Origin of the sequence: Cyclobacterium qasimii M12-11B, assembly GCF_000427295.1 — a bacterium.
Taxonomy (GTDB): domain Bacteria; phylum Bacteroidota; class Bacteroidia; order Cytophagales; family Cyclobacteriaceae; genus Cyclobacterium; species Cyclobacterium qasimii.
In genome coordinates, this window is record NZ_ATNM01000147.1 from 1 (window position 1) to 115,343 (window position 115,343).

At 38.9% G+C, this 115,343-nt stretch carries 99 protein-coding genes and 7 pseudogenes; 42 read left to right on the forward strand and 64 right to left on the reverse strand.

Annotated features, from left to right (window positions below):
* The coding region (locus ADICYQ_RS18985) for a Crp/Fnr family transcriptional regulator (RefSeq protein ID WP_040417134.1) at positions 1-270 on the forward strand (270 nt) is incomplete at its 5' end.
* Between the two features lie 389 nt (positions 271-659).
* Positions 660-1,166: a hypothetical protein gene (locus ADICYQ_RS18990; protein WP_020889565.1), complete on the forward strand. Its 507-nt coding sequence runs from the start codon at positions 660-662 to the stop codon at positions 1,164-1,166.
* A 562-nt stretch (positions 1,167-1,728) separates the two neighbouring features.
* On the opposite strand, the gene ADICYQ_RS19000 is transcribed toward ADICYQ_RS18990, so the two are convergent.
* Entirely contained in the window at positions 1,729-2,298 is a 570-nt protein-coding gene (locus ADICYQ_RS19000) for an HdeD family acid-resistance protein (protein ID WP_020889566.1), read from the reverse strand.
* Between the two features lie 381 nt (positions 2,299-2,679).
* The gene (locus tag ADICYQ_RS27465) at positions 2,680-2,832 is read right to left on the reverse strand and encodes a hypothetical protein (protein WP_020889568.1); all 153 of its coding nucleotides are present in this window, start codon (positions 2,830-2,832) and stop codon (positions 2,680-2,682) included.
* Between the two features lie 32 nt (positions 2,833-2,864).
* On the opposite strand from ADICYQ_RS27465, the gene ADICYQ_RS19005 reads away from it, so the two are divergent.
* Together ADICYQ_RS19005 and ADICYQ_RS19010 are read left to right on the forward strand one after the other, a co-directional pair.
* Positions 2,865-3,635 (forward strand): sigma-70 RNA polymerase sigma factor region 4 domain-containing protein, encoded by a 771-nt coding sequence (locus ADICYQ_RS19005; protein WP_020889569.1) that lies wholly within the window; start codon positions 2,865-2,867, stop codon positions 3,633-3,635.
* Positions 3,636-3,735: 100 nt separating this feature from the next.
* Positions 3,736-4,104 carry a hypothetical protein gene (locus ADICYQ_RS19010; RefSeq protein WP_040417138.1) on the forward strand — a complete coding sequence of 123 codons (369 nt, stop codon included), beginning with the start codon at positions 3,736-3,738 and terminating at the stop codon, positions 4,102-4,104.
* A 354-nt stretch (positions 4,105-4,458) separates the two neighbouring features.
* Here ADICYQ_RS19010 and ADICYQ_RS19015 read toward each other — a convergent pair whose 3' ends face one another.
* The 18 genes from ADICYQ_RS19015 to ppsA form a co-directional block, all read right to left on the reverse strand.
* The gene (locus tag ADICYQ_RS19015) at positions 4,459-4,935 is read right to left on the reverse strand and encodes a Dps family protein (RefSeq protein WP_020889571.1); all 477 of its coding nucleotides are present in this window, start codon (positions 4,933-4,935) and stop codon (positions 4,459-4,461) included.
* 297 nt (positions 4,936-5,232) lie between these two features.
* Positions 5,233-5,967 (reverse strand): thiamine pyrophosphate-dependent enzyme, encoded by a 735-nt coding sequence (locus tag ADICYQ_RS28980; RefSeq protein WP_020889572.1) that lies wholly within the window; start codon positions 5,965-5,967, stop codon positions 5,233-5,235.
* A 91-nt stretch (positions 5,968-6,058) separates the two neighbouring features.
* Positions 6,059-6,967, reverse strand: coding sequence for a thiamine pyrophosphate-binding protein (locus tag ADICYQ_RS28985; protein ID WP_020889573.1), 909 nt, complete (start codon positions 6,965-6,967; stop codon positions 6,059-6,061).
* A gap of 814 nt (positions 6,968-7,781) precedes the next feature.
* Positions 7,782-8,942 (reverse strand): NAD(P)/FAD-dependent oxidoreductase, encoded by a 1,161-nt coding sequence (locus ADICYQ_RS19025; RefSeq protein WP_020889575.1) that lies wholly within the window; start codon positions 8,940-8,942, stop codon positions 7,782-7,784.
* 206 nt (positions 8,943-9,148) lie between these two features.
* Positions 9,149-9,655, reverse strand: coding sequence for a hypothetical protein (locus tag ADICYQ_RS19030; RefSeq protein WP_040417140.1), 507 nt, complete (start codon positions 9,653-9,655; stop codon positions 9,149-9,151).
* A 329-nt stretch (positions 9,656-9,984) separates the two neighbouring features.
* Complete coding sequence (locus ADICYQ_RS19035) at positions 9,985-11,184, reverse strand: ABC transporter permease (RefSeq protein WP_020889577.1); 1,200 nt, start codon at positions 11,182-11,184, stop codon at positions 9,985-9,987.
* Positions 11,181-12,368 carry an ABC transporter permease gene (locus ADICYQ_RS19040; RefSeq protein WP_020889578.1) on the reverse strand — a complete coding sequence of 396 codons (1,188 nt, stop codon included), beginning with the start codon at positions 12,366-12,368 and terminating at the stop codon, positions 11,181-11,183. Before ADICYQ_RS19040 ends, ADICYQ_RS19035 begins: the two co-directional genes overlap by 4 nt.
* 4 nt (positions 12,369-12,372) lie before the next feature.
* Positions 12,373-13,086 (reverse strand): HlyD family secretion protein, encoded by a 714-nt coding sequence (locus ADICYQ_RS19045; protein ID WP_020889579.1) that lies wholly within the window; start codon positions 13,084-13,086, stop codon positions 12,373-12,375.
* Positions 13,080-13,346, reverse strand: a complete 267-nt coding sequence (locus ADICYQ_RS27845; RefSeq protein ID WP_200861913.1) for an HlyD family secretion protein — start codon at positions 13,344-13,346, stop codon at positions 13,080-13,082. The genes ADICYQ_RS19045 and ADICYQ_RS27845 overlap by 7 nt, the downstream gene beginning before the upstream one ends.
* Positions 13,343-14,833, reverse strand: a complete 1,491-nt coding sequence (locus ADICYQ_RS26265; protein WP_020889581.1) for a TolC family protein — start codon at positions 14,831-14,833, stop codon at positions 13,343-13,345. Before ADICYQ_RS26265 ends, ADICYQ_RS27845 begins: the two co-directional genes overlap by 4 nt.
* Positions 14,834-15,186: 353 nt before the next feature.
* Positions 15,187-16,260 carry a glucokinase gene (gene glk, locus ADICYQ_RS19055; protein ID WP_020889582.1) on the reverse strand — a complete coding sequence of 358 codons (1,074 nt, stop codon included), beginning with the start codon at positions 16,258-16,260 and terminating at the stop codon, positions 15,187-15,189.
* A gap of 12 nt (positions 16,261-16,272) precedes the next feature.
* The gene (locus tag ADICYQ_RS19060) at positions 16,273-17,319 is read right to left on the reverse strand and encodes a class I fructose-bisphosphate aldolase (RefSeq protein ID WP_020889583.1); all 1,047 of its coding nucleotides are present in this window, start codon (positions 17,317-17,319) and stop codon (positions 16,273-16,275) included.
* Between the two features lie 31 nt (positions 17,320-17,350).
* Positions 17,351-18,283 carry a 1-phosphofructokinase family hexose kinase gene (locus ADICYQ_RS19065; protein WP_020889584.1) on the reverse strand — a complete coding sequence of 311 codons (933 nt, stop codon included), beginning with the start codon at positions 18,281-18,283 and terminating at the stop codon, positions 17,351-17,353.
* Between the two features lie 30 nt (positions 18,284-18,313).
* Positions 18,314-19,003 carry a 2,3-bisphosphoglycerate-dependent phosphoglycerate mutase gene (locus tag ADICYQ_RS19070; RefSeq protein WP_020889585.1) on the reverse strand — a complete coding sequence of 230 codons (690 nt, stop codon included), beginning with the start codon at positions 19,001-19,003 and terminating at the stop codon, positions 18,314-18,316.
* A gap of 100 nt (positions 19,004-19,103) precedes the next feature.
* On the reverse strand, positions 19,104-19,493 hold the full coding sequence (locus tag ADICYQ_RS19075) for a SpoIIAA family protein (RefSeq protein ID WP_020889586.1): 390 nt from the start codon (positions 19,491-19,493) through the stop codon (positions 19,104-19,106).
* 76 nt (positions 19,494-19,569) lie between these two features.
* Positions 19,570-20,559, reverse strand: coding sequence for a 2-hydroxyacid dehydrogenase (locus ADICYQ_RS19080; protein ID WP_020889587.1), 990 nt, complete (start codon positions 20,557-20,559; stop codon positions 19,570-19,572).
* Between the two features lie 40 nt (positions 20,560-20,599).
* Positions 20,600-20,860 carry a hypothetical protein gene (locus ADICYQ_RS19085; RefSeq protein WP_020889588.1) on the reverse strand — a complete coding sequence of 87 codons (261 nt, stop codon included), beginning with the start codon at positions 20,858-20,860 and terminating at the stop codon, positions 20,600-20,602.
* Between the two features lie 36 nt (positions 20,861-20,896).
* Complete coding sequence (ppsA, locus tag ADICYQ_RS19090; RefSeq protein WP_020889589.1) at positions 20,897-23,278, reverse strand: phosphoenolpyruvate synthase; 2,382 nt, start codon at positions 23,276-23,278, stop codon at positions 20,897-20,899.
* 176 nt (positions 23,279-23,454) lie between these two features.
* On the opposite strand from ppsA, the gene atpD reads away from it, so the two are divergent.
* Genes atpD through ADICYQ_RS19135 form a run of 9 tightly spaced genes read left to right on the forward strand, consistent with a single transcriptional unit; the run spans position 23,455 to position 30,116 of the window.
* Positions 23,455-24,933, forward strand: a complete 1,479-nt coding sequence (atpD, locus tag ADICYQ_RS19095; RefSeq protein ID WP_020889590.1) for a F0F1 ATP synthase subunit beta — start codon at positions 23,455-23,457, stop codon at positions 24,931-24,933.
* 17 nt (positions 24,934-24,950) lie between these two features.
* Positions 24,951-25,337 (forward strand): F0F1 ATP synthase subunit epsilon, encoded by a 387-nt coding sequence (locus ADICYQ_RS19100; RefSeq protein ID WP_040417143.1) that lies wholly within the window; start codon positions 24,951-24,953, stop codon positions 25,335-25,337.
* Positions 25,337-25,669 (forward strand): AtpZ/AtpI family protein, encoded by a 333-nt coding sequence (locus tag ADICYQ_RS19105; RefSeq protein WP_020889592.1) that lies wholly within the window; start codon positions 25,337-25,339, stop codon positions 25,667-25,669. Before ADICYQ_RS19100 ends, ADICYQ_RS19105 begins: the two co-directional genes overlap by 1 nt.
* Positions 25,662-25,964: an ATP synthase subunit I gene (locus tag ADICYQ_RS19110; RefSeq protein ID WP_020889593.1), complete on the forward strand. Its 303-nt coding sequence runs from the start codon at positions 25,662-25,664 to the stop codon at positions 25,962-25,964. The genes ADICYQ_RS19105 and ADICYQ_RS19110 overlap by 8 nt, the downstream gene beginning before the upstream one ends.
* Before the next feature lies 1 nt (position 25,965).
* The gene (locus ADICYQ_RS19115) at positions 25,966-26,706 is read left to right on the forward strand and encodes a F0F1 ATP synthase subunit A (protein WP_020889594.1); all 741 of its coding nucleotides are present in this window, start codon (positions 25,966-25,968) and stop codon (positions 26,704-26,706) included.
* Positions 26,707-26,762: 56 nt separating this feature from the next.
* Positions 26,763-27,032: a F0F1 ATP synthase subunit C gene (locus ADICYQ_RS19120; RefSeq protein ID WP_020889595.1), complete on the forward strand. Its 270-nt coding sequence runs from the start codon at positions 26,763-26,765 to the stop codon at positions 27,030-27,032.
* A 7-nt stretch (positions 27,033-27,039) separates the two neighbouring features.
* A complete protein-coding gene (locus tag ADICYQ_RS19125; RefSeq protein ID WP_020889596.1) occupies positions 27,040-27,816 on the forward strand; it encodes a F0F1 ATP synthase subunit B family protein in 777 nt (258 codons plus the stop codon).
* Between the two features lies 1 nt (position 27,817).
* Complete coding sequence (locus ADICYQ_RS19130) at positions 27,818-29,359, forward strand: alternate F1F0 ATPase, F1 subunit alpha (protein WP_020889597.1); 1,542 nt, start codon at positions 27,818-27,820, stop codon at positions 29,357-29,359.
* Positions 29,360-29,366: 7 nt separating this feature from the next.
* Positions 29,367-30,116, forward strand: a complete 750-nt coding sequence (locus tag ADICYQ_RS19135; protein ID WP_020889598.1) for a F0F1 ATP synthase subunit gamma — start codon at positions 29,367-29,369, stop codon at positions 30,114-30,116.
* 389 nt (positions 30,117-30,505) lie between these two features.
* On the opposite strand, the pseudogene eno reads toward ADICYQ_RS19135, so the two are convergent.
* Positions 30,506-31,778: pseudogene (gene eno / locus ADICYQ_RS19140) on the reverse strand (phosphopyruvate hydratase).
* A gap of 465 nt (positions 31,779-32,243) precedes the next feature.
* Between eno and clcA the strand changes: the two are divergent.
* Positions 32,244-33,524, forward strand: a pseudogene (gene clcA / locus ADICYQ_RS19145) (H(+)/Cl(-) exchange transporter ClcA); the annotation flags it as partial.
* 275 nt (positions 33,525-33,799) lie between these two features.
* Here the strand turns inward: clcA and ADICYQ_RS19150 are convergent.
* Entirely contained in the window at positions 33,800-35,956 is a 2,157-nt protein-coding gene (locus ADICYQ_RS19150) for a glycoside hydrolase family 15 protein (RefSeq protein ID WP_051160293.1), read from the reverse strand.
* Positions 35,957-36,462: 506 nt separating this feature from the next.
* Here ADICYQ_RS19150 and ADICYQ_RS19155 point away from each other — a divergent pair.
* The 6 genes from ADICYQ_RS19155 (at position 36,463) to ADICYQ_RS19180 (ending at position 40,930) form a co-directional block, all read left to right on the forward strand.
* Positions 36,463-37,008 carry a carboxymuconolactone decarboxylase family protein gene (locus ADICYQ_RS19155; protein WP_020889604.1) on the forward strand — a complete coding sequence of 182 codons (546 nt, stop codon included), beginning with the start codon at positions 36,463-36,465 and terminating at the stop codon, positions 37,006-37,008.
* A gap of 70 nt (positions 37,009-37,078) precedes the next feature.
* A complete protein-coding gene (locus tag ADICYQ_RS19160) occupies positions 37,079-37,525 on the forward strand; it encodes a DUF417 family protein (RefSeq protein ID WP_020889605.1) in 447 nt (148 codons plus the stop codon).
* Positions 37,526-37,536: 11 nt separating this feature from the next.
* Entirely contained in the window at positions 37,537-38,154 is a 618-nt protein-coding gene (locus ADICYQ_RS28990; RefSeq protein WP_020889606.1) for a glutaredoxin family protein, read from the forward strand.
* 8 nt (positions 38,155-38,162) lie between these two features.
* Positions 38,163-38,945: an NAD(P)/FAD-dependent oxidoreductase gene (locus ADICYQ_RS28995; protein WP_235114804.1), complete on the forward strand. Its 783-nt coding sequence runs from the start codon at positions 38,163-38,165 to the stop codon at positions 38,943-38,945.
* A 95-nt stretch (positions 38,946-39,040) separates the two neighbouring features.
* Positions 39,041-39,703 carry a peroxiredoxin-like family protein gene (locus tag ADICYQ_RS19175; RefSeq protein WP_020889608.1) on the forward strand — a complete coding sequence of 221 codons (663 nt, stop codon included), beginning with the start codon at positions 39,041-39,043 and terminating at the stop codon, positions 39,701-39,703.
* A 309-nt stretch (positions 39,704-40,012) separates the two neighbouring features.
* A complete protein-coding gene (locus tag ADICYQ_RS19180) occupies positions 40,013-40,930 on the forward strand; it encodes a DUF302 domain-containing protein (RefSeq protein WP_020889609.1) in 918 nt (305 codons plus the stop codon).
* Between the two features lie 108 nt (positions 40,931-41,038).
* Here the strand turns inward: ADICYQ_RS19180 and ADICYQ_RS19185 are convergent, their stop codons facing one another.
* From ADICYQ_RS19185 to ADICYQ_RS19225, 9 genes are all read right to left on the reverse strand, one after another.
* A complete protein-coding gene (locus ADICYQ_RS19185) occupies positions 41,039-41,827 on the reverse strand; it encodes an NIPSNAP family protein (protein ID WP_020889610.1) in 789 nt (262 codons plus the stop codon).
* A 190-nt stretch (positions 41,828-42,017) separates the two neighbouring features.
* Positions 42,018-42,854 carry an endonuclease/exonuclease/phosphatase family protein gene (locus tag ADICYQ_RS19190; RefSeq protein WP_081652398.1) on the reverse strand — a complete coding sequence of 279 codons (837 nt, stop codon included), beginning with the start codon at positions 42,852-42,854 and terminating at the stop codon, positions 42,018-42,020.
* Between the two features lie 209 nt (positions 42,855-43,063).
* The gene (locus ADICYQ_RS19195) at positions 43,064-43,834 is read right to left on the reverse strand and encodes an endonuclease/exonuclease/phosphatase family protein (protein ID WP_040417146.1); all 771 of its coding nucleotides are present in this window, start codon (positions 43,832-43,834) and stop codon (positions 43,064-43,066) included.
* A gap of 12 nt (positions 43,835-43,846) precedes the next feature.
* Complete coding sequence (locus ADICYQ_RS19200; protein WP_020889614.1) at positions 43,847-45,013, reverse strand: Sb-PDE family phosphodiesterase; 1,167 nt, start codon at positions 45,011-45,013, stop codon at positions 43,847-43,849.
* Positions 45,014-45,026: 13 nt separating this feature from the next.
* On the reverse strand, positions 45,027-46,781 hold the full coding sequence (locus ADICYQ_RS19205; RefSeq protein WP_020889615.1) for a RagB/SusD family nutrient uptake outer membrane protein: 1,755 nt from the start codon (positions 46,779-46,781) through the stop codon (positions 45,027-45,029).
* A 19-nt stretch (positions 46,782-46,800) separates the two neighbouring features.
* Positions 46,801-50,319 (reverse strand): SusC/RagA family TonB-linked outer membrane protein, encoded by a 3,519-nt coding sequence (locus ADICYQ_RS19210; RefSeq protein ID WP_040417183.1) that lies wholly within the window; start codon positions 50,317-50,319, stop codon positions 46,801-46,803.
* A gap of 101 nt (positions 50,320-50,420) precedes the next feature.
* A complete protein-coding gene (locus ADICYQ_RS19215; protein WP_020889617.1) occupies positions 50,421-50,798 on the reverse strand; it encodes a FecR domain-containing protein in 378 nt (125 codons plus the stop codon).
* A gap of 55 nt (positions 50,799-50,853) precedes the next feature.
* The gene (locus ADICYQ_RS19220) at positions 50,854-51,408 is read right to left on the reverse strand and encodes a FecR domain-containing protein (protein WP_020889618.1); all 555 of its coding nucleotides are present in this window, start codon (positions 51,406-51,408) and stop codon (positions 50,854-50,856) included.
* 107 nt (positions 51,409-51,515) lie between these two features.
* Entirely contained in the window at positions 51,516-52,103 is a 588-nt protein-coding gene (locus ADICYQ_RS19225; protein ID WP_020889619.1) for an RNA polymerase sigma factor, read from the reverse strand.
* 71 nt (positions 52,104-52,174) lie between these two features.
* Here ADICYQ_RS19225 and ADICYQ_RS19230 point away from each other — a divergent pair, with 71 nt between their 5' ends.
* The gene (locus tag ADICYQ_RS19230; RefSeq protein WP_020889620.1) at positions 52,175-52,411 is read left to right on the forward strand and encodes a hypothetical protein; all 237 of its coding nucleotides are present in this window, start codon (positions 52,175-52,177) and stop codon (positions 52,409-52,411) included.
* 33 nt (positions 52,412-52,444) lie between these two features.
* On the opposite strand, the gene ADICYQ_RS19235 is transcribed toward ADICYQ_RS19230, so the two are convergent.
* From ADICYQ_RS19235 to ADICYQ_RS19250, 5 genes and pseudogenes are all read right to left on the reverse strand, one after another.
* On the reverse strand, positions 52,445-52,831 hold the full coding sequence (locus ADICYQ_RS19235; RefSeq protein WP_020889621.1) for an acyl-CoA thioesterase: 387 nt from the start codon (positions 52,829-52,831) through the stop codon (positions 52,445-52,447).
* A 376-nt stretch (positions 52,832-53,207) separates the two neighbouring features.
* A pseudogene (locus ADICYQ_RS19240) lies at positions 53,208-54,777 on the reverse strand (Rne/Rng family ribonuclease).
* Positions 54,778-54,953: 176 nt separating this feature from the next.
* Positions 54,954-55,220: a tetratricopeptide repeat protein gene (locus ADICYQ_RS29850; RefSeq protein ID WP_316929325.1), complete on the reverse strand. Its 267-nt coding sequence runs from the start codon at positions 55,218-55,220 to the stop codon at positions 54,954-54,956.
* Positions 55,204-55,776 (reverse strand): hypothetical protein, encoded by a 573-nt coding sequence (locus ADICYQ_RS19245; protein WP_020889625.1) that lies wholly within the window; start codon positions 55,774-55,776, stop codon positions 55,204-55,206. Before ADICYQ_RS19245 ends, ADICYQ_RS29850 begins: the two co-directional genes overlap by 17 nt.
* Positions 55,777-55,795: 19 nt before the next feature.
* Positions 55,796-56,103, reverse strand: a pseudogene (locus tag ADICYQ_RS19250) (HU family DNA-binding protein).
* 161 nt (positions 56,104-56,264) lie between these two features.
* Between ADICYQ_RS19250 and ADICYQ_RS29855 the strand changes: the two are divergent.
* The 9 genes and pseudogenes from ADICYQ_RS29855 to msrA all read left to right on the forward strand — a co-directional run bounded on the left by ADICYQ_RS29855 (position 56,265) and on the right by msrA (position 68,415).
* Positions 56,265-56,774: an A/G-specific adenine glycosylase gene (locus ADICYQ_RS29855; protein ID WP_316929326.1), complete on the forward strand. Its 510-nt coding sequence runs from the start codon at positions 56,265-56,267 to the stop codon at positions 56,772-56,774.
* 259 nt (positions 56,775-57,033) lie between these two features.
* Positions 57,034-57,339, forward strand: a complete 306-nt coding sequence (locus ADICYQ_RS29860) for an NUDIX hydrolase (protein ID WP_498366138.1) — start codon at positions 57,034-57,036, stop codon at positions 57,337-57,339.
* A gap of 51 nt (positions 57,340-57,390) precedes the next feature.
* Positions 57,391-57,858 (forward strand): single-stranded DNA-binding protein, encoded by a 468-nt coding sequence (locus tag ADICYQ_RS19260; protein WP_020889630.1) that lies wholly within the window; start codon positions 57,391-57,393, stop codon positions 57,856-57,858.
* Between the two features lie 56 nt (positions 57,859-57,914).
* Positions 57,915-59,262 (forward strand): annotated as a pseudogene (gldE, locus tag ADICYQ_RS19265) (gliding motility-associated protein GldE).
* Positions 59,263-59,629: 367 nt separating this feature from the next.
* Positions 59,630-64,119 (forward strand): annotated as a pseudogene (gene gltB / locus ADICYQ_RS29390) (glutamate synthase large subunit).
* 1 nt (position 64,120) lies between these two features.
* Positions 64,121-65,587, forward strand: coding sequence for a glutamate synthase subunit beta (locus ADICYQ_RS19275; RefSeq protein ID WP_020889637.1), 1,467 nt, complete (start codon positions 64,121-64,123; stop codon positions 65,585-65,587).
* Between the two features lie 843 nt (positions 65,588-66,430).
* Positions 66,431-67,639: a bifunctional alpha/beta hydrolase/OsmC family protein gene (locus tag ADICYQ_RS19280; protein ID WP_020889641.1), complete on the forward strand. Its 1,209-nt coding sequence runs from the start codon at positions 66,431-66,433 to the stop codon at positions 67,637-67,639.
* Positions 67,623-67,904, forward strand: coding sequence for a GNAT family N-acetyltransferase (locus tag ADICYQ_RS19285; RefSeq protein WP_020889642.1), 282 nt, complete (start codon positions 67,623-67,625; stop codon positions 67,902-67,904). The genes ADICYQ_RS19280 and ADICYQ_RS19285 overlap by 17 nt, the downstream gene beginning before the upstream one ends.
* A 13-nt stretch (positions 67,905-67,917) precedes the next feature.
* Positions 67,918-68,415 carry a peptide-methionine (S)-S-oxide reductase MsrA gene (gene msrA / locus ADICYQ_RS19290; RefSeq protein ID WP_020889643.1) on the forward strand — a complete coding sequence of 166 codons (498 nt, stop codon included), beginning with the start codon at positions 67,918-67,920 and terminating at the stop codon, positions 68,413-68,415.
* 239 nt (positions 68,416-68,654) lie between these two features.
* Here the strand turns inward: msrA and ADICYQ_RS19295 are convergent, their stop codons facing one another.
* From ADICYQ_RS19295 to ADICYQ_RS19310, 4 genes are all read right to left on the reverse strand, one after another.
* On the reverse strand, positions 68,655-69,062 hold the full coding sequence (locus ADICYQ_RS19295) for a response regulator (protein ID WP_020889644.1): 408 nt from the start codon (positions 69,060-69,062) through the stop codon (positions 68,655-68,657).
* Positions 69,052-70,851 carry a PAS domain S-box protein gene (locus tag ADICYQ_RS19300; RefSeq protein WP_020889645.1) on the reverse strand — a complete coding sequence of 600 codons (1,800 nt, stop codon included), beginning with the start codon at positions 70,849-70,851 and terminating at the stop codon, positions 69,052-69,054. The genes ADICYQ_RS19295 and ADICYQ_RS19300 overlap by 11 nt, the downstream gene beginning before the upstream one ends.
* 490 nt (positions 70,852-71,341) lie before the next feature.
* Positions 71,342-71,914 (reverse strand): sugar O-acetyltransferase, encoded by a 573-nt coding sequence (locus ADICYQ_RS19305; RefSeq protein WP_020889647.1) that lies wholly within the window; start codon positions 71,912-71,914, stop codon positions 71,342-71,344.
* A gap of 119 nt (positions 71,915-72,033) precedes the next feature.
* Positions 72,034-73,926: a mechanosensitive ion channel family protein gene (locus tag ADICYQ_RS19310; RefSeq protein ID WP_020889648.1), complete on the reverse strand. Its 1,893-nt coding sequence runs from the start codon at positions 73,924-73,926 to the stop codon at positions 72,034-72,036.
* Positions 73,927-74,179: 253 nt separating this feature from the next.
* Here ADICYQ_RS19310 and ADICYQ_RS19315 point away from each other — a divergent pair, with 253 nt between their 5' ends.
* Together ADICYQ_RS19315 and ADICYQ_RS19320 are read left to right on the forward strand one after the other, a co-directional pair.
* Positions 74,180-74,677 carry a ClbS/DfsB family four-helix bundle protein gene (locus ADICYQ_RS19315; RefSeq protein WP_020889649.1) on the forward strand — a complete coding sequence of 166 codons (498 nt, stop codon included), beginning with the start codon at positions 74,180-74,182 and terminating at the stop codon, positions 74,675-74,677.
* A gap of 2 nt (positions 74,678-74,679) precedes the next feature.
* On the forward strand, positions 74,680-75,075 hold the full coding sequence (locus ADICYQ_RS19320; protein ID WP_174779581.1) for a VOC family protein: 396 nt from the start codon (positions 74,680-74,682) through the stop codon (positions 75,073-75,075).
* 43 nt (positions 75,076-75,118) lie between these two features.
* On the opposite strand, the gene ADICYQ_RS19325 is transcribed toward ADICYQ_RS19320, so the two are convergent.
* On the reverse strand, positions 75,119-76,915 hold the full coding sequence (locus ADICYQ_RS19325) for a hypothetical protein (RefSeq protein WP_020889651.1): 1,797 nt from the start codon (positions 76,913-76,915) through the stop codon (positions 75,119-75,121).
* A 312-nt stretch (positions 76,916-77,227) separates the two neighbouring features.
* Complete coding sequence (locus tag ADICYQ_RS19330; RefSeq protein WP_020889652.1) at positions 77,228-78,331, reverse strand: MBL fold metallo-hydrolase; 1,104 nt, start codon at positions 78,329-78,331, stop codon at positions 77,228-77,230.
* Between the two features lie 438 nt (positions 78,332-78,769).
* On the opposite strand from ADICYQ_RS19330, the gene ADICYQ_RS19335 reads away from it, so the two are divergent.
* A complete protein-coding gene (locus ADICYQ_RS19335) occupies positions 78,770-79,129 on the forward strand; it encodes a DUF3127 domain-containing protein (protein ID WP_020889654.1) in 360 nt (119 codons plus the stop codon).
* Positions 79,130-79,311: 182 nt separating this feature from the next.
* Here the strand turns inward: ADICYQ_RS19335 and purE are convergent, their stop codons facing one another.
* The 12 genes from purE to ADICYQ_RS19395 form a co-directional block, all read right to left on the reverse strand.
* Positions 79,312-79,830 carry a 5-(carboxyamino)imidazole ribonucleotide mutase gene (gene purE / locus ADICYQ_RS19340; RefSeq protein WP_020889655.1) on the reverse strand — a complete coding sequence of 173 codons (519 nt, stop codon included), beginning with the start codon at positions 79,828-79,830 and terminating at the stop codon, positions 79,312-79,314.
* Entirely contained in the window at positions 79,827-80,966 is a 1,140-nt protein-coding gene (locus ADICYQ_RS19345) for a 5-(carboxyamino)imidazole ribonucleotide synthase (RefSeq protein ID WP_020889656.1), read from the reverse strand. The genes purE and ADICYQ_RS19345 overlap by 4 nt, the downstream gene beginning before the upstream one ends.
* Positions 80,967-81,280: 314 nt before the next feature.
* Positions 81,281-81,433, reverse strand: coding sequence for a lmo0937 family membrane protein (locus ADICYQ_RS27225; RefSeq protein ID WP_146947531.1), 153 nt, complete (start codon positions 81,431-81,433; stop codon positions 81,281-81,283).
* Positions 81,434-81,512: 79 nt separating this feature from the next.
* Complete coding sequence (locus tag ADICYQ_RS19350) at positions 81,513-83,291, reverse strand: MutS-related protein (protein ID WP_020889657.1); 1,779 nt, start codon at positions 83,289-83,291, stop codon at positions 81,513-81,515.
* A gap of 395 nt (positions 83,292-83,686) precedes the next feature.
* Positions 83,687-85,192: a PepSY-associated TM helix domain-containing protein gene (locus tag ADICYQ_RS19355; protein ID WP_020889658.1), complete on the reverse strand. Its 1,506-nt coding sequence runs from the start codon at positions 85,190-85,192 to the stop codon at positions 83,687-83,689.
* A gap of 10 nt (positions 85,193-85,202) precedes the next feature.
* Positions 85,203-85,496 (reverse strand): hypothetical protein, encoded by a 294-nt coding sequence (locus ADICYQ_RS19360; protein ID WP_020889659.1) that lies wholly within the window; start codon positions 85,494-85,496, stop codon positions 85,203-85,205.
* Between the two features lie 561 nt (positions 85,497-86,057).
* Positions 86,058-86,750, reverse strand: coding sequence for a hypothetical protein (locus ADICYQ_RS19370; RefSeq protein WP_051160294.1), 693 nt, complete (start codon positions 86,748-86,750; stop codon positions 86,058-86,060).
* A 14-nt stretch (positions 86,751-86,764) separates the two neighbouring features.
* Positions 86,765-87,094, reverse strand: coding sequence for a DUF6686 family protein (locus ADICYQ_RS19375; protein WP_146947527.1), 330 nt, complete (start codon positions 87,092-87,094; stop codon positions 86,765-86,767).
* A gap of 225 nt (positions 87,095-87,319) precedes the next feature.
* Positions 87,320-88,558 (reverse strand): DUF4374 domain-containing protein, encoded by a 1,239-nt coding sequence (locus ADICYQ_RS19380; protein WP_020889663.1) that lies wholly within the window; start codon positions 88,556-88,558, stop codon positions 87,320-87,322.
* A 19-nt stretch (positions 88,559-88,577) separates the two neighbouring features.
* Entirely contained in the window at positions 88,578-90,947 is a 2,370-nt protein-coding gene (locus ADICYQ_RS19385) for a TonB-dependent receptor (RefSeq protein ID WP_020889664.1), read from the reverse strand.
* 548 nt (positions 90,948-91,495) lie between these two features.
* Positions 91,496-92,515, reverse strand: a complete 1,020-nt coding sequence (locus ADICYQ_RS19390; RefSeq protein WP_020889665.1) for a PepSY-associated TM helix domain-containing protein — start codon at positions 92,513-92,515, stop codon at positions 91,496-91,498.
* A gap of 58 nt (positions 92,516-92,573) precedes the next feature.
* Positions 92,574-94,955 carry a TonB-dependent receptor gene (locus tag ADICYQ_RS19395; protein WP_040417151.1) on the reverse strand — a complete coding sequence of 794 codons (2,382 nt, stop codon included), beginning with the start codon at positions 94,953-94,955 and terminating at the stop codon, positions 92,574-92,576.
* Positions 94,956-95,518: 563 nt separating this feature from the next.
* Here ADICYQ_RS19395 and ADICYQ_RS19400 point away from each other — a divergent pair.
* Entirely contained in the window at positions 95,519-96,313 is a 795-nt protein-coding gene (locus ADICYQ_RS19400) for a hypothetical protein (protein WP_040417153.1), read from the forward strand.
* Positions 96,314-96,447: 134 nt separating this feature from the next.
* Here ADICYQ_RS19400 and ADICYQ_RS19405 read toward each other — a convergent pair whose 3' ends face one another.
* From ADICYQ_RS19405 to ADICYQ_RS19415, 3 genes are read right to left on the reverse strand one after another with little or no spacing between them, the layout of a single operon-like run.
* Positions 96,448-97,311, reverse strand: coding sequence for a mechanosensitive ion channel family protein (locus ADICYQ_RS19405; RefSeq protein WP_020889668.1), 864 nt, complete (start codon positions 97,309-97,311; stop codon positions 96,448-96,450).
* 49 nt (positions 97,312-97,360) lie between these two features.
* Complete coding sequence (locus ADICYQ_RS19410; RefSeq protein ID WP_020889669.1) at positions 97,361-98,068, reverse strand: methyltransferase domain-containing protein; 708 nt, start codon at positions 98,066-98,068, stop codon at positions 97,361-97,363.
* The gene (locus ADICYQ_RS19415) at positions 98,065-99,144 is read right to left on the reverse strand and encodes a type III polyketide synthase (RefSeq protein WP_020889670.1); all 1,080 of its coding nucleotides are present in this window, start codon (positions 99,142-99,144) and stop codon (positions 98,065-98,067) included. The genes ADICYQ_RS19410 and ADICYQ_RS19415 overlap by 4 nt, the downstream gene beginning before the upstream one ends.
* Positions 99,145-99,231: 87 nt before the next feature.
* On the opposite strand from ADICYQ_RS19415, the gene ADICYQ_RS19420 reads away from it, so the two are divergent.
* From ADICYQ_RS19420 to ADICYQ_RS19425, 3 genes are all read left to right on the forward strand, one after another.
* Positions 99,232-100,101, forward strand: a complete 870-nt coding sequence (locus ADICYQ_RS19420) for a UbiA family prenyltransferase (protein WP_020889671.1) — start codon at positions 99,232-99,234, stop codon at positions 100,099-100,101.
* A 127-nt stretch (positions 100,102-100,228) separates the two neighbouring features.
* On the forward strand, positions 100,229-101,152 hold the full coding sequence (locus tag ADICYQ_RS29020) for a ThuA domain-containing protein (RefSeq protein WP_020889672.1): 924 nt from the start codon (positions 100,229-100,231) through the stop codon (positions 101,150-101,152).
* A complete protein-coding gene (locus tag ADICYQ_RS19425) occupies positions 101,142-103,664 on the forward strand; it encodes a PQQ-dependent sugar dehydrogenase (RefSeq protein WP_020889673.1) in 2,523 nt (840 codons plus the stop codon). Before ADICYQ_RS29020 ends, ADICYQ_RS19425 begins: the two co-directional genes overlap by 11 nt.
* 102 nt (positions 103,665-103,766) lie before the next feature.
* Here ADICYQ_RS19425 and ADICYQ_RS19430 read toward each other — a convergent pair whose 3' ends face one another.
* The 6 genes from ADICYQ_RS19430 to ADICYQ_RS19445 all read right to left on the reverse strand — a co-directional run bounded on the left by ADICYQ_RS19430 (position 103,767) and on the right by ADICYQ_RS19445 (position 107,431).
* Entirely contained in the window at positions 103,767-104,420 is a 654-nt protein-coding gene (locus ADICYQ_RS19430; RefSeq protein WP_146947521.1) for a hypothetical protein, read from the reverse strand.
* Positions 104,389-104,553 (reverse strand): hypothetical protein, encoded by a 165-nt coding sequence (locus ADICYQ_RS27470; protein WP_020889675.1) that lies wholly within the window; start codon positions 104,551-104,553, stop codon positions 104,389-104,391. The genes ADICYQ_RS19430 and ADICYQ_RS27470 overlap by 32 nt, the downstream gene beginning before the upstream one ends.
* Positions 104,554-104,582: 29 nt before the next feature.
* Complete coding sequence (locus ADICYQ_RS19435) at positions 104,583-104,942, reverse strand: hypothetical protein (RefSeq protein WP_040417163.1); 360 nt, start codon at positions 104,940-104,942, stop codon at positions 104,583-104,585.
* Positions 104,943-105,122: 180 nt separating this feature from the next.
* Entirely contained in the window at positions 105,123-106,034 is a 912-nt protein-coding gene (locus ADICYQ_RS19440; protein ID WP_020889678.1) for a lycopene cyclase family protein, read from the reverse strand.
* Positions 106,031-106,300, reverse strand: a complete 270-nt coding sequence (locus ADICYQ_RS29395; protein WP_020889679.1) for a lycopene cyclase family protein — start codon at positions 106,298-106,300, stop codon at positions 106,031-106,033. Before ADICYQ_RS29395 ends, ADICYQ_RS19440 begins: the two co-directional genes overlap by 4 nt.
* A gap of 141 nt (positions 106,301-106,441) precedes the next feature.
* Entirely contained in the window at positions 106,442-107,431 is a 990-nt protein-coding gene (locus ADICYQ_RS19445) for a 2-hydroxyacid dehydrogenase (protein WP_020889680.1), read from the reverse strand.
* A 404-nt stretch (positions 107,432-107,835) separates the two neighbouring features.
* Between ADICYQ_RS19445 and dapF the strand changes: the two genes are divergently transcribed.
* The 5 genes and pseudogenes from dapF to ADICYQ_RS19470 all read left to right on the forward strand — a co-directional run bounded on the left by dapF (position 107,836) and on the right by ADICYQ_RS19470 (position 114,569).
* Positions 107,836-108,519 carry a diaminopimelate epimerase gene (gene dapF, locus ADICYQ_RS19450; protein WP_020889681.1) on the forward strand — a complete coding sequence of 228 codons (684 nt, stop codon included), beginning with the start codon at positions 107,836-107,838 and terminating at the stop codon, positions 108,517-108,519.
* 152 nt (positions 108,520-108,671) lie between these two features.
* Positions 108,672-112,052, forward strand: a complete 3,381-nt coding sequence (gene secA, locus ADICYQ_RS19455; RefSeq protein WP_020889683.1) for a preprotein translocase subunit SecA — start codon at positions 108,672-108,674, stop codon at positions 112,050-112,052.
* An 11-nt stretch (positions 112,053-112,063) separates the two neighbouring features.
* The gene (locus ADICYQ_RS19460; protein WP_020889684.1) at positions 112,064-112,606 is read left to right on the forward strand and encodes a hypothetical protein; all 543 of its coding nucleotides are present in this window, start codon (positions 112,064-112,066) and stop codon (positions 112,604-112,606) included.
* Positions 112,593-113,785: pseudogene (locus ADICYQ_RS19465) on the forward strand (M20 metallopeptidase family protein). The gene ADICYQ_RS19460 and the pseudogene ADICYQ_RS19465 overlap by 14 nt, the downstream one beginning before the upstream one ends.
* Before the next feature lie 13 nt (positions 113,786-113,798).
* Positions 113,799-114,569 (forward strand): S1/P1 nuclease, encoded by a 771-nt coding sequence (locus tag ADICYQ_RS19470; RefSeq protein WP_020889687.1) that lies wholly within the window; start codon positions 113,799-113,801, stop codon positions 114,567-114,569.
* Between the two features lie 10 nt (positions 114,570-114,579).
* Here the strand turns inward: ADICYQ_RS19470 and ADICYQ_RS19475 are convergent, their stop codons facing one another.
* Positions 114,580-115,272 (reverse strand): ComF family protein, encoded by a 693-nt coding sequence (locus tag ADICYQ_RS19475; protein WP_040417165.1) that lies wholly within the window; start codon positions 115,270-115,272, stop codon positions 114,580-114,582.
* Positions 115,273-115,343 lie beyond the last annotated feature (71 nt).

Below are 115,343 nucleotides of genomic sequence, written 5' to 3' on the forward strand. Positions count from 1 at the left end.
CAATTAATGAGCATGGCTTTCGATTCGGTTCGAAAGAGGGCTGCTACTACACTCTTGGAATTATTTGAAAAAGGGCTTATCAAAGACACTACAAATGATGGGCTTAGTGTGTCCAGGGAAGATTTTGCAGGCCTTATTGGTACAGCAACGGAAACGGCTATTCGGGTGCTTTCTAATTTCAAGGATGAAGGTTTGATTCAATTGGGTGAATCCCGTAGGGTAGTTATTTGTGATTTAAAACAATTGCAACAGGTGGCCAACTTTGGATAAAAGGCTGGGCCTTTAAAAAATTGAAAATTAGGCTATTTTTAAAACTTTACCCACCTAAGGCAATCAATAGCAAGATAATCCTCACAAGTATAAAGGCACAATAAAAACTGGATAGGACTTCCTATGGCTTAGGTAATCCTACCCATAAAACACGAATTAAAGCATTCACACACAGGAGTAACCATTGCGATTATGCCATTGTCGCTACTAATAATACAATTCCAATATCTATTGTTTTAATTTGAATGTTTAAGGTTGCCAATAAAATTTAAATGGTGATATTATTAACAACATGATTTAGATCAGACAAATTAAAAGCGTGCCATTGTAAATTAGCATATAGAGAACGCCCCAACCTATGATAATGCTATCTCTAAAATGTAATACACATGCACGATCCAGACACAGAACATAAACAAGTTCTTATAAAGTCATTTGCCCAAATAACTGAGCTAGAAAACGCTTTAAAAGCGATTCATGAAATTGATTCCGATAAAATGGCACTTTCAATTATCGGTAATCTAGGGGATACCAATGCAAATAATCCAAAGCAATTGGCCGAAGAAAAAAAACAATTACACACCTTTTTTAAAGAATTCCTGGGTAACGAAACCAATTTTGACACTTTTTATAACCCAGAGATAGGCTATCTGTTTATAGTCGGTTTTTTAGTGCTTACGTTTCTTAATCCAGTAGGGGGAAGGACAATTGGCGCATTATCTGGTGGTCCCTATGGCATTTTAAGAGGACTGGGTATTAGTGAGACCGAAGCTATTCTTAACGTCCAAAAACTCCACGATGGAAATTACCTATTTTTGGCCAGAGGCAAGAGATTGCCTATCGAGAAACTTCAAGGTATACTGAAAAGCCTGGAAAATCCTGGAACTTCCCAGTGATGGGAAAAGTTTACATCCGTATTCAATGACATTGATAAATAAACTAACCTAGCTAAGTTAGCTCTTCGTATATAATGGCCCAAACCCAGGGCTTTAAATGCTTATGCCAGGCCAATTACCTTCCAACATACTAAGAGTCTGGAGGAATCGTACAATTAGATTTTCTGACCCTGCTCAGCCTGCCCTATTACGCTTCAGGGGTAGTATCATAATTAGGAGAACTACTTCAAGTTTTCAGTTAAAACCAAAAAACCAGCGAGAGCATTCTCCGCTAGTTTTCTTTTACTCACTTAATGTGCTAGAATTAATTATTACAAAAACCAATTTTTCAACCCTTCTACAAAACAGTAAATAACAAAAGTAGCTGAACCAATTGCTCCTAAAAGGAAAATTAAAAAAAGCAGCGAAATCATGGTAAGGATTTATTGAATTGGACAAATCGGTAGTGCCAATCAATGCATTCACCCTTACCATGTAAACAAGAAATAGAAATTTACCAACCAACCATTTTTTCTTGTTCTTTCGCTGCTTTTGAAAATCAAATACTCCTACTCACAACAATTTATTGAATAGCTTTATTAATCTTTTTAAGATTGAAGCCCAAGAATATTCGGAAGATACCTGCTGTAATGAAGGCAAAGGCTGTCATGTATACAATGCTCAATCCAGCAAATACAGGATTTGCCAATAGTAGAAAGGAAAACAGCAAGGTTATGATACTCCAAAACAAAAGCCAGCCCCATTGAGGGAAATTGTTGGATTTCAATTGAAAAGATATACCAATAGACATTATACTTTGAAACAATAGCCAAAACCCAACATACAGCGGTAAAATAGCCATTGTCATCAATGGATGGCTCAATAACAATATGCCAATGGCAAGGTCTAAAATACCCCCAGCCAAATGCCAGCCCCAGACAGAATCCTCTTTTCTATTTGATATAGAAAAAGCGACTTGAAATATCCCGGAGACAAAAATGAATATACTAAAAATAATGCTCAAGGACATGTAACTTTCCATAGGCGTTTTCATCACCCAAAAACCAGCAACCAGGTACAGAACACCTAATAAGATTGAAAGCCACCAATTCTTTATGGCGCTATGTGCAGTATCTAAAATTGTTGTTGACATTTTCTTCGTATTTTAAATGAGTGTATTTGCGGTCATAATTTAATGATCGATTCTCAAAAGTAGGAGGTGGTTGTTTCGTTTACCATGATTTGGGTCAGTCTGATAAAAAATATAAAAAGAACACTTTTTCAAAGTATCCCAACTCAGGTTATAAAGCTAAATGAAAGCACCTCTTTCCCTTTTACAGGCTAGCGGTATTGATTGGAAAAAGACATATTCCATACAATAACAAATTATTTTGGGTGACCTGATAACCAAATGATTAAGCTTGGTTTTTGTACCCGATCCTTTAACCCGAAATATGCAATAGACAATCTTTTACGTGCTGAAATCGCTTCAAAATACCCAATCGTTGCTGTTTTCAATTTCACCATATCGGTGCTATGCTAAAATCTCCAAACAGCCTGATTTTCTTTCGATTGCAACACTTCCCGTAAACACGGGACAGGCTATAACGAACCCTATTACATAATCCGGGTTTAATATTTTTTGAAGCTGACCTAAGTCATGGTATTCTATCTTCTGTTTCTGCATTTTTAGGTCTCTTTAAACCTAAAGGAAATAACATGGACAGTAAAAAGTATTACGAAAATAAATCAGGATTCAATGTATTCGTTGCAAGTACATTTTCAGATTTAAAGCAGTTTAAGCAACAAAATGATCAGGCATTGTTCAACAATTTATTGTTGAAAGACCTATATCAGGTAAAACGCTATATCGCCAAAAGAATGGCTACTGCATTGTCCAAGGGGAATTTACCTAAAGGAAAGTATAAAATAGATGATTTTATCGATCAGCTATTTATTGAAATCTATGACAATTTTAGTGAGGTACATAATGAAGAGAATCTGCATCCCTGGATATTCATGAAAGCCGATAAGCTATTGGAAGAAACGCTCGTAAATGAAGAATTTAACGAGTATTTTTTCAAGAACATTGATGACTATTCCCGTCCAGAGTGGGATGAAATGGAAGAAAAGTTTAGTGTTGATGCTGGGGGCGATTTGGTGATGATTGATGAGTTAAACGATATTTCATACCCCAAAAACGACTATGTATTGAACCATGTTTTTATTGAAGACGACAAAAAAGAATTAATGGATCAGCTCGATAAAGATTTGGGTAAAGAGAAAATTAAAAGGCACACTGATATGGTATTGCATTATCTGCCTTTACACATGCGAACTGTATTTGAATTGGCAACCGAATATCAATTTTCAGTGAGTGAAATTGCCATCATTCGCAACCAAAGCCAGGACGAGGTAAATCAGCTACTAGAAAAAGCTCGCCAGAGTCTCGAAACCAGTCTTCTCAAAAGATTCGAAGTAGCGAAATAAGTAGTTGTTCAATTAACCTTGGTCAAGTAAGGGGAAATAAACCTTTACCATTTGATTTTGGCTTTTTCCTATTCAACCTTTAATTAAAAATGATTCAATTATGCAAGTCTCAATTTATAAATCAGACCCGCAATCGGCAGAAAGCATCGATAATTTTATGGATTATTACTATAATCTGCGTATGCATTTCCTTGCCAGTGACCTTCTTTACAAAGGTTTATCACCCCAACAAATTCATGATGCTGTGGTAAAGGCAATGAAGGTGGCCAAGTCATCTAAAATGAATATACGTGAACATTTTAAACCTGTATTTAGCAGTATAGACAAGGAAGTCATTAGCGATTGTAAACTATCTCGTTTAGGATACGGTCTTGTACTAATGAATGCAGAAACCAATCTTTCAGTAGTCGGTGAGTGGCAACGAAAAGTATTGGAAAAATTTTTGACTACCACTTCTGAACACAATTAAAAATTCAATCACACATCTGCTACAAGCAAAACTTTTAGTAAAAAAATCGGGTCTGTTTAAACAGAATCGCATGAAATAGGACCATAAGTATTTTTGAAGGTTTATACCTGAGTTTACTCAGATTTTACATTTTCATTTAAATTTTGTGCTGGAGGTAGGGTTTATTTTTCTGCTTTTTAATCTTTTGGTTGTCCAGAGGCGGTTGTTGTTTTCACAAGAAAATCAGGCTATTTGGAGACTGAGTCATAATTAAAAGCACAATACTAACCAACTTCATATAATTGAAAACCCCAAACAGAATAAATTCTGTTTGGGGTTTTCAATTGACTTATTCGATAAGTTTAAAAACTTACTTTACTTCAAATGTGATCGTAACATCCATGCGGTTTTCTCATGCTGCTCCATCAATCCAGTAATATAGTCGCTAATGCCATCGGCCTGCCATTTGTCAGCTATAGGCTTTATTTCTTCTCGAAGGAATATAATGATGCTCTCATGGTCTTCCAATAATTCTGCGAATATACTTTGGCTGTCATTCCCACCTTTTGTTTTTTCAGTAAGATGAGTCAATTGGGAATAGTCCTTTAACGTTCCAGGCACATAATGACCTATTGCGCGTATTTTTTCCGCTACAGTATCTACCACTTCTTGTTGCTCCTCGTACAACGTTTCTAGATAAAGGTGAACTCCATGAAAATCCGGACCTTCAATGTTCCAGTGGAAATTTAGTGTTTTTGAATAAAGCACAAATTCGTCAGCCAAAATTTTTGACAATTGGTAGGCGATAGCTTGTCTGTTCTCTTCGGAAATTCCTATGTTTGGCGCTTTCATATTTTGAGGTTTTACAATTAATAATTATTCAAAGATATTGTGATTTAAAATCGATTGCACTGATTTAGATCATGCAACTACTTTTAATTTCGCTTGAATAATTAAGGCGTTTTAACTACAAAAAGAAACCCAATAAAAATGGAGACCTTCGATCCATTATTGTATTAAATGTTACTAAACAAAAGGCTAGAAAGACCCTCCATCGTAAATTATCCATTCTTTCCAGCGGTTAGTACTAAAATACCCATTAGTAAATTATCGTATTTGCAATACAATCGTTTCAGAAAAAATTAGCCCTTACAATACCTCTTTAAGGTGTTTGTAGTTTGTCTTAACCATTTCTAAAACTTCATCCATGTTGCCACTCAATATCATTTTGGACATAGACAAAGCATAGCCTTTCATTTGGTCAAATTCCATTTTAGGTGGCATGGCCAATGCTTGCGGGTTGGTAAACAAACTCACTAAAACAGGGCCATCGTGTGCAAATGCTTCTTTCAAGGATTGTTTAACGTCGGCAGGATTTGTAACTGAAATCCCCTTGAAACCCATCGCTTGTGCAATCATTTCAAAATCAGGATTCACCATGTCGGTTTCATTATTGGGCAAGCCCTCTACTTGCATTTCCAATTGTACCATTCCCAAAGAGCGGTTGTTGAAAACAATCAGTTTTATAGGCAGGTTGTATTGTTTGATAGTTGCCAAATCTCCCAATAACATTGAGAGGCCTCCATCTCCGCAAAACGCCACAACTTGCCTGTCTGGATAGGCCAATTGTGCTCCAATGGCCATCGGCATGGCATTGGCCATTGAACCGTGGTTGAAAGAACCCAACATCATTCGCTTTCCGGTACCGTGAATGTACCTTGCGCCCCACACACAACACATCCCTGTATCTACTGTAAAAACGGTGTCATCATTGGCCATTTCATTGATGGTAGAAGCCACGAACTCTGGACTAATATGGTCTTTAGAGCCCTCATCCTTTACATAGACATTTAGGTTTTCTTTTACTTTTTCATAAAAATCCAATTGAGCATTTAAGAAGCTATCGTCTTCTTTTCTTTGATCAATGGCAATAAGGCAGCAACCGTATCTGTTATTTTTCCGGTCAATCCCATTTCTAACTTTGCCCTTCTACCCAATCGTTCTGGTTTTTCGTCAACCTGAATAATTTTGTTTTTACTGGCATAAAATGCTCATAAGGGAAATCGGTACCCAATAACAGCACCACATCCGATTCGTGCATGGCATGAAAAGCAGATGGGACACCGAGCAAACCAGTCATCCCTACTTCGTAAGGGTTGTTGTGCTGCATGCCCATTTTTCCACGGAAAGAATATCCGATAGGAGCCTTTAATAATCCTGCCAATTTCACAATATCATCATGCGCTCCCCTTGCTCCAATACCGCAGTAAATAGAAATTTTTGGATGTTTGTTAACCAAATCGGCCAATCTTTGCATCTCATTATCCGATGGTCGCAAAACGGTTTCGCTATTGTAATTGTACATGGAAGTTACATTCTCTTCGGCCGACATGGCAGAGACATCTCCAGGCAAACCAAACACGGCTACTCCTTTTTTATGAATAGCATGCTGAATGGCAGTTTGCAACATGCGTGGTACTTGTTTTGGTGTGGTTGCCAATTCATTGTACACACTACAATCATCAAATAGTTTGTAGGTATTTGTTCCTTGAAAATAATCAACACCCATTTCAGCCGTACCAATGGTAGAGGCAATGGCGATAATTGGAACCCCAGATCGGTTGGCATCGTACAGACCGTTTATTAAATGCACATGGCCAGGACCACTACTTCCAGCACAACAGGCCAGGCCATCCAATTCTGCTTCAGCAGCAGCGGCATAAGCGCCTACTTCTTCATGGCGAACGTGGATCCATTTAATTTTTCCACTTCTTCTTACCGCATCATTCAATTCGTTTAGGCTATCACCCGTTACGGCATAAATTCTTTTTACATTATTACTGACCAGCATCTCTACGATTTGGTCTGCTACTTTTTTCCCCATGATTGTTTTCTTTATGTTGAAAAATGTTATCCTATTCTCTCTTTAATAAATTACAGGCTCTTCATAAAATTTATTTCCGCTCCAAAAAAAGATGGCGAGGCATTGACACTGCTGTGAATTCCAATTCCAAAATCCGCATCAATTATTCCTGCAATACTGCTCCGGTGCATTTCACAATGGCCTGGTGCTATTGTCCGTAACCGTTTCAACGCTATTTTTTTCTGTATATGAAATGTTATGCCTCCACACATTACACCCTCACGTCCAACTGCTTGTGAGGGATCAATAACAATGCCACCCTTATTGTAAAATTTGGCCTGCCCAGTTTCAACTATTTCTTGTTTTTATTTCTGCGAAGTTTGATTTTATGCAGTTGAGATTTTGTCAGCATTGCTTCAAAAACACGCAACAATACCACCTAATCATAAGGCCAAAGTCCGGGTAAAATCAGGAAAATTATAAATTTCGCCTTGAGAGGGCTTTTGGGTTCTAGCGCATTAAGACGGCCAAATTATCAAGAGAGGAAAATGTTCCGCTGTAAAGGATAGGTTAGGAGTGATGACCTAAGATTAAACGCTTTTTTCTACTAGAAAGAGGTTTCTTAACACTACTAATTTTTTTTCTAGTTACCCCACTGTGTTTGTATTCATGTAAAGCCTGGTAATTAAGCTATAAGCGCAAGCATCCATTGGTATACTTGTGCTTATAGCTATTCTTAGTAATTAGGTTTTATATTATTGAATGGTCACCAACTATTTCAGACAAAGGCAGTCCCCAGCCTGGTACTTTTCCTCCTAAGGTTTGATACATTGTTTTAAAACCCCATTTTTAAAATATAGGGTGTATATCCCATTTTTAGGATGCTAGTTTTGCCTCCCCACCATTCATCGGTATGCATATAAAATCCTTTGTGACTCCCCATATCTCCATAGCACAATAGCATAGGGTGTAATGGGGCTATTTGTTCCTCTTTTCCTAGAATTTCATTTGCGATAACTTTTGATGCAATTTCACATTCCATATGGCCCAAAGAACCTATTTTAGGGATGGTTACCGCTGCTGCATCGCCTACCGCAAAAATTTCAGGAAAATCCGGATTTCTCATAAATAAATCGGTAATAACGAATCCCTGGTCATCTACAAAGGGAAGTTCCTTCATAAAAGGATGAGGCTCCCAATTTGGGAATACTATTTTCATTTCCGCCTCTAAGCTCGTCCCATCTTTAAAGGCTATACCCTCTTTGTAAATTCTTTCTATTCCTACCGTATTCGTTTTATAACCATAGCCCATTTTTGATACCATTGGAAGCAATTGGTCGAGAATACCTTTACCTGCATCCTCAGCAATAACATCCCCTGGAGTAAATAAAGTAATGGACTTTGCATCTCCTTTTTTATGTTTTTTCAACCAATCTGCCATAGAAAAAGCCAATTCCACCGGAGGCCCTTCACAAGCTGCCAATGCAATAGGTATTTTAGGAAGTTTTGGACTTTGCCCTTGAATAAAACGATCGGATCCAATTACAATGTGTCCTCCTTTGTAATCGTTGTGCAAATAATTACGAACTTCATTTCCATAAAAAGTATCCGAAAAAGTATGGCCAAATTCGGCAAATCCTTCAATTTTATCATAGGCTAATCTGCATCCTAAAGCAACAACCAAGTAATCGTATGCTATCTGCTCCTGAGCAGCACCCTTTCTTTCGGTAGGTGAATAGTAAACTTTTTTATTCGTCGCATCAATATTCTCCACCTCGCCTTGAATGAATTCACTTCCATCTGATTTTAAAAATTTCTGAAATTGAAATTCCAATGTATCCGCTGGATTGTTATTATTGAAAACCTCAATGGGAATATTAGGTATGAAATTAATATAGTTTTTACGATCAATAACCGTAATCTTTATATGGTCACCTGCTTCTCTATGAAGGTAACGTGCAACTGTAAGTCCTGCAAAATTACATCCAAGGACCAAAACTCTTTTTTGTTTTTCATACTTTGACTATTTTAAATTTGCTTACTATTGTCTACTATCAGGATTGCATTTTCATACTGCCATGCTGTGCTAGTTCATTTTTGAATGGGATTTTTCTTTTGCTATTAAGGTCAATCTCCAAGTCTTTCCAAAAACAACAGCAGTCATGAAAGCCATTGCCTTCATGACTGCCCTTTTTTGGCTTATTATTTTACATTGTCTTTAAAGATATCTTTAAGTGAGTTACCTAATTCATCCATATCATGTTTGAACTCCCGCTCAAAAGACTTTTCTTTTTCCCCAGCCGCTTCATTGTACTCAATTAGGTTTTCATTGAACTTTTTACGGCGTTCTGCCAACTTTTCTTTCAGCTCTTTGTTCTTCTGTTCTAACTTATCTAATTGAGCGTTCAATTTTTCACGATCATTTTTCGCTGATTTCGAAATCTTTTCCCGAAGATTTTTGATTTGCGTATCAGTGTTTGCAATAACGACTTCCGACTCACCCTCAAACTTTTTCCAATTCTCTTCTACATTGGCCTTGTTTTCATCCATTGCATCGCTCGTTGCTTTTTTAATGTCTTGGCCTGCTTCACTCATACTCTCTTTAGCAGATTCCATATCTTGCTTAGATTTTTCTCCACAACTTGTTACTAAAGTTCCCGCCATAATTGCAATTACGGCCATGGATAATATGTTCATTTTCGTTTTCATAATTTTAATTTTTAAATGTTACAACCTTGGGACAAAACCTTTAAATTGGGCCATAAGCTCATTCTTGTCTACAATAAATGCTTTCTCAAATGCTTATTGATGGGAGATCAATATCAAGTAATTCATACAATCCCATCTAATTCAAAATTATAGATTGTAGAGAGAGTAATGCCTGACTTAAGTCAGGAGCGAAAAAAAATCTTAGTCGTATTTTTTGGAAAACCAATAGCTGACGCATTTACCTAAAGGCCCAATAGGTCTACCATATGGCCAAACTTTTTAGGAAGCAACTAATAGGCTATGAGGGCCTTTTGTCCATCGACAAGCGTTTAATTTTCGGATTCGGAAGCTGGTGTATCGCTGTTTAATTGTGGGGCTTTTTTATGCAGGTAGCGAAACCTTAAATAGGCAGCTACATATCCGACCATCAGCAAAACTAAAAGATGAATAATGTCACTTATATAAAGATGACTACCAACGTCCATTACGGCAAGTTTCTTTAGTAGAACGAAAAAAGGCCTCAATGGAATAAGGTTGGAAATAAACTGTACAAAGACAGGCATTTCATTTAAAGGCCATGTAATCCCCGTAATTAAAAATATAGGATAGGAGGTGAAGGCAATTATCTCCATGGACCTTGCTTCTGAGGTAAAGAAAGAAGCAATGAACCAACCGTACAAAATAGTGGCCAGAAGGAAAATTGAAGATACCCCCAATAGGGCAAAAAAGTTTCCATGAATAGGTAAATCCAAAAGGGGAAAAGCCACTAAAAAGACAAAGAAATTATAGGCCAGAAACAAGAAAAGGTACAACCCGGTTTTTCCGATGATATAATTTAAAAAGTTATGCTTACTTTCTTCAAAGCCAAGCTGCATGCGACCATTTTCACGGTCCGAAGCCACACTTTCTGACAAACCAATAAGCAGTGTTTGGTGTAGGATAAGAAAAAGCACAAACGGTAATAAAAAATCACCGTAGTTGTTGGTAGGGTTATAAACCGCATGGATCTGAACAGCTATGGGGTCTGCACTGCTACGCGCCAAAGAGGGGTGAATTTGCTTTGATTCAAAGAATTTTTCTCTTGATTCCAGCGCATAATCCAAGGCCACTAAATTTACCGCTTTGTTGATATCATTTGAAGGTAAAAAGCGTGTATTGTTTAGAACAAGGCCAATGGGCGAACTTTCTTTTGTCTTTAGTTTATTCTCAAACCCATAGGGTATATGCACAAACCCCTGTACATCAAAGCTATTAATACCATTTTTAGCTTCTGGCAAACTGTTGTAAGAATGGGTAATGGCTACCTTTTGAGTAGCATTCAACCTGTTCAAAAACATTCTACTACTTTTTGTTCGGTCCATATCCACTACTCCTACACTTACTTTCTCTTCATCTTTTTTGACATAGGTGGTGCCTACCAAAAACAGGTATAGAAATGGAGCAATGAACAAAACCAAAAGGATACTCTTATCATTAAGTACCAAACAGGCTTCTTTTTTCAGTAATTTCCAGATGACTTTCAGGTTCATATTGCCGCTATTTTATTTACAGGAAAAATGAGCTTTCTATTGACCGTTAATCCAGCTACAATCAATACAAATGCTACCAACAGAAACAGAAGTAGTTTCCATACCTCCGGCCAAATAAAGTGAATGGGGCTGTCTAATTGATAAACCTTAAGAAAACCAGTCAAAAAGTGGGTAAAAGGTATGATTTGGGCATAGGACGAGTTTAACCAAGGCATGGCCCATATAGGAAAAGTGAACCCACTGAAAATAAAGGCTGGAGAATTGTAGAATACCGCCAGGTCTAGTGCTATTAGTTCGTTTTTAAAAAGCAACGATACACCAAAGCCAAGAAAGATGTTGACGGTAATCAAGAGAAAAAGAAGCCCCAGTAAACTCCCTATATTTCCATAGATCGGGATTTCGAAAACTGGAAACAATATCGCCAATACAAAGCCACACAAACCCAATCCATATATGGAAAATGCCAAATATTTCCCAATGAGCATGGATAAAAAATCGCCCTTGGAAGCCGTATACAATCCTTGAAAGGTATTGTTTTTCCATTCATTGTTAAAGGCCCTTGAAGCCACAACAAATACAATCATTTGCAACAGTACAATGGCTAGACCGGGAATTAAATAATAGCTGTAATTGTATTGAGGATTACCTATCACTCGTGAGTTTACCTGTACTGGAAGAACGGTTCCTGAAATTTTACTGGGATCGATTCCCAAAGGGGCCATTCGCTTTATTACTACCGAACCGCTGACCAATTGCGTAATCTGAACCGCCGATCTGTAGATAAGATTTCCAAAAACAATATTTGTTGAGTTGGTATATACTTTTACTTGTACCGGGGTTTTCCTCAATACGTTTTTATAAAAATCTTTTGGAATGTAAAACACACCCTGAACTTCGTTTTTCACAAAGCTGTTTTCTATGTCGTCCTCAGCCGACATATAATGCGTTATTTTAAAAGTAGGCGAAGCATCTAAAAACCTGAGGTAAGTACGACTAAGGGTACTGTTATCGTTGTCATATACCGCAATCGGCACCTCTCTTAAGGCCCCCTTATAGTAGATTGCTCCCAAAATGAAAAATGCCACAAACGGAACAATAATAAATAGATTCCGCGAAGATTTTTGCTGCGCTAATCGCCACATCTCCCGCTTGAAAACCCGATATACACCCCAGTTACTCAACATAGGACTATTTGTAAATATGAATGGACATGCCCGGTCTTAACTCGCCAATGCGGTCCTGCGGCTTTAGGTAAATTTCAAAGGTTTTTAGCTCATACTCTCCCTTTGCCTTTACAGGTACCCAGGTAGCAAAATCTGCCATTGGTGCAATGTAAGTGACCTTAAAAGCTACTTCTTCATTGCTTAGTCCTGGAACCTTGGCCTTGTAGATTTGGTCCATTTTAAAATCGGCAAGATTGTCTTCTCTCACATTGAAGATGGCATAGATTTTTTCGGGAATCTGGATAGTAACTATTGGATACCCAGCTGCCATTACTTCTCCTTCTTCGGCAATTTGATTACTCACAATTCCTGAGGTGGGAGCCACAATTTGTAGTTCATCATAAAAAGCCTCCACTTCATTAAAGGCAGCATTGGCCCTTTCATAATTTCCGGAGGCAGCAGAAATATCCTCTTTTCTAGCTCCCTTTTCGGCCATCTCCCAAACAGATTTTGCTGCGTTCATTTGCTCTTTGGCGGCATCAAATTTGAATTGAAGTTCATCCATTTCCTGTTTGGAGATAATGCTATCTGCATAAAGGGCCTGGTATCGCTTATACGTTTTTTCGGCAAAATCAAATTGGCTTTTTGCCATTTGATACTGGTTTTGAAGGGCATTAATTTCTTCTGTTCTGGCCCCAAATTCTGCCTTATCGAACAATGAACGGGCCGCTTTTACCATGCCCTGGGCCTGGCCTTTTTTGCATTTAGGATATCTGGTTCAAGCGTTGCTAATACCTGTCCCTTTTTTACCTTGTTCCCTTTTTCTACCAATAGCGTATGCACTCTTCCAGAAATTTCTGAAGCAACATTGACCTCCGTAGTTTCCAGCATGCCCGTATAAATGGTCGGTTCATCACTATTTGCCTTGAGTATAAAGTAGAGGATCGAAAAGATTATGAGCAATAGGGGGATTGTTAATGTTATGTATGCTTTTTTCATAATGAGGCAGATTTATTGAGGATTGGTATTATTTTTTCAGGTTCCCCTATAGCCGTATATAGATTGGCGACGGCTTTGTAATAACCATCCAAGGCTACCAATTTCTCTATTTTTGATTTTTTATACAGTAGGGTGGCATCAATCACATCAATGGATTTGCCAATGCCTTCCTCAAAACGTCGTGTATTAATCCTGAGGTTTTCTTCGGCCATATTTACCGTAGAGGTTAAGCTATTATACAGTTTTTGTTGATTGTTGGCTGTGATGTAATTTGATTGAATAAGCAAATGAATCTGTTTCAAGGCATATTCTTTCGCAAATGCCACTTCCTTTTGCAAATGCTTACTGGCCTTTAACCCGTTAATATCTTTAAATCCGTTAAAAAGGTTGAATTGGGCCGTTAACCCAACCATAAACTTGGGTGGAATTATCGGCAGTTCTTGACGGAACATATTGTAACTGCCAAAAGCGGCGACATTGGGCATAAAGTTGGATTTTTCCACGGCCAGTGCTTGTTTCGCCATTTCTTCCTTTTGACCAATCAACCCTAAAACTGGTTGTTTGGCGTAAGCGGTATTCAGCAACTCGTCAAAATCAAGGTAAAGTTCTTGAAATCCAATACTATCCATGACCGTAAACGGTATAGAATCCGGCAAGTTCATGGTAGTGCGAAGCGCCATTGCGGACAACTCCACATTATTTAAATCATTTTCCAAGTCTTTTTTTGCATCGGCAACAGCTACCTTTGCTCGTAATAAAACATGTTTGGGAAGTATCTCTAGCTGAATTGCCCGAGCGGCCTGTTCCTCATGTTTGAGCATACCATCGTACACTTCCTGGCGTATTTTTACAACTTGTTTTAATAGCACCATATTTAAATAACGCTCAATAAGTTCGTTCGCTATTTCATTTTTGACTTGAATTAATTCAATGTCTGCGGATCGTAGTTCTGCCTTAGCATACTTTTTAGCAGCAATTATTTTCCCACCTGTAAATAAGGGTTGGGTAGCAGATAGGGATGCGACAGCGAATTGTTGGTTGTTAACCTCCATATTGGGATATTCCGGAAATTGTCCTAGAACGCCAACCAATGTACTGTAGGCACTTTCGGTCGTTACTCCAGAGAGACCTATATGTTCACCGTAAGCGGCTACAAAAGCTGCTCCATATTTACCCCCCAAATCATCGAGTGAACTTTGAATTTGAGAGGTGTTTACCTGTATATTATCACTTAAATAAGTATACCCTCCCACAATATTTAAGGAAGGCAAAAAATTACCTTTGGCCGCTTTGTCTTCATTCACTTTTTGTTGTACCCGTTCGCCATACTGCTTTACTTTCTCATTATTGGTATAGCTTAGTTCCAAAGCTTCAGAGATACTTATTTCCCGTACTTGTGCTTGTACATAAGACGTAAATACCATCATAATTAGAAAAGTCATTCCTCCCAATGGCACCTTATACCTTATTCTAACCTGATTTTTCATCCGTTTATAAAAGTTTATCCTGATTTCTATGCAAAGTTGCTTTTCTTAAAAATTAATCCGGCTGATCTAAATCATGCAAACGCAAAATTTTAAATTTTTACCCTGAATTATTCCAAGAAGGAACTGATTTTGAAGTGTTTTGAATGGTCTTTGATCATCTTTCTATATTTAAGCGTTATAAATACTGAGAGATAGGCTAGGTCTCATCTCAAGACTGGCTGAAAGTTATTCGAAATCAAAAAACTATCTCCTGATATAGATCAGGAGCGTAAAAAAAGAGATAAAATAAAATAAAAGGCTACTATAATTTATAGTGCCAACTAATCCTTGCTTAATAGTAGGTTCTTTCAACCTTATTCTATTGACATTGCAGCATAATAGCCCGCTCCGAGCAAAGCGGTATTGTCATTGAGAATAACGTTTACAGGAACCATTTGTAAAAGTGAATTCAAACGACCCGACTGCATAAAATTGTCGTTAAATACTTCTCTGTTCATTCCTTTGATAATTTTAGGAAGGATCCCCCCGCCAATGTAAATCCCACCAGTTGCTTTGAATTTCAAAGCAAGTTGGGCCGTCTCAATCGCTAAAAACCGAACAAAAAGATCCAAGGTTTCCCTACAAACAGCATCCGTTCCCTCCATCGCTGTCTTGGTAATGACCGCAGCGGGATCTTCTTTTTTCATTTTTGCTTTAAAGGCCTCCGATTCATTTCCACCTCTAACTTCCCGCATCATTTGATACGTATCACATATTCCTTGACCGGACAGCAAACGTTCCCAACTTACATGTCCATATTTCTGTTGAAAATACTTCCAGATTTCAAGGTCAAAATCATTTCTTGGGCTAAAATCACAATGGCCTCCCTCAGAGGCAAAAGGGTGATAAGCTGTACCATCCCAATAGAGACCGGCTTCCCCAAGACCTGTGCCTGGCGAAATAATGACCGCATTGCCCAGCATTTTGGATCCGTATTTTAGACGGTCCAGGTCTTTTTCTTCAAGAGCTGTCAATCCATAAGCATTGGCTTGCATATCATTTATCAGGAAAACGTTTTCAAGACCAAGCACTTTCACCAGTTCATTAGTATTTATATCCCAGGGGAAATTAGTGCCGTGGACTTTCCCATCGGTTATAGGTCCAGCCACTCCAAAGCAAATACTGTCTAATCGGTCCATTTCTTTCACCTCAAACTCTTGTATAATTTCTAGCAAAGAGGTGTAATCTTTTGTTCTATAGGAATTCTGTTTCTGTAAAAAAAGGCGTCCATCCTTTATTTCAAAGAGAGCAAGATTTGTTTTTGTTCCACCCACATCACCCGCTAACACGTGTCCGTTTTTATGGCCCATATTCTTTTTTGAACCCACCGCCAAAGGGATCAAAGGTTCATGAATTATAGGCACGGTAAGTCCTTCCGGCATTCTCATAATGGTGTGGTTTTAGGCAATAGTGATAGAAGAATCCAAATAAACATCTTGTATAAGGTTCAAAAGCTTGACTCCTTCCTTCATCGGCCTTTGAAATGCCTTTCTACCTGATATCAAACCCATTCCTCCTGCTCTTTTGTTGATCACAGCAGTACGAACTGCAGCAGCAAAATCATCTTTGCCCGAAGCGCCACCGGAATTAATCAACCCGGCCCGACCCATATAGCAATTTGCGACCTGGTATCGGGTCAAATCAATAGGGTGATCGGTATTCAACTTGCTATATACAAGATCACTTGTCTTTCCGAAATTTTCAAGAGAAAGATAACCACCATTGTTTGTTGGCTGTTTTTGCTTAATGATATCTGCTTCAATGGTCACTCCTAAGTGGTTGGCTTGTCCAGTCAAATCAGCACTGACGGAATAATCCTTATCCGATTTGAATGCATCATTACGGAGGTAGCACCAGAGAACTGTAGCCATGCCCAACTCATGGGCTCGCCTGAATGCCTTACTGGTTTCTTGTATTTGTCGATCAGACTCTGGAGAGCCAAAATAAATTGTAGCTCCTACAGCTACGGCACCCATGTTCCAGGCCTGTTCCACTTGAGCGAAATAGATTTGATCAAAGGTGTTGGGGTAGGAAAGCAATTCATTGTGGTTCAATTTAACCAGGAAAGGAATTTTATGGGCATACTTTCTCGAAACAGCACCAAGCACCCCTAGGGTAGAGGCCACCGCATTACAACCGCCCTCTATGGCCAGTCTAACAATATTCTCAGGATCAAAATATTCTGGGTTTGGGGCAAAACTGGCCCCTGCGGAATGTTCTACACCTTGATCAACAGGCAACAATGATAAATGGCCTGTACCTCCAAGTCTACCATTATCAAATAACTTTTGCAAACTTCCCAACACCCTATTTGATCGATCGGTAGGGGCCATAATCCTATAGGTAAAATCAGGGCCCGGTAGGTGGATTTTATCTTTAGAAATGGTAGTACATTCGTGATCCAATAGGTAAGAAGTTTCTTCTCTTAAATATTTTTCAAGTTCCATTGCTCTTTTTTTAATTCGTTTCAAAAATTGGCTATTGCGCTTTTATCCAATCGCATAACTTATCCGCATCTTCTTTATTGCATAACTGCGTGCCTTGATGCATGGTGGCGGCCGTACCACAAGCCACTCCATACATGACCATTTCACTTAATGATTTGCCTCCTACCAAACTCATAACCATGCCTGCAACCATACTGTCGCCTGCACCGATGGTGCTTTGTTGGTGAACCACAGGTGCAGGAACCTGTACCATTTCATTTTTAGTTGCCAGTAAGGCCCCTTTTGGACCCAGGGAAACTACAAGAATTTTGCAATCATGCTTTTCCAAAAATTGTTTGGCCAGAGATTTAAGATCTAAATCGGTTATGGAAGGGACGCCACACATTGCTCCTAATTCAGCTAGGTTTGGCTTCAGCATATAAATGTGAGATTTGGCAGCTTCCATAAGTGCTTCACCTGAGGCATCAAGGATAAACAAGGCTTCCTTCTTTTTGGTTAGGTCTCCAACTTGTGCATAAAAATCATTGGGTACACCCGGAGGAAGTTTTCCACTTGCAACTAAATAATCTCCTTTGTTGAGCTGCATTTCCAATTGCTGTAGTGCATTTTGCCATTCTGCTTCTTTCACCATTGGCCCCGGCATTCCAAATCTATATTGCTGATTATTAGAAGTGTCGGTTACTGCAAAGTTTTCTCGGGTCCAACCTTCGATCTCAAACACCTCTTGCTCAATTTGTTGATCGTCCAAAAGTTGTTTTAAAAATACACCTGTAGGACCACCGGCGAAGTATTTGCAAAGTGAGCTGCCGCCTAATTTATGAATGGCCCGGGAAACGTTTATACCTCCACCCCCAGCATCGTAGGTTGGTTCCGTACAGCGTAATTTTGTATTAGGGCCAATTCCTGTTACTGTCGTGCTTTTGTCAATTGCCGGGTTTAGGGTAAGTGTGATGATACGGGCCATTTTGAAGTTTTTAATGATAGTTTATTCGACTTATTTTAATTGGTAATGCGATGTGACATTCAATTTACCATCGAATTCATACATATGAGGTACGCCCGTTGCTACTTCAACTTTGGCAATCTCCTCAGATGAAATATGTTCTAAATACTCTATAAGGGCGCGCAATGAATTTCCATGAGCAGAAATCAATACGGTTCGGTCTTTCGCCAGTTCTGGAGCAATGGCCTCGAAAAAGTAATTGACCACTCTTTTAGAAGTATCTTTTAGTGACTCACCCAAGGGCAGGTCTGATACATCCAAAGCTTTATAATTAGGATCGAATTTCGGATTTCGTTCGTCATTGGTGGAAAGGCTTGGAGGAGCGGTGTCGTAACCTCTTCGAATGCTTAAAAAGTATTCTTCTCCAACGGCTTTAAGTACTTCATCTTTATTCTTTCCTTGCCAATCCCCATAATGCCTTTCATTTAGCTTCCAGCTATAGCGGCAGTCAACATGCATCATTTCCGCAGTGTCTAAAAGAATCCAAGCCGTTCTAATGGCCCTTTTTAGATAAGAGGAAAAGCAAATGTCTATGTTAATAAGGTTCGATTTGATGAGTTCCCCTGCATTTTTAGCCTCTTCAATACCTTCCGCTGCCAAATCGATATCTGTCCATCCCGTGAATACGTTTTTGACGTTCCAAAGACTTTTACCGTGCCTTACCAAGATTAGTTTTCCCATAACTTTGTACTAGATTTTTTATTCGAAATTCAATCTGAAATAGGTAATAGATGATTTATTGTCTATTTCAGATTCGATCACTTGACATAAAACTTAAGCCCTATTTTTTGTCAGGATTGACGAAGGCTATGGCTTCCTCCATTTGCGAAACATCAAAATAGCGTTCCTGTCTCCCTTTACTTGCCCTGGCAAAAAACAAATTGTCAATAGGGATCAATGCTTTCAAAATTTTGGTATGGGCAACAATAGCCAAATGCCCTAATTTTTTATAGTTCCTAAGGGTCCAAAGGGTGTCCTCAAAAAAAGCTTTGGTGCTACTATGAGATACTTTCAGCTCATCCAGCTTTACCAATATGTTAACCTGCTCGAAGCCCTGTTCGATTTTTTCATCAAAGAATTTTTGAAAAAGCTTTTCATCATTTTTTGAAAATCCATCAATAACCTCAATGGACAATACATTGTTGTCGAATTTTTCAAGTTGTTCTATCATAATATCTTTATTTATCTATAAGTTTTCCACTATAAATTAGGTTGTAGACAGCGCTTTGCATTGCCTAAAACCAAATTCATTTGATTTCATTTGAACAGACCTTCCCATTTTCAAAACAAGCCAGGTTCTCAAAGGTGACCCTGGCTATATTTTTGAGTGCGGTATCAGTCAAGAAAGCCTGATGACTACTTATCATGACGTTTCTAAGCGTCATCAAGCGGGCCATGGAATCGTCTTGAAGAATATCTTCAGAATGATCTTCGAAATACAGCCCTTTTTCCCCCTCATACACATCCATTCCAAAATAGCCTATTTGCCCAGATTTGATTCCATTGATGACATCTTGCGTATTCACCAAGCCTCCACGACCAGCATTGATCAACATCACTCCTTTTTTCATTTTCGCAATTTTATCTTCATTGATCAAATGGTGCGTTTCCTTGGTTAAAGGCGCATGTAGGGTTATAATGTCAGATTGATTGCAAAGCTCATCCAGGCTGGTATATGTAAGCCCATACTGTTCTATTAGATCTGGATCTTCCACCACATCATAGGCCAATAGTTTACATCCGAAACCGTGTAAAATCTTGGCTACCACGCGACCAATTTTGCCGATACCAATAATGCCAACCGTTTTTCCATTCATATCAAAACCGACAAGTCCGTTCAAAGAAAAATTCATTTCCATGATCCTATAATGCGTTCGAATCAATTTCCGATTGAGTGCAAGCATGATCCCTACCGTAAACTCGGCAATGGCATAGGGTGAATACTCAAGTACCCGTGCCATGCGAATACCCAATTTTTGTGCATGTGGGACATCAATATTATTGAAACCGGCACAACGTAAGGCTACGAAACGAACGCCAAACTCATATAACCTATCTAAAATCGGAGCCGATGCATTGTCTTCAGTGAAAATACATACTGCATTACAGCCACGTGCCAAATCCACCGTGTCGGAAGACAAATAGGTTTCAAACATTTTTAAGGCATGCTGGCCATTATTGGCATTTTGTAAATACTCCTTTTCCCAATTATGGACATTGAATACTGCTATCTTCATTTTTTAAATGGTTATTTACACTGACCTCTTTGCTTCTGGTTTAGAGACCTGTAAGTGTTTTTCGTAAAGCATGAAAACGATGCGGAATCAATGCTTTTTGAAATTCCCCAATCGCCAACACTTTTTTAGTGCTTACAGTGATTTCATTTGGATACACGGCACTATTGAATTCCACCTTATCAATTTCAGGCAATTCCGACAATATTTGTTTTACTTTTGCCCGGTCTATCTCATTTTCTGTATTGATAGTGAAGACCATACCATGTATATTCGGTATTAAATTATTTTCTAAAAATCCCATGTTTTGGTTTTATCCTACTCAAAATTGGTTCAATTTCTACTTTTGGCTTTTCTCTGCATTGTTGATGTTCTTGATTCCTGATATAAGGGCATCAGGATTAAAGGAAATAGAATTGATGCCTTTTTCTACAAGAAACTGTGCAAACTCAGGATAATCGCTAGGTGCCTGACCACAAAGTCCGATTTTGGTGTGCGTCTTATGGGCAGATTCTATGACCATAGCAATCATTTTTTTGACCCCAGGGTCATTGATATCAAAGATGTCACTCAACAATTCAGAATCCCTATCTACACCCAAAGTCAATTGTGTGAGGTCATTGGAGCCAATTGAAAATCCGTCAAAGAATTCAGCAAATTGTTCTGCCAAGATGATATTATTGGGTATTTCAGTCATCATATATAGCTGAAGTCCATGCTCACCACGTTTCAGACCATTTTTTCCCATAACCTCTACAACCTTGGCGGCTTCTTTTAATGTACGGCAGAAGGGAATCATAATTTTTACGTTGTCTAGCCCCATGGTTTCACGTACCTTTTTAATCGCTTTACATTCTAATGCAAAGGCTTCCTGGTATTTAGGATTATAGTATCGTGAAGCGCCCCTAAAACCGAGCATCGGGTTAGATTCTACAGGTTCGAATTCGGTGCCTCCTATTAAGTTGGCATACTCATTCGTTTTAAAATCACTGGTTCGAACGATAACGTCTTTGGGATAAAAGGCAGCAGCGATGGTGGCAATACCCTCTGCAAGCTTATGTACAAAATAATCAGACTTGTCAGGATAGTGGTGGGTCAATTTCTCAATTTTCTCCTTAACTGCTGCATCTTTTAGGTCGTCAAAATGTTTCAAGGCCATAGGGTGAATTTGAATAGAATTGTTGATAACAAATTCCAATCGCATCAATCCAACCCCTTCAGAGGGATAAAATGAAAATTTGAATGCCTGCTCAGGATCCGCCAAAATCAGCATAGGTTGTGTCTTAGGTTTTTCTAGAGCGGCAATGTCAACTTCTTTTTCATCCCATTCTAAAAGGCCCTCGTAAACGATGCCAGTATCGCCCTCAGCACAAGAAATCGTAATGTCTTGTCCGTCTTTAATTACCTTTGTTGCATTGTTACTTCCAACTATTGCCGCAGCACCCACTTCACGTGCAACTATGGCAGCATGGCTGGTACGTCCACCTTGGTCTGTAATGATTCCCGCTGCTTTTTTAAGAATAGGATCCCAATCGGGATTGGTACGTTCCGTAACCAATATCTCACCTTCCTGAAGTTTGTCAGATTCTTCAGGACTATGCAATATGCGGGCCTTTCCAGATGATATTTTGTTGCCCAAACCCATTCCATGAGTTATTTCCTTACCCTTTTTCAATAAGGTATAGGTATTGATTTTTAGTTTGTTCTTTTTAGCACTCTGTACGGTTTCTGGCCTGGCTTGAACGATAAATAGTTCATTGGTCAAACCATCCTTTGCCCATTCGATGTCCATAGGACGTTTGTAGTGATCTTCAATGATCAATGACCACTGAGCCAATTTTATTACCTCGGCATCGGTCAGTACAAATAGTTCTTGCTTCTCTGCCGGAGTGTTAAGGTTAATGGTACCACTTCCGGATTCGTCATAAACCATGGTCTTTTCTTTACTGCCCAGGTTTCTGGAAACAATGGGTTGTGGAACACCCTTTTTTAAGCTTGGCTTGAATACAAAATAGTCATCGGGATTGATGCTACCCTGAACAATATTCTCACCAAGGCCATAAATACTAGAAACCAGTACAACCTGGTCAAAGCCAGTATCAGGATCCAGGGTAAAATTTACTCCAGAAGCTGCCAAATCTGAACGTACCATCATCTGAACACCAATAGAAAGGGCCACTTTGGTGTGGTCAAAACCATTGTCTTGCCTATATTTAATGGCCCGGTCGGTGAAAAGTGATGCATAACATCTTTTGCAGGCGTCAACAAGTTCTACTTTTCCTTTTACATTCAGATAACTTTCTTGTTGGCCCGCAAAACTTGCATTGGGCAAATCTTCGGCTGTAGCACTACTTCGTACGGCCAATGAAATATCACCTTTGTATTTTTTTACTAAGGCATCGTAACCTTTTCCAATGGCTTCTTTGATATCTTCCGGAAGTTCTGAATCAAGAATAACCTTTCTAACTGTCGCTCCAACTTCCCTTAAATTCGAAAACGCTTTGGTATCCAATTTTGCCAAATGACCGAAGATTTCATCCTTTATATTTTCTTCATCTAAGAAGTGCCAGTATGCCTCAGAAGTTGTCGCAAAGCCGTCGGGAACTTGCACCCCCTTTGGAGTCAACTTTTGAAACATTTCTCCAAGAGAAGCATTTTTTCCTCCTACAATGGGCACATCATTGATATCAATTTCGTTAAAATGGCGTATGAAATTTTTCATTACTGTATAGTTAAAAGGTCGTTTCCGATCAAGATTTTATAAAACGAATCTCCGATGATTCCATGCCAAACGAAATGACCTGAGTCATGGTAGAAAAAAAAATTAGCATGATCTAGATCATTTCCCTTATCACTTCAATAGAATACTTTTACTACTTCATTTACAAGAACAGAAGTATGTCCACGGTATTAAAAAACAACAATAAGTCTTTTTTGGGAAAAGTAGTTGCCGTGCAGGGGAGTGTGGTAGACATTTGGTTCGACAGTAAATTACCTTCTATTAACACATTAATTCACACGGGCCCTAACAATTCCATTGCCATTGAGGTTTTGGCACAATTAGACGACCATAGAGTTCGCGGCATCGCCTTGACCCCTACACAAGGTTTGGCCAGAGGTATGAAAGCCGAAACAGATGGAGGTCAATTAACTGTTCCTGTGGGCAAAGAAATAATGGGACGTATGTTCGATGTTTTTGGAAATACCATTGACCATGGAGAAGCTTTACCGGAACTGCCACGTAAAAGTGTTCATCAACTGCCTCCTTCTTTAGCGAAACGCGCTACAAAATCGGAGATTTTTGAAACAGGGATTAAGGCTATTGATGTAATGGTGCCCTTACAGCATGGTGGTAATGCCGGTCTATTTGGAGGTGCGGGAGTAGGTAAAACCGTATTACTTACCGAAATGATCCATAATATGGTGGGCTATCACCAAGGTATAAGCATGTTCTGTGGAATAGGCGAACGCTGTCGTGAGGGTCATGAACTTTACCATGACATGAAAAAGGCGGATGTATTGAAAGATATGGTGATGATGTTCGGTCAAATGAACGAACCGCCTGGTGCTCGATTCCGGGTAGGACATGCCGCATTGACCATGGCAGAATATTTTAGGGACGATGAACATCGGGATGTGCTTTTGCTTATCGACAATGTGTTTCGTTTTATTCAAGCGGGGATGGAAGTTTCAGGCCTTATGGGGCAAATGCCGTCAAGATTGGGTTACCAGCCTACTTTGGGTACGGAGCTTTCAAAACTGGAAGAGCGCATTGCCAATACTGATACTGGAGCCATTACCAGCATACAAGCAGTGTATGTACCAGCTGATGACCTTACAGATCCCGCTGCTGTGCATACATTTTCTCATCTTTCAGCCTCTATTACTTTATCTCGGAAAAGGGCTGGTGAGGGACTTTTCCCAGCAATAGATTTATTGCAATCCAGCTCAAAAATGGCAACTCCGGGTATAATCGGTGATAGGCACTATCACATATTACAGCAAATCCGGCAAACCTTGGCCCAATATGAGGAGCTAAAAGATATCATTGCCATGTTAGGACTTGAACAGCTTTCTGTTGCAGACCGCACTATTGTGAACCGGGCAAGGCGTTTGGAAAGGTTTTTTACCCAACCATTCTTTACAACGGAACAGTTCAGTGGACTTAAAGGAAAAGGAGTGCGACTTTCGGATGCACTTGATGGTTGCGAAAGAATTCTTAACGATGAATTCAAAGATTTGCCAGAGCGTGCTTTCTATATGGTTGGCACAATTGAAGAGGCCATAGAAAAGGCTAAAAAAGAACCATCGAAAGAAGAAAAAAAACCTGAGGTAGAGAAAACAAGCACTACTTCTAAAGAGACTACTAAAGCATAGACCTAGAACATAATACAATGGACCTACATATATTACTTCCGTTTAAGGTATTTCTGAAAATTTCGGGAGTAAAACGTATTGTGGTTGATACAAATGCCGGTTCCTACGGTTTTTTACCTCAGCGATTAGATTGCGTTGCAGCTCTGGTACCTGGCATATTGGTCTATGAATCAAAAGAAGGTGTAGAGCACTATGTGGCTATGGACGAGGGGATATTGACCAAAAAGGATGAATATGTAGAAATATCCGTAAGAAATGCCATTGCCGGAGCCAATCTGGGAAAGCTTAGAGAAGCTGTGGAAAGTGAGTTTGTGAACCTGGACGAAACGGAAAGAGATGTTCGAAAGGCCGTCGCCAAATTGGAAACCGAATTTATGCAAGGTATTAAAAAACTACGTCAATAATGGATACTAATGGTGAGGGTAAGAAAAAGGTAAAGGACTTCATAGAAGAAGTAGAAAGCAAAGAGCGGCAAATGATGAATGCCAGAGAAGAGGAAAAAAAGAGTGTGTGGGCAGGCTTTGGCACTTTTGGCATGGTGGGTTGGTCGGTGACAGTACCCACAATATTGGGCGCCATGTTAGGAATGTCGCTGGATGTTAGGTATCCACAGACTTTTTCATGGACTTTGACCTTATTAATTGCTGGCCTTTTCATTGGTTGTGCAATTGCCTGGCAATGGATAGACAAAGAAAATAAATCAATGCACGAACATAAAAAGAAAAAAGATGAATGATTTAGTGATGGACTTATTGGTTCTCTTTGGCGGCGTTTGCCTGGGATTTCTATTTTTTGGAGGACTTTGGTTCACTTCAAAAAAAATGTTGACCTCCAAAAAGGTGGTATTATGGTATTTGGGTAGTTTATTCATTAGGGTAGGGATTACTCTTATAGGTTTTTATTACCTGGGCCAAAACAGTTTGGAGTATATGGTGATCTGTCTTTTCGGCTTTATAGTTGCTCGTTTTGTTGTCATCAAAATGACCAAGTCAAAAGAGGTAGTCCCAATAAAACTAGAAAAAGATTATTAAGATGGAACTGAGTCCTGATGAAACGATTTTCTGGCAAAATGGCTTTATAACCATCAACCTTACATTGGTAACCACTTGGGTATTAATGTTTGTATTGGTAATGGCGTCCTTTTTGGTAACCAGAAAACTACGTACCGATTTAAAAATATCACGCTGGCAGTGCATTTTAGAAATGCTTGTTACTGGCATGAACCAACAAATAAAGGAAGTGGGGCTAAAAAACTCTGAAAAGTTTCTAAGTTTTATCGGCACCCTGTTCATTTTCATTGCCTTTGCTAACTTATGTATCATTTTCCCGGGCTACGAACCTCCAACCAGCTCGCTTTCCACTACAGCAGCACTGGCCATATGCGTTTTTCTGGCAACGCCTCTTTTTGGCATTGCCGAAAGCGGTGTTCTTGGGTATTTGAAAACCTATATTGAACCGACATTTATAATGCTCCCTTTTAATATCATAAGTGAAGTGTCTCGTACATTGGCACTGGCCGTTCGTCTCTTCGGAAATATCATGAGTGGAGGCCTTATCGTTTCTATTTTACTGAGTATAGCACCATTGTTCTTCCCCGTTCTGATGACGGTATTAGGGCTTATCACGGGAATTATACAAGCCTATATATTCAGCATTTTGGCAACCGTTTATATTGCAGCGGCTACTGAAGAATCAGATAGAAAGAATGTCAAAAAAAAGAAAATGAACAAGCAACCTGAAATCCTAACTGAAGCTAAATTAGTAGCAAAATAAACCCTTATTAAAATTTAATTCAAAACTAAAATTGGTACAACAAAAAATACAATATTATGGATAGTTCAACAATAATCGCTTTGGTCTCGATCATTACCGCAGGATTAACTACAGGTATTGGCTGTATGATACCTGCACTTGGGCAGGGAAAATCTATTTCAACCGCACTAAGTGCAATGGCACAACAACCAGATGCAAGTCAAACCGTTACACGTACTCTTTTTGTGGGTTTGGCTATGCTTGAATCATTGGCAATCTATTGTTTTGTGATTTCGATGATCTTAATATTTGCCAATCCATTCTGGAACCATTTCATAGCTAACTAATTTCAAAATGAATATCGACTGGTTTACGCTCATCGCCCAAATCATCAATTTTATATTGTTGATGTGGTTACTTAAACGCTTCCTTTATAAGCCTATTTTAGCTGCAATCGATAAAAGAGAAACGAATATTAAAAATCAACTATTGGATGCAACATCTCAAAAAAAAGAAGCTACCAAAGCGCAGGATGAATTCAACCAAAAGAATGAATCTTTTGATAAACAGAAGGCTGAATTGATGCAGAAGGCTGTTTCTGAAGCAAAAGTAGAGAGTGAGAAACTAAAAGAAACAGCTAGAAATGAGGCCAATGTTCTCAAGGAAAAATTAGAAAAGGCCTTTACTGAAGATCAAGCCAGTAAAAACAATAATATAGCAAAAAGGATAGGAGACGAAGTGTTAAATATTACAAGAAAAACCTTGACCGACCTTTCTTCTGCAAGTTTGGAGGAGCAAACCCTGAAGGTCTTGTTGATAAAATTAGACACCCTAAATGAGGAAGATAAAATAAAATTTGCTGAAGCGTTGAAAGAGGGCAGTAAACCTATAGTAGTGCAAAGTGCTTTTGAATTATCTACCGATCAACAAGCTGCGATCCAAAAATCGGTAAATGCTGTACTAAATACCGAAGCCACCTATGAATTTGTTATCCGCCAAGAGCTGATAAATGGCATTGAAATTCTGACGAATGGTTTCAAACTATCCTGGAGTATTTATGACTATTTAGAATCTTTTCAAAACGAAGTGGATACAGGAAAAAAGGTGGAAATAGAAACGAAATCTAAATGAAATGGGCGTAACAGATTATAATGGTTTATTGGATGATACGTTTGATGCTTTTGCAAAACATAGGGAGAATCACTCCTTTGATTTAGCCCCAAAAGAAGTAGGTCACGTCACCAGCGTTTCCGCTGGTGTGGTAAAAGTATCGGGTCTTCCCAATGTTGGTTATGAGGAATTATTAAAATTTCCTGGAAATTTATACGGTATCGCCTTTAACATTGATGAAGATGAAATCGGAGCCATCCTTTTAGGAGAGGACTCTGAACTAAATGCGGGTGACCTTGTGGAACGCACAAATCGAGTAATGGATGTTCCAGTGGGTAAAGCCCTTCTTGGAAGGGTAATTGGTCCTTTGGGTCAACCTATGGATGATAAAGGACCCATTTCCTATGAGAAAAGACTGCCTATTGAACGGGATGCCACAGCCATTATGGATCGTTCGGCGGTAAGCATGCCCTTGCAGACGGGAATTAAGGTGATTGATGCGCTTATCCCAATTGGGAGAGGCCAGCGAGAATTGATTTTGGGTGATCGGCAAACAGGTAAGACCGCCATTGCCCTTGATACGATTGTGAATCAAAAAGACAAAGAGGTCATCTGTGTCTACTGTGCTATCGGGCAACGGGCTTCTTCTGTTGCCAAAGTCATCGCAGATTTAAAAGAAAATGGGGCCATGGCCTATACCATTGTCTTGGTTACAGAGGGCAACAATTCGCCTGGCCTGCAATACATTGCTCCCTATGCTGCCACCAGTATCGCTGAGTATTTTATGCAAAATGGTAAAGATGTACTCATCGTCTATGATGATTTAACGAACCATGCCAGGGCCTATCGTGAGCTTTCTCTTTTGCTAAAAAGACCACCGGGACGTGAAGCCTTTCCTGGAGATATTTTCTACATCCATTCCAGGTTGTTGGAGCGTTCTACGCATTTGAGCGATGAACTTGGAGGAGGTTCATTAACCGCCCTTCCTATAATTGAAACCGAAGCACAAAACATTGCAGCCTATATTCCTACCAATCTTATTTCGATAACCGATGGGCAGATTTACCTTTCACCCAAACAATTTGAATTGGGTATTTTACCTGCAGTTGAGGTAGGTAAATCGGTTTCTCGTGTGGGAGGTAAAGCGCAATTGCCTGCTTATAGCGCAATTGCCGGTGACTTAAAACTTGGATTTTCACAATTTGAAGAATTGGAAACTTTTGCCCGTTTTGGCTCCCATTTAGATGAAGAAACACGAAGTATCCTTGAACATGGCAAGCGCATTCGAGAGATTCTCAAACAAAATGAATTGCAACCTTTATCCGTAGCGGAACAGATAGGCGTACTTCTGGCACTGACCAATGGCCTTTTTGATACAATTTCACTTGAAAATATGCGGGAGGCTGAAATGGCGGTTATAAAAAGTATAGCCAATTTACCCGAAGAGGTTTTAAATAGCTTTTCTTCCAGTAAAGAAGTAAATGAAAGCGGCCAGGAAAGTATGTTGACAGCTTCAAAAACTGCACTTAAGGCATTTCAAGAGGCAGAACAACTACCTAAATAAATTCGCAATGGATTCGCTGGAAAGCTTAACAAGACAGATTAAAGGAGCAAAAGAACTAAACACCATCGTGCGGACCATGAAGGCTATGGCAGGTGCCAATATTGGCCAATATGAAATGGCCATGGAATCGTTGGATGATTACTGGACCAATGTTTCTTTGGGGCTTGTTGCCTATTTAAAGCATATTGGATTAGGAACCCCAGATACTAAACAGAAAACTAAGAATAACAAAGCTGAAAAATCTATTTGTGCCATTGTTTTTGGTTCAGATCAAGGATTTGTCGGGCAGTTTAATGATGCCCTGTCGGAATATGTTTCAAAGTCTTTGTCAACTCAGGAGGGTAAATTGGAAATCTGGACCGTCGGTGTTCGCGTGCCTTTATTGTTGACGGATATGGGGTTGACGGTAACCAAGCAATTCAACCTTCCAAATTCCATTAATGCGACAACCACTCTAATCGGATCAATCCTGGTTCAATTAGAGGAAAATTGGGAAAATGGAAACTTGGATGAGTATTACCTTTTTCACAACCATTTGGTAAAAGAAGGGGCTTACCAACAGGAAAAATTACGCTTATTCCCCCTGGATGAAAAATGGCTACAGGATAAAGGACAATTGAAATGGCCTACCCAAAAACTCCCAGAAATTATTGGTGATAGCGATAAACTGATACATCGTTTAATAAGGGAGTTTCTTTTGTTACGTTGTATAAAACTTGTACCGAGTCATTGGCCAGTGAAAACTTCAGCCGATTGAATGCCATGCAACGTGCAGAAAAAATATTGAAGAATTGCTTGATAATATTGGGCATACATATCATCGGCTAAGGCAAAGTTCAATAGACGAAGAGCTATTTGATGTGATCGCTGGATTCACGGCTTTAAAGAAAGAAAAAAAATAGTTGGGCTAACTCCAAATAAATTGTTTTGCACACCTAATATGGCCAAAGTTTTATTTCCATTTTGGCAATTGAACTTTTCGATGTTTCACAAGACTTACAGTAGGCCTTACATTGGAGTATATTTTACTTGAAAAGCCATAACTAAACGCTCAATTTTTTTTACTCTTTTCATGGTCTAACCAAGGTGCAAAGGCATAAAAATATTACTTTAGCCACACATTTATAATGGGTTATATGGATTTATTTATTTCCATCGATATTCGGAACGTCCTTTAAGTTCGTGTTCTATTTCAAGCAACCGGTTGTATTTAGCCACTCGTTCGCCTCTACACGCCGAACCTGCTTTTAAATGCCCTCCATCCATCGCTACGGCAAAATCAGCTAAAAAAGTATCTTCAGTTTCTCCAGAACGGTGCGACAAAAAATATCGCCAGCCGGCTTCACGACACATTCGTACTGCTTCAATGGTTTCTGTGACCGACCCAATCTGGTTTAATTTGATTAGGGCAGAATTGGCAGTTTTTTTTGGCAATACCCTTACTAATATACTTTCTGTTGGTAACGAAAATATCATCGCCAACCACTTCTATTTTATCTCCGAATTCTTTGGTAAATTTTGAAAATCCGTCCCAGTCTCCTTCAGAAAGTGGGTCTTCCCATGAAACAATAGGATATTTTTTCAACCACTCACCCGACAACTCAATTAGCTCATCAGTGGTCATCTTTCCAGCTCCCGAAGATGTCAGGTCATATTGATTATCAAGATTGGGAGAAAAAGAATTGGCTGCACTATCAATGGCGACTGATAAATCTTCTCCAGGTTTGTATCCCGCCTGTTCAATCGCTTCAATTATCAATTCAATCGCTATTTCGTTGCTTGCGCAATTTGGTGCAAAACCACCTTCATCGCCAACACTAGTGGCAAGACCATTGTTTTTCAATATCTTCTTAAGTACATGAAAAGTTTCTGCAACATAACGAAGACCTTCCTTAAAATTCGGTGCTCCGTGCGGTACCAACATGAACTCTTGAAAATCAACACTATTATCGGCATGTTCGCCACCGTTAAGTATATTCATACAGGGCACAGGAATACGCACCGTATTAGAACCTCCTAAATATTGATACAATGGCAGGTTAGAGGATACGGCAGCCGCTTTGGCAACCGCCATGGAAACCCCCAAGATGGCATTGGCACCGAGCCGTGATTTATTCTCGGTACCATCTAGCTCGATCATCGTATAATCAATGTCTTTTTGGTCAATAGCATGCATTCCAATTAGCGCTGCAGCTATATCTTTATTTACATTTTCTACCGCCTTTTGCACACCTTTTCCAGCGTAACGCTTTTCACCATCACGAAGCTCTAGTGCCTCATTCTGCCCCGTAGATGCTCCTGAAGGCACTGAAGCAGAAGTTTTTGTCCCATCTTCTAAGGTTACATAAGCCCTAAGTGTAGGGTTGCCTCGGGAGTCCAATATCTCGAGTGCTGAAATAGTAGTGATTTTTGAATTCATTTTAGTAAAATTTAAGGTTACTTTTTTCTTTTCACTTTGATGCCTTTTCTCATCCTTCTTCAAGGGCTCTCTTTTAAACCTTATGATTGGGCCCTAGACATATAGAATTAAAAAAACAGCTCTGATGCAATAAGGTCTGGTAATCAACAGCGGAAGGAGCACCTCTTCATCCATTGTTGGAAGGTATAGCAGATTTAAAAAACGGCACATGATATAAATCAGGATCACATCAATTTGATGATTTACCCCATCCCCACAAAAAAACGATGATATCGTTGAAAGAACTGATCTAAGTCATTCATGATGAAGCCTGCACTGTTTAGTTTTGTCTGCTAGGTATACGCAATGGGCTCAATGCATCCCGGGAAGCGTTAATGCTACCCAATTGAACCAGACGGTCAGTTTCAAATAGGAAACAGTATAAGTACATCCCATGAGAATTAAAAAACATCCAGATTAAGGGAGGTCGATACCCGTAATTACAAGCTTTTATTTTACGCACTTTTGGTGGGTTTAATATCAGGAATCTTAAGTTCTTTATTTCGACTGATACTTTCTTATTTAAATACACTTAAAATCGCCTTTTCCCCTGATCGACTGAATCTTGATTGGTTAAATTGGTTATGGCCATTTTTTTTCTCATTTCTAGCGATATGGTTTTCAATATTCCTGGTCAAGAAATTTGCCCCTGAAGCTGCAGGAAGTGGTATTCAGGAAATTGAAGGTGCATTGGACGGCATTAGACCTATACGTTGGAAAAAGGTATTACCGGTTAAATTTTTTGGCTCTATATTTTCGCTAAGTAGTGGTTTATTATTGGGCAGAGAGGGACCTACAGTCCAAATGGGCGCCAATGTTGGTAAGATGATAAAAGATGTTTTCAAACAATCTGAAGGAGAAAACAACCCTCTGATTTCTACAGGTGCAGCGGCAGGACTTGCAAGCGCTTTCAATGCGCCATTTGCTGGGATCATTTTTGTGATCGAAGAGATGAACGGCCATTTTAAATTTAATTTTTATTCGGTTGCAGCGCTTATGATAGGTGCTGGTTCGGCTGACATGATAGTAAGGTTAATGGTTGGCGGAGGTCCTATTATAGAAATAACAATTTTTACCTTTGAGCAATTATCTGGGATTTGGCTTTTTGTTCTTCTCGGGATTCTACTGGGTTTTGTTGGATTTATTTTCAATAAATTGCTGATCAAAAGTCTGGATTTCTTCGACAAAACCAAACTCAATTATATTACGGTTGCATTATTATTGGCCTTTGCCATTACAGTTGTTGGAAGGTTTTGGCCAGATATGATAGGGGCAGGATATGATACAATTTTCAACGTGACCAAGAATTCATTTACCCTACAATTCCTTTTGTTGCTTTTTTTGGCAAGATTGGTTTTATCAGTTATTAGTTACGGTTCCGGCGTCCCAGGAGGTATATTTACCCCATTGATTACTTTAGGAGTAATTTTAGGAATGCTCTTTGGAGGTCTGGCGCAATATTTTTTTCCTGACCTGGTTCAAGATCCAGCTATTTTCGCAGTGGCTGGTATGGCTGGTATTTTTGCGTCTACGATTAGAGCACCACTCACAGGTTTAGCGCTGAGTGTTGAAATGACCGCAAACTATGAATTGATTCTCCCCTTAATATTTACGGCTGTAACTGCATCGGTATGCACTGCGGTATTAGGTAATGGCCCTATTTACTCCATTTTGCTAAAACGAATTTTAGCTCGGAATACACATTAACTATATAACATTTCTTTTACCATGTCTTGGACCTCAATTAAAACACTTGAAATCCCAGTCTTATCCTTAACGCGCTATATTTACGGAAAAATTTCTTCCTTCCCACTTATCCGTTTCTTTCCAATGAAAGGTAAATTCAATTTTAGCCGATTTTTTATTTGCCTTAATGTCTGTGGTGAAAATTCCAGCACCATTTTCTTTAGATTCTGCAATATGCTGGTCTTTCCAATCATTATCAGTCCAATGAACGGCACATTTCTCGAAAGTCTCAATTCTTAATATTTTTTCTTTTGGCAGTATTTCAACACCATTGTCAAAACGCCATACTTGATAAACGGCTTTCTTTTTTTCTGTATATAACGCTCTTGTGTTTGTTCGGGCATGTCAAACACTTTTTTATGGTCAATTGAAATACAAAGTTTGATGTATTCAGCATGGGCCCAGGAGAGCGGCATGGCGGATCCTGTGTGCGACCCAAAGTATAAACCTTTTTCTGGGATATCTGCTTTGTCCCATATTTGTTCGGGTAACAAGCCATTGTTGGCAAAGGAATCCATGGCTTTTAAGAGTTTATTTGCATTATCGATATTCCCTGCCGCTATTTCATAATGCCCTCTTTCACCTGATAATAAAGGCCATGCCCGACCTATGCCTGTTCCATCATATGGGTCCCCATTTTCTTGTTCCCCATAGCCATCATTGTTGTAGCGGTACCAGCAACTCCCTTTGGGAGTGTCAACTTTTAATTCAGCATCTATTACTTTTAAGGTATTCAGGATTCTAGGATCATCGGGTGCCCTAAGACCAAACCTTACCAAAGCCAATGCATCTACACTGACAAGCTCGCTTATTTTGGTTTTTCCCTGGTCAGCATGATGGTTTATTAAATTGATTGTTCGATTACCCAATTCTGATGCAGGAATTTCTGCAAATGGATTTATACGGATATAGTACCCCTCTACATTGTGTTTTTTTGCTAGGGGAGTACCGGTAACATAGGTGCGGTATTCTATGGTATCGTTCCAGCTGTCAGCAGTTTCCCGGCAATAAGTAGCAAGGTCCTCTTCTCCATTTATTTTCGCAAGTTCTGCCCCTGCAAGCAAAGCTGCAATTTCAGTTGCCATTGTAAAAGGTGAAAAACCACTTTCCTCCTCCCAACGGTCTTGTTCCGTATAAGGACCATTTACCAAAAGGAAAGTAATGGCCTTTTTGGCCAAGGGCCAGTACCTTGTCATACGATGTTTACCCATCGTATTCCGCAAGTAACCTTTTAAAATCTCTATTATTGGCAGGGCAATTTGGTCCATTTGTAGGCCAAGCCAGTTAGGTTCTCCCTGAAGCCACATGTTTTGAGGCCAACTGCCATCGGCATTTTGGGTAGACATGAGATAATTTACTATCCGAGATACATCTTCCTTCGTTTCCAAAGCATTAAATCCTCCTGCACTCTCTACCAAATCTCTTGGCCATACCACATGGTAACCACTTTTGTCTGTGTCTCCTTTAGTCTCTCCCCAAGGAATGGAAAGGCTTGCTATTATACCGCCAGGAAAGTTTTTGGCTTCATGCATACGCAATATGGAAGCACTAAACTTAAAATTTTTCGCTGCTAATTTGGGTAAGGTTTTTTGCCAGGTTTGCCATTCTTCTATATACCTTCTTTTGGCCGTATCAAAACCATCCAATATACTTGCACGCGCATGATTGGCTGCCTCTAAATGAGTTCTACCAAAACTTATTGCCAATACAAATTCTTGTTCTGCAAGATCAATTTCTCCGGTTAATGCAATATTTCCCTTGGTGGCTTGTTCAAATTCCCACTCCAGTTTTCCATGTTGCTTTATATCGGTCCACCCATCGGATGTACCAACATAGCCAATTGAACGCTTAAGCCATTTTGTAGAACAGGACATGGCCAAAGCAATGTCTCCATTCTGAGCAAATAGCATTTCAGAACCCTTATATTCACCTACCCAACCAGTGTTATTTCCTCCCTCATTGTTTAAATGCGGCGCGAGTAATGCAAAAAGTTGTAAAGGAAGGTTAGGGTCTTTTTGTTCGAATACTACATGTTGTAAAACCGTATTTCTAAAAGGATCAACAATAATTTCCTTGGTAATTTGAAATTTCCCAAACGGGTCAGTATTCATTACCCGATAAGCAGGGACACCATCTTTAATGGTTTTTGTCAAATGTTCGGTATCTTTTTTTTCCTCAGAGAAAGAATTGTGACCGTCTGTTACGATAAAGCCCATATCCCGAATACAGGCGATATCCTCTCTCGGATAGTACACTTCGTTGAGAATACCATGACTAAGAGTGAAAGTTACATCCGACGCCGAGTTGAGCGCCTTACCGATTCCTGATTTTCTACTAGAGGTCCATCGGGCTTCTAGTCCAGGTGCGCCTGGCGCCTCTGATTGCTGAGACATATTTTATAGGATAATTTCTAAGATAAAATTCTATTTTATTGTAATCCCATACCCTGTTTTAACTAAAACTAATGATATGTTTTTGATAGGCGAGTAATTTTTCGCCTCAAAAAGCGAAGTTATATCATGTAAATGGCTTGAAACATGATCTGCATCAGTTTAACTCAAAATAGGCAATAGTCAATCTATTGGGTAATGAAATTTCCAAACAGTCTGTTTTTCTTGCGATTGCAGCAATTCCAGATTGAAATGATAAATCCTATTGTATAATCTGAGATATGGCAAGTACTTGTATGTTTTCACCAGGTATCTTTTCAGTCCGTAGAACCCAAACAGCATAAATATTTCACCTCTTTCAAGCTTCCTATTACTTCCTTAAGCAACTAATTTATGCCCATGGGAAAAATTGCCAAGCAGCAAGGCAATTTGACCTAACCATTAGGGCTGCAAATGCTGAATCTTTGTATTGTAATTAATCAACAAACAAAAACTAACGAAAAATTATTATGACAACTACAGCAGCAGCATTTAAAGTACCGGCAAGATCTGAAGTATCTGAAAGCAACCAGGCTATTTTTGACCAACTAGGAAAACAAATTGGCTTTGTACCTAACCTTTATGCTTTTTTTGCCAAAAATGAAACGGCATTACCAGATTACCTGGCGCTACAAGGAAGAAAAACCTCGCTTAAAGCCAAGGAGAAAGAATTGGTTAACCTGGTCACCAGCCAAATCAATGGTTGCAGATATTGCCAATCAGCTCATACTGCACTAGGTAAAATGAACGGGTTCTCACATGAACAAATTCTTGAAATTCGAGGTGGATCAGCCAGTTTTGATGAAAAGCTTGATGCTTTGGTAAAATTTACGGCAGCAACGGTAAGTAATCATGGTAAAGTAGAAGAAAGTGTCAAAGAAGCATTTTTTGCTGCAGGGTACAATGAAGCGACTTTAATAGATGTGGTCATTCTTATCGGTGACAAAATCATGAGCAACTACCTTCATAACCTTGCAGGTTTTGAAATTGATTTCCCATTGGCTCCAGAATTATAAGTTTTAACAAGGGTTTTGCAATAGGTATTCGTTTCGAATAGTATTGCAAAACCTAATTTAAACCCAGGTTATGCACAACAAAATATCAACCATAGGTTATAATATAGGAGTATTTGGCACAGCCCTCATACTTATATGGATAGGATTGTTTAAATTTACTCCTACGGAGGCTACAGCAATAAAGCCATTGGTGGAAAATCACTTCGCCATGAATTGGCTTTACAGTTTCTTATCCTTACAGGCAGTTTCAAATCTTATAGGTTTATCAGAAATTGTCATCGGGGCATTATTATTTGGCTCATTGTTTTGGCCACAATTAGGTAAAATTGCCGGAATAGGTTCCGCTGTTATTTTTATTACCACGCTTAGCTTCCTTATCACCACTCCAGGTGTTTGGAAATTAGTTGATGGCTTTCCAATTACAGATTTCTTTTTGATCAAAGACATCCCATACCTTGCCATTTCATTAATGGTTTGGGGAAAATATTCAAATGCTAAAGTTGATACTGAATTATAAACAACACAAAAATGAACGAGATAACACTTTACGGTGCCGATTGGTGTCCTGATTGCCGAAGAGCAAAAGCTTTCCTAATCGAAAACAATGTGGACTACACTTTTATTGATGTCGATCTCGATGAAGCCGCTACAAAAAAAGTAGAGGCAATAAACAAGGGAAAGCGTATCATCCCAACCTTGATAATCAATGGAAAAAGTTATACCAATCCAGACAATGCAGCTCTTTCCAGTATCCTGGGGATAAATGAACAGGGCAGGGTTATACTTTACGGTGCCGATTGGTGTCCGGACTGTATCAAGTCAAAGTCTTTTTTGGTAGACAATAAAATTAATTTTCAATACATCAATATTGATGAAAACGAATGGGCAATACCCATTATTGAAAAAATCAACAGTGGAAAAAGGAAAATCCCTACCATTCTCATTAATGAGGACATCTTGGTGGAGCCTGAAAACGAAGCCCTGAGAATTGCTCTCAAGCTGGACGAGGAAAAAATCACCAAGGTATTTGATAGCATCATCATAGGTGCTGGTGCAGCAGGCTTGACAACTTCCATTTATGCCCAAAGAGATCGCTTCAGCACTTTAATTCTCGAGAAAAAACGGTTGGTGGAAATGCCTTTTTAACCGAAAAAATTGAAAACTATCCTGGATTTACTTCCATTTCAGGCCCAGCCCTAATGGACAAAATGGAAGAGCAAGCACGAGTATATGGTGCAACCATAAAAACGGGCGAAGAGGTGGTAAGCATAGAGAAGATCGACAACCTGTTTAACGTAAGAACCAAAACGAATCTCTTTTTAGGACGCTCGGTAGTGCTCTCAACAGGCTCTACTTATGAAAAGCTTAACATACCAGGCGAAAGCGAGTTATTGGGAGCCAGCGTGCACTTCTGCGCTACCTGTGATGGCGCTTTTTACAGAGACCGTGAAGTAATTGTCATAGGTGGTGGAAACTCGGCTTTGGAAGAAGGTATCTTTCTTTCTGGATTCACGAAGAAAGTAAAAATCGTTAACCGAAGAGCAACCTTTAAGGCATCTCAAACTTACATTGACAAGCTACCTGAACTTGACAATGTAGAAACCCATTACAATAAAGATGCTATAGCATTGGATATTGACCCTGATGGAAAATTTGCAGGATTGCGCGTAAAGGATTCGATAACGGGTGAAGAAGAAGTGATCACAGCTGATGGCGTTTTTATCTTTGTCGGCCTAAAACCCAACAATGCGAGTTTCAAAGGTTTGGTGGAAATGAATGAACGTGGTTTTATAACCACTACAGGTTTGGCAAAAACTTCGATCAACGGAATATTTGCCGCTGGAGACAACCGTGAAGGAGCCATAGCTCAGGTTGCGGCTGCTACTGGTGAAGGTGTTTTGGCCAGCTACGGACTGAGAGAGTTTTTGAAAAATTAAATTTCAATTTGTAAGGTGATCTCTTTTAAGTTCTTGGCATTGTTTTTGGCCAATTTCAGGGGAGAATTATTTAATGACTTAAACGAATTAGTTATATGCTACAGCAATCAAAAGTGACTCAACAAGAGGAATTGCAACAACTAAAGGACAAGTTTAATGATACTGCTCCTGACGAAACTAAAACTACGTATAAGAAAGGTATAGATGAAGTTGTCCAAAGTGGTATCGTTGAAAAAGCCAGACAAGTAGGCGATGTTGCTCCGGATTTTGTATTGAGCAATGCAAAAGGAGAAAAGGTAAAACTTTCCGATCAATTAAAAAATGGTCCTGTAGTTCTTACCTGGTACAGAGGAGGCTGGTGTCCTTATTGCAACATTACCTTACATCATTTACAAGAAGCCCTACCCGAGATCAAAGCACTTGGAGCCCAACTACTGGCATTAACGCCAGAACTCCCAGACAAATCATTAAGTACTTCAGAAAAACACAATTTAGCCTTTGAAGTTTTGAGTGACATTGACAACAAAGTGGGTAAAGATTATGGTATCGTTTTTCATCTCATTGACGGAGTGGCAAAAATATACAATGAAAAGTTTGACCTCAATGCTTACAATGGCAATGAAGAAAATGAGCTTCCACTTGCCGCCACCTACATTATTGGTCAGGACGGCCTTATAGAATATGCCTTTTTGGATGCAGATTATAGAAACAGGGCAAATCCAGAGGACTTGATAGCCTTTCTAAAAAACAAGAAGTAAAAGCCTGATGGCTTCAAAAATAATAGCCACGGGTGTTAGACAATGGACCAGGAAAAGCCAGTGTGTGATTTTGTCGGTATTGTTACTTTTTTTGTGACAATGCTGACAAAATCTAACCGAAGTTGACTCAACTATAATTTCAAAAATGCTTAATTCCTCACAATTTAGCTTCAACTAACAATAAATTACTTCCAATACAAGCTTTCCGATCTTACTGGAAAAGTGAAATAAAATATTGGAACAGTTATTGAACTACAAATAGTAGCTTAAAAAATATAATCTAAAGTATCTATTTAAAGAAAAGTTGAAATGTATAAAATAATCTCAATTTTCAGTTGTGTGCTATTAATGGCTGCCTGTGATGTGACTTCCGACAATGACCCTGAAAAAGACATTAACCCTAACGTTACCGGTACAAAATTTGGGTTAAGCACAGTCTCTTTGGATGAGGCCTATAATGCATTAAAAACATCTCTGGATAACAACGATCAAATCGGCATTGTGGCAGAAGTAGATCATTCACAAAATGCTACATCTGTAGGTAAGGAGTTGGGTACAACCAAAATTATCTTTTTTGGAAACCCAAACCTTGGTACCCCTTTGATGCAAAAAAACCAGCTTGCGGGTCTAGACCTCCCTCAAAAAGTATTGTTTTATTCAAAAGAAGACACCGTTTTTGCCCTCTATAATAGCACCGACTATTTGGCCTCGCGTCATGCCTTGGGCGGGGAACCAAGCCTCACCCAAATTTCCGCAGCCCTGGAAAACCTTGTGGGTGGAGCTATACAGAATAGCCTAAGTAGTAGCGTATCCCAATCAGTCACTGCGAATGAAGGAGTTGAAACGGTAACAAGTTCTCAAGACTTTGAGGCGACCTACCAAAGTTTACAAACCATTATTTCGGGAAATGAAAACCTCACCATTCTGGCCGAATTGGATCATCAGGCAAATGCCCAAAGCAAAGGACTTGAATTAAGACCTACAAAAATTATAATTTTCGGAAATCCCAATTTAGGTACCCCATTAATGCAGGCATCACAAACCATTGGCCTGGACTTGCCTCAAAAAATTCTTGTTTGGGAAGATGCAGATGGTGCCGTCCACCTTTCTTATAACGATCCTGAATTTTTAAGGCAACGCCATCAGATTACCGGAAGTGATACCGAAATCGAACAGATTACCAATGCCCTTCAAAATATAACCAATGCAGCAGGGGGATTAAATTAATCAGGATACGTCTTCATTTCTAAAACGGGAATGGTTATAGATCTAGCCGTTCACTGAAATTAGCAAAGCTATATGGCCATTGTCACCAACAGCCATATAGCTTTGTTTTTATAGGTCTGAATAATCAGTAGGATATAAGAAAAGCGTTACGTTTTTTGAAACGTTGTGTTGGTATTCTGGAAGGGCAGATAGCTCTTTCCAATAGGCATCACTTCTAAAGGTATCCCAATGAGCATCACGATCAGCCTTGTTTTCAAAAGTCGTCATATACATCAAATTAGGCATGGTACTCCCAGCTATTACCTCACCATAAAAAACAGCATTAAAGCCCAGTCTTTTAAAAAGTCCTACTTCATCACCATCGTTGAACTGCTTGATCTTGTTAGCTGAAATCTTCTCAGTATGTCCCTCGTAGCTTCTCAATTCATAGATTCTATCCTTCTTTGGACCGTCTAAATCAGGCACACCATACTTTGGGTGCTTCACAAAAGCATTAAGCAAAATCGTCTCTATTCTATCGTATGGAGGATTGGTATAAGGGGCGTCCAGGTATTTGCTTCCAGCAGATTGGTATTGCTGATCCTTTGCTAGTTTTGAATCTATTTTAGCAATCTCCTTCTGAGAACTAAATGGTATCAGCACATAAATCAATTTTTCATCCGGTTTACTTCCCTCGGATGGCGTAACAGGTTTGAACACGCCAACATGTTTAATCCCTGCTCTATGAAGGGCAGGAAGGTAGGCCTGTTCCAGGTATTCATCTACAACATTTTCCTGCTGACTGGTGGACAAATGATAAATTTTTATCTGATAAAAGTCTCCCTTTCCAGCAAGGGAAAATCCAGTATTCAGCAATAGAATGGCTATCACTGAAAATAACATTATGGTATTTTTCATAGTTTTTTGTAATTAATTGAAATTGCTTGTCAGTAAGAATCCTCTAAGGTTTCTTAGGATCATTGATTCAAGTCCCCATGACAAATTTTTCTCAAGTTATCTAAAAAAACAGATAACCTGAAACTACTAAACATACAATTTAAAAAGCCAAAATGACCCATTTTTATCAATACAAAAAACCCCATACAACTCAATGCTCAAATCTCAACTTTGCCAATACTGGCAAATGATCAGATGCATAATGCTCTTGAATGACCTCATGAAACAGTGTCTGGATTCCGAAGCCAGATGAATACAAAATAAAATCAATGGCTTTACTGGGCTTGACCACAGGAAAGGTATTTGGGCAGCCTTGGGCACATGTTCGGTTATAGGTTTTGTCCAGATGGGCCATGGTCTTGCTGTTTGCCTCCACATTAAAATCTCCCACCAAAACCACAGGTAATGCTTCATTTTCAAAGTAACTTGTGATGGCCTTTGCCTGAGCAAGTGCATTGTCATCACTTGTATAATCTAAATGCGTATTGCCAAACCTGATCTTTTTCCCTTCAGGGAATTCAACTGTAATAATGGAAAGTGTCCTTCTCTCTGTACCTGTTTCCTCGGGAAGATAAAGGGTTTCCATTTGTGATATTGGGTATTTAGATAAAATGGCTGTTCCAAAAGCGCCCCCTTTATAATCGATGCCCTTGGAAAAGTAAAACTCCATCCCGGTGAGCCTTGCCAATTCTTTCGCTTGATCCAGGTGCTTTCCAGATCTTTCATTGTTGACGTCAATTTCCTGCAAACCCACTACATCCGCCTTTGAATCAATTATAACTTTAGCAATCCCATCCACATCTATCAAACCTGGTTTACTGGCAGGGTTGCAATGATGCACATTGTAACTGAGTACTTTGAGCTCAAGTCCATCAACCCGTTCAGGTTGGTCTTCGGAATCAACAATTTCGGAAGGCTCCTGGGCATTGGTGCAAGAAGTAAAAAGAAGGGTGAAGACTAAAAGTAAAAGGTAGGGTGATTTGTTCATAAAATTGATGGTAGAAAGTTTATAGCCTGGGGTCAACCCAATTTCATTAAACCGCTATCGATAGGATTAGGAAATACATTTTTCAGAGAAAGTCAAGGGAATCTCTAACGAAGAAAGACTGCCAAAACCTCTCTTTAGGGTTCGCAGTGACTATTTGGTTGGATTTAATGCGATTTAAAATTGAGTTCAAGTTTATAAGAAATTAATAATTAGTTGAAATTCAGTACCAAATGGGCTTCGAGCGGCAGATGATCTGACCAATGGATGCTAGGAATATGGACCCTGTTTGCCTTTTCCAGATTTTTCTTACTCGTCCAGATAAAATCAATTTTTTTGACAGGATTTATAGTGGGGAAAGTAAAGCCCAGATTTTCATCTGCCATTTTAAACTGTTGGGAAAGCAATTTCATTTCGTCCGTGCCTGGTAAAGCATTGAAATCACCAGTAAGAACAACTGGAACATCTTTCTTAAAAAAATCCAAAGTCTCAGCTGCCTGAATCATTCTTGTCGATTGGTCCAGGGCGTAATGAACCGTAGCAAAATCAAGCTGCTGTCCATTTGGCAAGGAGATTCTTGCACCCAGCAATCCTAGTGACTTTTTTTCGCCATTTTTCATGGAAGTGATCTTTCCATTTTGTTGGCTATTTATGGGATATTTTGACAAGATTCCCAATCCATATGCCCCACCATCGTAGGCAAAATGTCTTAGAAAAACATAATGCATACCCGTGATCTCTGCCAAAACTTTCATTTGATCTACATTGCCTGAACGGTTGCACATACTATCCACTTCCTGTAATCCGACCAAATCAGCCTGACTGCGCTTGATGTATGCACCCATTTCCTCAAGTGTATTCACTTCATTTTTATCTGCCCCATGGTGAATATTATAGGAAATAACTTTAAGAGATTGTGCATGCAAAGCTTGCTCCTTTACCAGCAGCAAGCAAAAGGCGAATAATAAAATTTTATAATTCATGGGCTATATAATTTACTTTTTCCCTTCGGTAGAAAGTATAAATCCAGTAGTTAAACCTGCATCAGGTGAAACCAGAACATTTTCAACAGTTACCTTAATGCGTGTTTCCTCAGGATATTTCCATACCGCTTTCAAGATTACTTTTGTGGTATCATGGGGGCTAATTTTTACCTGTCCCAAAGGATATCCTTCTATATCGTATTCAGCTTTAATCGTTGTCTGAAAAGGAATATCACTATTATTGACGAAGTTAACAACCATGAGTGGTTCTGCTTTCCGTAATTTTCGTTCTATGTAGACTTCTAGAGAAGACTTGAATAAAGCTTCGGCTTCGGGTTTTCTGGCAACAACATAATCACCAAAATACAAGGCTGTTCGCTTAGCAAATAATGCTTCTTCAACTCCTGCTGCTGTTTTCTCTTTGGCAAAAACCAAGGTCATGGGTCGGTGGGTATCTTTGTACCTTGGGTGATTGTCATAATGTTCGTCCGTATTACAAAGCATCGCCAAATCATGTTCCAAGGCCATCCTATGGGCTATCACATTGTAATTTCCGGAATTGACCACTTCCACTCCGGCCAAAATATCCCTGTCCAATAATTCCTGATGAAAAGCTGTAAACAATACGGTGTCCTTCTTGTCCCACCAGCTCCAGCTTGGATGATTATATACCACAAAGGCATTCTGTTTTTGGGCAGCAAGAAATGGCCCCATCAATTGATCATGTGTAATGCTGTCCTTCATCACAAATTCAGCTTTTCCACTTTTCATGTAAGCGGTGGGTAAAATATTGGCATCCTCCAAAAACAATGCATTGTGATGGTAGGGGGCTACCCGTGGGGAAATTTCTACACCTTTGATGATGATCAAACCCTTATTAGCTGCCGCTTTTGATGCAATTTCATAGGATTTATTGTAATCTTTATCGATTAGATCGGGAAAGCCTTCGTAATCGATATGCTCGGTAAGTGAAATCACATCCAGGTCATCCCTTAGTGCTTCTTTTACCCGAAAGGTGGGCCAAACATGTCCGTCAGAAAAAACGGTATGCATATGGAAATCTCCTTTAAGCGTATAAAACCCGGGAATATCGGGAACAGTTATTTTACTGTTTTGAGCGAAAGAAATACTGCTGATGACCATGGCCACCAGCAGTAAAATTTTAAATTTCTGTTGCATTGTTAGAAATAAATCAATCCCAGCCCGGGTTTTGTTCAAGGTTTGGATTCAGCAGGATGTCTGAATTGGAAATGGGATGAAGGTATTTCTTTTCAGAAAATTCTCTTTCTTCATCATCTCTCCAGATCAGGTGACCTTTGGTACCTTCAGAAAGTTGAGAGGCAGTTCCGTCAATAATATAATAGATCACGCCAGGTACTTTTGTGTCCGGAACCGTCTGCACGAAAGAAACATCAGGAGTTCCATTGCCATCCAAATCCATTGGCATATCTAGTCCGGGAACGTAGATTCCTTTCCATTGCATTTCCATTAATTCGCCTTTTTTCCAACGAAGAAGGTCATCATACCTAAACCCTTCATAACAAAGCTCTATGCTTCTTTCTCTTCTAATTTCAAGTAAAAATTTATCTGAAATATCAGGGAAGTAGGTGTTTTGGAGGTAGCTATCTGCAGTAGTTGGTACCACTGGATTGATTCCAGCTCTTTCCCGAAGTGTACCTATGGTTTGAGACCATATGTTTTCATCAAATTCTCCTAGCTCGGCTTTTGCTTCTGCATAATTCAAGAGTACCTCTGCGTATCGGATCAGTGGAATGGAATTGTAGGCTTCTGAAATTCCATCCAGTCTTTTGTCGTCGAGACTATGCTTTAATATGTGGTAACCAGTGAAAGTATAGCCAAAGTTTGGTGGGGCTGCACTCCCATCACTTCTGGTATAGCCAAGGGAACGGACAGTTTGTCCGAGTCGGGCATCTCTATCTTTCATTTCGTCAACAAATAAGAATTCATCATACCCTTGCTTGTCTGTAAAGCGACTGCCATCAGTCATCAGGTAGGTATTGACAAATTGCTTGTTCAAGCCCCAACGTGCCCCATAAGTAGCGCTATTAAACTTCCATGTGATGTTATGCCACCTTCGTAATGCATTGTTGTAAACCACAGCAAACATTGTTTCAGTGTTGACCGGGTTTTCACTGGTAAAAAGCACCCTATAATCCGTAGCCGGAGTTCCATTATTATACAGCGAATACATGCCAGCATCCATTACTTTTTTTGCCGCATCAGCAGCTTCCATCAAAAATACGTTTGCTGTAGTACCTAATCCAGCTTCACTATGGTACTTTCTGAACGTTCCTTCAAAAAGAGTCACCCTTGATTTGAAAGCCAAAGCAACTTGTCGGGTAACCATCGAGGAGGTATTGTCCTTGGTGTCTCTAATATGCTCCACTGCAAAATTTAAATCTTCCAATACATTGTTCATCACCAATTCACGAGAATCTCTTGGTTTGTAGAGGTCTTCCTGATCAGAAGTATCAAGCGTTTTGGTATACCAAGGGACATCCCCATACTGTTTCACTTTTTCAAAATAGAACCAGGCCCGAAAGAATCTTGCAATGCCTTCGTAATGGTCTCTGGCTTCTTGAGGAATGACTTCATTGTCAAAGTTTTCAAGAAAATAGTTGATATTCCTTAAATTTGTCCAGTTCCATGAACCTTCATCTACAGAAGAATACGTTCCGGAAATGAAAGTAGGAGACTGATTTTTAGAAGTAAAATCCCCCATTTCATCACTCTGAACTACCGCCAACCCACTTGGAAGCATCCGCTGATAGAAGGATGTGGTAAATAACTCCAGGTCTTTTTCGGATTGGAAAAAGGTATTCGGTACCAATTTATCCACTGGCTCGGTTTCCAAAAAGTCTTCGCAGGAACTGAAAAAAAAGATGGAAAAGATGGCCATTGATAGTAATAGCAATGATTTTTTCATAATCAAATAGCGTCAATAATTAAAATGAAAGGTTCAAACCGAGGGTATAGGTTTTTAGCATGGGATAGGCATCTCCCTGTCCATGGCTATTGGTCATGCCTCCGGTGGGAGATTCGATAATTTCCGGATCAAAATTATCCGTATGTTTGTAGAGTCCTGAAAAGGTCAGAATATTCTGTCCACTTACGTAAACCATTGCTTTTTTCAGTCCCAGCTTACTTATAAGCGGAGTTGGAATGGTATAATCCAGGGTCACGTTTTTCAATCTCAAATAACTGGCATCCTGTAAAAACCTTGTTTGAGGTGCACCAAGTGATCTGGTAGTACTCAATGCAGTATAACCTCTGAATCTTGGGAAATAAGCGTCAGGGTTTTCTTCAGACCAGATGTCATTCATCATGATTTCAGGTTGGAAACCATAAGGACGGTTATAAGGACCATAGAAAAGATCTGCCTCAGGAGCAAAATACCAATCTCGCTTGCCTATCCCCTGAAAGAATGCGGAAAGACCAAAGCCATTCCAATCGCCCGAAAGGGTGAAACCAAATTGGTACCTTGGCGCATTGTTTCCAATAATTCTTCGATCTCCCGAATCATCTACGGAATTAGTACCTTGGTTAATAACCCCATCATTGTTCAAGTCAGCAAACTTTAAATCCCCTGGAAGCCATTGTCTGTTATTAGAGTTGACGATGTAACTCTGATCAGCATGGCTGGCAACATCTTCTTCTGAAGTGAAGAATCCCATGGTTTCATATCCCCAGATTTCGCCAATACTGGAACCCTCATAATAGGTGCTTGAGATAAGCTTATTGGGATTATTAAACTTGGTAATCTTTGCCTTACTGTCCCAAACTGAACCAGAAATACTATAGCTAAAAGGTTTTGAGCCCAAGGAAAACTCATCTCTCCAAGCCATGGTGTATTCCCAACCTTTGGTAGACAAGTCAGCAAAATTTCCGTAAGGAACTGTTGCTCCAAAGACATTTGGCAAGGGCTCACCATAGGTGAACATATCCGTAGTCAATCGGTTGTACCAGTCAAAGCTCAAGGTGAACTTTCCACTGTACATGGAAGCGTCCAAACCTATGTCAAAGGTGGTGGCCTTTTCCCAGGTAAGCCCAGAAGGAATCGCTCCAGGTAAATAGGTATATCCTTTTTGAATGCCATCTAAAATCACACTAGTTTTGGCCACTGTCATGGTTTCCATATAGCGGTAAGGCGCTACATTCCCATTGCCAAGCGTTCCATATGAGGAGCGGATTTTCAGGTTATCCAACCAACTTTTGGTAGTGCTCATAAAGCCTTCCTCGGAAAGATTCCAACCTGCAGAAACCGATGGGAAAAAGCCATATCGCTGGTCACTAGGGAATTTGGAGGAGCCATCATACCGACCATTGAATTCCAATAGGTATTTCTCATTAAAACGGTAATTGAGTCGGTAAAAAGCACCCATATACCTCCACTCACTTCCGCCACCACTTATAGTATAATTGAGGCCATCCATTAGGTTGAAATCTGGCTTGGTCTCTACCAATAAGCCATCTCGCTGAGCGTTTAAGTTTGACGCACGGTTACTTTCCACATTATAACCCAAAAGCAAGCTGAAGTCATGCACTTCGTTAAAACTCTTTTTTAACTCGGTTGTAATATTTGAGCCCCAATAAGTGTTTTCATCTGTCAACTCCCGCAGCAAACTTTGACCAAATCTTGCAGTCTGACCCGGTGCCGAACTGTAGTTTACAAAATTATTGAACCGAGAATCTTTATTAAAGGTCTTGGAAAAAGTAAAATTGGCTTTAAAAGTCAATAGGTCACCAAAAGGAGTGGCCGTAAGCGTAGGTGTATTCCTTACAAAGAATTTGCTTTGATCCGATTTACTGCTACCATCTACATAGGAAGCACCTATATAGGATCCGGATTGCGTAAATGTACCGTCAGGGTTTTGCATTACCGCCATTGGAAAGCCCTGAACTGCCAAATATCTCCAAATTCCAGCATCGCCATTCGCCAAAAGGGGATATTCATATTTGTAGGTACTGAGGTCAAAGTTATTTTGAATCGTCAACCAATCAGTAAGCTTTACTTCTCCTTTTGCCCTTAGATTGTACTTGTCAAACCTGTCAGAGGAGTACCTGAAAATCCCATCCTGGTGATAATAAAGGCCAGATATATAATAACTGGCTTTGTCAGTTGCCCCCGATGCACTTATAGAAGCTTCTGTAGCAGGCATCTTATCCTTATGCAGGTAATCAAACCAATCGGTACTACCAAAATACTCATAGCGGTTCAATTCCTCATTGAAAACCGTTTCTGGTAAATTTGGGTTATCGTTGTGATTTTTCAGCTCTTCTAGGTATTCAAGTGAAAAAGGGAAAATACTGTTTACCGAGATAGGGTGGGTTTTGTAATCGTACCAACCAGTAAACGCCTCATCAAAGTTTTTGGCCCACTCATAACCATTTGTTACCAGGTTAGGAACTACTGTTCTCTGGTTTACAGAATGGCTGATTTTAACATCTACTCCTGAATGTCCTTTAACTGGGTTTTTGGTGGTAATCAAAACCACACCAAAAGCTGCTCTTGAACCATAAACAGCTGCAGAGGATGCATCTTTCAAAACAGTCACACTTTCTACATCATTGGGATTGACCAAGTTTGGATCTCCTTCTACTCCATCGATCAACACCAAGGCATCACCACCTGCTCCAATGGATGTCGCACCACGAATATTGAAAGAGGCTGATCGTGTTGGACTACCATCGACCATCTTGATGTTCAGGTTGGGCAAAGCTCCCTGAAGCATCCTTGTCAAATTGGGTGAGGGTCTGTTTTCAATGGCTTCTGAGCCAATTTGAGATACAGCCCCTGTCAGGTTAATTTTTTTCTGGGTGCCATATCCTACGATTACTACCTCTTCCAGCTCCTGAGGATTAAGGGTGAAAACAATGTTTTCTCTCACAATTGGTAGCACTTTAGAATCATAGCCTAAAGCCGATGCCTTGATTTCTTTGCCTAGCAAAGATTCATCAATCTCCATAAACCAATTTCCATCCAAATCAGCCATTGCCCCTTGGCTGGTTTCCGAGATATATACACTCGCACCTGTAATGGGCTCATGCGTCTCAGCGTCCAAGACCCTACCAGAGAGATTGATTTTCACTTCAACCATTTTCTGGGATTTCTTTAAAGTAGGTTTGACCGCTATGGATTCATTCACTTGTTTAAAACCAAGCTTTGCTTGAGCTGCCACCTCATAAAGTAATGTTTCAAGGTCTGAATTACCGGAAAGTGCAAGTGCTTTGTTTTCAACCGCTTCGGGGTTAAAATGAAACCTAAACGTGGTTTGCTTTTCAACTAAGTGAAAAAACGCAAGTACAGAAGTCTTTCTGGACTGAATGGAAATTTGTGTCTCGTTTAGATGCTGCGCCTGAATGTTGTTGGCAATGGCCATTCCAGATAGGCAATTATTCAGCATAAACACAAGCATTAAGTACTTTGAGGTATCCCAAATGCTTTGTAGTAGTTTTTTTTTCATAATTTTGATAAATAATAAAAGGTTGAGACTGGTAGGTGTCCTATCGTCAAATTTGTACACCAACCCGCCAGTAAAGTCATTCGATCTATTATCCGGTGGTATCATTTACCACCGGATTTTATTTTGCATGGTGAAGCGTATATTGTTACATAAGTGTCATTTAGTTCGTAAGTTATGTTTAGTGCATAGCTGAGTGTTTCCAAAATTTGCTCCAGGCTTGCTTGGTTAAATTCTCCACTGTAATGACAGTTTTTTTCATTACCCACTATTTTAATGGGTATTTTATACCATTTTTTTAAAGTGCTTTGGATCTCCTCTAATCCAGCATTTTCGAAAGTTATCATACCCTGACGCCAGTCAGGAAGCTTGTCCGCATCAAAAAATTGGATCTCACTTACTCCCTTCTCTTCCATCCAACTTATTCTTTCCCCTTTTACCAGTGTGGCTGAATTTTCACGGGATTGCTGATCAAAAAACATGACTCTTCCAGAATAAACAGAAAGTTCTATTTCATTCTTTTCATAGGATTTAAGGTTAAAAGAAGTGCCTAAAACTACCGTGGAAAAAAGCTCCGGTAGTGATTTGAAAGGGGAAATCAGGATTGCGTTTTACCTTAAAGAAGGCTTCACCAGTGAGTTTAACTTTACGATTTCGGGAAAAATCTTCCGCATACTCCAATTCAGACCCTGTACTCATCCAAATTTCGCTACCGTCAGGTAGAAAAAAGGTGGAGACTTTACCTATGTCATTGGTATAAACCCCAGCTGCTAATTTGACTGGCGTTTCCTCTTCTGAAAAGGTGCTTAACAATCCGTAAGAAGTAAAACATATCCCAAGGAAAATTGCGGCCTTCCATAGCCAATCCTTTAAAAATGGATGCTTATTCTTCTTCAGGTGCCGATCTATAGGATGTGTTTTTTCAAGGATAATGTTCCATGAATCGGATTTAATTTCGCTAAGATTTTCAGGAATAGCTGTCTGCTCATTAAGAGACTGGTACCAAAGATTTAATTCATCAACCTCTGGTTTGCTCCCTGCTTCTCTGTTGAAAAGCTTCCGTATTTGTTCTATTATTTTTTGAGAATTCATAAATGTGCTCTCTGTATATAAGAGCTCGAAATCACCTTTTCTATCTAGTCAAAATCCATTAATGAATCATGAAGAAAAATAAACTTAGTAACAAATTGATAATAAAATCAAACGATAATTAAGGAAAGGATTACTACTGAAAGTAGATTGTTCTCAAGTTGTCCTTGAATTTTCGAATTGGCCTGGCTTAAATGATTTCTAACTGTAGACTCTGCCACATTATAGGTCTCTGCCAACTCTTTTACGGTTTTATTTTCAAACCTGTTTTGAATAAAAATTTGTCTGCTCCTTGTAGGCAAGGCATCGATTGTATCCATCAGGAAAGCATACAATTCATTAAATTCCATAATCTTAAAACCATCCTCCCTATCAATAAAAACATCATTAGGTACAGCGGTATCAAGTTCATCAAAAACGATTTTTTCCTGTTCGATCCATTTGAGGAATTGATATTTCAACATCGTAACCAGGTAGCTTTTTAGGTTATGAATTTGCTTGAGGCTTTTTCTATACTTCCAAAAGGCAATAAAAGTCTCTTGTGCCAGATCTTTCGCCAGATCTTGGGATTTTGTTTTTTGAAGGGCTTGAAGAAAAAGCAATTCCCAATAGGCATCAAAAAGCAGTTTAAAGGAAGCGTCATCATCCTCATTTTTTATTCTCTGAAGAAGCAGTTGTTCGTTTGGAATCGCTTTCATGCGCTTAATATTTAAGGCAAAGTTAGCTTTAGCACGAGTGACCCAAGAAGAATTTATGTTAAGGATTGATTATGATTTTGACTTTGTATTTAACCCAAAATAAGCAAGAGACATACAATGAATTGCTTAAATCAGTTCAAAATCTATTGGTTGCTGTTTGGAGAATTTACCATAGTGGTACTGTACTAAAATCTTCAAACGACTTGATTCTCTTTCGCTTGCAACATTTCCAGGTAGCGAAGGGAATTCTGTTCCATACTACCAGTAAAAATAAGGGGCTTAATGACAATGGATCAAAAGAAAACTAAGGGGCTTTTTAGCCTAAAGCTTAAGCCTAATAATTAAACAATAATTTTGACCGGTTTTTTATCCTTATCAATCGCCACAAAAGTAAAAGTTCCGGAAATGGCTTTTTCACGCCCGACTTCATACATCTGCTCAATAAAAATTTCTACACTCACTTTAAGACTGGTATTGCCTACGCGAACCACCCGACCACAAAGTTCGATGATTGTTCCTGCAGGAATCGGCTTGGTAAAATCAATTTTATCGCTGCTGATCGTCACCATATGTTGTCTACTGAAGCGGGTAGCAGTTATAAATGCCACTTCATCCATCCATTGCATGGCCTTTCCCCCAAATAGGGTATCGTAATGGTTGGTGGTATTAGGGAAGACCGCTTTGAAGATCCGGGTTTCAGATTGGTTGATTTTGTCTTCGAGAATCATGTTGGCTTATTTCCTGGTGATAAAAAATTAAATAATCAGGTTGTTTAGGCTACCCAAAGGTATAATAAAAATTCAAATAAATAGCACGCCGCTTCTTTAAGAAATACTGTTAAAACCATAGCTATTTGACCTAAATAAGACAATAAACTTGCTTAAACCGTATCAGAAAATAAATCAATTGTACTAAAATTAAGCTATTTGGAAGTTGAAACTTTGGGTTGAAATTAGCCTTTGTCTATCAGGAATTAAGCCCTTTGATCTATTAAAAAAAGCCGATAATATTCCTTCGGACGGATCTTTGCCTACAACAATTTATTGAAGGTTTCTTATGGCCAAAGGGGTATGTTCTAGGGGAAGGGCAAAAAAAAAGCGAGTCTTATTCAGACTCGCTTTTTATAATTATTTCTAAAGGTTCTCCTGAATTGTCCAGGAATTTATACTCCGTCACCGGTAATGAAGAATCTTTGACCAGGTTGATCCATTTATAATATTTAAAAAACCAATGCATCCTTTGAGAGAATATGCCATGTGTAAAATAGGCATGTAAATAGGGGTGCAGTGCAATTTTAATCTTTGATTCGTTTTGGTGAATTGCAATATGCTCTAAATCTTTGACCAGTTTATCTGCCACGAGAATGGAGGCTTGTATTTTGCCAGTACCATTACAAGAAGGACAAATTTCTTTGGTTACTATGTTCATTTCAGGTCTAACGCGTTGTCTGGTGATTTGCATCAATCCAAACTTAGTAAGAGGAAGTACCGTATTCTTAGATCGATCATCTCTCATTGCATCTTTCATCGCTTCGAAAATGGCCCTTTTATTATCAGCCTTTTTCATATCGATAAAATCGATCACAATAATTCCACCCATATCGCGAAGCCTTAGTTGCCTTGCAATTTCTTTTACGGCCACCATATTGGTTTTTAGGCCTGTATTTTCTTGATCACTTTCCTGATTTGATTTGTTACCACTATTAACATCCACTACATGCAAGGCTTCTGTATGCTCAATAATGAGATAACCGCCCTGGGGGAGACTAATTGTGGTTCCAAACAGGCTTTTGATCTGTTTTTCAATACCAAAACTTTCAAAGAGCTTCGCTTTTCCGTTGTAAAGCTTAACAATTTTTCTTTTCTGGAGCAATGGATCTTATGTAAGATCGCATCTGATCATAAATTACTTCATCCTCTACCGTGATTGCGTCGAAAGATTCATTGAGCAGGTCTCTAATTATAGAGGAGGCCAAACTCATTTCTCCGATGATTTTGTCTTTTACTTTGGCTTTTTGAAGCTTTCTCATTCCATCTTCCCAAGACTCTAAAAGGGTCCTAAGATCTTTATCCAATTCGGTGACAGATTGTCCTTCTGCCACTGTACGGATGATTACACCGAAATTAACCGGTTTGATGGAGGTGATAAGCCGAGATAACCTTTTCCTTTCATCGGCACTACGTATTTTTTTGGATACGTTTACCGTGTTAGAAAATGGCACCAATACCAAGTATCGACCAGCAAGGGAGAGCTCACACGATAGTCTGGGCCCTTTCGTAGAAATCGGTTCTTTGACAACTTGGACCAAAACCTGATTATTTTTAGACAGGACTTGGCTTATTTTACCAAGCTTGTCTATCTCAGGTTCGTTTTCAAAACCTTTAAGGTCGAAACCTTTATGGTTTTTATTTCGGGTTAATTTTACCAGCTTACTTAAGCTGTTAACCTGTGGTCCTAAATCCTGGTAATGTAAAAAAGCATCTTTTTCGTAACCTACATCAATGAAGGCGGCATTTAAGCCATTTACGATCTTCTTTACAGCACCAAGATAGATGTCTCCGACTTTAAACTTATTGTCTTCTTCTTCAACATGAAGCTCAATTAAGTTTTTGTCTTTGAGAAGGGCAATCCGACTACCATTTTGAGAGGAATCAATTAATAATTCTGAACTCAAACTGTGTCTCTGTTATGAAATAAAAGAACGTGTTAGTTGCACAAGAATAAGATTATTTCTTATTCTTGTGTCTGTTTTTTCTCAATCTTTTTTTGCGCTTGTGTGTAGCGATTTTATGTCTCTTCCTTTTTTTTCCGCAAGGCATAATTTTATAGTTTTAGTTTAACAATTTTTTATTATAATCTATCTAAATAATTCTCGATTCCCGAAAGAATCTGAGGATCTGTAGTTTTATTACGTAATCCCTCTAAATGAGTTTTGGCTTGTTTCTTCTGATTGGATTCAAACAAACTAACACCCAAATAAAATTGTCCCTGGATATTCTCGGGGTGATACTGAACAAGCGTTTCAAAACGCTCAACAGCCCTTTTGTACTGACCACTCTGCATAGACAAAATGCCCATGTTGAACAGTGCTTCTTCATTCTTAGGATCCTCTTCCAAAAACGCCCCTTAACATGGTAATACCTTGCATAGGATTGGCTGAGGAAACATAAGTCATTGCTACTTTTGTTTTCAAATCAAGTCTGTCCGGTGCGGCCTCCAACACTTTATTCAAGTAAAAGCGTGTTTTATCCCCTAACCTTTTTGTCTTGATTTCTTCCATGGAAAAACCAAAAGCCTCGTAATATGCATTTCCTGCTTTCTCCCAATTCTCAGGAGCTGGAGCCTTTTCAGCAATTAAGCCAAAGTAAAATGCTGCACTATCCAATTTACCGCCGCTTTGATAAACTTTAGCAATTGAATCAGCGAATATAACAAAATTTTCGGTACCAGCCTCTTCGTCTAAGTCAGCCATCAATTTGTCGATGACTTCAAGATCGCTACTACTTAAGGAGTTTCCGTGGTTGTTTTCATCACTTGATGAATCAGAACCCAAACCACTTCCGTCCTCAGTAAGCCCTTTATCTTCATTGTCAACCACCACCATGGGTAAGCTATACAATAAATAAGAAACTATTATACCAACAACAACGAAAATAATTTGGGATCTTTTCATAGTCTAATTAGTCAAAATTTTAGTCCTGTGGAGCCAATTCTTTAACGCTTTGACTGTTTTAATTTTTTCAATAAATGATTTAGATGGCTTAAAAGCCGGAACATAATGTTCATCAATCACAATCGCCGTGTTTTTAGAGATATTCCTTGCGATTTTTTTAGCCCTTTTTTTGTTTATAAAACTGCCAAAACCTCTAACATAGATATTTTCTCCTTCTGCCATTGAATCTTTTACAACCTTGAAAAACGCTTCAACGGTCTGTGTAACATCATCCTTTTGGATTCCTGTCTTCTCCGAAATCTTTGTGATTACCTCTGCTTTAGTCACTGTCTTAATATTTTTTTGTGTAATTCAATTGAGGCTTAACCTCCTATTAACCAACTAATTTTGGGAGTGCAAATTTACAATAACCATTTCAATTAAAAAATTAAATCGATAAAATTAGCGTCATTTGTTCAATTATCTGGGAATAATAAAATTTTAAAATTTTGAGTTTCAACTATTTCACTGAGAATCTGCTCCGTTGGTATCCCCTTCATCGTCGTGATCTGCCTTGGAGAGAGACAAGGAATCCATATATCATTTGGTTATCCGAAATCATCCTTCAGCAAACCCGTGTAGCCCAAGGATTGCCCTATTTCCATGCATTTATCGAAAAATTCCCAACTGTGGCAGATCTTGCCAATGCACCCGAGGAAGAAATTTTAAGGACATGGCAAGGTTTGGGTTATTATAGTAGAGCAAGAAATCTACATGCCTGCGCCCGATACATCGTTAACGAAAACAATGGGGAATTTCCCGACAATTATGCCGGGTTACTAAAATTAAAAGGTGTTGGCCCATATACGGCAGCAGCGATTGCATCCTTTGCTTATAAAGAGCCAGTGGCAGTACTTGATGGCAATGTTTTCCGCGTATTGGCAAGGGTTTTTGGCCTGGACATGGATATTTCGTCCCCCAAAGGAAAAAGGAGTTTGAAAAGCTGGCCAATAAACTAATTTCTAAAAAATCGCCTGACCAATACAATCAGGCAATTATGGAATTTGGAGCGCTGCAGTGTGTTCCAAAAAATCCAGATTGCAATCAATGTCCAATAAGCAGCGGATGCTATGCCCTAAAATATGATTTGGTAAATACACTTCCAGTCAATGAAAAAAAAGTAAAATAAAATCGCGGTATTTTTTATACTTCCACATTCATATTGGCGACTACACCGTTGTCAGGAAGCGGAAAGAAAAAGACATATGGCAAGGCCTGATAGACTTCCCATTAGAGGAGTACACTTTACTAGATGACATTGTGAATATTGATCCTGATAAGCTTAATTTACCTGCGGCACTCTATTCTATGGACCCTCATTACAGCTTAAGTTCTGAAAAACCCTACAAACACATCCTCACACATCAAAGAATTTTTGCTTCCTTTGTAAATATAGAATTGAAAGCAACGCATAAAGTTGCGCTTGAGAATTGGGCTATCGCAAATGAATACGATCTTGTAGACGAAGCCGTATTAGAATCACTCGGCAAACCTAAATTGATTGTCCGGTACTTGAATCAATAATATTAATTGTTTATATTTAATCAGCTTTTTAAAAAACCTTAAAATCTAGTAATGGCAGGAGTTAATAAAGTAATTTTATTGGGAAATCTAGGTGCAGATCCGGAAGTAAAGCACTTGGAAGGAGATAAAGTAGTAGCAAACCTTAGACTAGCCACCACTGAATCTTACAAAGACCGCTCTGGAAACCGTGTTGAAAATACAGAATGGCATGACTTGGAACTGTGGGATGGACAAGCAAAGGTAGCCGAACAGTACTTGAAAAAAGGAAGCCAAATATATGTTGAAGGAAAAATAAAATCCGACACCTGGCAAGATGATCAAGGAAACAATCGTAAAAGAACAAAAATAAGGGTTCAGAGTTTCACCATGCTCGGAGGAAAGAGCAGTGGACCGGAAAATCCTCAAGGTGGAAACCAGGGACAGCCTGCTCAAAACCCCAATTCAAATACAAATATGAACGCGTCTTCTGCCAAAGCCTATGATGGTGATGACAATGAAGCAGATGATTTACCATTTTAATTGTAATGGAATTCGGTAAAATCATTAGTTTTGCATAAAATTATATTCATAAATTAATGGACGACCCCTATCCGAGTTTGCTGCTCCTGACAGATGTCATAGCTGTATCACCGGTTTATTTGGTGGGTAATGCGGTATTATTTATCGCATTATTGATAGTATCAGCTTTAGTTTCTGGCTCAGAAGTAGCGTTTTTTTCTCTGAATCACGATGATATTGAAGAAATCAGGGTGGCTTCGGATTCGAAGTCAGGTAAAATTATTACCCTGATAGAAAATCCTCAAAAATTACTGAGTACAATACTGATACTTAATAACCTTATTAATATCAGTATTGTTACCCTTACCACTTTCTTCACCTGGAGTATATTTGGTACTGACGCCACAGGAATTGTAATTATCCTTTTCCAAACCATAGGCGTTACCTTCTCTATTGTGTTTATTGGAGAGATTGTTCCCAAGGTATACGCCAATGCAGCCAGTGTTAGTTTCTCAAAACTGACAGCAGGTTTCTTGTATTTCTTTTATGTGCTTCTAGCTCCTGTGTCTTATTTACTAATGGCCATCAGTGATGTAATCGAAAAACGTATTGAGAAAAAAGGTTATTCTTTGTCTGTAAATGAATTGCACCATGCTTTAGAAATAACTTCTGTAGACACAAGTAATAACGAGCGTGACATTCTTAAGGGAATAGTAAATTTTGGGACCCTATCTGTAAAGCAAGTAATGCGGTCAAGGATGGATCTTACGGCTGTGGATATGGACATGGATTTCCATGAGCTGATGGACAAAATCAATAAAAGCGGCTACTCAAGAATTCCGGTTTATGAAGGTACAATAGATCAAATTAAAGGTATATTGTATATAAAAGACCTTTTGGATCATATCGAGAATGATGAATATTTCAATTGGAAAGACCTGATCCGAAAAGGGTATTTTATTCCAGAAAACAAAAATTAGCCGATCTGCTTAAGGATTTCAAAATAAAAGGGTTCACATGGCCATTGTAGTGGATGAATATGGTGGCACCTCAGGCTTGGTTACTTTGGAAGACCTTATAGAAGAGATCATAGGCGATATCAATGATGAATTTGACGAGATAGAGGAATATTTATTCAAAAAACTGGATGATAAAACCTTTCTTTTCGAGGGGAAAATATCGCTAAATGATTTTTGTAAAAAATTAGATTTAGACATACAGTTGTTTGATGAAGTGAAAGGTGAAAGTGAATCCCTCGGCGGTTTGCTACTTGAGTTAAACTCTAACCTTCCTAAGAATGGGACGAAGATAAAATTCGATAATTTTGAGTTTACCATCATGGCTGTGGACACTAGAAAAATCAAAAAAGTAAAAGTGGTTTTAGATGGACCGATTGATAAAAATGTTCCTGATCAATTTGATTGACGTTAAAATCAAGATAATCACCTGAATTAAAAGACCTAGTTTAATTTTTAGAAGTTAGTGCTTATTTTTTCTTTTTTTTCGTAATTTTAAAATTGGCAATTTTAGACTTATAAGCGTAATTCAAGGGGCTGTCTTTCTCAAAATAAGGTCTTAATTTAACTGAAACAATATACTTTTGCGAAATTTTATATTTTTCCAGTAAGAATTTTAAGGCGTTCCTACATTGACTTAATTATAATTTTTTAATTCTTATTCAGCTATTATTTCATTTTTGTTTTACCTTTATTGTCTAGAATTTAATAATTGAAAAATTTATTGTGAATTTTTCAAAGTGAGTTCAGTACCAAATACAATTAAATTTAACAGAATGAATCAAGGTTTATATCGTTCAGAGTTTGAGCATGATGCCTGTGGAATCGGGTCAGTTGTTAATGTGAAAGGCCTTAAAAGCCACGAAACTATAAGTGATGCTTTGCTTATGCTTAGCAATATGGAGCATAGAGGAGGACGAGGCAGCGACCCAAAGACAGGTGACGGTGCTGGTATTCTGATACAATTGCCCCATACATTCCTGAAGGAGGTTACTCAAAGGTTAGGTTTTGGATTACCAGAAGAAGGATTCTATGGTGTTGGTATGGTGTTTTTCCCAAACAACAAACAACTATACAAAAAGTGCAAATCAAACTTAAATAAGATAATCAACGAATTGGGCTTTAAGCTCATCGGATACAGAGCTGTACCCACAGATGATACTGTGCCTGGTTCAGGAGCTTTAGAAGTTATGCCCAATATTGAGCAGGTTTTTGTCCAGCACAAAGACAATCTTTCAGGGCTTGATTTGGAAAGGAAACTCTTTGTACTTAGAAATTATGCTACAAGTATTCTTAACTCCACGATTCCTGGAGTTAATAGTGCCTTCTATTTTGCCAGCTTTAGTAGTCAAACACTAATCTATAAAGGACAACTCAGAACTGATCAGGTTTTGACCTTTTACAAAGACTTGCAAAACAACAAGCTTAAATCGGCCATTGCTTTAGTTCACTCCAGATTTTCTACAAACACCTTCCCAAACTGGAGACTAGCGCAGCCTTTCCGATTTTTATCACACAATGGGGAAATCAATACCATCCGAGGAAATCTGAACAAGATGCGCTCCAAGGAGACCTTGATGAAATCCATCCATTTTACGGATGAAGAACTTGAAATGCTACTGCCAATTACCAACTCAAAAAATTCAGATTCTGCAAACCTGGATTCAATGGTTGAGTTACTTGCGCTAAGCGGCAGAAGTCTTCCTCATGTCCTTATGATGCTTGTTCCTGAAGCCTGGCAGGACAACAAGACAATGGACAAAAAGAAAAAAGCTTTTTATAAATTCCACGCCTCATTGGTAGAGCCTTGGGATGGTCCAGCAGCATTATTGTTTACTGATGGCAAATCACTAGGTGCAACATTGGATAGAAATGGTCTTCGACCATTGAGATACTTTATAACCTCTGATGATCGTCTGATTCTTTCTTCTGAAGCTGGCGCACTACCTATCAGAGAGTCCACTATTATAGAAAAAGGACGTATCAGTCCTGGAAGAATGTTATTGGCTGACCTATCGAAAGGAAAAATATCCTTCGATGAGGAAGTTAAAGATGAAGTAGTCAACAGAAAGCCTTATGATTCCTGGATCAAAAAGGAAAGGCTTAAATTAAGAATGATACCTGCTCCAACGGAACTTTCTTTCCCTTACAGCACGGATGACATCAAGAAAAACAAACCATTTTTGGTTACAGCCAAGAAGACTTAAAGGTTATACTTTCACCAATGGGAGATACGGCTTACGAGCCTATTGGATCCATGGGTGCAGATACTCCTTTGGCCGTGCTGTCAAAACAAAGTCAGCATATATCCAATTACTTTAAGCAACTGTTTGCTCAGGTAAGTAATCCTCCAATTGATCCAATCAGGGAGCGTTTGGTAATGTCTTTGTTTACAAGAATTGGTGAAAGCTTTAATATACTTGAGGAAAGTGCCAAACACACTCGTCAGGTACATATTTCCCAACCAGTCTTACTGAATGAAGACCTCGAAAAATTAAGAACTCTTGAGGGGAAAGGTTACCATTCAGCAACTTTGAATGCACATTTCGAAGCGGATGGCAAGCCTGGTCGTTTATTGGAAGCCCTAAACAAATTATGTCAGGCTGCAGAAGATGCGATTGGAGAAGGAAAAAACATTATTATAATTTCTGATAGAAATTCTCAAAAAGATACCGCACCTATCCCATCCTTATTGGCAGTAGGAGCAGTTCACCATCACCTGGTGAATCAGAAATTGAGAACGAAAGCAGGATTGGTTGTAGAAGCAGGTGACATTAGGGAAACCCATCACTTTGCCACAGCAATTGGTTATGGTGCAAGTGCCATCAATCCTTACCTGGCTTTAGAAACACTTATATCGCTCAACGACACTGGTATGTTGAGCAAAAAGATTACTCAAAAGAAATTATTTGAGAATTATAAGGAAGCAATTGGTAAAGGATTACTTAAGGTACTTTCCAAAATGGGTATCAGTACACTACAATCTTACCAAAGTGCACAGATATTTGAAGCCATCGGCCTTGGAGCTGAAGTAATAGACAGATGCTTTAAAGGTACGGTCAGCAGAATAAGCGGTGTTTCATTCGATGAACTAGCCGACGAAGTACTTGTGAGACATCACACTGCTTACAAACCAAAGCCCTTTATTGGAAGCTGGAGGAATTTATCAGTGGAAACGTAGAGGGGAGAAACACCTTTTCAATCCTGAGACCATCCATCTTTTACAAAAATCTACCCAACTGGGAGATTATAATTTGTACAAGAAGTTTGCGCAAAAGATCAATGATCAAACCAAAGATGCAATGACATTGAGGGGATTATTGGAATTCAAAAAGAGAATATCCGTTCCGATAGAGGAAGTTGAGCCAGTAGAGGCAATACTAAAACGTTTCGCAACAGGTGCAATGTCCTTTGGATCAATATCTCATGAAGCGCACAGCACTTTGGCGATAGCCATGAACCGTATTGGAGCAAAAAGCAACAGTGGTGAAGGTGGTGAAGATGAAGTAAGATTTGAGAAAAAGAAAACGGTGACTGGCAAAGATCTGCTATCAAGCAGGTGGCTTCCGGTAGGTTTGGAGTTACAAGTAATTACCTGACCAACGCCGCAGAGATACAAATTAAAATGGCACAGGGAGCCAAGCCTGGAGAAGGTGGACAGCTTCCAGGTCATAAAGTAGATGATTGGATCGGAAAAGTAAGACATTCCACACCAGGAGTAGGTTTGATTTCACCTCCACCTCACCATGATATCTATTCTATTGAAGATTTGGCTCAGTTAATCTATGATCTAAAAAATGCCAATAGAAAAGCAAGAATAAATGTTAAACTAGTATCTCAAGCCGGTGTAGGAACTGTAGCGGCAGGGGTAGCTAAAGCACAATCTGACGTGATCCTGATATCAGGAGCGGATGGTGGTACTGGTGCTTCTCCTCTTAGTTCTATCAGACATGCAGGATTACCTTGGGAACTTGGTTTATCAGAAGCACACCAAACCCTGGTTATCAATAATCTTCGAAGCAGAGTAACCTTACAAACGGACGGACAGCTAAGAACAGGAAGAGATTTGGCAATTGCAGTACTATTAGGTGCTGAAGAATGGGGTATTTCTACTGGCGCATTGGTAGTAGAAGGATGTATAATGATGAGAAAATGCCACCTGAACACTTGTCCAGTTGGTATAGCTACTCAAAACCCTGAATTAAGGAAACTATTCACGGGTAACCCGGATCATGTAGTGAACTTCTTTACTTTCCTAGCCCAGGACCTTAGAGAAATCATGGCTTCCTTAGGTTTCAGGACCGTTAATGAGATGGTTGGTCAAAGCAATATCCTAAAAGAAGCGAATGGTCAAATGAACCATTGGAAATGGGATAAATTAGATCTAAGCCCAATTTTCCATAAAGTGGAAGTTCCGGACCATGTAGGAATTCACAAGCAAATCGATCAGGATTTCAGACTGAAAAAAGTGCTTGACAGAAAACTTATTGAAGCCGCTACTCCAGCGCTTGAGCAAGCAAATAAAGTAACCGGAACTTTTGACATCATCAATGTGGACCGATCAGTCGGTGCCATGTTATCAAATGAAGTCTCCAAATTCTTTGGAAGTCCTGGATTACCAGACAATACGATACACTTTAAATTTCAGGGATCTGCCGGGCAGACTTTCGGTGGCTTTTTGGCCAAAGGGATCACTTTCGAACTTGAAGGAGAAGCCAATGATTACTTCGGTAAAGGGCTCTCAGGTGGTAAATTGATTGTTTACCCTAATCGAAATGCGAATTTTGTAGCAGAAGACAATATTATTATTGGTAATGTGGCCTTTTATGGTGCCACTTCTGGTCAGTCTTATATTAAAGGAAAGGCTGGAGAACGTTTTTGTGTAAGAAATTCTGGAGTAGAAGCCGTAGTAGAAGGTATTGGCGACCACGGTTGTGAATACATGACAGGTGGTTTGGTAATCATTCTAGGTGAAATAGGCAGAAACTTTGCTGCTGGTATGAGTGGTGGAATTGCCTATATCTTTAAAGAGAACCTGGGCAATATCAATAAAGAAATGGTTGACATTGATCCCCTGAATGAGGACGATTATGCAACCATCAAAACTTCTCTATTGAAACATGTCGACCTTACCTCCAGTAATACCGGAACTAGACTATTAGAAGATTGGGAAGCCGGTAAAGAACGGTTTATTAAGGTAATTCCAAAGGATTACAAAGAAGTATTGAGAAAAAGAGCATTAGAAAATTCTAAAACATTAGTATAAGATGGCGGATAAAGAAGGTTTCTTAAAATATAAAAGACAACTACCTGGATCCAGATCACCTGAAGAAAGGAAAAAGGATTACCAGGAAATATACAAGCCTTTGGATCCCAAAGTGCTCAATCACCAGGCAGCAAGGTGCATGGATTGTGGTGTACCTTTTTGTCACAATGGTTGTCCTCTAGGCAATGTCATCCCGGACTTTAATGATGCCGTTTACCAAAATGAATGGGAACGTGCTTATCAAATACTCCGTGGAACAAACAATTTTCCTGAGTTTACTGGGAGGATCTGTCCTGCACCATGTGAAGCAAGTTGTGTATTGGGTATCAACAAAGACCCAGTTGCGATCGAACTGATCGAAAAAAGCATTGCTGAAAAAGCTTACGAGTTAAATCTTGTGAAGCCAAACATACCGACAGAAAGAACGGGTAAAAAAGTGGCCGTAATAGGCTCTGGCCCTTCAGGACTAGCAGCAGCTGATCAAATAAATCAGGCTGGCCACGAGGTAACCGTGTTTGAAAAAGACAAAGAAGTAGGTGGCTTGTTAAGGTACGGTATTCCTGATTTTAAACTGGAGAAATGGGTAATCGACCGCAGGGTTGATGTCATGAATGCAGAGGGAGTGATTTTTAGCAAGGATACAGAAGTAGGCTTTAATATTAAAGCTGAAAATATTCTTCATAATTTCGATGCCGTAGTGCTTACTACAGGTGCACAGCACCCAAGAGATTTGAAAATCAATAACCGCGATGCCAAAGGCGTTCATTTCGCAATGGAATTTCTCGGCAGACAAAATCAGGTGAATTCTGGTGAATTGGAAAGCAATCCAATCCACGCGAAAGGAAAACATGTTATTGTCATAGGAGGAGGAGATACAGGAAGTGATTGTATTGGTACTTCTAACAGACATGGTGCAGCGTCAATTACTCAATTAGAGCTATTGCCTAAACCACCACAGGCTAGAAATACATTGAACCCATGGCCAGAATGGCCAATGACATTGAGAACATCAAGTTCTCATGACGAGGGAGCAGATAGGGTTTGGTCTGTACTTACTAAAGAGTTTACCAAAGACGAAAATGGTACTGTTACGGGACTTACTGTAGTAGATATAGAGTGGAAAGAAGAAAACGGCAGAATGCAGTTTTTCGAAATCGAAGGTACGGAAAGAACACTTCCTTGTGACCTTGCATTCTTAGCCATAGGCTACTTGGGACCAAAATCTGGACTACTAGAAGCATTTGATGTAGAACTACTGGAAAATGGCCTTCCAAAGTCTAAGAACTACCACAGTTCAGTTCCAAAGGTGTTTCTTGCAGGTGATATGAGAAGAGGCCAATCCCTAGTCGTATGGGCCATTGCCGAAGGGCGTGAGTGTGCTGTCGAAGTTGACAAATTCTTGCAGGGCGAATCCTCGCTTGCAAGAAGAGACCAGTCATTCTATTCTTATGAAGAAACTCATGACTAAGTAAGTCTAGTTAAAATTTTATAAATTGAAAACGGGCAATCCAAATTGGATTGCCCGTTTTTTTTGGCCATTCCTCATGGCGGGATCGGTTTGGCCCATCATGAAAAACAATCATTCCAAAAACCTAATGCTAAACCACGGCGCTTAACCCTGACTATTGACTTTTATCCATTTTCTTTACTATTTCTCTCAGCAGGTCATTCTGCTCTTTTTTTAGAGAAATAAACTTATTGACCCAGGTATAAATCAAATAAAAAACGCCGATTATTATTGCCAAATAAAAGACCATAAAAATTATTGAAACAAACGGAATGAGGTTCATAGAATTGAAGTTTAAATTAGACTACAGTAATTTCATGTACCAATATAATAAAAACGTAGTTTATAATTAAATTTTTTCCCCTAATCAATACACTTCCTATTATCCTTTGCTATGAAACCACATTCGATTGATATACAAAGGTATACTAACCTTTTTTTATAGTGGGGTCTAAAAAATTCAAATTACTACCATGGCGAATCAACGCTTAAATAGACAATAAAATGAGAATTCCTTATTTTCAATTTGATAAACAACTTGGGGAAATTATGCCAACACATAGGGTATTTCAACCTACCGTAAATTCCTTAAACATGGCTAGATTTGTAGAGTTAAGCGCAAAAAATAAATCTAAAGTTTAGTTCCGGTTGGAAAATTGCTAATTAAACCATAGAAAAAGATATATATCTGCGACGAAAACATGAGAATTACGTGAAACACAATAGATACCTGGTGTTACACGCCAATTGTTGAAGGAATATTTTCAATACTGAGGCTCCTATTAATTTTTAAAACCCATTAAAATGAATACCGATAGAATTAAAATCATTAATGAAAAGGGAAATGAGCTGGCAACATCCATCGATTTTCCTAACCATCAAAAGCCGAAACAATTTGCTTTATTTGCGCACTGTTTTACCTGCACGAGCCAGTTAAATGCAGTAAGAAATATAAGCCAAGCACTTAATAACAAAGGAATTGCCGTGGTACGCTTTGACTTTACAGGGTTGGGAAAAAGTGAAGGGAATTTTGCCAATAGCCACTTCGAGGCCAATGTGGAAGATTTATTGGTGGTGAACAAATACATTACCCAGCATTATCAGGCGCCAACGCTAATGATCGGTCATTCACTCGGTGGTGCTGCCGCTATTGTAGCAGCCGCAAAACTCGACAATATACAAGCAATAGTTACCATAGGTACTCCTGCTGATGTCGAACACGTCACTAAACAATTTGAAGGGCAGGCAAACGATTTGGGAGTAGAGGAGGAGGCCGAAGTAGTGATCGGTGGTAGACCATTTAAGATCAGTGGTGAATTTATCAATGGGTTCAAAAAGCACAATTTGCCCGAAACCATTAAAAGCCTTAGAAAGCCAATTCTAGTAATGCACTCGCCAATTGATGAAATCGTGGGAATCAATAATGCCCATGAAATTTACCATAATGCCAGGCACCCCAAGAGTTTTGTTTCTTTGGACAATGCAGATCATCTGCTTACTAAAAAAGAGGATAGCATCTACGTTGGTGACATGATAGCCTCATGGGCTTCCCGATATATAGACCTAAGTCCATTTGAAACACCCAACCCCAATCAACATCAAATAGTGGCGCATTTAAATTTGGCGGAAAATAATTTCACAACTTTCATCAATACTAAAAATCATGGCATCATAGCCGATGAACCAAAGAGCGTTGGAGGTTTTGATTTTGGAATGTCGCCTTTTGAATTGGTGTCAGCAGGTCTATCGGCCTGTACTGTTATGACCATTAAGCTCTATGCCGAACGTAAAAAGTGGGATCTCAAAGAGGTATATACCTATGTAAACCATAGTAAAGAAATAGTCGATGGGGAAAACAAGGATGTTTTTGCCAAGTCTTTATCGTTTATTGGCAACCTGGATGAAAGCCAAAGAGAACGATTAAGAGAAATAGCATCGAAATGCCCCGTTCACAGAACCTTGCAACAATCCTCCACAATAAAAACTGAGATGAACAATGAACAAAGCAATTAAACATAAACCCGAACAAAAGCGTTTTGAACTTGAGCTAGAAAATGGACGCTCGGCATTCATTTTGTACAAAAGAAATAAGGATCACTTAGACTTAATTCACTCTGAAGTTCCCGAATCGCTTCGGGGACAAGGCATTGGAAAGGATTTGGTGCTTAAAACCTTGGAACAAATTGAAAAAGAAGGCCTTACTGCTACAGCTATTTGCCCTTATATAAAGGCAGTAGTTGCGGCAAGTGACAAATGGAAAAACATTGTAAATCATTAATTAAGGAACATATATGGAAGATTTAAAAAAAGCATACCTGGCAGGTGGCTGCTTTTGGGGAATGGAAGACTTATTCCGAACTCAAAAAGGCATTAAAGATACAGAAGTGGGATACATAGGTGGAGAAAATCAAAACCCAACCTACAGAAACCACCCTGGACACGCAGAAGGAATAGAACTTACTTATGACGCCAATGAAACTTCCTTTAGAGATATCTTGGACTATTTTTTCCGTATCCATAACCCTACTACGATAGACCGTCAAGGCAATGACATAGGCTCAAGTTATCGCTCAGCTATTTTCATCCAAAATGAGGAAGAGAAGACTGTCGCTGAAGAGGTAATTGAAATCGTTAATGCCTCAAAAAAATGGGAGGGAAAAGTGGCTACAACCCTGGAACCCATTGCCAAATTTTGGGAAGCAGAGCCAGAACACCAGGACTACCTTGTAAAATACCCTAACGGATATACATGTCATTTTGAAAGGTTTGAGGAAAGCTTTCTAAAATAGATAGCCTCCTTCGGACAGCCTAAAGTTCATTAGAAATATTATTTGACCCGAATTATGTGACAGGTCAACTGTTGCATAATTCGGGTCTATAGTTATGATTATTACCAGGTAATATGCTCAAATTTAAGGTACTAAAAGGATTACCGCAATCCCAAAAAAGTGAATAGTTAAGACCTTAGTAGCTCTACCAGAACACCTATAATCTTGACTTTGATTAGCAGTAATTGATAGATACCTTCTTAAACTTCTTTAAAATAGGTATCTATAATTTTTTGAAATGATTGAACCGACAATGGTTTTTGTCTAAAATCAGCTATTTCATCTATGTTTTTCGCCCTTAGCTCATCATCTGGATTTAGTGATGTAGACAGCATTATAATAACCATAGTACCACTTTTAGAAAGGGCTAACTCTTTGAACTTTTCAAGGAATTCCCATGCATTCATAATGGGCATATTGATATCCAATAATATAAGGTCTGGTTGAAGATGTTTTCCATCAGCGCAATCCTGGAGAAATTCTACCGCTTCTAAACCGTTCTCTACTACACTTACATTTCCACTAAAACCAGTTCTTTTTATAACAATTTTATGAAAAAAGTTGGTGGCTGAGTCATCATCAACCAACAAGATATTTTTAAGCTTCATACTCTTTGTCGTAAATAGTAAAATAGAAATTACTTCCTTTACCTAATTCTGATTCTACCCAAATTTTACCTCCATGTAAATCAACAATCTTCATACAGTGCGCAAGCCCTATTCCTGTTCCATCGTACTCCTTTTTAGAATGCAATTGTTGAAAAATTACAAAAATCTTTTCTTGGTACTCTTTAGCAATACCAATACCGTTATCGGCAACGCAAAACTTCCAACAGTCCTTTTCTTGACTGGCAAACACTTTTATCTCAGGAGCCCTATCAGGCACCCTAAATTTGATGGCATTACTTATCAGGTTTTGAAATAGAAGTCGCATTTCCTCCTCAAGCCCCTGAATCTCGGGCAAATTATCTACTATTAAAGAGGTATTCGTTTCTACGATAAGGGAGCAAAATTCTTTCTCAACCTCCTCTAAAAGGAGATTACAATCAACCGTTTTAAACTCGGTATTTGTTCCGATACGTGAATAGTCTAACAAGCCTTTAATCAATTGGCTCATTAGGCTCGAAGAATCCATAATAAAGGCCAAACATTTCTTCCCTCTATCATCAAAATCATGCCCGTAATTTTTGGTCAACAGACTAGAAAAACTCATGACCGTTCGCAACGGCTCTTGCAAGTCATGTGCAGCGATATAGGCAAACTGTTCAAGTTCTTTATTTTTATTCTGCAATTGTTGGTTAAAGGTTTCAAGCGCTCTTTCGGCTATTTTTCTTTCGGTAATGTCCCTAATGGCAGCACTGACAAGAACCCCTTCTTTGGTTTCTAAAGGGCTCAAAGAGATTTCAACTGGAAATTCTTGCCCATTTTTCCTGAGACCTAAGAGTTCTAAACCAGCTCCCATAGGCCTCATTTTAGGATTGGAAAAGAAACTATTCCGGTGACCTGGATGGGCCTTATGAAATCGGTTTGGCAGTAATACTTCTACCTTTTGACCAATAAGCTCCTCCCTGCTATATCCGAAGATATTCCCTGTTTGGGTATTAATTAACTTAATTTTACCCTCCTTATCCACGATAACCATGGCATCAGGAGCACTCTCCAAAAGACCTTTAAACTTATCTTCAGCCTTCTTTCTATCTGAGATATCCCGGATGGCGGCGGAAATAAAAACATCGGTATCCGTATGCAATGGACTCAATGAGATTTCAACTGGAAAATTATTCCCAGACTTGTTTTTTCCATACAACTCCATTCCCTGCCCCATATTTCTTACTTTGGGTTTAGAGGCATATTTGGTCCGGTGAGCACTGTGATGCTTAAGAAACTCATCAGGTATCAATAACTCTACTTCCTTGCCTAAGAGCTCTTCCTTCTTGTATCCAAATAGTCTTTCAGTCTGCGCATTGATCAAAACGATTTGCCCAACCTTATTTACAATGACCATTGCATCTGGAGCCGTTTCTAATAATGCCTGGGCCTTACTTGTTGCCTTCTCGTATTGGCTTACTAAACGAATAATACTCGAAATGCCGACAATTTTTCCTTTTTGATCCTTAATTGGGGAATATTGAATCGAAACAGCTTGATTTTCCTCCTGCCTATTTATACAATCAGTTCGGATTGAATTTACTTTTTCATTAAAAAGCAAAGCCTCCACAATAGCTTCAAATTTAGGGTTGCTATTGCTTTTGAAAAATTCCGTGTATTTTTTTCCTAACAATTCAGCTTCTGAATAGCCAAACAATTCACATCCTGCCTTATTGCAATAGCCAATTTCCCATGCCAGGTTTAAACCAACTACTGCATCACTTGTACTGTCTAAAATATGATCTTTCATTAAAAGATATTATTTACAAAAAGCTTAAAAGAATAACCTGAATCCATTTCTAACAGAATAAAGACAGCCTCAGCAATGAATCCAACCCGAAATAAAAATTAACAATAATTCACTGTATAATTCTCAAGGGAAGCTAAGAAATAGAATTCAGGTAAATTCAAACAACCATTCTTGTCCCACTTTTTTTCTACTTCGAAATTAATAACAGCTGTCAAGCTCTTAATAAAGGATTAATACTTATATAAAGGCTCTAAGCTAATTTCTTAATAGCAAGATAAACATTTATACGTTTTAAAAATTCAAATTATGAACTATAAATTATTGCGCTGGAAATGAAACATTTAAACATGCCACAATTCTAAAATCAACGATTAATTTAATACTATTTTTGACAATAATCAATGAAGGCAAAAACTGAACGTTAAATCGTCTGCTTTGTACTTACATAATAATGCAGTATTCAAATTGCGATCACCCAACACTTTTTGGGTCAAATGCTTTTTTTAACTGTACAAGGATTTCCAAAGGCCAAAACATCATCAGGAATATCCTTTGTTACCACACTGCCTGATCCTATAGTCACATTATTCCCAATATTCACTCCTGGCAAAATGACTGTGTTACCACCAATCCAAACATTGTCTCCAATGGAAACTGCTTTCGATGAAGTTAAGTAGCGGGAACCATTCTCTGCATCAACTATTCTCTCGTAAGCAGCCAAAGGATGCACTGATGTATAAATTTGCACATAAGGACCTATCAAGCCATTCTTTCCTATAGTGATGGTATTGTTATCCAGAAACATACAATTTAGGTTAACAAATGTATTTGAGCCTATTGAAATATTCGCTCCATAATCACAATAAAAGGGGGCTTCAATCCAAACACCTGGACTAGCATTTGCCAGCAAATCGGTCAAAATATTGTCCCGCTCGTTTAATTCTTCTGAATCGAGGTTATTGTATAATTTTACCAGCTTTCTTGCCCTATGGTACATTTCTAATAACTCCGGATCCCTGGAATTGTATAGTAAACCACTTAACATTTTTTGCTTTTCTGTCATAACCTGTCAAAAATGATCCTGTCGTTTAGTGTGAATTCGAGGCTTACATAAGGTCCAAATTCAAGCAATGAAAAATCATCAATGTCTTAACTTGGTATTCTTCCTCTACAAATTCCGCATTACTTTAATGGCTCATCCTTTCCCTTGTTTACCCTAACATTAAAATGGGGAACCTTATAATCCTCTGGTAAGTAATCAGCTGGTATGGTAGTCATATTACCATCCCTGGCTGCTCGGTAATGTGGAGATAAAATTTCGATGTCACTTTCATTACAAACATCCTGGATGTTTTGGTGCAGACTGGAATAAATAAGCGCTTGCTTACTTGCCTCACGTGTGTAGGCATTGATCTGATAAGCTACGTAAAAATCCTCCAGGCTGGTCTGCAAAACATAAGGTTTAGGTTCGTCCATTATCATGTCTGTCCTTGTGGCTGCTTCAATCAAGACTTTGTGGACTTTTGGCCAAGGAACATCATACCCAATCGTAACTGTGGTATGAACGATTAGGCCTTTATCTTTTGCTTCAATGCTATAATTTGTAGTATTCTCTGTAAGCACTGAGGAGTTTGGAATGGTAATTACTTCATTCTTTATGGTCCTTACACGGGTCACCAGCAGGGTTTTTTCTATTATATCCCCAGTCACATTGTCAATCTTAATCCGGTCTCCAATTTTAAATGGCCGCATATAGGTGATCACCAAACCAGCTACCATATTGGCGATGGCAGAGGAAGAGCCCAGAGAGAATAAAACCCCTACGAACACAGAAACTCCCTTAAATATATTTGAATCAGACCCCGGCAAATGAGGGAAAATCAAAATAAACATAAAGGCGTATAATAGGAATTGGACTATGCTGAATGTGGGCATGGCCCAATCGGAATGAAAGTCTGATAATACAAGCTTCTCTGCCTCAATCTCCTGAAAGATATATTTCACAAACTTTATCACATACTTCATTACATAGTATATCACCAGAATTTTGAAAAGTTCTGGCAAATAAAGCCAAATGGATACTAAGAGCCCTTTAAATGGTGCCCACACCAGATAAAATAGCGCATTGGCCCAGTCCCGTGAGAAAGGAAAAATACTGAAGATGATAGGCAGGGTAATGTATAGCAAAAGGAAGTAAACAAACCATCGCAATACTTTAATCAAAAAAAACAGAATCTGGGTTTCCTGGTCAACCGTGAGAAAGGTGTAATCCTTATAGGATAATTCTTTAAGCCAATGCTCCTTATTGGTATCAAAATTTAAAACCAGTTTCGCGTAACCTTTGCCGATGAGGCCAATGAAAATCCAGGCAACAAGAATTACAAAAGCCACCAAACCTATTCTCGATAATAACTTTAACCAACTGTTATCATCCTTCGCTTCAACTATAGCAGTTTTTATAATTTGCTGGAAGCTTTCGGCAAGTTCATCCTTGCTTTTTCCATACCAAAGGGCATCATTCTCCGAAATACTGGTAATGATCAGGTCTTTATAAATGATGTCATAGGTGTCCTCTGCTTTAGATATATGGATAGAGTCACTTATTAAAAAATCATCTTCATATAGTAAATTGATCTTTCTTGTTATACTAAGCGCCCTTTCCATTGGGGATGCAGCGCCCATTTTTGTATGGATAAGGAATAAAGTGTCCTTTTTAAACCCTAAAACAGGATATCCTATTTCCGTATTTCTCAGAGAATCAATTTGTGCAATTTTATCAGCAAGCCTCTTTTTATCGTTCTCTTTGATCGTTTCAAGCTGATTGATTAAATCTTTTTTTTGAAGGTTATCGGTAGTTTTAAGTTCCAAAAGCTGAGCTTCCAATTCCGCTTTTTTCAAGGAATCAGCCACTCTCTCCTTTTCAACTTCCGCTAGCCTTTTATTGTATTCGAGTAAATTCGCATTATTGATAGAGTCATTGTATTGTGACAGACTATCTGTCTGTCCAAAGGAAACCCAAGCCACGCCACACAATAGTAAAACAAATGGTAATGCGCTTCGAAAAATTTTCCTCATAGTGCTATTTTAAGCTATAAATATAGTAAAAGAAGGTTAATAAAAAAGTAGATTCCGGCGGACTACCTAAAAGCCATAGGAAAGAAAACCATTTCCCAAGCAGTTGATTTAACAATCGGTAAGTCGACCCCACCGGCTTCGATTTCCATTTTTGGTATTTAAAAGATTATAATCTAACTTAACTGTAGGTAAAGGGAGTCACCTTAAAGCACTTTTAATCTTTCCGAACCTCAAATAAAAACAAACACGTTAAATGCCCAGACCAAAATCTAAAATAGAACTGATTTCCTTAAGCCAAGGAAATTTTGACAAGCTTATTGACTTGGTAAATAATTACCCAGAGGAAAAGGTTAATCAAACGTTTCCTGCTGGTACTTTAAATCGGGACATTAAGGATGTGTTGGCCCACCTGCACCAATGGCATTTGTTGATGTTAGAATGGTACAGGGTAGGAATGAAAGGAGAGAAGCCAGACATTCCCTTTCCTGGGTTTACATGGAAAACCCTTCCAGCACTAAACAGGAAAATCCGAGAAGAAAATAAAGATATTCCACTGAAAGAAACCTTAAAATTGTTGCTTCACTCTCATCTGGAAATCCATAAAATCATGGACAAACATAGCGAAGAGGAACTATTTGAGAAAAAACGATACCACTGGACAGGTACCACCTCATTGGCTGCTTACCTGATCTCTAATACCTCCAGTCATTATGATTGGGCATTAAAACTGATAAAAAAATCTCTGAAGTAATTATGAAATACGGCTATACGATATTTTACGTGGACAATGTCAAGGAAACGATCGCATTTTATGAAAAGGCATTTGGCTTCCATAAGAAATTCGTCACACCAGAAAACGATTATGGTGAACTCCTCTCCGGAGAAACAACCATATCCTTTGCCTCCATTGCATTAGGCAATTCAAACTTCAGTAAAGGCTATAATCCTATGGTCAAAAGTGATAAGCCTGCAGGAATGGAAATGGCCTTTGTGTCTGAGAACATTGAAGAAGACTTTAAAAGGGCCCTTGATGCAGGAGCTACCGAATTTGAGGCTATTAAAGAAAAGCCCTGGGGCCAAAAGGTAGGCTATTTAAGAGACATTAATGGTATTCTAATTGAGATATGCACGCCTATTGATAACAATTAAGTAGCAAATTTTAATTCATTCTAGCCTGCTACTTTTTCTGCCTTTACTCTTCTGGTTCAGGGTCAGGAGCAAGTTCATAACAGCCGATGGTAGGGAAATTACGCATTTCATTTCCTTCCAGGTCATAAGCTTGTTTCAATTCTGTTGCCGCTCCTATTAAAGGAGAGCCAGGTGCTGGTCGATAATTCCCATCAAACATATCTACAAAATAGGAAGCCTTTAATGGGCTAACAGAAGTGATTATTTTTCCTCCACCATTACCCGCCAATCTACCATATACGGTATTAATAATGGTAGCAGTTGCCCTTCTATCTATTATACCTGGAACGGTACAGCTCCTAATTACCGTACCAGAGGTATCAGGAAAAATCACAATTCCAGGCGAGTCACCAAGGTTACACATTTCTATAAGAGTGTCTGAGGCATCCTGAGCAATAGTGAGGCCTCCTTTGGCTCCGGATGAATTCATCACATCAATATATTTGAAATAAATCCCAGTTGGTTTTTTATCAGTAGCCCCATTGTTTACCGATTGACATATAAACCTGGTACACCCATCTATCAGAATATGTTTGTAACCGGAGTTTTTAATCCCAAAACTCTCATCCAAACCATTGTGGGCAACATGCCTAAATGGATTCATCGCATCCATATAGCCTTTCAAGTAAAACCACTCATAGGTGTGTTCTTCCGCTCTGATTTGTATACCCAAGCTTCTTTTATTGTCCAAACATTGGAGGTCAGCATACTTAAGCTCAACAAAGGGGGCGTTGGCAGCTGATAGAGGGGTTTCTGAATCGATTACAGTCGTATAACATCGGAAATTTCTGCCTTTTATAGCTCCACCTTCAAATTTTATCGCTCTGTATTTACTGTCATAGGTTTCAATATCCTGAAACAATGCCTCCAGGTAACCTGATCCTTCTGCTCCTGGGTGATTTTTAACCCAGAAAAAACCATCTTCCCACTCCAGTACGGTACTACATTTCAACCGTATAAACCGGTTGCCTTTTCCGTACATACCGACTTGATAAGGATACCACTCTCCATCACCGTCAAAATCGGTTTCAATGTCCATGATACAGATATTGTGCGCCACACCTTCCGGGTTAGTGGCCATGGTAAAGGATGTACCATTCAATCTGGCATCACCTACATCGCAAAATCGCTCAGAATTTTTGTTATTGCTCCCATCTATGATTGGTCGGGCACCTTTTCCCCAAGCACCTAAAGTAATGTATTCTGGCCTTTTTCCCCCAACCAGCGGATTTTGGACCTTGGTCCAATCTTCTATTCGCTGCCCTCTTTTCCACAAATAAAAATTGCCAGATTTTCCTGTAGCAATAGCAGGTGCACTTCCATAAAAATGGTCTTTCCATGCCTTGTACGGGCTCTTTCTTGTTCCTGCTCCTTTTACCTTTACATCATAGTCAAAATAAACACAATTCTTAATGGGTATTCTATAAACCTTGCAAATGGTCTCCTCGAAATACGTTTCAAATAATTTTACCCTAACAGTAAGGTATCTAGTTGCCGAAAAAAGAGAGGCTTTATCAATTGACAGCTCGCCTTCAGCGGAAACAGAGAAAGCATTGTCCTCATTTCCATTGCTAATTTCAAAGGTGTAGGATGAATCATCAATAGACGTTGCCCACCTTCTATTGAAAAATTTTTGATGGCTCCACAAAAAATTAACCTTGCCAACCTGATCCCCATTTTCACAATCCTGGGGCAAAATATAGTATTGATTATAAACCGGCTCCTTAGAAGCAATTTCAGAAACTGTTCTAATGTCTTCAGTATGCGTAATTGGATGCTTAAATGAGGAATAGTCTTTCATAGTAAACGCAATGTTGCCTCCTTGATTTATTTACCGGCCCATATATCATATGGATCCATCTATTTAGAAAAAAACACCTAACCTATTTGGTCTACTTGTGCTTGTAAAATAAAAATGACCGCTTAAAGTCTCGAATTCAAAGGTACAAATTATTTCTTTTTAGAGACAATTACACAGATTACAACTACCCGGAAATTATCTTCAAAAGACCTGCTTTAAAGTAATTTAACCCAGAAAGAGAAATGCTATTCAACCTTTTCTTCATTATTGGTAACTATTAAAAAGGACAATAAATAAGCCCTTCATATCACACTAATGCTGCCACCAGTTGGGTTCAGACATGATAAGACTGTCCAATACAATTGGTTCACCAATTCTTGGCGTAATAATACCTAACCCCAATGCTTCGGCTTTTTTAGTAACCCGCTCTACAGGATCGGTCCAAGTGTGGTGAGACAATTTAAAAGCTCCCCAGTGAATCGGCATTATTGTTTTAGCCTTAACATCTACTCCGGCCATGGCCGTTTCTTCGGGAAACATATGCACCGTTGGCCATAATTCATTGTATTGGCCACACTCCATTAAAGCCAGGTCAAAAGGCCCATATTTTTCTCCTATTTCTTTGAAATGGGACGCATAGCCACTATCGCCACTAAAGAATAGGTTTTCGGTTGGAGATTGAATGATCCATGAACTCCATAAAGTTTGGGCCCTATCGGAAATACCCCTTCCAGAAAAATGCTGGGCAGGTGTACAACGAAAGGTCAAATCCTCAAAATTCACTTCCTCCCACCAATCCAACTCGACAATATTTGCCTGATCAACTCCCCAAGCCTCTAAATGTGCCCCAACTCCCAAAGGGGTATAAAAGGTTTTTACTTTGTCTTTCAACTTTTGAATAGAGCCATAATCCAAATGATCATAATGATCATGTGAAATGAATACAGCATCAATAGAAGGTATCTTCTCAATCGCAATTGGAAGTTCACTGCTAAACCGCTTGGTGCCCAGCATTGGATGGGGGGCAGGTACATTTCCGAACATCGGGTCTATCAGGATGGTTTTATTGCTTATCTGCAATAGAAAGGAGGAATGCCCAAACCATACCAACCTCGTTTTTGGCCCATACTGTACTATATCCAAAGAGTCGATTTTAAGCGTTTCAATGTTTTCATCTGGAACCGAATGAGGTATTGGTCGTATCATCCCTTTAATGGCTTTGAGCATATCTCCTCCACTCAATTCCATATTTACGTCACCATTATTAATAAATTTCCCCTCCTTAAAGTGCTCTGATTTAGGGTATAGCGCTCTTTGTTTTTCGCTGGCCTTACCTCCAAACTCGGGACTAAAATGTAAGAACAAAAATCCAGCAATGACAACTAAGGCAATTGTTCCTATCAGTAATGCTATCATACTATATATAATCTTTTTAAGTGTCTTCATTTATTTAAATTGGGATAATAAACTCTTTTTGAAAAGAGAGATTTTTAGAGGTTACTTTAAAACTGTTTTTTCTTGCCGCTAGTTATAAAAAATCATGTGGAAAAATTAAAATATTGCGTCAGGCTGTTGTAAAAACAACGTATTCATATGGTTTTAGAAGTAATTCCAAAGTTTACGATCAAATGACATTTGTGGTTTGATTTATTTCCTAAAGTAGGAACAGCCTTAAGAATTAATAATCCATCTATAAACTGAGGTTTTGCAATAGACAATCCAATTACATAATCTGGAATAAAAGCGTTTCTTCTGCTTAATTTACGAATAGTATTTTCTAAAGGGCTTTCTTACTCGTTTTAAAATACAACAGGTTTTAATTACCTTCGTTTTTTCATCAAAAAAGTTTAGAAAATGGAAATATCAGGAAAAATCATACAAGCACTTGAGGAACAATCCGGAAACGGTAGAAACGGCACTTGGAAAAAAAGGGACTATATTCTGGAAACAGCTGGTCAATACCCTAAAAAAGTGTGTCTAACCGTATGGGGAGACAAAATCGATCAATTTAATATTCAGCAAGGACAAGAATTGACTGCAAGTATAGAAGTTGAAAGCAGGGAATTCAACAGTCGCTGGTACACAGATGTTAAAATTTGGAAGGTAAATACTTCAGGTTCTGCTAATGCTGCTCCTGCTCCAGCGCAAAACAATGATATGCCTGATGTAACCACGTTTAATGATGAAAATGATGGTGACGTTTTGCCTTTCTAATTGCTAATTCAAACCCAGAGAAAAAACAAAACTATCTGGCTAACCTGAAAAGGAAACAAACCAATTGTAAATATATAGTCGCTTTTAACTGATATTGAGCGAATAATCTCAAAATCAGCTATAAAAATTAAGTGGACAAAAAAGGCGGACTCTTTAACAGGGTCCGCCTTTTTTTATTCTTTTTAACTGTTTAACACTTTTTTCCAACCTAGCTCTTCTACATTTTTCGCAGATTCTTCCACTTTATCAGAAAGGGACTGTTTAAATTTTTCCAGGTTCTGTGAGACTTCCTCATCAAAAGCCCCGATGATGGATGTTGCAAGTATGCCAGCATTCTTACCGCCATTTAGTGCAACAGTTGCCACAGGAATTCCTGAAGGCATTTGTAATATGGAAAGTATACTGTCCCAACCATCTATGGAATTGGAGGATTTTACGGGCACACCGATTACCGGCAAACTGGTAAGAGATGCCACCATTCCTGGCAAATGAGCTGCTCCACCTGCTCCTGCTATAATTACCTTCAGCCCCCTTTTTTTAGCTTCGTGGGCATAGTTGATCATGCGAACTGGTGTTCTATGTGCCGAAACGATTGTCAGTTCGTAACCAACATTCATCTCTTCTAGAAATTTAGCTGCTTCAGACATTATGTGAAGGTCTGATTGACTTCCCATGATGATCCCTACTCTTATCTCACTCATGCTTTTATTTTTATAAGTTCCTTTATTCTTTCTGCTTTCTCTTTTAGCAAGCTCGCATCATCTGCTAAAAGCGTAACATGTCCCATTTTCCTAAATGGCTTGGTGATTTTTTTACCATATAGGTGAAGGTATACGCCTTTCTCCATTATGGCTTCATCTAATCCCTCCACTATGGCATCACCTGTAAAACCATCTTCTCCCAACAAATTAATCATGGCTGCAGGACCTCTTAGTCCAGTCTCGCCCAATGGCATTCCCATTACGGACCTTAAATGTTGTTCAAATTGAGAAGTAAAATTAGCCTCTATGGTATGATGTCCACTGTTATGAGGCCGAGGTGCTATTTCATTAACGAGTAGTTCACCAGACTTTGTCAAAAACAGCTCAACAGCCAACAAGCCCACCATGTCTAGCTTTTGGATAACCTCCTCTGCCAATTCTCTTGCTTTGGCATCCACTTCTGCACTAATATCTGCAGGCGAAAACAAAAATTCTACCAGGTTGTGTTCTGGGTGAAAGGCACATTCCACGGAAGGGAAACTTTTAACTTCCCCAGCTTCATTTCTGGACACTATCACCGCCAACTCTTTGTCAAAATCTATTAATTTCTCCAATAAGCCTGGTGCATCAAAAGCCTTTTCCAGATCTTCGACTGTTCTCATCATTTGCACACCTCTACCATCGTAACCCTCTTTACCAAGTTTATTTACTGCTGGCAAGAAATCAGCATTTTGCTTTACCTCCTCCTTATTATCTGTTAATATAAATGGAGCGGTGGGGATTCCCTGGTCTAAATAAAATTGCTTCTGGGTCCTTTTATCCTGAATAAGCGCTATAATATGCGGTTGTGGAAAAACTTTTTTTCCCTCTTTCTCAAGTTGAAAAAGAGCTTCGGTATTTACATGTTCTATTTCAATTGAAATGACATCGCAATCTTTTCCAAAGGCATAAACTGCATCGTAATCCTTTAAATCTCCGTTTACAAATTTATTGCTAAGGTATTTGCAGGGAGCATTCGGGTCGGGATCCAAAATATGAACCTCAAGGTTATAATTGATGGCAGATTGGATAAGCATTCTTCCCAATTGACCTCCACCCAAAATCCCAAGAGTTTTTTGCTGATAGTTTTTCTGCACAGTGTGGTAATTTTACGTTTTTGTACTGCAAAATTAAGGATTATCCCCGATTATGTTGCAGGGAACACCAGTGGCAAGTAAAATTAATCTGTATAGACCAATTTAAACTTTCAAATACCGGTTTTCTTTAGGCAAATTTTAAGTGGGTTAACACCATTAGCAATGGCTTTTAGGCAATCGAGAAAACGATTCTGCTTGCTTGAAAACAAAGTATTCAGGTTTTGAATGTGAGTTTCCTAAGAAAAAAATAGACAAAAAAAATGGGCTACCCAATTAGGATAACCCTCAAATTTTCTAATTATTTATTGCGTATGCTAGACCGATCTTCCACTAATAAGGCGGAACAATACAGCTATCACAGCCAAAACAAGCAAAATATGGATTAGACCGCCTACGCTATACACAAAGGCACCTATAATCCATCCGATAACAAGAATAAGTGCGATTAAATACAATAGAGAACTCATGGTTGTTTGGATTAGTTATGGTTATAAAATTTAAGGATATAATACCAATTTTTATGCCAAAACGAATTAACCACTTTCTCTAGGATGCGTTTTCTATTTTTATTCCCATCAACTCCATAAGCTTTTGCGCATTAAAATTCGGGCAAGACCCCTTCTTAATGGTATAGTCAAAAACAATCTCGTCCTTCTTAATGTCATGGTGAAAACTGTAATTCACCAAAAAGGGCAGTTCCTTTTCCAAAGTACTTAACTCAATATCATGGGTAGAAATGATTCCCTTAGCCTGGGTTTTCGCCAATTGCCTGATCAAGGCCTCACTTCCCAAAACCCTATCGGCCGTATTGGTCCCTTTCAGAATTTCATCTAATAGGTAAAAAACGGGTTCTCCTGCAGCAGCCTTTTCCAATACCCCTTTAATTCTAGCCAATTCAGCATAGAATGAACTTACACTCTCACCTAGACTATCTGTATTTCTCATACTGGTATACAATAAAAACGGTCCAGTACTAAAGGACTTTGCAAAAGGAGGGACTCCCATTCCTGCCAGGACTAAATTTATACCAAGGGTTCTCATAAAGGTCGTTTTCCCAGACATATTGGAACCCGTAAGCAGAACCACCTTCTCATTTTCCTTCAAGCTAAAATTATTAGCGACACAAGTCTTAGGCGCTATAAGTGGGTGCCGAATGGCTTCCCCAGAAAATGAAAATTCTGCTGTCCAGTTTACTTTGGTAGACAGCTCTTCCTCTTCAATAAATGAAGCCAAAGAAACCAAAGCTTCCCAGTTTTCAAATGTTTCTTCCCATTCCCTCATATTTTGGCCGGCAAGCTCGTTCCATTTTTTTAATCGGTACAAGACATAAAAGTCTACCCAAAAAAGAAGATTGAAAATAAGGTACAACATATTGGTCCTGTTCTCTACCAAGAAAGTGAGACTTTCCAATTGTTTGAGCGCTTTTGAGGCCAGGAAATCCTTTTGCTTAAGAGGTGTTTGGTGCTTTAATAAAAGAGGGTTTTCAAACTGTTCCTTTTCAAGAAGCTTTGCCCAGGCTTGTAAAGTCTTTAGGTCATTGTCATTAGGCAATGCTTTCATGGCTTCCATCAAAGGTTTGAAGATCAAACCCAATAGTCCCATTCCCACTAAGATAAAAATGCTCAGGTATAGGGTAGAAAATACACTGTACAAAGCCCCAAAAAGAACAATTAAGCCCACTATTGGGCCCAAAACCATAGGAAGGAAATAAAGTGAATGCCAGGGTTGACTATTTTTAAGCCAGGCATAAAACTTTGCCTTTCCATCTGTAGCATTGTCTTTTTTCATGAAAGCCTTTCCAAAGGCTTCAAAAATAAAGATGAAGTCTTTCTTGCTACTCAACTCAAACAATGCCTGTTGTTTTTCGGCCGCTTTCTTTGGAGCAAGAGGCGTTTTCAACCAATTGGCCAATAGTGCTTTTCCTCCCCGGCTCACGGTATGGTTGATCATTTGAAACAGGGAGTGCGTTCCAAATAAATCCAGGTCACTTGAAAAAGGATGAGCGGAATCCATAAACTCCAACCCAGAATCAAATTCTTTCAATTCCCGGTTTTTACGCTTTACCCGATTTTCGTTCATTTCCTTTACTGCCTTGTAAAAAGCCTCACGGTCTTTTTCCTTATTAAACTTCAGGATCAAGGATACAAATACAAAAGTTACTGGAAAAAAAAGAATTAGCAGCCAGTGTATTTCAGAAATTCCCACAACAAGAAGTACGAGCATTAACAAGAAAAGCCCAAGGCGTCCAAAAGACAATAGGAGGACTTTGTCCCGAATGGACGCTAGTTTTTTATCAGGATCGGAAAGGTCAAATTCAGTATTCATGAAGTAGAGGATATTTTGTCAAAAGGCGGAAACATGGAAATAAACACTGGCTTTTTTAATCGCCACTAAATCTAATGCTCAATCCAGGCTTATTGAAATATAAATGTAGTATAAAAAGTTAAAATAATCGGAGCAATTGTAAATAGCATAACTCTACTCCCTATCTCCATTTCATATCAAGCTGAACTAAAATACCCTAAATCATGGGCCCAGGTATTTACAACCCTAATAGCAAAACACCATAGCGATGCTATGGTGTCGTCGAAATCAAATGCATTTATCTTATATATACTTAAGCAGGCATCAATTTCTCAGCTTTATCTGGAACGGTTTTTTTATCCTTGATTTTCAAAGCAATAAGCAAGGCACTCAAAGAAGTAACCAACCAAAAAGCATCAATTAAAAAGATATCTGAATAACCCCCTTGCCAAACTTACCCAGAGCCAGTTTCCTGTTACTATTCCATTGGCAATCGGTACCATCAACCCCAAAACACTTCCCAATACCAATGTCCACTTATTGGTTAAGCCATTGTTTTTAATGAAAGTAAAAACCAAGGTTAGCAGGAGCCAGGACCAGAAAAATACCTGAAAAATAAATGCCTCCCGATCAGCGGATGGATCCTGAAGACCTAGTTTCACCATGAGGAAACTGAAGGCTGTAACAGGATACATGCTTAGACATCCTGCCAAATAAAACCATACTAGCCAGGCATTAAATTTTCTTTTTACCGGCGATACATGCTTTTTATCCCTCGCTACCAACCATATCATTACGCCTGATATAATCACAAAGCAGGTAATAATTCCTAAAATAAAGTAAATTAATTTTACGGTTATACCACCGAAATCTCCAAAATGAAGGCGCTTCAATACTGCTCTGGAACCATCTATATAGGAAACGTCTTTGAAAGGGTTTTCTTCGCCTACAATTTCTCCTGTAGAAACCTTATAGGTGACAATCCCTGCGCTGGCAAATTTTCGGTCAAAGTCCGCCATACCTGAAAAACTAACATGCATATTTTCATCCCCATAATTATAAATATTAACAGATCGAATGTCAAATTGAGGCCATTTTTCCTTTGTTTCCTTTAGAAATGGATTGATAGCATATTCACTTTGCAAAGTTTTTCCTGAAAATGCATATTTAGGTGCGTTAAAGCCAAAATCATCATAGGCCTTTTCTGTATTGTCGTCATAAATAAATTTCACAATGGCCGGAGACATTATCGTAGTCCCTACAATTAAATATACACCCGTAAGTGCAAATATGAACTGGTAAGGCAAACCCAAAATCCCAAGTGCAGTATGTGCATCTGTCCAAAGGTTTTTAATACTGGCTTTGGGACGAAACATGAAAAAATTGCTAACAATTTTTTTCCAATGAACCAATACGCCAGTGATAACTGCAAAAAGAAAAAAGAAGGCGACAATTCCTGCCAACAGATAACCTGATCGACCATAGAAGTTAAGCTGCGCAAAAAAATGTAATCGGTACAGGAACTCTCCTAAAGAATAAGAACTCTTACGATCATACGTTTTCAAATCCTGGGTATTCATGTACATGAAAGTCCCTCTCCTACGTTTTTTGGTCTCCTTTTCTTCAACACTTTTAGGTGGAGAAATATTTAAAGTCAAACGCTGCTCATCATAATATTGATTAAAACTAATGTCTCTATTTACCAAAGTATCATTCGCTTTTAGAGAATCAATCACCCTGTCAAAATCCATTTCTCCCATCTTCCATCCTTCAGACAGCGACTCATTTCTTTCCCAACTATTGATTTCATCACGGAAGAAAGAAAAAGATCCAGCAAAGAAAATAACATACAAGGCCAGGCTGATGAAAATGCCTGAAATGGTGTGGGTGTGGAAAAGAATATTGTATATCCTATTGCTCATGAGTTGTAATTTAAAGGGATGGAGGTTTACAGAAATAGACGATCGTGGAGAAGGCAAGGGTGAGCAACAAATAAATCGCCCATACTTTCCATCCTTTTTTTGCAATGAATGCTATAATCAGTAGGGTTACCCAAAGTATAAATCCACCAAATACCAGTGTATAAAGGACTGATGCCTTATCCCATAGGAAGGAGAGGGCAAGAAAAAAGGACGCTGTAACTAAATAGCCTCCTACGAGGCCTGCAGTAATCCTTGAAAAGCGATGTAGAAAATTGGGCGATAGGTGTTTTTTATTGGCTGGCATGACTATAATAATTCAAGGATAAATAATACACCAAATCCTGTAAGTAGCCAACCCGTTTTAATCCAGCCAAGTGGAGAAATTATTACTACCAGGCTCCCTATCAGCATTAGGATACAGGTGAATGCGAAGCTGCCCGCGCCTATGCCCAATCCGAAAATTGACAAAACAAGCCCAATGACTAATAAAACGGAACCCAAAATTTTCGCCAATTTTTCATTGGACTTAAACCATGCTTCCAATGAAACTGGCCGTAAAAGAGTGGCTTTATGAGACGTTTGGTAAAAAAATTCAAACCCTGCCAGGGTAAAAATTGTGCTTAATGTAATCATCTTTTTATCTTTCTCTGGTCTATATTTATCCTGTACTAAGCAATAGGATTTGTGATCGCTAATGCCATTTTTTCCATTCCTTTAATAGGCAACTGTTCCAAATTCAATAACTAGAAACATCAGAGCGACCACGAAGCAATAATGGTCACCCTGATGAAAAAAATCAATATTAAAAATATAGGATCTAAGCTTAAAAATCACGTTAAAAAGTACCCACTGTCGTTTTTGGAAATCACTCCACCTCAATCACCTGAGTGGCACATCTCCAAATTGCTTTTAAACCTGAAGGGTCCCCCGCATTCAGTTGGTCTGTATAGGTTACTTCTGCAAAATATTTTCCTTTGCGCTCCATAGTGGCTTTAGCTTTGCCTTTTTTCCCAGTAAGAATCTCCTTATTCTCCTTATCTGGTCCCAATACATTGATGGAAGCATCAGCCAGGGCATTACCTTTATAGTTTACCTGGAAAGAAGATGATTTTTGTTTCCTTGACAGAGAAAGATCCCTTTGCTGTTTTGAAACCTTTTTTCCTTTCCCGGACCAAACCTGAGCATAAGCATTGAACTGATAGGCTGTGGTCCCTTTTAATACCTTTGCCGTATGGCTTATCTGCAACTGGTACTCACCCTTTTCTTCCACGGCAAAACTCCCTTCAAAATGATCCTCCTTTGCTTTCGTCTCCAATTTGGTTTTCTTCCCTGATGGGCTGATCAACCAAAGCTCAAAATCCTCCACATCTGAATACCAATCGGCTAACGCTTCAATGGCATTTTCATGATAATCTGCATAATACACCTTGAAGTCATGTGTTTTTCCAATTTCAGTATTGGACGAAGTATGTATCCATAATGCATGCGCTTGAGCACTAAAAGCAAGTAGGGAAAGCAAAAGGGTCAGGTAAACTGTATTTAATGTTAACTTTTTCATTTGAAATATTTGACTTAAAGTTTTCGAATCATTTCTATTAATTGAAGCTGTTCATTGGCTTCAATGGCACCAGCTTTTAGTGTGTAAAACTCTTCTTCCGAAAATGTAAATTGGATGTCATGGTGATAGGTTTCAATGAACACCCTATCCACGCCGTCAAGGCATGGAAATTTGTATTGCTCAAAATCCAACTGTTTCAAATACCTAATGAAAGCTGCAAAGTTTATCTCGTCGAAGCCAATCATCACTTGATGGTACATCAGACCCATTCGGTCACAATCCACACATTTGGTAAAAATGAAATCCTTGTTTTGATAGATTATTTCGGTTCTACATACTGACATTTTCGGTTATTTAGAGTTTGGTAATTCTCTTATTACTGATTATGCAATAGTTTTGGTCATGAGCACAGCCAATATCATGAAGACAAAAAGATCGTTGAAAACAAATTCTGAAATGGCTAGCCTGCTGCTTTTCGAATCAATTAGGGCCTGGGGTTAATTGTCACATCTGCTGCCCGAAACATAGCGACAACTCACCCAGGACTTAAAATTTTTCTCCAGACGCGATTAATCCGCAGGTTCTAAGTGGCTGATGGCAGTAATTTTTCCACCTTCTACCTTCAAACCTTCATTGGCCGTAGCGGTATTGGCGTTGAATTCATACACCCAACTTCCGTCTTCGGTCGTGATCCCAATATAAGCTAGACCGTCCTTTGCAGAATAATTATTGATAGTCACATTTACGATCGAAGCTTCTGCAGGAGTGCCAGTCACCCATGTGAAAGTCTTGTTATACACATCAGCTACACCGAAGCGCTTGCCTACAGTATAAGCACCTTTCTCTTTATTCATTGTTACAATAAATTTACCGTTCCCCGCATAGGTGTTTGCTGTGATGTAATAATCATCAGCCAGCTCCTGCACATTGAAATAGTAGGACTCGTCAAAAGCCAAAGTCCCCTTATTTATCCTTGTGATAGCCGAAGGAAGCGTCGAAGTCATTTCCCCATTTGAGGAAGCTACTGAACCTGAAAAACCATATGCATCCCCCTGCTCATCCACTTCAAGACCTGAAAGAAAATACCTGCCAAGAAAACTGGTTCGGTCATCTTTAATCACTGTATTCAATTCCATACTAGGGTAATCAAACACTGCAACCCACGAACTATCAGGGTAGCTAGTTCCAAAACTGTCATTGCAGCAAGCCTTGATGCTGAAGTAAGGAGCGAAAAGCTTGTCTCCTACCTGAGTAACCCATGAGAAAAAAGCACGTTCTCCATTGTCAGCTATTTCTACCTGATTCCAGGTACCTTCATCTACGATCTGCAATTGATCAGCATCCATTCTATACCATGAGGCAAAAGGATTGGTCTCACTCCTGCTTATTTTCACCATCACTATATCATCGTCCATCGCACCAAAAGCCTGCACTGTTTCTGACTGAAAATCAGACAATTTCTCTAGGTCGCCATTAGCATTTAATTCATAAGTAGTCACGGCTCCCGGGTTTCCCTGCCCGTAAAGCATGCTGAAAAACTTGTTTTTGTGCGTCACATAATACCGATATGTCCCGTCTTGCTCCACGCCATTACCTAGTGTGCTCACTGTCCCTTCAGTCAGGCTTTCAGCAGTCAAAAGATAATCTGCTACTCCATCAGAAGAGATAGGAGTGGATGCAATTATGTAGCGACTTTCAGTAGTCGGTTGGACAGGATCTGGTTCGGGATCATCTGTAGGGTTACAGCTAGAGAAACCGACAGTCAAGGATGCCGCAAAAGCTAATAGGTAGTTAAAATTGGTTTTCATAAGAATTAGTGTGTAAGAATTAATAAATAAAATATCTGATTTTGCCAGAGAAGCTCCGTCCTGGTTTCTGCAAGCTGAAATTGTCATAGAGTTTACTGTCCAGTAAATTTTTGCACTCAGCAATCAGCTGAAGTCTACCTTTTTCTCCGGTGGTATAAGTGAGATTGACATCATGAGAAAGCTGCTGAGGCACATCGAATTTCTCAGCTCCCAGGCTTGGCCAGTAGAGGTAAAATGCATGCACATAAAGTAGGTTGTAGCCGAAGTTGAGGTCATTACCTTTTCCAAAAGCATCCTGAAGCATCAGCCTTGCATCAGCATTTCCAAAGAGGTATGGCATGTTTGGCACCCGATCACGATAGACTATACTTGAAGACGTTTGCCCTTCCTCAAATTCCGTATTGTTTCGAAGGTTTTGATAGGTAATATTGGTACCTGCAGAAAGCAGGTTCTTATAGGTCCAGCGAATTTCTCCTTCAACTCCGATATTGGTTACGCTGTAGAGATTATCCATCACCTGCATGGCTTGGTTATTATTCAGTCTGGCCCGAATGAAATCTTTTGCGTCACGGTAGAAACCATTGGCAGAAATATCAACCCGATGATCTCTGCTGAGTTGCTTCCAAATACTCAGACCCAAATTATAGTTGTAACTGGTTTCTGGCTTTAGGTCCAAATTCCCTTCCAAGTTCACCATGTCACCAAAGAGTTCCTCTGGCTCGGGAAGGCGGTAGCTTTTCTCAAAAGAGGCTTTGGCCTGAATATTTCCTGTGACAAAGTAGGAACCAGTAATCCCATATCCCGGGTAGGTGAAATTTTCCCTTTCGTCGCGATAGGCTACATCTCCATAATTTCCCGTGGGATTATAAGACAATGTGAAATAATTGGTCTGCTTGTAGATTTTAGTAAAAGCTGAAACACTGGCTTTCTCTTCCCAATTCAACTGATAGCTTACACCTGTTATATTCTTTTGACTTTTTCGAGGTTGTTCGTATTTGTCATTGTCTGGATTAAGTGCATCGCTCCCCATGCGATTGAAGCTATTAAATACATTGCTGATGGCAAAAGTGTGAATCCCAAAATTGTAATGGGCATTCGCCGTGAGGACAGCATTGTTGTTATTAAACTTGTAGAGCGTGTACGAGCGCTCTCCTCCAGGCACATCATATTCTTTGTACTGCTGAAACCAATTGTAGCGACGATTGACCGTATCGATGTTTTGTTCAGAGCCGAAATTGTAATTGGCATTCACATTCACATCCAGGCCTTTCGTGAAAAGGTCTCTTTTTTGATATTTAAAGGTCGGCATGAGGATTGTTCCCCTACGGTGCCATTGCCCAAAAACTGACACCAAACGAGCTCCAGTCTGTACTTCTGAGTAATTTTTCCCAGCTGTCAGGCCAATTAATAGCTTGTCTGCATAAGGCTTGCCCTGAACCCCAAGTTGTGTAATCACTGTCTCATTGTGATAGGTGTCATGAAACCTGCGCACACGCTGGTTTGGGTAATATTTACCTGTTTCTATGTCCGCTACATCCACATCTACCCAATAGTTATTGTCAGAATAGTTCTGAAAAGCATTCAACTGAAATGTAAAGCCGGATTCTGCTACAAAAGCAGTATTAATGACAGACCTATGGGTATTGAAGGAACCATAGGAATAAGATGCATCTACATAGTTTTTCCGAACGTTTTTTGTAACAATATTGACTGCACCGCCCAAGGCATCTGCCCCCAGGCCGATAGGCACCACACCTTTATAGACTTCTATGCGCTCGGCCAGATTGATAGGGATATTATTGAGCTGAAAAGAGGAACCAAAATCATCCATGGGAATCCCATCAATAAAAAATTTCACCTGCTTGCCTGAAAACCCATTGAGGGAAAAATTCATTCTCGAGCCAACACCGCCGCTTTCCCTAACCCTTACACCTGAAACCCTGTCCAGTGCATGACCCAAATCAAGATTGGTATGGTGAAGCTTTCTGGCGTCTACAACTTCTACGTTAAAAGCGCGTTCTCTAATTTCACTTAACTCTGATTTCCCTAATAGGGTAAATTCCTGAAGGTCTGTCGTTTCCTCAACCAGTTGAATTTTAAGCTTCTTGCCATTGGTGCTTGCAGCTATAACTTCCTGATAGGTTTTGTATCCTAGAAAAGAAAAATCTAATGTAAACTCTTTGCCGGAAGGCAAGTTTACGGTGAACTTACCGTCGAGATCTGTGACGATGCCCGTATTTTGAGCGTGAATTTTAACCAAGACACCAGGAATCGCTTGATCCTGTTGATCTGTTACTATGCCTGAAAAAACCCTGTCTTGCTGTGAAAAAACAGTCTGAGTAAATAAAAGGCACAAAAATACTAGTGACAATATTTTATTATATTGCATTGCTTTTTAATTGGAGAATTAGGAAGTGATTACCGGAAGTCTTACAGTTGCCGCTGTAAGACTTCTTTTTTGATTATTGTTGTTATTGTTATTTAGATTAATTTTAAATTAAAACAAATCTAAGGCCTAACGTTTAAGTAGCCAAACGTTTTTGTAATTAATTTAAAAGTTTTTTTGAATGGCGTTTTTCCTCAAGATTTGATCAGATATATCACACAACAACTCAATGCTGGATATTCTTTAAAAAGATTTAAGAATGCCTTTCCCAGCATCATTTGGGATTGTAGCAACCATAAAAATTTGAGGTGTTGCTTTTTAAAAAATAAGAATCACGAAAAAGAAAAGCTCACGAGGTAATTAGGCTTAAAGATTAAAATACATATAAAATGTATTTCAATTCCTTAAATCCAAACGATAACCTCCACAGCATAAGGTGTGATTGGCTCTATAAGCTTCTACTTTATGCATTTTCCAATTGCTCCTCCTGTTTAGAGGGGAGAGTCTTGTCTTCTTTTTCCTTTTTGTTTTCTTTCTTCTACCCCACCAAATTAAAAACCGGTTACTGGCAAAGAAGCAATTATTGCGCTTAGCAGAAAAGCGAAAATTTTACCCGGCAAACCCGCAATGGCCCCTACATGGAGGTCATAATTGATACGCATTACTTTATCCCCAATAGATGCTTCATCAAAACGGTTATAGATATGCCTTACAGGTAATTCTTCCAATGTGTTCTGGTCAAAATACCTGTAATCCATTTTCCAATAAGTAGCCGCATCAGGATTGGCATTGGCAGCAATGGCCGCATTTTCAAATTCAGGAGGATGTACTTCAATCCACTCAGCATTTGGATACAAGGTTCTCATTTTCATCCAAACAGCATCCAGTGCAGGAACAGTATCCTGGTAAACAGCTGTAGAATCCGAAAGGGGAGTATAGTATTCTACATAATCCTCTCCACCCGAACTTACGAAAAACACGGTGTCCCGAAACCATTCAAAACCCCATACCAAACCAGTAATGGCGAAAATGCCCGCAAAGCCCATTACATAGAAACCCATTACTTGATGCAGGTCATAGTTTTTTCTCCTCCAGCGTGCACTCCATTTGATTTTAAGACTACTCTTAAGGTTTTTCTTTTTCCTAGGCCACCAGAGTATTAAACCTGAAATAACCATAAACAGAAACACCAGTGTAAAAGAAGCCACTACAGGTTGCCCTATGGCTGGTGGCAGCCACAGGTAGAAATGTCCATCCAGAACCAATCTGAAAAAATCAGCATAAGCATCTTTTACCTTTAAGACCTCACCAGTGTAAGGGTTGACGTAGACGAAATAATAATAATGCTCTTCAAAACTATAATAAATAGCCTGAGCTGCCCGATCTGGGGTAGCATACAAAACTGCATGTAAATGCTTGTCAGGCAAAGCAGCATCAGCCTTATCCCAAATCGTGGTTGGTGGTAAAATCGATGTCTCTTCAGGTGTTACAAATCTATAAGATTGGGTTAAATCCTGTATTTCAGATTGAAAAGCATAAATACACCCTGTAACAGCCACAATAAACACCACAAGCCCGGAGCTTAATCCGAGCCATAGGTGAAGCTTTGCTATAACTTTTTAACCTTCATTAAAACTTGTAGTTTAAGCTTAAGGAGATATTTCTTGGATTTTGGGGAGTCACTGTAGACCAGCCCGAGTAATATTTTTGATCGGTAAAGTTATTAACCTTCAATGCCAGAAAGTATTGGGATCCAGTATAATTTACCGAAGCATTAAATACCTGGTAAGCTGGTAAAGCAAAAGAGCCAATGTTTGCTCTATTGATGGTCAGGTACTCGCTTGCTGCATTGCCTCCCAAGCCAAGTCCAAACCCTTTTAAATCTCCTGATAAAAAAGAATAGCTTGCCCAAAAATTAATGAGTTGTTCTGGTCCTGCCTCTTCTGGTCTCAATCCCAAATATCCATTTTCTTCATAATCTTTGGTTACCTCTGAATTGTTTTTACTGTATCCTGCCACAAGGTTTAATCCCTCAATAGGATTAGCGATTATACTAATTTCTAAGCCCTGGCTTTTAACTTGCCCACCTTGTATGACATTATTGATATTGTCAGGATCCGTCATTACCCGATTGCTAACATTGATATGATAATAGCTGGCTGTAGCTGCTACTTTATCATCATAAAGCTTGGTCTTCACGCCAAGTTCAATCTGGTTGGCATTTTCTGGAGAAAACGTTTTTAGTCTTTGGTTGCTGCCATTGGCATCAGCTACAGACCTCGGCGCAACATTTACAAAACCATTCATATAGTTTCCAAAAACAGAAACTTTATCTCGAATGGCTTGGTAAACAAATCCAAACTTGGGCGAAAATGCCGTTTGCGTTTTTGCACCATCTGCAGACCAATCACCTGTTTCACTTTTAAAATTGTCTACCCGAACACTGGCCATAACTGAAAGTTCAGGAAGTACCTCCGCTACATCAGAAACGTAAGCACTCATTACACGCGTATTTCCAGTAGTATTTCCTTCAAAGGAGTTTTTCAATAAATCATCAACACCTGCCTGCGTCAATACCCCGGTATCAACACCGTCAGAAAGGGTAACAGTACCATTTCCTACCCAACCCGTGCTGCCATTGAACAGCGACGATTCGTAATAATCCAATCCAACAACAAGTTTATTATGGATGGACGAAAAGTCAAAATCACCTATAAAATTTTGCTGAATGTCTGTAGTCAAGGTTTGACCGTTTCTATCAGAGATGTACCTAGTGAAACTGTCTCCATTACTATCATCAAATAAATAATTGTAATAGCCATCTGATTTTGTAGCAGACCGGGAAACAACCGTTTGCGAAGTCCAATCTTTTGTGATTTTGTAAAGGGCTTGTGCTTGTAAGCCATAGCTGGAATTGTTAATCGCCAATTCATTTCCAGTAAAAGAACGCTCATAATTATTTTCGAACAGCTCAATTTCTGAAAAAGTGATTGGGTTAGATCTGTTTAGGAAAAGCATAGGAGCATTAACAGAGGTAGTATTCAAGAACTCTGTATTGATCAAAAAGGTAAGTCTTTCACTCGCTTGAAATTTAAATGAGGGTGCCAGGAAAAATGATTTGCTTCCTCCTGCATCCTGAAAAGTATTACTGTTTTGATAAGCCATATTTACCCGAACAGAAGACAATTCATTCAGAGGGGTGTTGACATCGGCAGTAAACCTGTTCAAACCATAGCTTCCAGTGATCAATCCAAGTTCTCCTTTAAAGGAATCTCCAGGACGCTTTGTTGTAATATTGATAAGGCCCCCATAAGAAATTACAGAACTCCCAAACAGTGTCCCGGAGGGCCCTTTTATAACATCTACACGTTCGACATTGGCCGGATCCAATCCCCCATTATTCAAACTTGGCATTCCATTGACCATGGTCGGCTGCACAGAAAAGCCACGCATAGAATAATACTCGGCACCATCTCCACCTCTTCCGGTTGATTGCCAAAGACGAGCTACTCCGGTAGCATTTTTAAGCGCATCATTCATATTGGTAACTACCTGCTCCTTAAGTAAGCGGGAAGATATGGAGTTATAAACCTGTGGGTTCTGAAGATCTGTTAAAGGTAATTTGGCGACTGTAAATACACTGTCAGCATAAAATCGGTTGGTACCAACATCTGTAACAATCACTTCGGAAAGATCCGATGCTGATTCTTCCAGACTAAACTTAATAGCGAGTCTTTCCCCAGCTGACAGTTGAATAGTCTTTTCTTGCCTTTTAGCCCCTATGAATGAGGCAAAAATGGTATGTTCCCCAGGCTCGATATTGTTTATTTCAAAACCACCATTTCGGGCAGTTGTTCCTCCTTTAGCCAAACCCACAATACCAACGTTAACATATTCAAGTGCTTGCCCATCTGAAGTGGTAACTACACCATAAATACTTGCCTTTTGAGCAAAAGTAGAAGTAAACCCAAATAAAATTAATCCTATAGTTAGTAATATGCTTTGTTTCATTGCTTTATAAATTTTATCAAAATTAGTAACTGTGATGATTCTAAACAAGATTTATTTGGAATTAATCTAAATAAAACATTATTTTTACTATAGTTTAATCCAGCTTGATAAGGCATAAAGCTTATCAAGGAGAAGGGGACAAAGAATTAACCCTATTTTCGAAGAGCTAAAATTTTTTAAAGCAGGGTAACCCCTTTAATTGCTTCTCTTTATATCCCTATTAATGGTTTACTTATTCGGGAATTGTAGGTAGAAAAAATAGAGAAGGTGACATTCACGGTTTAAGGCTATTTTTCTCATCAAAGGTAAAGATATCAAGCTTTTACAATAAAAATGGGGGGTATATTGAAATAACAATGGGCTAAAGTGCATTTTTTTTTAAGGTAATGACATTTATAAGGCAATGACCTCGCTGGTATAACATTTTTTGCTTTTCAAAACTAAATATATGCTTTGTTAATTTTAATAGTCATTTAATTGGTTTTTTATTAGTAAAAGAAATAATACCACAGTACTTTTCGAAAACAAAGTAGCAAAACAAACATTAAAGTATCAATTTTATCATGAATAATCCGAAAACATATTTGATCAATAGCTTCGCAGTTGGATTGCTTCTTACAGCAGTCTCTTGCGTGACTTCAGATCAAGAGGATTTGGCACCGATTGATACTAAAACCATTTCTTCGGAAGAAATTTCTGAAATGATGGGGCTTATGGAAGAAGTTGATTTGATGGTAATGTCCACCATGCAACAAGACCTTAGCCAACAACGATTGATACCATTATTGGATGAGTTAAGTTGTCCTGGTACAATGATTACAAGAGATGATAAAATTGGTCAAGTAAAAGTTGATTTTGGAAGTGGTTGCGTAAGTGACCGTGGCATGGAAAGAATAGGTAATTTAACCATTAACTATTCAGGAGGGATATTAAGTAAAGGTAGCATTCTTACTATTGATTTCGAAAATTTCTCTTTAAACGGCCATCAAATGAATGGACAGAGAAAATTAGAAAACTTGGGTTATGATGCAAGCACCAGAACCTTGAGCTTTTCCTCCAGTGTGAAAAATTTCAAGATGACTAACTTGAATGGTCAGGAGTTTAATTTAGACCAAAGTTATATCAGGGAATTAGAGCTTTCAACAGAAAATGAAGGATTCAGGATTTATTTGAAAGGTAATGGTTCTTTGACCGCTCAGGATTACAGCAAGACAACATTTGAAATAGTACAACCTTTTAAATACATGCAGAAGTGTATTGAATCAGGATCATATGATCCAATAGAAGGAAGCTTACAAATAAGTACCAATACCTATCAAAATAAAATAGTAAGCTTTGAATCCTTAGGATGTAGCTGATTATAAGAAAATTATTTTTTGTAATTTATTTTTGTGTGAGGAAGATTGATTGTAGATAGTTGGTTATTTTTTAATGTAGGGTTTGTCCGGAGTCTCAACAACTTGGTAGTAACTGAGACTCCGGCATTTTTTTCCTATTTTTTTTCTACACTTTTTAATTCCGGATTACCTTCAGGAAAATAGTGATGCACATCTCTCTGAGGAAATGGTACTTCAATTTCTTTTTCCTCTAAAGCTTCTTTAATGTTTTCCATATTGTCCCAAAAAACTGGCCACAAATCACCAGCATCCGCCCAACACCTTACCGAAAGATCCAAAGAATTGTCACCAAAATTAGTAAAGTAAACTGCAGGGGCTGGATCAGCATGAATCCTATCGTCTTTTTTCAAAGTATCCAGAATGATTTTTCTGGTCACTTTCAAATCCGTTCCATAAGCTACACCTACTGCCATCTCCACTCTTCTGGTTGGCTTTTCAGAATAATTGGTAATGTTATTGTTCGCTAAGTTTCCATTAGGAACAGTTACTACCTTATTGTCAAATTGCCTTACGGTAGTATACAGAATATCGATTTTTTCTACTGAACCAAGAATACCTTGGGCTTCTACAGTATCTCCAATCTTAAAAGGTTTGAACACAAGTATTAATACCCCTCCTGCAAAATTGGCAAGAGAACCTTGAAGTGCCAGACCAATGGCCAAACCCGCGGCACCCAACACTGCAATGAAAGCAGTTACTTCTACACCTAGGGTAGCAAGTATAGCAAGAATTAATAAAACGTATAAAAGCCCTCTAATAAAACTCTTCAAAAAGCTAGATAAGGAAGCGTCTAAATCGGACTTCTTAAAAATTTTGTCTACAGCTTTTATAACTAACCCTATTACCCATTTACCAGCAAAGTAAACGACAACGGCTTTCAAAATACTAATTAATGCGACCCACACTAAAGGGCTTGCATTTTCAATTATCCCACTAAGAGTATTGTTATCAAACTCCATAAATTAAACTGGTTTTTAATGAATTAATAAAAATTTCAAAATACAAGTATCAGAACCAGCAAATAACTTGCCATCTAAAGGCCCAATGCCATGAAATTTTATATTTCTCAATTCCAGATGCCGCCAATATCTCTTCCCAATCCTTCTTTTTGAAAGACCTTAACACAGATAGGGGGGCATCATTTTTAACCATATTGGATTTAGAAAAAACTCTTGTAAGCCATTTTATAGCGTAATAAGCTAAAAAATTCCTGTGTAGGTCATTGATTACAAAACCAACCCTGGTTTTGCTTTTAAGGTTTTTTAAAATATTTACAAGTTCCTCATTAGTAAAATGATGCGTAAACAAAGTACAGGTTTGAATGTCTACAGGGTCCTTGATATAATCTGGATCAAAAACATTTCCCACCACAAATTCAATGGTCCTGTTTTCTTTTTTTGCTTTCTCCTTGGCCAGCTCTATAATGTTAGGGTTGGCATCGACTCCTATTACCTGCAGTGATATTCCTTTATTTATTGCCCATTTATTAATGTGTATGGCCATATCTCCTCCGCCACAACCCAGATCAGCAATGGTCATGGGCTGATTTTTTGAAGACTTCATCAAAACCGCAAGGCCAGAAGTGGTCACATTGTTTCCTCCCAGAAGTTTATTAATCGTTCTTAATTCTTTCAATGTCTGAGTTAACTCCTGACCGCTACATGCCAGGTCATCCATTATTTCTTTCTCTTCACTTCTGTGCAGGAACTTACTCATGGCTTTTCTATTAGTAGGCTTTCTAAAGTTAACCCAGGTCCAAAACCCATTGCCAATACTTTTCCTTTTATGGATGAATCATTCAATACAGCCTCCAAGACAAAGAGAATGGTAACCGATGACATGTTTCCAAAGTCCTTTAAAATATTGTGTGCATGCTGGTTTTGGCTTACCTCAATACCAAAGGCATTTTCGATTTTGTTTAAAATTTGCTTACCTCCAGGGTGAATGGCAAAATGTTTGATAGTTGAAAGGCCAAATTGCTCTTCCAATCCATCTGCAAAATCCTTTATCCCTTTTTCCAATAGGTTGGGTATGTACTTGCTCAGCTTCATCTGAAAGCCAAAATTTCCGATTGACCATGCCATGTCCTCGGCACCATCAGGTATAATATTGGATTGGTAATTTTCGATGTGCATCCCTTGCCCACCCTGCTGTATGAGAACAGCGGCAGCTCCATCCCCAAAAATGGCATTGGCAAGTACATTGTCTTCATTGTAATCCTTCTGGAAATGAATGGTACAAAGCTCCACTCCAACAACCAGCACTTTGGCCGTGGGTTCACTTTTACAAATTCTATCTGCCATCTTAATTCCATTGAAAGCCGCATAACAGCCCATAAAATGAATGGCATACCGCTCCACGGTGTTCGGTAGACCCAACCTGTTAATTATATCCAATTCAACCCCTGGGGCGTACATCCCTGTACATGATATTAAGATTAGATGGGTTATATCTTCAGGTTTCACATCGGTTTTGGCCAGGCATTTTTCTATGGCCTCAATGGCCAAATCAGGAGCCACCTTCTTAAAAACATCCATCCTAGTTAGGGTATCGGGAAAAGGTTCTAGCAGTTCGTTTTTTGGAAAAAAATCGAAGTCCTGAGGATCGCTATAATTAAAGTCATTAAGGGCGCTATACCTTTGGGCTATCCCTGATTTTCGGTAAACAAAGGATAGCTTTCTACTTTCATTGGAATCCAAACCATGAGCTTTTTGCATAAAACGGCAAATCAATTCCTGTTCTATAGGTTTCCCTGGACTAGCAAGGCCTATGCTCTTTATTTGGCTCTTCATTGATTTTAGTTTAGCTTTAATTTATAGTACATTTCAAGATAAGTAAAAAACCAATGACAAAGCGAATTGTTATCTCGCATTACATATATGTTTAAAAAATCCAGCTGGGAACACCTTCGAATTCCATTTTCTTACTACCTAATGCCTGTTTTTTGGTTTGCTCTTTCCTCTGCAACTGATGTGCCAATTGTAAATATTATAGCGGTAGGGGTAATTTTGCATCTATTTCTATACCCTTCCAGTAATGGATATAACAGCTATTTTGATAAGGATGAAAAAAGTATAGGCGGGCTCAAAAACCCCAAAAAAGTAACCATTGGTCTGTATTATCTGTCGCTGGTTTTTTTTGGAATAGCCCTTATAGGTGCATTATTTATTAATGGAATCTTTTTTTCCATGGTACTTCTATACGGCCTCATTTCCATGGCATATAGTCATCCTTCCATACGTTTAAAAAAGTATCCTTACCTTAGTTGGCTTACGGCAGGAGTTTTTCAGGGGGCATTTACATTTGCCATGTGTGTCATAGGGTTTGTAGATGGAAGTTTTAGCCTATTATTAGAATGGAAGTTATTGTTACCTGCACTTATTACTACCTTACTGCTTTTGGGGTCCTATCCATTGACGCAGGTTTACCAACATGAGGAGGACAAAAAGAGGGGAGACATTACCCTAAGTTTAAAACTGGGAATAAAGGGCACCTTTTACTTTTCGGCCATTTGGTTTTTAATCTCCGGAATTACCTTCATTTGGTATTTTACCCACATAGATGCCCAATGGGCAATTTGGTGGTTTCTTGGCAGCACTGCACCTTTGGTTATATACTTTTACATTTGGTTTACCTTAATATTAAAGGATCCAAAAAAATACGCCAACCATACTATGGCGATGAGGATGAACAAAATTTCTTCCAGTGTTTTAAACTTTTTCTTCATCTATTACTATTTCGCCCAATAACTGTGTCTATTTTTAGATTTCAATGCCAAAAGTCTCCTATATAATTGCTATTTGAACCTAATATATTTACAAATGGTCAAGGCAAAAAAAGATATTCATTATATTGCTCCAAAATAAAAATCAACCTATGTCCAATAATAGTGTCATCAAGGGATTGTGTTCCCTAGTATTTGCAACGCTCCTATTAGGAGCCTGCACCAGTAGACCCGAAGAGCCAAAAGTACTCGTTTTTTCCAAAACAGATGGGTATTATCATGAATCCATTCCGGAAGGAATTCAGGCCATCACCGAATTAGGTAAACAAAATGACTTTTTGGTAGAAAGCACCAAAAATGCTGATATGTTTACCGAAGAATTATTGAAAGAATACAGCGCTGTAATCTTCTTAAATACTACCGGTGATGTATTAAATAACAACCAACAAGCTGTATTTGAACGCTACATTCAAGCTGGAGGCGGGTTTGTAGGAATCCATGCTGCAGCTGATACCGAATACGACTGGAATTGGTATGGTAAAATGGTCGGTGGCTATTTTGTAGACCACCCAGGAATAAACGACCCACATCCCAATGTACAACAAGGGGATTTGGACGTCATAGATAGGACCAACCCAAGTACGTCATTCCTTCCTGAAAAATGGACAAGAACAGATGAGTGGTACAGTTACAAAAATTTAAATCCGGACGTCAATGTTTTAATAACATTGGATGAAAGCAGCTATCAAGGCGGCGAAGACATGGGAGAGCACCCTATAGCTTGGTACCATGAATACGATGGAGGTCGTGCTTTCTATACTGGCAGTGGCCATACAAAAGCCTCTTATAAAGAAGAGCTATATTTAAAACACGTACTCGAAGGTATAAAGTACGCCATCGGAGACAATAAAATACTGGACTACTCCAGTGCGCAAAGCAAAATAGTACCTGATGCTGACCGTTTTGAAAAGGTAAACTTAGTGGTAGGAGAATTCAAGGAGCCTACTGAAATGACCATTTTACCTAATCTTGATGTTTTAATCTCTCAAAGAAGAGGTGAAAATCATGCTTTATAAAAATGGTGCCACCGAAACAAATAAAATAGCCCACCTTGATGTTTACTGGCAAACAGATGTGCCTAAAGTAAATGCGGAAGAGGGGCTTATGGGAATACAAGCAGACCCAGATTTTGCAAACAATCATTGGGTTTACGTTTTCTACAGCCCAATCGATGAATCCGTTAATAGACTTTCCCGCTTTAAGTTTGAAAATGACGAGTGGAAAATGGATACAGAGCAGGTAATCCTACAGTTTTATTCTCAAAGAGGTATTTGCTGTCATACAGGAGGTTCTATCGCTTTCGATAGCAATGGATTATTGTATGTTTCAGCAGGAGACAACTCGACTCCTTTCAACCAACCCAACCAGGAATATACCTTGAAAGGTTATGGTCCTTTAGACGATAGGCCAGGTTTTGAACAGTACGATGCGGCCAGGTCCTCAGGAAATACCAATGACCTCAGAGGTAAAATCCTTCGAATAAAAGTAAACGAAGATGGATCTTACAGTATTCCTGAAGGAAACCTTTACCCTGAAGGAACGGATAAAACCAAACCTGAAATCTATGTACAAGGAAACCGTAACCCTTATAGGATTACAGTCGATCAGAAAACAGGCTTTTTGTATTGGGGTGAAGTTGGTCCTGATGCAAGAGAAGACCAATTTGGAGTAAGGGGTTCTAAAGGATATGATGAAGTAAACCAGGCAAAAAAAGCAGGTTACTTTGGCTGGCCTTTCTTTGTAGGTAACAATTACCCTTACACAGCTATTGATTTTAATACAGGTGAAAGTAAAAACACTTTCGATCCGGCCAAGCCAATTAATAACTCTAGAAACAACACCGGTATTAATGAATTGCCTCCTGCACAACCAGCATTTATATACTACCCTTATGACGAATCAGAAGAATTCCCTGAAGTAGGAACAGGCGGTAGGAATGCCATGGCAGGTCCTGTGTACTATTCCGATCTTTATCCTGATGGTGGTGGATTGCCAAGCTATTATGACGGCAAGCTGTTTATTTATGATTGGATAAGGGGTTGGATAAAAGTAGTAACCATGGATCAAAATGGGGATTACCTAAAAATGGAACCCTTCATGGAGGGAGTAAGGCACAATGCCCTTATCGACATGGAATTAGGTCCGAATGGTAAACTTTATCTTTTGGAATATGGTAAAGGCTGGTTTAGCGCCAATGACGATGCTGCCCTCTCTGTTATTAATTATAACCCAGGCAACAGGGCGCCGGTAATCGCCTCAATCACTGCAGACAAAACCTCTGGTAGCCTTCCATTGGAAGTAAAATTAACGACATCAGTAAAAGACCCTGAAAACGATGCATTAAACTATGTATGGGATTTGGGAAATGGTGAAACAATGGAGACCAAAGTTCCTGAGCTTTCTCATACTTTTGACAAAGTGGGGGATTATGATATCTCTGTAACTGTCTCAGATACTGGAAACAAAACGGTTAAAAGCCAAACCATCAATGTATATGCTGGCAATATTGCACCTAGTATAAATGTAACATTTGAAGGCAACGGAAGCTTTTACTTCCCTAATGAAAAAGTAAACTATGAAGTAACGGTCAATGACCCGGATGATCCGTCAGCTGGAGAAGATCTTTCTTCACTTTACCTTTCTGCAGATTATATCGAAGGTTTTGACAAAGCGGAAGCAGCCTTAGGACACCAGGTAATGTCTGAAGCCATGGCAGGAAAAAGCCTTATGGAATCTCTTACTTGTAAAAGCTGTCACCAAATCGATGGCAAATCAGTAGGCCCTGGTTATACTGATGTTGCTAAGAAATATGCCGATTCACCAGGAGCAGTGGACAAATTGATAAATAAAATCATTAAAGGTGGTTCTGGCGTTTGGGGAGAAACAATGATGCCTGCTAACCCAACCTTAAAAGAAGGAGATGCAAGAAAAATTGTAGCCTTTGTCCTTTCGCTAAATGGATTGGAAAACCAAGAGCCATCCCTACCTGCCTCAGGTCAACTGGATCCACTTCAATGCAAAAAAGTGGTCAATAATGGTGTCATGCTATTGAATGCGAGCTTTACAGACAAAGGAGGGAGCAATATCAAGCCGCTTAGTACTTCTACCACTGTATTCCTTAGAAACAGTAATATTAATTTAGGAGAACTTGATGACTACTTTGGTTATAACATCGGCAATGAAAATGGTCAGCAGACTTTATCCTCTCCTTTAGGTCAAGGTTATTTTACGCTTAAAAACATTGACCTTACAGGTTTGGAAGGAATTAATTTTAAAGTAAGCTCTTTACGTCCTTTTGACTATGGCTATCAATTAGAAGCCCGGTCTGGTAGTTCCGAAGGAAAAGTTATCGGTCAGGTAGTAATCAGAAAAAATGCGGAAGAAAGCATGAACACACAAACCATAGCGTTGAAGTTCAATGATGATGTAACTGCAGATTTTCAAGACCTTTATATAGTAACAGAAGCACTTAATGAAGAAGAATCAGTAAGTATGAGTATTTTATCTATGGAAATGATAAGTAAATAATTCATCATCTGAATAAATATTAAAGGCCTGTAAATTATGTATTTACAGGCCTTTTTTTTGCCCAAATAGGGCAATCAAAATGACTATTTCATTGGAACCTTCTTAACGCCTGGTAAGCTGAACATACCATCTACCCATCACTGAGTTCAAATTCATTCCCATTTGCTCGGAAAACTTTACAATGCCATAGCCTTTAGCATAGTACACCGTTTTGATTTCATTTGGCAACATTGAATCCTTGAAAGTGAATTTTAGCACATTATTGTACAATTGGCCAGCACTTTGAAAGCCTTCAACCGCTGTTATGACAGCACTGTCATCTCGGGAAGTTTCAGTAACAAAATCATAAGTTGAGGATTTAACCGAAACACCATTGGTATTGGTAACAGTAAGTCTTAGGTTATAGCCATCCTCCGAGATGCCCGACCCTTGAATGTCCACCATTAAGTGAAGAGGCGAAAAAGAGGTATTGTATTGAACCGAAAAATAATAACTTCCAAAAGTATTCCCACAATCATCTTCCACTATGTTTTCATGATAGAATGAGTCTTTACTACTCAAGATTAGGGTTTGTTGGATTTCGTTGGAATCAATTATCGTCTGGTTTCCAATAGTGTCTTTTACTGCCCATTCCTTAATATTAGTCAGTCTTCGTTCCAATTCTGGAATGTCTAAACAAGGCTCTTCTACACAACCGGCAAAAATCAATAAGAGAGCGCAAAAGTTAATTCTCTTCTTTAACTGTGAATTTTTCATCGTTGGTCATTATAATTTGAATTAAACCCAGCTCTTTAGAGAAAAAAACCTTCTCAGGATTAATTATTTCAGCATCCGAATCATTGGATACGGCTTGATAAACATTGTCGTATTCTTTTTCACCAAGGGTCAATTTTTCCCATTCAGGAGGTGTACTCAGGTCTATTTCAAAAAATAACTGTTTATCTCAACTGACATAAATGGATTATACGCCAAAGGAAAAACAGTCAGGTTGATGGTTAACTCTGGAACATCACTTTCAAGAATAGTGGTAAGTGTTTCATAGGTGAAATAATCATCTCCGGCATGATAAGTTTCAGACTTTTGAAATTTGGTGTCCTTATTGCTAACTTTCAAATCAAATTCAAAACCATTGGAATGGCTAAAGGCAATCCTTTCACCTGCTAAGTAGGGAATGGTTTGCCGTTCTTCATTTGTCAATTCGAACTTTCCCCTTTCTTGCCCTTCAGGTATACAAGAACTCAGAAATAGCAATGCGATAAATGGGAATAATATTTTCATTATTAATGTCTTTCGGAGCGTATGGGATAAAATCCTTATTGAGTTGCCGATAAGTATATACCAGAATAATGCTACTGCGAATGTCCAAAACCAGACAAACAGCCATGTTTTTCATTGTCATTAACAGAACACTAATCTAAAGACGAAACGCGGCTAATATTTGTCCATTATTTCAACATTTTAATTTTTAGGCTGGGCTTTTTTCTTCGAAAATAATTGCCGCATACCAGATGACATAAATGCTAAAAGTGGAACACTGTTCCTAATTTTAAATTCATCCCAAAAGTTACTGTCGTTGTCCAGGAAGGATAAGATTTTCTCGGGCGAATTTTTCTTGAATAAACTGGAGAAAATTGCCCTACCAGTTGCCTTTTTTGAGAGCAACACATCAAGTAAGGTCCTGTCATACCAGGCATAAATGCTGTCTTTCCAAGTCAGACTGATTGCTGGAGATTGATTTAGTTTCAATTCATTTACAATTTGTGACACGTGCTTTTGTACAAACTGAAAAGTATAACCAGTACTGGCTTTCGTAAAACCACCAGCTGTCCCTATGTTGACAATTCTATGTTCCTCCTTTACCGTGGCGGAAAATTTGGCCAGAGACATGGGAATTACCCCAAATTCTTCATGTGTCAGCTCGTAGTGCTTGATTTTTAGCTCCTTCTCAATATACTCCTTAAGGGCCATCTGATAATCTTCCTTATCCAGGGTGCTTTCGCTAAATAGTGTGTATTCAATCAAGGCTTTCGTGTTACTTGTTGGCAATACATACATAAAGGTGGTGCCATTTGCTTGCTCCAACCTAAAATCCATCAAAGTCCCAATTTTCTCATTGAAAACGGGTGAGTCCGTTTGGATGAACCAACCCATGAAATGCTGTAGTAGGGTGTTTTGGGTATTCATTTCAGGATTAAACAAACCAGTAGAATTAAAAATATACTGCCCTGAATATTGTCCTTTTTCCGTTTCAAGAATGGCATTTCCATCTTTTACCTTCATGTCCAGGATAGCCTCTGTTTTGAAGGTAACATTTTCAAAACTGGAAGCATGACCCAGAACTAGCGAGTAAAAATCACCAGCCTGAATCATTTTATATTTGTACTTTTTGAGTTCAAATGTTTTTGATACGTCTGGGGAAAAAATTGTAAGGTTTCCCAATGGTGATGAACAATAGGTTCAAATATTCCTGCACCTTTTTCCCAAAAACACCAGGTCCGATCATTGTCCATCTTTTCAACCTTATCAATGACCAGAACTCTTTTGCTTTGCAAGTCCTTATCCAACAGAAGCCTGTGCAATAAACTTAACCCTGCTAATCCTGAACCTGCGATGATATAGTCGTAATCTAGTTTCATGAATTGATATTTCTTGCCTTGAATGTTGAATAGGCAATCTCAGTTTTAATCCTTTTAAAACTGCTAAACACCTGAAATTGAAAACATGTTTAAACCTGAAGATATTTTTTGATTAAAATCAGAACGCAAATCAGCAATTGTTTAGCTTACTTCGTTTTCCAATTTCTCATTCATTTCAAAGGCATGAATATTATCCAATGTAATAAGGGTAATTTGGTCCATGGCTTCTTTCGTAAAATAAGCCTGATGTGAAGTAATCAACACATTTGGAAAACTATTTAGCCTCAGGATATAATCGTCCTGAATGATACTCTCTGACAAATCTTCAAAAAACAGCTTTTCTTCCTGTTCATAAACATCTATCCCCAAATATCCGATCTTTTTCTGTGCCAGACCATCAATGGCATCTGCTGTATTTATTAGCGCCCCTCGACTCGTATTAATGATCATTACACCGTCTTTCATTTTTGCCAGCGAACTTTTATTCACCATATGTTTGGTAGCAGGCATAAGCGGACAGTGCAAGGATAAAATATCAGATTGTTTGAATACTTCATCTATTGGCAAGTATTTCACGCCCATGGCAACCAACTCTTCTGAAACCGCAATATCATAGGCCAGGATTTTACAGCCGAATCCCTTCATAATCCTGCAGAAAGCTATTCCAATTTTTCCAGTTCCAACTACACCTACTGTTTTTCCATACAGATTAAATCCAATCAGATTTTTTAAGGAGAAATTACCTTCCCTCACCCGGTTGTATGCTTTATGGGTTTTTCTATTTAAGGTCAGAATCAATGCCACAGAGTGTTCTGCTACTGCTTCAGGTGAATAGGCGGGAACACGCACCACCTTTATGCCATGGTCTTTTGCAGATTGAAGGTCTACATTATTGAAACCTGCACAGCGCATGGCTATTAATTTAACACCATTTTTTGCTAAAATCTCGATGGTATCATTGTCCACTTTATCATTGACAAAAGCACAAACAACATCAAATCCAATGGATAAATTAGCCGTTGACTTATTGAGAGAAGTCTCAAAAAAGGAAAAAGTATATTCATACCTACTACTATACTTTTCAAAGTATTCTTGATCGTATGACTTAGTACTAAATACGGCAATTTTCATAGGCTTAATTTAAGTTTTGTTTCCACATATCATTTCCGTTACTAATTTACTAAAGCTACATGGATATAAGCCATTATAATTAACGTTTTATAGCTTCCTCACCTGATAAAAGAAATAAAATTTAAAGGTCCTATCCATAATTCTAGTCAAATGAAAGGTTACTCAGATTCAACCATGGACAGTAGATGCGATTTGGCCAATCACTACCTTTTATAAGTCGTTTTGTCAGTCTTGACAGGAAATCCTGTAGTTAATTGAATATAAGCCCGTAAATTCGGCCAAGTTGTTTATTTTTGTATTTCATTTTGGTGTTGGTTGGATTTTTGTACACTATCGACAGAACTGTTTAAGCCTTTCTGTCAAGTTAATTCAACCAAATCAGAAGGTAACTTATTTAAAATCAAATGGATATCAATTTCTATAAATACCAGGGAACAGGCAATGATTTCATCATGATCGATGGGAGATCATTTTCATTGGGTTCGGATCCAATCCCTTATATACAGCAACTTTGCCATAGGAAGTTTGGGATAGGTGCAGATGGGCTAATCCTAATCAAAGCACATGCGGATTATGATTTTGAAATGTGCTATTATAATGCCGATGGCTCACAAAGTATGTGTGGAAATGGTGCCAGGTGCGCGGTAGCTTTTTCTTCCTTTTTAGGCATAATTGATCGTACAACTTCTTTTTTGGCCATTGATGGTCCTCATACTGCTGAAATTTCCGGTAATAGCGTAGCTTTGAGAATGGGGGACGTGAAAGAAATAGAGTATATTGGTAAGGATTTCTTTGCGAATACCGGTTCACCTCATCACATGCGTTTTGTTAATGAAATCGAATCGTTTGATGTTGTTGGCACTGGAAGAGCAATCAGAAATGACAGTGAAAAATATCCTGAAGGCACCAATGTGAATTTTATTTCTGCCATATCGGCGGATACAATCATGGTTAGGACCTATGAACGAGGTGTAGAAGACGAAACCCTTTCATGTGGTACTGGCGTCACAGCTTGTGCTTTGGTATACGGAGAAATAGAACAAAAAATAAGATTAATATTCAAACGCCTGGTGGCAACCTTCAGGTGAGTTTTAATAAAATTGAAGATGGTAATTTTCAAGAGATAGTATTGACTGGTCCAGCTGAACAAGTCTTTAGTGGTACTATATCCGTCAATGTTCCATCTGATGCAGTTTAAGAATACAATTAATTAGCCTAAGAGAAAAAGTATTTAAATAATATGTTAGAATCAATAGCAAAAGGGTTAGCAAAAGTCTTCGGAACGAAATCCGACCGAGACATTAAAGCCTTAAGCCCTGTCGTAACCCTAGTTAATGCCGCCTTTGATCAATTGGCCAATATTTCTGATGATGAATTGAGAAATGAAACGACCAAAATCAAGGATGTGATCAATGAAGACCTCAAGTCATTTGATGACCGCATTTCTGAACTACGAATCGAAATAGACAAGTTAAATCCAGAAGAAGTACAGGCCAAGGATGCGCTATTCAACCAAATAGATGTTGTAGAGAAGGAAAGGGATGAAGCCCTGGAAGTAAGCCTTGAAAAAGTTTTACCAAGAGCCTTTGCAGTAGTTAAAGAAACAGCTCGCCGGCTAAAAGAAAACGGTGAATTGACCGTTACGGCCAATTTGCATGACCAAACAATGGCAGCTTCAAAAGACTACGTGGTTTTAGAAGGAGAGCAAGCCACTTGGAAAAATACCTGGACTGCTGCAGGAGTAGAAGTTACCTGGGCAATGGTTCATTATGATGTTCAGTTACTGGGTGGTGTTGCTTTACACAGAGGAAATATTGCTGAAATGGCAACTGGTGAAGGAAAAACATTGGTTTCTACTTTACCTGCTTACCTTAATGCCCTTGCGGGTAGAGGTGTTCATATTGTTACAGTCAACGATTATTTGGCCAAACGAGATTCAGAATGGAATGCACCAATTTTCGAATTCCACGGATTGAAAGTTGATTGTATTGACAAATACAAACCAAATTCTGAAGCCAGAAAAACGGCTTATCAAGCAGATATTGTCTATGGAACCAATAATGAATTTGGTTTTGACTACTTAAGAGACAATATGGCCAGGGATTCCAAAGACCTGGTTCAAGGCAAACATCATTTTGCCATGATAGATGAAGTCGATTCTGTCCTTATTGATGATGCCAGAACGCCGCTAATCATCTCAGGTCCAGTACCAAGAGGTGGTGAACATGAGTTTTACGAAATGAAACCCAGGGTTTCTACTTTGGTAGATGAGCAAAGAAAACTGGTTCAAAATTACTTGACAGAAGCTAAAAAGCTTATCAAAGAGGGCAATACTAAAGATGGGGGACTATCCTTGTTCCGAGCCTTTAGAGGACTTCCCAAGTACAAGCCATTGATCAAGTACCTCTCTGAACCGGGTGTTAGGGTAATCCTACAAAAAACAGAAAACCATTACCTTCAGGACAATAAGCGTAATATGCCTGAAGCAGATGAGCCGCTATTGTTTACCATTGATGAAAAATCAAACAGTGTAGACCTTACGGACAATGGTATTGAGGTTATTACCAAGAAGAATGAAAACAATAGCTTCTTTATCTTGCCAGACATTGGAATGGAAATAGCCGATCTGGAAAAAGATGAATCCATAGAAGACCACGAAAAACTGGTCAAAAAAGAGGAGCTCATTAAAGATTATGGGGTAAAATCTCAAAGGATTCATACAGTGAACCAGCTACTTAAGTCTTACTGTATGTTTGAAAAGGACACCGAATATATCTTGGTGGACGGAAAAGTAAAAATAGTAGATGAGCAAACTGGTAGGGTAATGGAAGGCCGTAGGTATTCTGACGGACTCCATCAAGCCATTGAAGCAAAGGAAAATGTAAAGGTTGAGGATGCTACCCAAACCTATGCGACCATTACTTTGCAGAATTATTTCAGAATGTACCATAAACTTTCCGGTATGACCGGTACTGCAGAAACAGAAGCAGGTGAGTTTTGGGAAATTTACAAGCTGGATGTAGTAGTAATCCCTACAAACAAACCCATACAACGAAAAGATCACCAGGACAAAGTATACAAAACAGTCCGTGAAAAATTCAATGCTGTAGTAGATGAAATCAACGAACTCACCGACGCCAACCGACCTGTACTAGTAGGTACAACATCGGTTGAAATCTCGGAACTACTCAGCAGGATGCTTACCATAAGAAAAATCAAGCACCAGGTGCTTAATGCCAAGCAACATGCGCGTGAAGCAGATGTTGTAGCAGAAGCTGGTAAAGCCAAAACCGTAACCATAGCCACCAACATGGCAGGTAGGGGTACGGATATTAAACTTTCCGCTGAATCCAAGGAAGCCGGAGGACTGGCAATTGTTGGTACAGAAAGACATGAATCCAGACGTGTTGACCGTCAGTTACGTGGTAGGTCTGGAAGACAAGGAGATCCGGGAACAACCCAATTCTTTGTGTCTCTGGAAGATAACCTCATGCGTTTGTTTGGGTCAGAGAGAATCGCCAAACTAATGGATCGAATGGGATTGGAAGAAGGCGAAGTGATTCAGCATTCTATGATTACCAAATCAATTGAAAGAGCACAACGTAAAGTTGAAGAAAACAATTTTGGTGTCAGAAAAAGACTGTTGGAGTATGATGATGTCATGAACAGCCAACGGGAAGTTGTTTATAGAAGAAGGAAAAATGCCCTGATTGGCGACAGGCTGGAGCTGGACATCCTTAATATTATGTATGACGTTTGTGAAGACCTCATTCAAATGGGCAAAACCACTGATGACCTGGATAACCTAAGGATGAACATTTTTAGTTCTTTGGGTATTGACCATCAGTTTACGGAGGCAGAGCTTAAGGAAAAGGACAATGTTACCTTGACCAAAATACTTTTCGACCAAGCCTATAAAAGCTATACCCGCAAGAACAATATCATTCTTGAAAGAGCTATTCCAATTCTTAAGGATGTACAAAAAAATAGAGGGGCAACTGTTAAGGAAATAATGGTGCCGATATCAGATGGCATCAAGCAAATAGGTGTTGTCATCAATTTGGAATCTACTATTAACAATGAAGGTAGGGACCTTATTAGAGCCATAGAAAAAACAGTAACACTAGCCATAATCGATCAGAACTGGAAAGAACATCTAAGAGACATGGATGATCTGAAACAATCGGTTCAAAATGCTGTTTATGAACAAAAAGATCCATTGTTGATTTACAAATTCGAAGCTTTTGAAATGTTCAAACGCTTCCTTGGTAAGCTTAACGATGATATCGTCTCCTTTATATCCAAGTCTGACCTGCCCAAACAAGATCCTGATCAGGTGAAAGTCGCACAAAGTCAACAAGTATCAGAACCAAGAGTAACAGCATCCAAAGAGGAGGCAGGCAACACCCTTGGAAATCAAAGTGGACAAAGAGCGGCAATTGCCAACAGCAGACCAGCAGTGAGCAAAGATCCTGTAAAACCCAGGAAATCTGACAAGGTGTATGGTCGAAATGACCGTGTCACTGTAAAGTATGCCAATGGTAACATGAAGAAGGATGTTAAATATAAAAGTGTAGAAGAGGATATTTCTGATGCTAAGTGTGTGATAATCGAAGATTAAATACCTTTATCATGTTTAAAAAACTAAATGTATACCTATTGTCATTGCTTGTTTTAAGCAGCTGTGGCATCATCAATATCCGGAAAAGCGGTGGAAACATCGATCGGTACAACAATTATACGGAAGACCTCGAAGAGAGTAGGGTACAGTTTGCAGAACTACCTGAACCAGAAAGTTTTTCTGGAGAAAGTAGTAGTGCTTCTGCCATTGACTCAGACCTCAATAGGAGAATAAATCAAATCGCTCAGGCAAACAACAAAGAATTGTTTGCCAATGGCTTTACTATATTGATTTACAGTGGTGTAGATAGAGAAAAGGCTTTTGAAATCAGAAATGAAGCCTATTCGGAATTTCCAAAAACCCAAACCTATATGGAATACGAACAGCCTAGGTATTTGGTAAAAGTTGGCCGCTTTATTAATAAAATTGAAGCATTGGCCACTTATGAAAAAATGAATATTGTGTTTCCAAACTCCCGTATTATTAAAGGGCGGTTTATGAAATTCACTGAAGAAAATAAAGAAGGAGAAAATATTAACGATGTTGAAAGATAAAATACACCAGCTATCCGAAAAATATAAATCGGAAGTTATTGCCGCAAGAAGACATTTACATGCCAACCCAGAGTTATCCTTTCAGGAAACAAATACAGTGGCATTCGTTGAAGCGAAATTACGTGAATTTGGCTTGACCAATATCGAGTCCAAAGCAGAAACAGGTCTTGTTGTAATCATTGAAGGTAAAAACCCAAGTAAAAAGGTAATTGCCTTAAGAGGGGATATGGATGCCCTTCCTATTGTTGAAGCCAACGATGTTTCTTATAAATCTACAAACCCTGGAGTAATGCATGCCTGTGGGCACGATGCGCATACTTCATCCCTTTTGGGTACAGCAAGGATACTGAATGATTTAAAGGATGAGTTTGAAGGTACCATAAAATTGCTTTTTTCAACCTGGAGAGGAAAAAATTCCTGGGGGAGCATCTATGATGATTAAAGATGGGGGCGCTTCAAAACCCATCTCCTACGGCTATTATTGGTCAACATGTAATGCCTTTTATTCCTGTTGGAAAAGTAGGTTTTAGAAAAGGCATGTACATGGCCAGTGCAGATGAATTGTACCTTAAAGTTAAAGGAAAAGGTGGTCATGGTGCCATGCCAGAAACCATAATAGATCCCATCTTGATCAGTGCCCATATTTTGGTAGCATTGCAGCAAGTAGTAAGCAGAAAAGCTGACCCGAAAACCCCTTCAGTGCTTTCATTTGGAAGAGTTATAGCTGAAGGTGCTACCAATGTTATACCAAATGAGGTAAACATTGAAGGTACTTTCAGGACATTGAATGAAGTTTGGCGAAAAGAAGCACATGGTCACATGGTCAAAATAGCCAAAGGCATCGCTGAAGGTATGGGTGGTGAAGTTGAATTTGAAATTCGTAGCGGTTACCCATTTCTTAAAAATGAGCCTGAATTGACGCAAAGAGCAATCGATGCAGCAGAGGCTTACCTGGGCAAAGAAAACGTGTTAGATCTTGACATTTGGATGGCTGCAGAGGATTTTTCTTACTATACGCAAGAAATTGACGGCTGTTTCTACAGGTTAGGTACAAGAAATGAAGCAAAAGGAATCGTTTCTAGCGTACATACACCAACATTTGACATTGATGAGGATGCTTTAGGCCTAAGTACAGGTTTAATGGCCTTTATAGCCCTGGAAGAATTAAAACATCAATAACCATTAGTTAGCAATGAAAAAATCATTTTTGACAGCCTTTCTTGTTGGCGTAATTGTCCTCAATTCATTCGGCTGGGGCCTAACGGGCCATAGGGTGGTAGGAGAAATAGCCTCCTATCACCTTAGCAAAAAGGCTGCAAAAAGCATTGAAGAACTACTCGGACCAGAGTCACTGGCCATGGTTGCCAACTGGATGGATGAAATAAAATCAGATCCATCTTATAACCGTCTAAATTCCTGGCATTATTTGACTGTTAAAACCGGTCAATCCTATGACCCAAGTATTCAGGAAAAATCCGGAGATGCTTATGGCAAGACAAAAATGATTATCGCTGCACTTAAAAACGGCGAAATAGACAGAGAAGAAAAGAAAGCCTATCTTAAAATGCTTGTTCATTTGGTAGGTGACCTTCACCAACCACTTCATGTTGGAACTGGAGATGACAGGGGCGGAAATGATGCAAAAGTCACCTATTTCAATCAAAACACCAACTTACACACCGTTTGGGACTCCAAAATTATAGATGGTAAAAATCTTAGCTATACTGAACTCTCCCAACACCTTAACAGAAGAGCTACCAAGAGCCTGATTCTGGAGTATCAAAACAACCCAATGGAAGATTGGTTGCAAGAGGCTGTGGATTTACGTCCGATCATATATGATCTTCCTGACAATAAACGATTGTCCTATTCCTATGGGTACCATACTTACCCCATTATCGAAACTCGCTTACTAGCAGGAGGAATTCGACTAGCGGGTATATTGAACGATATCTTTAAATAGCCTATAATCATCAGTTACCTGCAGCCAAAACGGCCAGGTCAATGGTTTCAGGCTGATAGTCATTGAGCGAAATGGCACAGGAGGCCAATGTTGCACCAGTTGTCATCACATCGTCTACCAAAAGTATTCTCTGACCTTTAATTTCTGAGGTAGAACAGGCCTCAAATACCGCTGAAACATTTTCCCAACGTTCAATTCTCGATTTATTCGTTTGTGTTTCTGTAGGCCGTTTTCTTAACAGAAACACCTTACAATCAATTTCCAGTGCTTCAGCAATACCTTTTGCAAACTGTTCACTTTGATTGTATCCCCTAATTTCTTGCTTTCTTATATGCAAAGGCACGGGCACTACATGGCTCCAATTATTCATGAAACCATTCTCTTTCAAGAGGTATCCATAATGTAGTCCCAAAACCCTTGCCAGCTCAGGTTTGTTCTTGTACTTAATTTGGTGGAGAAGTTTTTGACTGAAACCCTTTTTGGAAAACCTCAGGTAAGACATCACCATTTCAACAGGGGCAAGGCCCAGAAGTTTGATTTTTAAATCATTTTCCTTAGGAATTAGGTGATAATTGGTCACTGGCAGCTGGGAAACGCAAATTTTACACAGTTGCTCTTCAAAAGGAAACAAACTACGTTTGCACAAACAACATGTTTCTGGCAGTACAAGAGATAAAAAATCTTCCCAATATTTGAAACGCATACCTAAAATGGGTTGTTTATAATTGACGAGCCATTTTACCTGCTATATTTGTAATCAAATGGCCTGTATCA

What these genes read in the sequence shown, in the direction of transcription:
- ADICYQ_RS19085 (WP_020889588.1), bottom strand. Translation starts at nt 20,860, where the DNA reads ATGGGATTTTTAGAAAATAATTTAATACCGAATATACATGGTATGGTC.
- ADICYQ_RS19115 (WP_020889594.1), top strand. Translation starts at nt 25,966, where the DNA reads ATGGAACTGAGTCCTGATGAAACGATTTTCTGGCAAAATGGCTTTATA.
- ADICYQ_RS19380 (WP_020889663.1), bottom strand. Translation starts at nt 88,558, where the DNA reads ATGAAAACCAATTTTAACTACCTATTAGCTTTTGCGGCATCCTTGACT.
- ADICYQ_RS19475 (WP_040417165.1), bottom strand. Translation starts at nt 115,272, where the DNA reads ATGCGTTTCAAATATTGGGAAGATTTTTTATCTCTTGTACTGCCAGAA.
- ADICYQ_RS19300 (WP_020889645.1), bottom strand. Translation starts at nt 70,851, where the DNA reads ATGAAAGATCATATTTTAGACAGTACAAGTGATGCAGTAGTTGGTTTA.
- ADICYQ_RS19105 (WP_020889592.1), top strand. Translation starts at nt 25,337, where the DNA reads ATGGATACTAATGGTGAGGGTAAGAAAAAGGTAAAGGACTTCATAGAA.
- ADICYQ_RS19370 (WP_051160294.1), bottom strand. Translation starts at nt 86,750, where the DNA reads ATGAAAAAGTTAACATTAAATACAGTTTACCTGACCCTTTTGCTTTCC.
- ADICYQ_RS19445 (WP_020889680.1), bottom strand. Translation starts at nt 107,431, where the DNA reads ATGAAAATTGCCGTATTTAGTACTAAGTCATACGATCAAGAATACTTT.
- ADICYQ_RS19030 (WP_040417140.1), bottom strand. Translation starts at nt 9,655, where the DNA reads ATGAAAACGAAAATGAACATATTATCCATGGCCGTAATTGCAATTATG.
- ADICYQ_RS19185 (WP_020889610.1), bottom strand. Translation starts at nt 41,827, where the DNA reads ATGAAAAATACCATAATGTTATTTTCAGTGATAGCCATTCTATTGCTG.
- ADICYQ_RS19225 (WP_020889619.1), bottom strand. Translation starts at nt 52,103, where the DNA reads ATGAAAGCGATTCCAAACGAACAACTGCTTCTTCAGAGAATAAAAAAT.
- ppsA (WP_020889589.1), bottom strand. Translation starts at nt 23,278, where the DNA reads ATGAAAAATTTCATACGCCATTTTAACGAAATTGATATCAATGATGTG.
- ADICYQ_RS19070 (WP_020889585.1), bottom strand. Translation starts at nt 19,003, where the DNA reads ATGGGAAAACTAATCTTGGTAAGGCACGGTAAAAGTCTTTGGAACGTC.
- ADICYQ_RS19010 (WP_040417138.1), top strand. Translation starts at nt 3,736, where the DNA reads ATGCAAGTCTCAATTTATAAATCAGACCCGCAATCGGCAGAAAGCATC.
- ADICYQ_RS19065 (WP_020889584.1), bottom strand. Translation starts at nt 18,283, where the DNA reads ATGGCCCGTATCATCACACTTACCCTAAACCCGGCAATTGACAAAAGC.
- ADICYQ_RS19350 (WP_020889657.1), bottom strand. Translation starts at nt 83,291, where the DNA reads ATGAATACTGAATTTGACCTTTCCGATCCTGATAAAAAACTAGCGTCC.
- ADICYQ_RS19305 (WP_020889647.1), bottom strand. Translation starts at nt 71,914, where the DNA reads ATGACAGAAAAGCAAAAAATGTTAAGTGGTTTACTATACAATTCCAGG.
- ADICYQ_RS19375 (WP_146947527.1), bottom strand. Translation starts at nt 87,094, where the DNA reads ATGTCAGTATGTAGAACCGAAATAATCTATCAAAACAAGGATTTCATT.
- ADICYQ_RS19200 (WP_020889614.1), bottom strand. Translation starts at nt 45,013, where the DNA reads ATGCAACAGAAATTTAAAATTTTACTGCTGGTGGCCATGGTCATCAGC.
- ADICYQ_RS19190 (WP_081652398.1), bottom strand. Translation starts at nt 42,854, where the DNA reads ATGAACAAATCACCCTACCTTTTACTTTTAGTCTTCACCCTTCTTTTT.
- ADICYQ_RS19460 (WP_020889684.1), top strand. Translation starts at nt 112,064, where the DNA reads ATGTTTAAAAAACTAAATGTATACCTATTGTCATTGCTTGTTTTAAGC.
- ADICYQ_RS19285 (WP_020889642.1), top strand. Translation starts at nt 67,623, where the DNA reads ATGAACAAAGCAATTAAACATAAACCCGAACAAAAGCGTTTTGAACTT.
- ADICYQ_RS19210 (WP_040417183.1), bottom strand. Translation starts at nt 50,319, where the DNA reads ATGAAAAAAAAACTACTACAAAGCATTTGGGATACCTCAAAGTACTTA.
- ADICYQ_RS28985 (WP_020889573.1), bottom strand. Translation starts at nt 6,967, where the DNA reads ATGGGGAAAAAAGTAGCAGACCAAATCGTAGAGATGCTGGTCAGTAAT.
- ADICYQ_RS19215 (WP_020889617.1), bottom strand. Translation starts at nt 50,798, where the DNA reads ATGTTTTTTGATCAGCAATCCCGTGAAAATTCAGCCACACTGGTAAAA.
- ADICYQ_RS27845 (WP_200861913.1), bottom strand. Translation starts at nt 13,346, where the DNA reads ATGAAAAAAGCATACATAACATTAACAATCCCCCTATTGCTCATAATC.
- ADICYQ_RS26265 (WP_020889581.1), bottom strand. Translation starts at nt 14,833, where the DNA reads ATGAAAAATCAGGTTAGAATAAGGTATAAGGTGCCATTGGGAGGAATG.
- ADICYQ_RS19470 (WP_020889687.1), top strand. Translation starts at nt 113,799, where the DNA reads ATGAAAAAATCATTTTTGACAGCCTTTCTTGTTGGCGTAATTGTCCTC.
- ADICYQ_RS19245 (WP_020889625.1), bottom strand. Translation starts at nt 55,776, where the DNA reads ATGAAAAGATCCCAAATTATTTTCGTTGTTGTTGGTATAATAGTTTCT.
- ADICYQ_RS19400 (WP_040417153.1), top strand. Translation starts at nt 95,519, where the DNA reads ATGAATAATCCGAAAACATATTTGATCAATAGCTTCGCAGTTGGATTG.
- ADICYQ_RS19195 (WP_040417146.1), bottom strand. Translation starts at nt 43,834, where the DNA reads ATGAATTATAAAATTTTATTATTCGCCTTTTGCTTGCTGCTGGTAAAG.
- ADICYQ_RS29395 (WP_020889679.1), bottom strand. Translation starts at nt 106,300, where the DNA reads ATGAAACTAGATTACGACTATATCATCGCAGGTTCAGGATTAGCAGGG.
- ADICYQ_RS19150 (WP_051160293.1), bottom strand. Translation starts at nt 35,956, where the DNA reads ATGTCTCAGCAATCAGAGGCGCCAGGCGCACCTGGACTAGAAGCCCGA.
- ADICYQ_RS19155 (WP_020889604.1), top strand. Translation starts at nt 36,463, where the DNA reads ATGACAACTACAGCAGCAGCATTTAAAGTACCGGCAAGATCTGAAGTA.
- ADICYQ_RS19005 (WP_020889569.1), top strand. Translation starts at nt 2,865, where the DNA reads ATGGACAGTAAAAAGTATTACGAAAATAAATCAGGATTCAATGTATTC.
- ADICYQ_RS19355 (WP_020889658.1), bottom strand. Translation starts at nt 85,192, where the DNA reads ATGAGCAATAGGATATACAATATTCTTTTCCACACCCACACCATTTCA.
- ADICYQ_RS19080 (WP_020889587.1), bottom strand. Translation starts at nt 20,559, where the DNA reads ATGAAGATAGCAGTATTCAATGTCCATAATTGGGAAAAGGAGTATTTA.
- ADICYQ_RS19220 (WP_020889618.1), bottom strand. Translation starts at nt 51,408, where the DNA reads ATGAATTCTCAAAAAATAATAGAACAAATACGGAAGCTTTTCAACAGA.
- ADICYQ_RS19395 (WP_040417151.1), bottom strand. Translation starts at nt 94,955, where the DNA reads ATGAAACAAAGCATATTACTAACTATAGGATTAATTTTATTTGGGTTT.
- msrA (WP_020889643.1), top strand. Translation starts at nt 67,918, where the DNA reads ATGGAAGATTTAAAAAAAGCATACCTGGCAGGTGGCTGCTTTTGGGGA.
- ADICYQ_RS27225 (WP_146947531.1), bottom strand. Translation starts at nt 81,433, where the DNA reads ATGAGTTCTCTATTGTATTTAATCGCACTTATTCTTGTTATCGGATGG.
- ADICYQ_RS19440 (WP_020889678.1), bottom strand. Translation starts at nt 106,034, where the DNA reads ATGATTCAGGCTGGTGATTTTTACTCGCTAGTTCTGGGTCATGCTTCC.
- ADICYQ_RS19275 (WP_020889637.1), top strand. Translation starts at nt 64,121, where the DNA reads ATGGCGGATAAAGAAGGTTTCTTAAAATATAAAAGACAACTACCTGGA.
- ADICYQ_RS19180 (WP_020889609.1), top strand. Translation starts at nt 40,013, where the DNA reads ATGTATAAAATAATCTCAATTTTCAGTTGTGTGCTATTAATGGCTGCC.
- ADICYQ_RS19310 (WP_020889648.1), bottom strand. Translation starts at nt 73,926, where the DNA reads ATGAGGAAAATTTTTCGAAGCGCATTACCATTTGTTTTACTATTGTGT.
- ADICYQ_RS19295 (WP_020889644.1), bottom strand. Translation starts at nt 69,062, where the DNA reads ATGAAGCTTAAAAATATCTTGTTGGTTGATGATGACTCAGCCACCAAC.
- ADICYQ_RS19035 (WP_020889577.1), bottom strand. Translation starts at nt 11,184, where the DNA reads ATGAACCTGAAAGTCATCTGGAAATTACTGAAAAAAGAAGCCTGTTTG.
- ADICYQ_RS28990 (WP_020889606.1), top strand. Translation starts at nt 37,537, where the DNA reads ATGAACGAGATAACACTTTACGGTGCCGATTGGTGTCCTGATTGCCGA.
- ADICYQ_RS19330 (WP_020889652.1), bottom strand. Translation starts at nt 78,331, where the DNA reads ATGATAGCATTACTGATAGGAACAATTGCCTTAGTTGTCATTGCTGGA.
- ADICYQ_RS19415 (WP_020889670.1), bottom strand. Translation starts at nt 99,144, where the DNA reads ATGAAGAGCCAAATAAAGAGCATAGGCCTTGCTAGTCCAGGGAAACCT.
- ADICYQ_RS19075 (WP_020889586.1), bottom strand. Translation starts at nt 19,493, where the DNA reads ATGATAGAACAACTTGAAAAATTCGACAACAATGTATTGTCCATTGAG.
- ADICYQ_RS19015 (WP_020889571.1), bottom strand. Translation starts at nt 4,935, where the DNA reads ATGAAAGCGCCAAACATAGGAATTTCCGAAGAGAACAGACAAGCTATC.
- ADICYQ_RS19205 (WP_020889615.1), bottom strand. Translation starts at nt 46,781, where the DNA reads ATGAAAAAATCATTGCTATTACTATCAATGGCCATCTTTTCCATCTTT.
- ADICYQ_RS19385 (WP_020889664.1), bottom strand. Translation starts at nt 90,947, where the DNA reads ATGCAATATAATAAAATATTGTCACTAGTATTTTTGTGCCTTTTATTT.
- ADICYQ_RS19135 (WP_020889598.1), top strand. Translation starts at nt 29,367, where the DNA reads ATGGATTCGCTGGAAAGCTTAACAAGACAGATTAAAGGAGCAAAAGAA.
- ADICYQ_RS19410 (WP_020889669.1), bottom strand. Translation starts at nt 98,068, where the DNA reads ATGAGTAAGTTCCTGCACAGAAGTGAAGAGAAAGAAATAATGGATGAC.
- ADICYQ_RS19060 (WP_020889583.1), bottom strand. Translation starts at nt 17,319, where the DNA reads ATGGAACTTGAAAAATATTTAAGAGAAGAAACTTCTTACCTATTGGAT.
- glk (WP_020889582.1), bottom strand. Translation starts at nt 16,260, where the DNA reads ATGAGAATGCCGGAAGGACTTACCGTGCCTATAATTCATGAACCTTTG.
- ADICYQ_RS19120 (WP_020889595.1), top strand. Translation starts at nt 26,763, where the DNA reads ATGGATAGTTCAACAATAATCGCTTTGGTCTCGATCATTACCGCAGGA.
- ADICYQ_RS19110 (WP_020889593.1), top strand. Translation starts at nt 25,662, where the DNA reads ATGAATGATTTAGTGATGGACTTATTGGTTCTCTTTGGCGGCGTTTGC.
- ADICYQ_RS19315 (WP_020889649.1), top strand. Translation starts at nt 74,180, where the DNA reads ATGCCCAGACCAAAATCTAAAATAGAACTGATTTCCTTAAGCCAAGGA.
- ADICYQ_RS19000 (WP_020889566.1), bottom strand. Translation starts at nt 2,298, where the DNA reads ATGTCAACAACAATTTTAGATACTGCACATAGCGCCATAAAGAATTGG.
- purE (WP_020889655.1), bottom strand. Translation starts at nt 79,830, where the DNA reads ATGAGTGAGATAAGAGTAGGGATCATCATGGGAAGTCAATCAGACCTT.
- secA (WP_020889683.1), top strand. Translation starts at nt 108,672, where the DNA reads ATGTTAGAATCAATAGCAAAAGGGTTAGCAAAAGTCTTCGGAACGAAA.
- ADICYQ_RS19130 (WP_020889597.1), top strand. Translation starts at nt 27,818, where the DNA reads ATGGGCGTAACAGATTATAATGGTTTATTGGATGATACGTTTGATGCT.
- atpD (WP_020889590.1), top strand. Translation starts at nt 23,455, where the DNA reads ATGTCCACGGTATTAAAAAACAACAATAAGTCTTTTTTGGGAAAAGTA.
- ADICYQ_RS19420 (WP_020889671.1), top strand. Translation starts at nt 99,232, where the DNA reads ATGTTTAAAAAATCCAGCTGGGAACACCTTCGAATTCCATTTTCTTAC.
- ADICYQ_RS19040 (WP_020889578.1), bottom strand. Translation starts at nt 12,368, where the DNA reads ATGTTGAGTAACTGGGGTGTATATCGGGTTTTCAAGCGGGAGATGTGG.
- ADICYQ_RS19160 (WP_020889605.1), top strand. Translation starts at nt 37,079, where the DNA reads ATGCACAACAAAATATCAACCATAGGTTATAATATAGGAGTATTTGGC.
- ADICYQ_RS19425 (WP_020889673.1), top strand. Translation starts at nt 101,142, where the DNA reads ATGCTTTATAAAAATGGTGCCACCGAAACAAATAAAATAGCCCACCTT.
- ADICYQ_RS18990 (WP_020889565.1), top strand. Translation starts at nt 660, where the DNA reads ATGCACGATCCAGACACAGAACATAAACAAGTTCTTATAAAGTCATTT.
- ADICYQ_RS19235 (WP_020889621.1), bottom strand. Translation starts at nt 52,831, where the DNA reads ATGATTCTCGAAGACAAAATCAACCAATCTGAAACCCGGATCTTCAAA.
- ADICYQ_RS19230 (WP_020889620.1), top strand. Translation starts at nt 52,175, where the DNA reads ATGATTTTGACTTTGTATTTAACCCAAAATAAGCAAGAGACATACAAT.
- ADICYQ_RS19125 (WP_020889596.1), top strand. Translation starts at nt 27,040, where the DNA reads ATGAATATCGACTGGTTTACGCTCATCGCCCAAATCATCAATTTTATA.
- ADICYQ_RS19335 (WP_020889654.1), top strand. Translation starts at nt 78,770, where the DNA reads ATGGAAATATCAGGAAAAATCATACAAGCACTTGAGGAACAATCCGGA.
- ADICYQ_RS19045 (WP_020889579.1), bottom strand. Translation starts at nt 13,086, where the DNA reads ATGGTAAAAGCGGCCCGTTCATTGTTCGATAAGGCAGAATTTGGGGCC.
- ADICYQ_RS19360 (WP_020889659.1), bottom strand. Translation starts at nt 85,496, where the DNA reads ATGCCAGCCAATAAAAAACACCTATCGCCCAATTTTCTACATCGCTTT.
- ADICYQ_RS19435 (WP_040417163.1), bottom strand. Translation starts at nt 104,942, where the DNA reads ATGAAAATATTATTCCCATTTATCGCATTGCTATTTCTGAGTTCTTGT.
- ADICYQ_RS19260 (WP_020889630.1), top strand. Translation starts at nt 57,391, where the DNA reads ATGGCAGGAGTTAATAAAGTAATTTTATTGGGAAATCTAGGTGCAGAT.
- ADICYQ_RS29020 (WP_020889672.1), top strand. Translation starts at nt 100,229, where the DNA reads ATGTCCAATAATAGTGTCATCAAGGGATTGTGTTCCCTAGTATTTGCA.
- ADICYQ_RS19175 (WP_020889608.1), top strand. Translation starts at nt 39,041, where the DNA reads ATGCTACAGCAATCAAAAGTGACTCAACAAGAGGAATTGCAACAACTA.
- ADICYQ_RS19430 (WP_146947521.1), bottom strand. Translation starts at nt 104,420, where the DNA reads ATGAAAAATTCACAGTTAAAGAAGAGAATTAACTTTTGCGCTCTCTTA.
- ADICYQ_RS19100 (WP_040417143.1), top strand. Translation starts at nt 24,951, where the DNA reads ATGGACCTACATATATTACTTCCGTTTAAGGTATTTCTGAAAATTTCG.
- dapF (WP_020889681.1), top strand. Translation starts at nt 107,836, where the DNA reads ATGGATATCAATTTCTATAAATACCAGGGAACAGGCAATGATTTCATC.
- ADICYQ_RS19325 (WP_020889651.1), bottom strand. Translation starts at nt 76,915, where the DNA reads ATGAAAGACTATTCCTCATTTAAGCATCCAATTACGCATACTGAAGAC.
- ADICYQ_RS19405 (WP_020889668.1), bottom strand. Translation starts at nt 97,311, where the DNA reads ATGGAGTTTGATAACAATACTCTTAGTGGGATAATTGAAAATGCAAGC.
- ADICYQ_RS19320 (WP_174779581.1), top strand. Translation starts at nt 74,680, where the DNA reads ATGAAATACGGCTATACGATATTTTACGTGGACAATGTCAAGGAAACG.
- ADICYQ_RS27465 (WP_020889568.1), bottom strand. Translation starts at nt 2,832, where the DNA reads ATGCAGAAACAGAAGATAGAATACCATGACTTAGGTCAGCTTCAAAAA.
- ADICYQ_RS19280 (WP_020889641.1), top strand. Translation starts at nt 66,431, where the DNA reads ATGAATACCGATAGAATTAAAATCATTAATGAAAAGGGAAATGAGCTG.